Source organism: Thermoanaerobacterium sp. PSU-2 (genome assembly GCF_002102475.1).
Taxonomy (GTDB): Bacteria; Bacillota; Thermoanaerobacteria; order Thermoanaerobacterales; family Thermoanaerobacteraceae; genus Thermoanaerobacterium.
Map to the genome: position 1 here is coordinate 1 of NZ_MSQD01000006.1, position 115,343 is coordinate 115,343.

130 protein-coding genes, 3 tRNA genes, 1 other RNA gene and 2 other annotated features (1 of these 136 running past the window's edge) are annotated in these 115,343 nt (G+C 34.6%); of the genes, 19 read left to right on the forward strand and 115 right to left on the reverse strand.

The window, feature by feature from the left end; genetic code table 11:
• Window position 1: 1 nt before the first annotated feature.
• From BVF91_RS05930 to BVF91_RS05970, 9 genes are all read right to left on the reverse strand, one after another.
• Window positions 2-826, reverse strand: a complete 825-nt coding sequence (locus BVF91_RS05930) for a DUF4373 domain-containing protein (RefSeq protein WP_085112550.1) — start codon at window positions 824-826, stop codon at window positions 2-4.
• 68 nt (window positions 827-894) lie between these two features.
• Complete coding sequence (locus BVF91_RS05935) at window positions 895-1,662, reverse strand: hypothetical protein (RefSeq protein ID WP_085112551.1); 768 nt, start codon at window positions 1,660-1,662, stop codon at window positions 895-897.
• Window positions 1,662-1,853: a hypothetical protein gene (locus BVF91_RS05940; RefSeq protein ID WP_085112552.1), complete on the reverse strand. Its 192-nt coding sequence runs from the start codon at window positions 1,851-1,853 to the stop codon at window positions 1,662-1,664. Before BVF91_RS05940 ends, BVF91_RS05935 begins: the two co-directional genes overlap by 1 nt.
• 98 nt (window positions 1,854-1,951) lie before the next feature.
• Window positions 1,952-2,437: a hypothetical protein gene (locus BVF91_RS13390; protein ID WP_085112553.1), complete on the reverse strand. Its 486-nt coding sequence runs from the start codon at window positions 2,435-2,437 to the stop codon at window positions 1,952-1,954.
• A gap of 126 nt (window positions 2,438-2,563) precedes the next feature.
• Complete coding sequence (locus BVF91_RS05950; protein WP_085112554.1) at window positions 2,564-2,998, reverse strand: helix-turn-helix transcriptional regulator; 435 nt, start codon at window positions 2,996-2,998, stop codon at window positions 2,564-2,566.
• A 64-nt stretch (window positions 2,999-3,062) separates the two neighbouring features.
• The gene (locus tag BVF91_RS05955) at window positions 3,063-3,263 is read right to left on the reverse strand and encodes a hypothetical protein (RefSeq protein WP_085112555.1); all 201 of its coding nucleotides are present in this window, start codon (window positions 3,261-3,263) and stop codon (window positions 3,063-3,065) included.
• 2 nt (window positions 3,264-3,265) lie between these two features.
• Entirely contained in the window at window positions 3,266-3,445 is a 180-nt protein-coding gene (locus BVF91_RS05960) for a hypothetical protein (protein ID WP_085112556.1), read from the reverse strand.
• A 17-nt stretch (window positions 3,446-3,462) separates the two neighbouring features.
• Window positions 3,463-3,699 (reverse strand): excisionase family DNA-binding protein, encoded by a 237-nt coding sequence (locus tag BVF91_RS05965; RefSeq protein ID WP_085112557.1) that lies wholly within the window; start codon window positions 3,697-3,699, stop codon window positions 3,463-3,465.
• A gap of 19 nt (window positions 3,700-3,718) precedes the next feature.
• A complete protein-coding gene (locus BVF91_RS05970; protein WP_085112558.1) occupies window positions 3,719-4,513 on the reverse strand; it encodes a phage antirepressor in 795 nt (264 codons plus the stop codon).
• A 121-nt stretch (window positions 4,514-4,634) separates the two neighbouring features.
• On the opposite strand from BVF91_RS05970, the gene BVF91_RS05975 reads away from it, so the two are divergent.
• Window positions 4,635-4,859: a hypothetical protein gene (locus BVF91_RS05975; protein ID WP_085112559.1), complete on the forward strand. Its 225-nt coding sequence runs from the start codon at window positions 4,635-4,637 to the stop codon at window positions 4,857-4,859.
• Here the strand turns inward: BVF91_RS05975 and BVF91_RS05980 are convergent.
• The gene (locus BVF91_RS05980) at window positions 4,856-5,050 is read right to left on the reverse strand and encodes a hypothetical protein (protein WP_143588975.1); all 195 of its coding nucleotides are present in this window, start codon (window positions 5,048-5,050) and stop codon (window positions 4,856-4,858) included. The two genes, BVF91_RS05975 and BVF91_RS05980, sit on opposite strands and share 4 nt — an antisense overlap.
• 57 nt (window positions 5,051-5,107) lie before the next feature.
• Window positions 5,108-5,272, reverse strand: coding sequence for a toxin-antitoxin system HicB family antitoxin (locus tag BVF91_RS13130; protein WP_168170187.1), 165 nt, complete (start codon window positions 5,270-5,272; stop codon window positions 5,108-5,110).
• Window positions 5,273-5,403: 131 nt separating this feature from the next.
• On the opposite strand from BVF91_RS13130, the gene BVF91_RS05985 reads away from it, so the two are divergent.
• Window positions 5,404-5,589, forward strand: a complete 186-nt coding sequence (locus BVF91_RS05985) for a hypothetical protein (protein ID WP_085112561.1) — start codon at window positions 5,404-5,406, stop codon at window positions 5,587-5,589.
• A gap of 17 nt (window positions 5,590-5,606) precedes the next feature.
• Window positions 5,607-5,792 (forward strand): hypothetical protein, encoded by a 186-nt coding sequence (locus BVF91_RS05990; RefSeq protein ID WP_085112562.1) that lies wholly within the window; start codon window positions 5,607-5,609, stop codon window positions 5,790-5,792.
• Between the two features lie 214 nt (window positions 5,793-6,006).
• On the opposite strand, the gene BVF91_RS05995 is transcribed toward BVF91_RS05990, so the two are convergent.
• Window positions 6,007-6,252, reverse strand: coding sequence for a helix-turn-helix transcriptional regulator (locus BVF91_RS05995; RefSeq protein ID WP_085112563.1), 246 nt, complete (start codon window positions 6,250-6,252; stop codon window positions 6,007-6,009).
• A 153-nt stretch (window positions 6,253-6,405) separates the two neighbouring features.
• On the opposite strand from BVF91_RS05995, the gene BVF91_RS06000 reads away from it, so the two are divergent.
• The 4 genes from BVF91_RS06000 (at window position 6,406) to BVF91_RS06015 (ending at window position 9,367) form a co-directional block, all read left to right on the forward strand.
• Window positions 6,406-6,795, forward strand: coding sequence for a helix-turn-helix domain-containing protein (locus BVF91_RS06000; RefSeq protein ID WP_085112564.1), 390 nt, complete (start codon window positions 6,406-6,408; stop codon window positions 6,793-6,795).
• 27 nt (window positions 6,796-6,822) lie between these two features.
• Window positions 6,823-7,164: a hypothetical protein gene (locus BVF91_RS06005; RefSeq protein WP_085112565.1), complete on the forward strand. Its 342-nt coding sequence runs from the start codon at window positions 6,823-6,825 to the stop codon at window positions 7,162-7,164.
• A 62-nt stretch (window positions 7,165-7,226) separates the two neighbouring features.
• Window positions 7,227-8,039, forward strand: a complete 813-nt coding sequence (locus tag BVF91_RS06010) for a DUF3800 domain-containing protein (protein WP_085112566.1) — start codon at window positions 7,227-7,229, stop codon at window positions 8,037-8,039.
• A gap of 137 nt (window positions 8,040-8,176) precedes the next feature.
• Window positions 8,177-9,367, forward strand: a complete 1,191-nt coding sequence (locus BVF91_RS06015) for a site-specific integrase (RefSeq protein ID WP_085112567.1) — start codon at window positions 8,177-8,179, stop codon at window positions 9,365-9,367.
• Between the two features lie 237 nt (window positions 9,368-9,604).
• On the opposite strand, the gene BVF91_RS06020 is transcribed toward BVF91_RS06015, so the two are convergent.
• On the reverse strand, window positions 9,605-10,228 hold the full coding sequence (locus BVF91_RS06020) for a TraR/DksA C4-type zinc finger protein (RefSeq protein ID WP_085112568.1): 624 nt from the start codon (window positions 10,226-10,228) through the stop codon (window positions 9,605-9,607).
• A gap of 19 nt (window positions 10,229-10,247) precedes the next feature.
• A complete protein-coding gene (locus BVF91_RS06025; protein WP_349265819.1) occupies window positions 10,248-10,487 on the reverse strand; it encodes a DUF5665 domain-containing protein in 240 nt (79 codons plus the stop codon).
• 194 nt (window positions 10,488-10,681) lie between these two features.
• Between BVF91_RS06025 and BVF91_RS13265 the strand changes: the two genes are divergently transcribed.
• Window positions 10,682-10,819: a hypothetical protein gene (locus BVF91_RS13265; RefSeq protein WP_168170188.1), complete on the forward strand. Its 138-nt coding sequence runs from the start codon at window positions 10,682-10,684 to the stop codon at window positions 10,817-10,819.
• Window positions 10,820-10,845: 26 nt separating this feature from the next.
• Here BVF91_RS13265 and bcp read toward each other — a convergent pair whose 3' ends face one another.
• The 19 genes from bcp to BVF91_RS06120 form a co-directional block, all read right to left on the reverse strand.
• Window positions 10,846-11,310: a thioredoxin-dependent thiol peroxidase gene (gene bcp / locus BVF91_RS06030; RefSeq protein WP_085112569.1), complete on the reverse strand. Its 465-nt coding sequence runs from the start codon at window positions 11,308-11,310 to the stop codon at window positions 10,846-10,848.
• A 111-nt stretch (window positions 11,311-11,421) separates the two neighbouring features.
• The gene (trpA, locus tag BVF91_RS06035) at window positions 11,422-12,243 is read right to left on the reverse strand and encodes a tryptophan synthase subunit alpha (RefSeq protein WP_143588978.1); all 822 of its coding nucleotides are present in this window, start codon (window positions 12,241-12,243) and stop codon (window positions 11,422-11,424) included.
• A complete protein-coding gene (gene trpB, locus BVF91_RS06040) occupies window positions 12,243-13,418 on the reverse strand; it encodes a tryptophan synthase subunit beta (RefSeq protein WP_085112571.1) in 1,176 nt (391 codons plus the stop codon). The genes trpA and trpB overlap by 1 nt, the downstream gene beginning before the upstream one ends.
• Entirely contained in the window at window positions 13,412-14,032 is a 621-nt protein-coding gene (locus BVF91_RS06045) for a phosphoribosylanthranilate isomerase (protein ID WP_085112572.1), read from the reverse strand. The genes trpB and BVF91_RS06045 overlap by 7 nt, the downstream gene beginning before the upstream one ends.
• Window positions 13,977-14,816, reverse strand: coding sequence for an indole-3-glycerol phosphate synthase TrpC (gene trpC / locus BVF91_RS06050; RefSeq protein ID WP_085112573.1), 840 nt, complete (start codon window positions 14,814-14,816; stop codon window positions 13,977-13,979). Before trpC ends, BVF91_RS06045 begins: the two co-directional genes overlap by 56 nt.
• On the reverse strand, window positions 14,813-15,832 hold the full coding sequence (gene trpD, locus BVF91_RS06055; protein WP_085112574.1) for an anthranilate phosphoribosyltransferase: 1,020 nt from the start codon (window positions 15,830-15,832) through the stop codon (window positions 14,813-14,815). Before trpD ends, trpC begins: the two co-directional genes overlap by 4 nt.
• The gene (locus BVF91_RS06060; RefSeq protein ID WP_085112575.1) at window positions 15,813-16,400 is read right to left on the reverse strand and encodes an anthranilate synthase component II; all 588 of its coding nucleotides are present in this window, start codon (window positions 16,398-16,400) and stop codon (window positions 15,813-15,815) included. The genes trpD and BVF91_RS06060 overlap by 20 nt, the downstream gene beginning before the upstream one ends.
• A complete protein-coding gene (gene trpE, locus BVF91_RS06065; RefSeq protein WP_085112576.1) occupies window positions 16,400-17,824 on the reverse strand; it encodes an anthranilate synthase component I in 1,425 nt (474 codons plus the stop codon). The genes BVF91_RS06060 and trpE overlap by 1 nt, the downstream gene beginning before the upstream one ends.
• Before the next feature lie 39 nt (window positions 17,825-17,863).
• Window positions 17,864-18,172, reverse strand: a binding site (T-box leader).
• Between the two features lie 82 nt (window positions 18,173-18,254).
• Window positions 18,255-18,551 carry a thiamine-binding protein gene (locus tag BVF91_RS06070; RefSeq protein ID WP_085112577.1) on the reverse strand — a complete coding sequence of 99 codons (297 nt, stop codon included), beginning with the start codon at window positions 18,549-18,551 and terminating at the stop codon, window positions 18,255-18,257.
• 2 nt (window positions 18,552-18,553) lie between these two features.
• Window positions 18,554-19,258: a 5'-methylthioadenosine/adenosylhomocysteine nucleosidase gene (locus tag BVF91_RS06075; protein ID WP_085112578.1), complete on the reverse strand. Its 705-nt coding sequence runs from the start codon at window positions 19,256-19,258 to the stop codon at window positions 18,554-18,556.
• A 46-nt stretch (window positions 19,259-19,304) separates the two neighbouring features.
• On the reverse strand, window positions 19,305-22,088 hold the full coding sequence (ileS, locus tag BVF91_RS06080; protein WP_085112579.1) for an isoleucine--tRNA ligase: 2,784 nt from the start codon (window positions 22,086-22,088) through the stop codon (window positions 19,305-19,307).
• Window positions 22,089-22,143: 55 nt separating this feature from the next.
• Window positions 22,144-22,353, reverse strand: a binding site (T-box leader).
• A gap of 47 nt (window positions 22,354-22,400) precedes the next feature.
• On the reverse strand, window positions 22,401-22,646 hold the full coding sequence (locus BVF91_RS06085; RefSeq protein WP_013788247.1) for a TM1266 family iron-only hydrogenase system putative regulator: 246 nt from the start codon (window positions 22,644-22,646) through the stop codon (window positions 22,401-22,403).
• Window positions 22,636-23,124: a DivIVA domain-containing protein gene (locus BVF91_RS06090; protein ID WP_014758873.1), complete on the reverse strand. Its 489-nt coding sequence runs from the start codon at window positions 23,122-23,124 to the stop codon at window positions 22,636-22,638. Before BVF91_RS06090 ends, BVF91_RS06085 begins: the two co-directional genes overlap by 11 nt.
• A gap of 27 nt (window positions 23,125-23,151) precedes the next feature.
• Entirely contained in the window at window positions 23,152-23,895 is a 744-nt protein-coding gene (locus tag BVF91_RS06095; protein ID WP_085112580.1) for a YlmH family RNA-binding protein, read from the reverse strand.
• 12 nt (window positions 23,896-23,907) lie between these two features.
• Window positions 23,908-24,198 (reverse strand): YggT family protein, encoded by a 291-nt coding sequence (locus BVF91_RS06100; protein ID WP_085112581.1) that lies wholly within the window; start codon window positions 24,196-24,198, stop codon window positions 23,908-23,910.
• Between the two features lie 15 nt (window positions 24,199-24,213).
• Window positions 24,214-24,624: a cell division protein SepF gene (locus BVF91_RS06105; RefSeq protein ID WP_085112582.1), complete on the reverse strand. Its 411-nt coding sequence runs from the start codon at window positions 24,622-24,624 to the stop codon at window positions 24,214-24,216.
• Window positions 24,625-25,326: a YggS family pyridoxal phosphate-dependent enzyme gene (locus tag BVF91_RS06110; RefSeq protein WP_085112583.1), complete on the reverse strand. Its 702-nt coding sequence runs from the start codon at window positions 25,324-25,326 to the stop codon at window positions 24,625-24,627.
• Between the two features lie 11 nt (window positions 25,327-25,337).
• On the reverse strand, window positions 25,338-26,522 hold the full coding sequence (locus BVF91_RS06115; protein WP_085112584.1) for a biotin/lipoyl attachment domain-containing protein: 1,185 nt from the start codon (window positions 26,520-26,522) through the stop codon (window positions 25,338-25,340).
• Between the two features lie 83 nt (window positions 26,523-26,605).
• Window positions 26,606-27,532: a Gfo/Idh/MocA family protein gene (locus BVF91_RS06120; RefSeq protein WP_085112585.1), complete on the reverse strand. Its 927-nt coding sequence runs from the start codon at window positions 27,530-27,532 to the stop codon at window positions 26,606-26,608.
• A gap of 297 nt (window positions 27,533-27,829) precedes the next feature.
• On the opposite strand from BVF91_RS06120, the gene BVF91_RS06125 reads away from it, so the two are divergent.
• Complete coding sequence (locus tag BVF91_RS06125; protein ID WP_085112586.1) at window positions 27,830-29,932, forward strand: glutamine synthetase III family protein; 2,103 nt, start codon at window positions 27,830-27,832, stop codon at window positions 29,930-29,932.
• A gap of 114 nt (window positions 29,933-30,046) precedes the next feature.
• Here the strand turns inward: BVF91_RS06125 and BVF91_RS06130 are convergent.
• From BVF91_RS06130 to BVF91_RS06170, 8 genes are all read right to left on the reverse strand, one after another.
• Window positions 30,047-30,119 (reverse strand) — tRNA-Ala (locus BVF91_RS06130).
• Window positions 30,120-30,128: 9 nt separating this feature from the next.
• Window positions 30,129-30,478, reverse strand: a transfer-messenger RNA (tmRNA) gene (gene ssrA, locus BVF91_RS06135).
• Window positions 30,479-30,483: 5 nt separating this feature from the next.
• The gene (gene smpB / locus BVF91_RS06140; RefSeq protein ID WP_085112587.1) at window positions 30,484-30,951 is read right to left on the reverse strand and encodes an SsrA-binding protein SmpB; all 468 of its coding nucleotides are present in this window, start codon (window positions 30,949-30,951) and stop codon (window positions 30,484-30,486) included.
• Window positions 30,952-31,038: 87 nt separating this feature from the next.
• The gene (rnr, locus tag BVF91_RS06145) at window positions 31,039-33,186 is read right to left on the reverse strand and encodes a ribonuclease R (RefSeq protein WP_085112588.1); all 2,148 of its coding nucleotides are present in this window, start codon (window positions 33,184-33,186) and stop codon (window positions 31,039-31,041) included.
• A 640-nt stretch (window positions 33,187-33,826) separates the two neighbouring features.
• A complete protein-coding gene (locus BVF91_RS06155; protein ID WP_085112590.1) occupies window positions 33,827-34,351 on the reverse strand; it encodes a hypothetical protein in 525 nt (174 codons plus the stop codon).
• Window positions 34,348-35,517 (reverse strand): M48 family metalloprotease, encoded by a 1,170-nt coding sequence (locus BVF91_RS06160; protein WP_085112591.1) that lies wholly within the window; start codon window positions 35,515-35,517, stop codon window positions 34,348-34,350. Before BVF91_RS06160 ends, BVF91_RS06155 begins: the two co-directional genes overlap by 4 nt.
• A gap of 48 nt (window positions 35,518-35,565) precedes the next feature.
• Window positions 35,566-36,234, reverse strand: a complete 669-nt coding sequence (locus tag BVF91_RS06165; protein ID WP_085112592.1) for a hypothetical protein — start codon at window positions 36,232-36,234, stop codon at window positions 35,566-35,568.
• A 185-nt stretch (window positions 36,235-36,419) separates the two neighbouring features.
• Window positions 36,420-37,238 carry a helix-turn-helix domain-containing protein gene (locus BVF91_RS06170; RefSeq protein WP_085112593.1) on the reverse strand — a complete coding sequence of 273 codons (819 nt, stop codon included), beginning with the start codon at window positions 37,236-37,238 and terminating at the stop codon, window positions 36,420-36,422.
• A gap of 273 nt (window positions 37,239-37,511) precedes the next feature.
• On the opposite strand from BVF91_RS06170, the gene BVF91_RS06175 reads away from it, so the two are divergent.
• Window positions 37,512-37,949 (forward strand): hypothetical protein, encoded by a 438-nt coding sequence (locus BVF91_RS06175; protein ID WP_085112594.1) that lies wholly within the window; start codon window positions 37,512-37,514, stop codon window positions 37,947-37,949.
• A gap of 52 nt (window positions 37,950-38,001) precedes the next feature.
• On the opposite strand, the gene ppdK is transcribed toward BVF91_RS06175, so the two are convergent.
• The 28 genes from ppdK to BVF91_RS06315 all read right to left on the reverse strand — a co-directional run bounded on the left by ppdK (window position 38,002) and on the right by BVF91_RS06315 (window position 67,475).
• Window positions 38,002-40,632 carry a pyruvate, phosphate dikinase gene (gene ppdK / locus BVF91_RS06180; protein WP_085112595.1) on the reverse strand — a complete coding sequence of 877 codons (2,631 nt, stop codon included), beginning with the start codon at window positions 40,630-40,632 and terminating at the stop codon, window positions 38,002-38,004.
• The gene (locus BVF91_RS06185; RefSeq protein WP_013788262.1) at window positions 40,633-41,448 is read right to left on the reverse strand and encodes a pyruvate, water dikinase regulatory protein; all 816 of its coding nucleotides are present in this window, start codon (window positions 41,446-41,448) and stop codon (window positions 40,633-40,635) included. It lies immediately after the preceding gene.
• A 199-nt stretch (window positions 41,449-41,647) separates the two neighbouring features.
• Entirely contained in the window at window positions 41,648-43,036 is a 1,389-nt protein-coding gene (locus BVF91_RS06190) for a glycine--tRNA ligase (RefSeq protein WP_085112596.1), read from the reverse strand.
• 130 nt (window positions 43,037-43,166) lie between these two features.
• Window positions 43,167-43,568 (reverse strand): DUF4342 domain-containing protein, encoded by a 402-nt coding sequence (locus tag BVF91_RS06195; protein ID WP_085112597.1) that lies wholly within the window; start codon window positions 43,566-43,568, stop codon window positions 43,167-43,169.
• Window positions 43,569-43,580: 12 nt separating this feature from the next.
• Window positions 43,581-44,327: a DNA repair protein RecO gene (gene recO, locus BVF91_RS06200; RefSeq protein ID WP_085112598.1), complete on the reverse strand. Its 747-nt coding sequence runs from the start codon at window positions 44,325-44,327 to the stop codon at window positions 43,581-43,583.
• Between the two features lie 22 nt (window positions 44,328-44,349).
• The gene (gene deoC, locus BVF91_RS06205; protein ID WP_085112599.1) at window positions 44,350-45,003 is read right to left on the reverse strand and encodes a deoxyribose-phosphate aldolase; all 654 of its coding nucleotides are present in this window, start codon (window positions 45,001-45,003) and stop codon (window positions 44,350-44,352) included.
• A 40-nt stretch (window positions 45,004-45,043) separates the two neighbouring features.
• Window positions 45,044-45,943, reverse strand: a complete 900-nt coding sequence (era, locus tag BVF91_RS06210) for a GTPase Era (RefSeq protein WP_085112600.1) — start codon at window positions 45,941-45,943, stop codon at window positions 45,044-45,046.
• 18 nt (window positions 45,944-45,961) lie between these two features.
• Window positions 45,962-46,660, reverse strand: a complete 699-nt coding sequence (locus BVF91_RS06215) for a diacylglycerol kinase (RefSeq protein ID WP_085112601.1) — start codon at window positions 46,658-46,660, stop codon at window positions 45,962-45,964.
• 7 nt (window positions 46,661-46,667) lie between these two features.
• Window positions 46,668-47,147, reverse strand: a complete 480-nt coding sequence (gene ybeY, locus BVF91_RS06220; protein ID WP_085112602.1) for an rRNA maturation RNase YbeY — start codon at window positions 47,145-47,147, stop codon at window positions 46,668-46,670.
• On the reverse strand, window positions 47,144-49,204 hold the full coding sequence (locus BVF91_RS06225) for an HD family phosphohydrolase (protein ID WP_085112603.1): 2,061 nt from the start codon (window positions 49,202-49,204) through the stop codon (window positions 47,144-47,146). The genes ybeY and BVF91_RS06225 overlap by 4 nt, the downstream gene beginning before the upstream one ends.
• A gap of 5 nt (window positions 49,205-49,209) precedes the next feature.
• Entirely contained in the window at window positions 49,210-50,208 is a 999-nt protein-coding gene (locus BVF91_RS06230; protein ID WP_085112604.1) for a PhoH family protein, read from the reverse strand.
• On the reverse strand, window positions 50,189-51,394 hold the full coding sequence (gene yqfD, locus BVF91_RS06235; RefSeq protein WP_085112605.1) for a sporulation protein YqfD: 1,206 nt from the start codon (window positions 51,392-51,394) through the stop codon (window positions 50,189-50,191). The genes BVF91_RS06230 and yqfD overlap by 20 nt, the downstream gene beginning before the upstream one ends.
• 49 nt (window positions 51,395-51,443) lie before the next feature.
• The gene (yqfC, locus tag BVF91_RS06240; RefSeq protein ID WP_013788273.1) at window positions 51,444-51,716 is read right to left on the reverse strand and encodes a sporulation protein YqfC; all 273 of its coding nucleotides are present in this window, start codon (window positions 51,714-51,716) and stop codon (window positions 51,444-51,446) included.
• Between the two features lie 148 nt (window positions 51,717-51,864).
• Window positions 51,865-52,308, reverse strand: coding sequence for a GatB/YqeY domain-containing protein (locus tag BVF91_RS06245; RefSeq protein WP_085112606.1), 444 nt, complete (start codon window positions 52,306-52,308; stop codon window positions 51,865-51,867).
• Window positions 52,309-52,320: 12 nt separating this feature from the next.
• Complete coding sequence (rpsU, locus tag BVF91_RS06250; protein ID WP_013297679.1) at window positions 52,321-52,506, reverse strand: 30S ribosomal protein S21; 186 nt, start codon at window positions 52,504-52,506, stop codon at window positions 52,321-52,323.
• 112 nt (window positions 52,507-52,618) lie between these two features.
• A complete protein-coding gene (locus tag BVF91_RS06255) occupies window positions 52,619-52,963 on the reverse strand; it encodes a histidine triad nucleotide-binding protein (RefSeq protein WP_085112607.1) in 345 nt (114 codons plus the stop codon).
• Entirely contained in the window at window positions 52,960-54,333 is a 1,374-nt protein-coding gene (gene mtaB, locus BVF91_RS06260; RefSeq protein WP_085112608.1) for a tRNA (N(6)-L-threonylcarbamoyladenosine(37)-C(2))-methylthiotransferase MtaB, read from the reverse strand. Before mtaB ends, BVF91_RS06255 begins: the two co-directional genes overlap by 4 nt.
• Before the next feature lie 113 nt (window positions 54,334-54,446).
• Window positions 54,447-55,220, reverse strand: coding sequence for a 16S rRNA (uracil(1498)-N(3))-methyltransferase (locus BVF91_RS06265; RefSeq protein ID WP_206199029.1), 774 nt, complete (start codon window positions 55,218-55,220; stop codon window positions 54,447-54,449).
• Window positions 55,190-56,116, reverse strand: a complete 927-nt coding sequence (prmA, locus tag BVF91_RS06270) for a 50S ribosomal protein L11 methyltransferase (RefSeq protein ID WP_085112609.1) — start codon at window positions 56,114-56,116, stop codon at window positions 55,190-55,192. Before prmA ends, BVF91_RS06265 begins: the two co-directional genes overlap by 31 nt.
• 16 nt (window positions 56,117-56,132) lie before the next feature.
• Window positions 56,133-57,275 (reverse strand): molecular chaperone DnaJ, encoded by a 1,143-nt coding sequence (gene dnaJ / locus BVF91_RS06275; RefSeq protein WP_085112610.1) that lies wholly within the window; start codon window positions 57,273-57,275, stop codon window positions 56,133-56,135.
• A gap of 52 nt (window positions 57,276-57,327) precedes the next feature.
• On the reverse strand, window positions 57,328-59,172 hold the full coding sequence (gene dnaK / locus BVF91_RS06280) for a molecular chaperone DnaK (protein ID WP_085112611.1): 1,845 nt from the start codon (window positions 59,170-59,172) through the stop codon (window positions 57,328-57,330).
• A gap of 25 nt (window positions 59,173-59,197) precedes the next feature.
• Window positions 59,198-59,797 (reverse strand): nucleotide exchange factor GrpE, encoded by a 600-nt coding sequence (grpE, locus tag BVF91_RS06285; protein ID WP_143588979.1) that lies wholly within the window; start codon window positions 59,795-59,797, stop codon window positions 59,198-59,200.
• Between the two features lie 26 nt (window positions 59,798-59,823).
• Entirely contained in the window at window positions 59,824-60,858 is a 1,035-nt protein-coding gene (gene hrcA, locus BVF91_RS06290) for a heat-inducible transcriptional repressor HrcA (protein WP_085112613.1), read from the reverse strand.
• 93 nt (window positions 60,859-60,951) lie between these two features.
• Window positions 60,952-62,088, reverse strand: coding sequence for a radical SAM family heme chaperone HemW (gene hemW, locus BVF91_RS06295; protein ID WP_502688654.1), 1,137 nt, complete (start codon window positions 62,086-62,088; stop codon window positions 60,952-60,954).
• Window positions 62,075-63,892, reverse strand: a complete 1,818-nt coding sequence (lepA, locus tag BVF91_RS06300; RefSeq protein WP_085112615.1) for a translation elongation factor 4 — start codon at window positions 63,890-63,892, stop codon at window positions 62,075-62,077. The genes hemW and lepA overlap by 14 nt, the downstream gene beginning before the upstream one ends.
• Window positions 63,893-63,934: 42 nt before the next feature.
• On the reverse strand, window positions 63,935-64,195 hold the full coding sequence (locus tag BVF91_RS06305; protein ID WP_085112616.1) for a hypothetical protein: 261 nt from the start codon (window positions 64,193-64,195) through the stop codon (window positions 63,935-63,937).
• A 4-nt stretch (window positions 64,196-64,199) separates the two neighbouring features.
• A complete protein-coding gene (locus BVF91_RS06310; RefSeq protein ID WP_085112617.1) occupies window positions 64,200-65,321 on the reverse strand; it encodes a glycosyltransferase family 4 protein in 1,122 nt (373 codons plus the stop codon).
• A gap of 6 nt (window positions 65,322-65,327) precedes the next feature.
• On the reverse strand, window positions 65,328-67,475 hold the full coding sequence (locus BVF91_RS06315; protein WP_240495831.1) for a hypothetical protein: 2,148 nt from the start codon (window positions 67,473-67,475) through the stop codon (window positions 65,328-65,330).
• Between the two features lie 146 nt (window positions 67,476-67,621).
• Between BVF91_RS06315 and BVF91_RS06320 the strand changes: the two genes are divergently transcribed.
• Entirely contained in the window at window positions 67,622-68,320 is a 699-nt protein-coding gene (locus tag BVF91_RS06320) for an N-acetylmuramoyl-L-alanine amidase family protein (RefSeq protein WP_085112619.1), read from the forward strand.
• Window positions 68,321-68,335: 15 nt separating this feature from the next.
• On the opposite strand, the gene spoIIP is transcribed toward BVF91_RS06320, so the two are convergent.
• From spoIIP to BVF91_RS06335, 3 genes are all read right to left on the reverse strand, one after another.
• Window positions 68,336-69,517, reverse strand: coding sequence for a stage II sporulation protein P (gene spoIIP, locus BVF91_RS06325; RefSeq protein ID WP_085112620.1), 1,182 nt, complete (start codon window positions 69,515-69,517; stop codon window positions 68,336-68,338).
• Window positions 69,518-69,581: 64 nt separating this feature from the next.
• Window positions 69,582-70,553 carry a GPR endopeptidase gene (gpr, locus tag BVF91_RS06330; protein WP_085112621.1) on the reverse strand — a complete coding sequence of 324 codons (972 nt, stop codon included), beginning with the start codon at window positions 70,551-70,553 and terminating at the stop codon, window positions 69,582-69,584.
• A gap of 4 nt (window positions 70,554-70,557) precedes the next feature.
• Window positions 70,558-70,884 carry a phage holin family protein gene (locus BVF91_RS06335; protein ID WP_085112622.1) on the reverse strand — a complete coding sequence of 109 codons (327 nt, stop codon included), beginning with the start codon at window positions 70,882-70,884 and terminating at the stop codon, window positions 70,558-70,560.
• Between the two features lie 143 nt (window positions 70,885-71,027).
• Here BVF91_RS06335 and rpsT point away from each other — a divergent pair, with 143 nt between their 5' ends.
• Window positions 71,028-71,294 (forward strand): 30S ribosomal protein S20, encoded by a 267-nt coding sequence (rpsT, locus tag BVF91_RS06340; protein WP_013788292.1) that lies wholly within the window; start codon window positions 71,028-71,030, stop codon window positions 71,292-71,294.
• A 22-nt stretch (window positions 71,295-71,316) separates the two neighbouring features.
• On the opposite strand, the gene holA is transcribed toward rpsT, so the two are convergent.
• The 5 genes from holA to BVF91_RS06365 all read right to left on the reverse strand — a co-directional run bounded on the left by holA (window position 71,317) and on the right by BVF91_RS06365 (window position 76,626).
• On the reverse strand, window positions 71,317-72,309 hold the full coding sequence (gene holA, locus BVF91_RS06345; protein ID WP_085112623.1) for a DNA polymerase III subunit delta: 993 nt from the start codon (window positions 72,307-72,309) through the stop codon (window positions 71,317-71,319).
• Window positions 72,309-74,567, reverse strand: coding sequence for a DNA internalization-related competence protein ComEC/Rec2 (locus BVF91_RS06350; RefSeq protein WP_240495832.1), 2,259 nt, complete (start codon window positions 74,565-74,567; stop codon window positions 72,309-72,311). The genes holA and BVF91_RS06350 overlap by 1 nt, the downstream gene beginning before the upstream one ends.
• Window positions 74,568-74,587: 20 nt before the next feature.
• Window positions 74,588-75,310, reverse strand: coding sequence for an MBL fold metallo-hydrolase (locus BVF91_RS06355; protein WP_085112624.1), 723 nt, complete (start codon window positions 75,308-75,310; stop codon window positions 74,588-74,590).
• A 12-nt stretch (window positions 75,311-75,322) separates the two neighbouring features.
• Entirely contained in the window at window positions 75,323-76,039 is a 717-nt protein-coding gene (locus BVF91_RS06360) for an HAD family hydrolase (protein ID WP_085112625.1), read from the reverse strand.
• A gap of 68 nt (window positions 76,040-76,107) precedes the next feature.
• Window positions 76,108-76,626, reverse strand: coding sequence for an ECF transporter S component (locus BVF91_RS06365; protein WP_085112626.1), 519 nt, complete (start codon window positions 76,624-76,626; stop codon window positions 76,108-76,110).
• Between the two features lie 171 nt (window positions 76,627-76,797).
• Here BVF91_RS06365 and BVF91_RS06370 point away from each other — a divergent pair, with 171 nt between their 5' ends.
• The 3 genes from BVF91_RS06370 to BVF91_RS06380 are packed head-to-tail and all read left to right on the forward strand — an operon-like array spanning window position 76,798 to window position 78,848.
• Window positions 76,798-77,238: a MarR family winged helix-turn-helix transcriptional regulator gene (locus BVF91_RS06370; RefSeq protein WP_085112627.1), complete on the forward strand. Its 441-nt coding sequence runs from the start codon at window positions 76,798-76,800 to the stop codon at window positions 77,236-77,238.
• A 22-nt stretch (window positions 77,239-77,260) separates the two neighbouring features.
• Window positions 77,261-78,061 (forward strand): ABC transporter ATP-binding protein, encoded by an 801-nt coding sequence (locus BVF91_RS06375; RefSeq protein WP_085112628.1) that lies wholly within the window; start codon window positions 77,261-77,263, stop codon window positions 78,059-78,061.
• A complete protein-coding gene (locus BVF91_RS06380; protein WP_085112629.1) occupies window positions 78,018-78,848 on the forward strand; it encodes an ABC transporter permease in 831 nt (276 codons plus the stop codon). Before BVF91_RS06375 ends, BVF91_RS06380 begins: the two co-directional genes overlap by 44 nt.
• A gap of 81 nt (window positions 78,849-78,929) precedes the next feature.
• Here the strand turns inward: BVF91_RS06380 and BVF91_RS06385 are convergent, their stop codons facing one another.
• The 6 genes from BVF91_RS06385 to fdxA form a co-directional block, all read right to left on the reverse strand.
• Window positions 78,930-81,539 carry a calcium-translocating P-type ATPase, SERCA-type gene (locus BVF91_RS06385; RefSeq protein WP_085112630.1) on the reverse strand — a complete coding sequence of 870 codons (2,610 nt, stop codon included), beginning with the start codon at window positions 81,537-81,539 and terminating at the stop codon, window positions 78,930-78,932.
• 169 nt (window positions 81,540-81,708) lie between these two features.
• A complete protein-coding gene (locus tag BVF91_RS06390) occupies window positions 81,709-81,900 on the reverse strand; it encodes an aspartyl-phosphate phosphatase Spo0E family protein (RefSeq protein ID WP_231560511.1) in 192 nt (63 codons plus the stop codon).
• 81 nt (window positions 81,901-81,981) lie between these two features.
• A complete protein-coding gene (locus tag BVF91_RS06395; protein WP_085112631.1) occupies window positions 81,982-82,185 on the reverse strand; it encodes a hypothetical protein in 204 nt (67 codons plus the stop codon).
• 86 nt (window positions 82,186-82,271) lie between these two features.
• Window positions 82,272-83,456 carry an alanyl-tRNA editing protein gene (locus BVF91_RS06400; protein WP_085112632.1) on the reverse strand — a complete coding sequence of 395 codons (1,185 nt, stop codon included), beginning with the start codon at window positions 83,454-83,456 and terminating at the stop codon, window positions 82,272-82,274.
• 49 nt (window positions 83,457-83,505) lie between these two features.
• On the reverse strand, window positions 83,506-84,378 hold the full coding sequence (gene ilvE, locus BVF91_RS06405) for a branched-chain-amino-acid transaminase (protein WP_085112633.1): 873 nt from the start codon (window positions 84,376-84,378) through the stop codon (window positions 83,506-83,508).
• A gap of 105 nt (window positions 84,379-84,483) precedes the next feature.
• Window positions 84,484-84,654 carry a 4Fe-4S ferredoxin gene (gene fdxA / locus BVF91_RS06410; protein WP_013788306.1) on the reverse strand — a complete coding sequence of 57 codons (171 nt, stop codon included), beginning with the start codon at window positions 84,652-84,654 and terminating at the stop codon, window positions 84,484-84,486.
• Window positions 84,655-84,819: 165 nt separating this feature from the next.
• On the opposite strand from fdxA, the gene BVF91_RS06415 reads away from it, so the two are divergent.
• Both BVF91_RS06415 and BVF91_RS06420 read left to right on the forward strand, forming a co-directional pair.
• A tRNA-Gln gene (locus BVF91_RS06415) sits at window positions 84,820-84,893 on the forward strand.
• A 6-nt stretch (window positions 84,894-84,899) separates the two neighbouring features.
• Window positions 84,900-84,972, forward strand: a tRNA-Glu gene (locus tag BVF91_RS06420).
• Window positions 84,973-85,102: 130 nt separating this feature from the next.
• Here the strand turns inward: BVF91_RS06420 and gltA are convergent.
• The 5 genes from gltA to gltX all read right to left on the reverse strand — a co-directional run bounded on the left by gltA (window position 85,103) and on the right by gltX (window position 90,921).
• Window positions 85,103-86,485 carry an NADPH-dependent glutamate synthase gene (gltA, locus tag BVF91_RS06425; RefSeq protein WP_240495834.1) on the reverse strand — a complete coding sequence of 461 codons (1,383 nt, stop codon included), beginning with the start codon at window positions 86,483-86,485 and terminating at the stop codon, window positions 85,103-85,105.
• 1 nt (window position 86,486) lies between these two features.
• Window positions 86,487-87,341 carry a sulfide/dihydroorotate dehydrogenase-like FAD/NAD-binding protein gene (locus BVF91_RS06430; protein ID WP_085112635.1) on the reverse strand — a complete coding sequence of 285 codons (855 nt, stop codon included), beginning with the start codon at window positions 87,339-87,341 and terminating at the stop codon, window positions 86,487-86,489.
• 190 nt (window positions 87,342-87,531) lie between these two features.
• Window positions 87,532-88,731 carry an iron-containing alcohol dehydrogenase gene (locus BVF91_RS06435; protein ID WP_085112636.1) on the reverse strand — a complete coding sequence of 400 codons (1,200 nt, stop codon included), beginning with the start codon at window positions 88,729-88,731 and terminating at the stop codon, window positions 87,532-87,534.
• A gap of 251 nt (window positions 88,732-88,982) precedes the next feature.
• A complete protein-coding gene (locus BVF91_RS06440) occupies window positions 88,983-89,408 on the reverse strand; it encodes a gamma-glutamylcyclotransferase family protein (RefSeq protein WP_085112637.1) in 426 nt (141 codons plus the stop codon).
• A gap of 70 nt (window positions 89,409-89,478) precedes the next feature.
• Window positions 89,479-90,921 carry a glutamate--tRNA ligase gene (gene gltX, locus BVF91_RS06445; protein ID WP_085112638.1) on the reverse strand — a complete coding sequence of 481 codons (1,443 nt, stop codon included), beginning with the start codon at window positions 90,919-90,921 and terminating at the stop codon, window positions 89,479-89,481.
• Between the two features lie 128 nt (window positions 90,922-91,049).
• Here gltX and BVF91_RS06450 point away from each other — a divergent pair, with 128 nt between their 5' ends.
• Window positions 91,050-91,520 (forward strand): phosphatidylglycerophosphatase A family protein, encoded by a 471-nt coding sequence (locus tag BVF91_RS06450; protein WP_013788315.1) that lies wholly within the window; start codon window positions 91,050-91,052, stop codon window positions 91,518-91,520.
• 35 nt (window positions 91,521-91,555) lie between these two features.
• Here the strand turns inward: BVF91_RS06450 and msrA are convergent, their stop codons facing one another.
• The 3 genes from msrA to BVF91_RS06465 all read right to left on the reverse strand — a co-directional run bounded on the left by msrA (window position 91,556) and on the right by BVF91_RS06465 (window position 93,830).
• Window positions 91,556-92,044: a peptide-methionine (S)-S-oxide reductase MsrA gene (gene msrA, locus BVF91_RS06455; RefSeq protein ID WP_085112639.1), complete on the reverse strand. Its 489-nt coding sequence runs from the start codon at window positions 92,042-92,044 to the stop codon at window positions 91,556-91,558.
• Between the two features lie 65 nt (window positions 92,045-92,109).
• The gene (locus BVF91_RS06460) at window positions 92,110-93,171 is read right to left on the reverse strand and encodes a coiled-coil domain-containing protein (protein WP_085112640.1); all 1,062 of its coding nucleotides are present in this window, start codon (window positions 93,169-93,171) and stop codon (window positions 92,110-92,112) included.
• A 41-nt stretch (window positions 93,172-93,212) separates the two neighbouring features.
• Window positions 93,213-93,830, reverse strand: a complete 618-nt coding sequence (locus BVF91_RS06465) for a ComEA family DNA-binding protein (RefSeq protein WP_085112641.1) — start codon at window positions 93,828-93,830, stop codon at window positions 93,213-93,215.
• A 116-nt stretch (window positions 93,831-93,946) separates the two neighbouring features.
• Here BVF91_RS06465 and BVF91_RS06470 point away from each other — a divergent pair, with 116 nt between their 5' ends.
• Window positions 93,947-95,203, forward strand: a complete 1,257-nt coding sequence (locus BVF91_RS06470; RefSeq protein WP_085112642.1) for a D-alanyl-D-alanine carboxypeptidase family protein — start codon at window positions 93,947-93,949, stop codon at window positions 95,201-95,203.
• 21 nt (window positions 95,204-95,224) lie between these two features.
• Here the strand turns inward: BVF91_RS06470 and BVF91_RS06475 are convergent, their stop codons facing one another.
• The 24 genes from BVF91_RS06475 to BVF91_RS06590 form a co-directional block, all read right to left on the reverse strand.
• Entirely contained in the window at window positions 95,225-96,352 is a 1,128-nt protein-coding gene (locus BVF91_RS06475; protein ID WP_240495835.1) for a DUF362 domain-containing protein, read from the reverse strand.
• 88 nt (window positions 96,353-96,440) lie between these two features.
• Window positions 96,441-97,097: a helix-turn-helix transcriptional regulator gene (locus tag BVF91_RS06480; protein WP_014758946.1), complete on the reverse strand. Its 657-nt coding sequence runs from the start codon at window positions 97,095-97,097 to the stop codon at window positions 96,441-96,443.
• Between the two features lie 132 nt (window positions 97,098-97,229).
• Window positions 97,230-97,592, reverse strand: coding sequence for a ribosome silencing factor (gene rsfS, locus BVF91_RS06485; protein ID WP_240495833.1), 363 nt, complete (start codon window positions 97,590-97,592; stop codon window positions 97,230-97,232).
• 27 nt (window positions 97,593-97,619) lie between these two features.
• Window positions 97,620-98,192, reverse strand: coding sequence for a bis(5'-nucleosyl)-tetraphosphatase (symmetrical) YqeK (gene yqeK / locus BVF91_RS06490; RefSeq protein WP_085112711.1), 573 nt, complete (start codon window positions 98,190-98,192; stop codon window positions 97,620-97,622).
• Between the two features lie 4 nt (window positions 98,193-98,196).
• Entirely contained in the window at window positions 98,197-98,820 is a 624-nt protein-coding gene (gene nadD, locus BVF91_RS06495; protein WP_085112645.1) for a nicotinate-nucleotide adenylyltransferase, read from the reverse strand.
• Between the two features lie 96 nt (window positions 98,821-98,916).
• Window positions 98,917-100,188, reverse strand: a complete 1,272-nt coding sequence (gene obgE / locus BVF91_RS06500) for a GTPase ObgE (protein WP_085112712.1) — start codon at window positions 100,186-100,188, stop codon at window positions 98,917-98,919.
• 19 nt (window positions 100,189-100,207) lie between these two features.
• Window positions 100,208-100,435: a Spo0B domain-containing protein gene (locus BVF91_RS06505; RefSeq protein ID WP_085112646.1), complete on the reverse strand. Its 228-nt coding sequence runs from the start codon at window positions 100,433-100,435 to the stop codon at window positions 100,208-100,210.
• Window positions 100,436-100,513: 78 nt separating this feature from the next.
• Complete coding sequence (gene rpmA, locus BVF91_RS06510; RefSeq protein ID WP_013788327.1) at window positions 100,514-100,801, reverse strand: 50S ribosomal protein L27; 288 nt, start codon at window positions 100,799-100,801, stop codon at window positions 100,514-100,516.
• Window positions 100,798-101,133 carry a ribosomal-processing cysteine protease Prp gene (locus tag BVF91_RS06515; RefSeq protein ID WP_085112647.1) on the reverse strand — a complete coding sequence of 112 codons (336 nt, stop codon included), beginning with the start codon at window positions 101,131-101,133 and terminating at the stop codon, window positions 100,798-100,800. Before BVF91_RS06515 ends, rpmA begins: the two co-directional genes overlap by 4 nt.
• A 2-nt stretch (window positions 101,134-101,135) precedes the next feature.
• Entirely contained in the window at window positions 101,136-101,447 is a 312-nt protein-coding gene (gene rplU / locus BVF91_RS06520; protein WP_085112648.1) for a 50S ribosomal protein L21, read from the reverse strand.
• Between the two features lie 116 nt (window positions 101,448-101,563).
• On the reverse strand, window positions 101,564-102,985 hold the full coding sequence (locus tag BVF91_RS06525) for an Rne/Rng family ribonuclease (protein WP_085112649.1): 1,422 nt from the start codon (window positions 102,983-102,985) through the stop codon (window positions 101,564-101,566).
• Between the two features lie 10 nt (window positions 102,986-102,995).
• Window positions 102,996-103,646 carry a TIGR03936 family radical SAM-associated protein gene (locus BVF91_RS06530; RefSeq protein ID WP_085112650.1) on the reverse strand — a complete coding sequence of 217 codons (651 nt, stop codon included), beginning with the start codon at window positions 103,644-103,646 and terminating at the stop codon, window positions 102,996-102,998.
• Entirely contained in the window at window positions 103,636-105,480 is a 1,845-nt protein-coding gene (locus tag BVF91_RS06535; RefSeq protein ID WP_085112651.1) for a TIGR03960 family B12-binding radical SAM protein, read from the reverse strand. Before BVF91_RS06535 ends, BVF91_RS06530 begins: the two co-directional genes overlap by 11 nt.
• 9 nt (window positions 105,481-105,489) lie before the next feature.
• Window positions 105,490-106,353, reverse strand: coding sequence for a M50 family metallopeptidase (locus BVF91_RS06540; RefSeq protein ID WP_085112652.1), 864 nt, complete (start codon window positions 106,351-106,353; stop codon window positions 105,490-105,492).
• On the reverse strand, window positions 106,343-107,089 hold the full coding sequence (locus BVF91_RS06545; protein WP_085112653.1) for a M23 family metallopeptidase: 747 nt from the start codon (window positions 107,087-107,089) through the stop codon (window positions 106,343-106,345). The genes BVF91_RS06540 and BVF91_RS06545 overlap by 11 nt, the downstream gene beginning before the upstream one ends.
• Before the next feature lie 56 nt (window positions 107,090-107,145).
• The gene (mgsA, locus tag BVF91_RS06550) at window positions 107,146-107,541 is read right to left on the reverse strand and encodes a methylglyoxal synthase (RefSeq protein ID WP_013788335.1); all 396 of its coding nucleotides are present in this window, start codon (window positions 107,539-107,541) and stop codon (window positions 107,146-107,148) included.
• A 17-nt stretch (window positions 107,542-107,558) separates the two neighbouring features.
• Window positions 107,559-108,656 (reverse strand): rod shape-determining protein RodA, encoded by a 1,098-nt coding sequence (gene rodA / locus BVF91_RS06555; RefSeq protein WP_085112654.1) that lies wholly within the window; start codon window positions 108,654-108,656, stop codon window positions 107,559-107,561.
• 131 nt (window positions 108,657-108,787) lie between these two features.
• Window positions 108,788-109,063, reverse strand: coding sequence for a cell division topological specificity factor MinE (gene minE / locus BVF91_RS06560; protein WP_013788337.1), 276 nt, complete (start codon window positions 109,061-109,063; stop codon window positions 108,788-108,790).
• Window positions 109,064-109,081: 18 nt separating this feature from the next.
• Window positions 109,082-109,885, reverse strand: coding sequence for a septum site-determining protein MinD (gene minD, locus BVF91_RS06565; protein ID WP_085112655.1), 804 nt, complete (start codon window positions 109,883-109,885; stop codon window positions 109,082-109,084).
• A gap of 42 nt (window positions 109,886-109,927) precedes the next feature.
• The gene (gene minC, locus BVF91_RS06570; RefSeq protein WP_085112656.1) at window positions 109,928-110,572 is read right to left on the reverse strand and encodes a septum site-determining protein MinC; all 645 of its coding nucleotides are present in this window, start codon (window positions 110,570-110,572) and stop codon (window positions 109,928-109,930) included.
• Window positions 110,573-110,671: 99 nt separating this feature from the next.
• A complete protein-coding gene (locus BVF91_RS06575) occupies window positions 110,672-112,984 on the reverse strand; it encodes a penicillin-binding protein 2 (protein ID WP_085112657.1) in 2,313 nt (770 codons plus the stop codon).
• Between the two features lie 9 nt (window positions 112,985-112,993).
• Window positions 112,994-113,497 (reverse strand): rod shape-determining protein MreD, encoded by a 504-nt coding sequence (gene mreD / locus BVF91_RS06580; RefSeq protein ID WP_085112658.1) that lies wholly within the window; start codon window positions 113,495-113,497, stop codon window positions 112,994-112,996.
• Between the two features lie 32 nt (window positions 113,498-113,529).
• Window positions 113,530-114,360, reverse strand: a complete 831-nt coding sequence (mreC, locus tag BVF91_RS06585) for a rod shape-determining protein MreC (protein ID WP_085112659.1) — start codon at window positions 114,358-114,360, stop codon at window positions 113,530-113,532.
• Between the two features lie 13 nt (window positions 114,361-114,373).
• On the reverse strand, window positions 114,374-115,343 hold the 3' portion of the coding sequence (locus BVF91_RS06590; protein ID WP_038069099.1) for a rod shape-determining protein. 53 nt of this gene lie beyond the right edge of the window; 970 of the gene's 1,023 nt are visible here — the last part of the coding sequence; the start codon falls outside the window, past its right edge; its stop codon occupies window positions 114,374-114,376.

Genomic DNA, 115,343 nt, shown 5'->3' on the forward strand with positions numbered 1-115,343 from the left:
CTCATGTTCCGTTTGTGGTTCCGTTGTAGAGGAATTTCGACTTGTCGAATGTATATTTTCTTGTATCCGGCTTATTATCTCCTGTATGCTTTCCAGTGTTGCCATTAACATTACCCCCTTTGTTTTTTTCCTCCAAATACCGTTGGACGACCCAATTGAGTATTGTGCGGTAATCGGATTTATATTTCTTACCTGTACTTCCCTTGTAGTTATCAAGGATCTCTATCATTCTCTTTGTCGCTTCTTCTCCATAAGCGTCGAGTAACTTTTGATACTCGTCGTTGGTCATGGAGACATATTCTGCGTAATTTATTTTATTTACTTTACTTTTCTTTTCTTTACTTTCCTTTACTTTACTTTGGGGATTATTGTCATCATTTATTGAGTTATTGTCATCATTAACTTGATTAATGTTATCAAAAACTATGTTTTGATATTTAGAGACATCCAAAAGGAAGAAATCTTTTATAAAAACTATCTGTTTCCTACGTGATACGGCTTCTAAATATCTTCTTTGTATGCCTTTAGAAGTCAATATTTTGTATTTATCGTATAGCGTTTTATCAAACAAACCCCACTTTAAACACGCATTAATGATGTCATTAACTTGATTAATGTCGACATTAACTTTCTTTGAAAAGAGTAATTGTTCTTTTTCAGTCCATTCGTAGTAATAACCTTCTTTATAGATTTTCATTAGTAATTTAATAATTATTGCAAACCCTATAATTCCATATTCAGCTTCTATTAACTGTACTTTATCGTCCTGGTCTATATCTACATCTAATGGAAAGTAATCTAACCCATCTTTTTGAGGTCTTGACATTTTCTCATCTCCCAGTTTGGCAATTCATGAATATTTTTCCGTTCAAAATGTTTTTTTAGAGAGGCGGTTTATTCCGCCTCGTTATTATCTTGCAAAAATTCAGGAAGATCTGCTTGTGCTGCTGTCTCAATCTCTGCACATATCTTTTCGTAGTCTGTCTTTCTTACGTCAGTGCTATGTTCATATCCGTATTTACCTATTATGTTCTTCACTAAGTCGTTGTCACCATTCGCAAGAGCAAACATTCTTTTTGCCTGCTTTTGCGTTATAGTTCCAGATGTATCGGTATATACCTTTTGCTGTGTCGATACCTGCTGACCTTCGAGATCCATGTCTTCGAGATCTTGTGTAAACATACCCGATGTTCCTGTAGCCTGCAATGTGGCACCAACAAGAGCACGTTTGATAGCCATTTTTTGAAGTGTATTAACGATGCTAAATACATCTTGGTTGCGATAGCGTCTCTCTTTGCTGTTAGCGCTCCCCTCACATTCGGCAACGATTATCTCATATCCTGGATATTGCTTTACGATTGTGACTTTATATTGATAGTAGAAGAATCCATTGTCCCAATCTTCCTTTTTGTCTACAAGTTGTATTTTATGTCCAAGGCCGAAAAATTGAAGTAGTCTTTCCGCTCCCGGCTTCAATAACGTTGGTTTAGGTGTGCCAGGTATAACGTCATAGTCAACTCCTTGGCGCATAATTTTTTGTCTTATCTGATCAAGTTTTCTTAAATTGTCTACAGCTTGCTCTAGTGTCACTTCGACTTTTGGTACATATTCAATTCGTTGTTCTATTTCTGTCGGCATATTTGTCTGTACCAATGCACCCATTATCTTTCACCTCCATATTCTTCATTGAGTTTTTTATTAACTTCACGTATTTTAGCCAAAACTGCATCCGCATTTTCACCTTTAAATGTTATCTCCCAATTATACCCTTTGCTATTTTTCTCAAGTTTTACTTGAATTTCTGGATCTTGTCTATCATAGAGATGTATTATTTTCATTTCCTGCGTATCCATTTTCTTATCCCCTCTCATTTTTTTAGTCTTGAGAGTATACCGTAAATGTGGTATACTCTCATTGAAAGATTTAATTTGTGCCTTTTAAAGGCATTTTTTTATATTTCGTCCCAATGTCTCTTTAGGAAATGTAATAATGTTTTGCCATAAGAAGTAAGCACATCTCCTTTTCCGTTACATATTGGACAAACAATCTCTTCTGGCTTATCAAGTGGTTCTGTTACACCCATTTTTTCTAATTCTGTTTTGACTACATTATCAATTTCTGACCATTTTAGATTTGAATTTTTTTCTTCTATTTCCTCTTTTTTTAGCATATATGCATCCCAATATTCCAACCATTCAGGATGTGTAATTTTACCTTGCCCTCTGCATAGGTGGCATTCTTCCTCTAGCAAATAACCCATTTCATTTTCATTTATTACTTTTCTACCTAATGCCATCATCTCTATTTTTTCTAATATGTCTAATATTTGTATGCACCAACCAGTGATTTGTTCTACTGCTAAGGCTGGATTTGAAGTCAAATTTTCTACAGGATCAGATAAAATTTCGCTTTTTAATTCTTTGATTTCAAAAAGCATACTATTTTCCCCTTTCTATTTGTTTCTGCAAATTCTAATCTTCTTTCTGTCAGCATCGTATGTCACTGCAAAGCCAAATTTATATAATATTTGAGCGAATTTTATCGGCATCTTTAAATCCCCCTTTCATCTTGCAAATATGACAGCAAGTGCTGCGCCTGCCATTTCATCTATTTCTTTTGTTGCTAAAGCCCATTTATCCTTTTCAGTATCATCAATTATTCCATCACAGCCTATCTCAATTAAATCATTGTTTATATTTTCTACATCTTTTATTTCCTTCTGAAGTTTTAGGATTGACCTTGCTAAATCCGTTAATGTTATATCTGGTAAAAACTTCTTACCTATTTCTGATGAACATCTAAGATGTTGATATGCTAACCATGGTGCTTTATAAAGTTCTACCATTTGATACACAATATCATCAGATGGTATTAATCTACCGTTCTCATACTCGCTTAATGTTCTTGACGATATATACAGCAATTCGGCTGCTTTTTCTTGTGTAATTCCAGCATTTTTTCTCGCAGTTTTGTATATATTTTCACATCTTTTGTTCATTCATTTTTCCTCCTTCCTGCTTTATAATGAATTCAGAAACACTTCTTATGACATTTTCGAGATCTCATGTCTGACTGTAGTAAAGTCTTAATTTCTCATGATATTCCTCATTATAATCTGCAATTTCATCTCTCAATTTTTTTATTATCATGTCAGCTTTTTCTGCCTGTCTTTTTAATTCTTGCAATTCCTTTATGCGTCTACATCTAAACTCTATTTGCATTTCAAGTGTCGCTAATTCTCTATCAAGTTCATCAATTATCATTCTTAGCCCTCCTTTAATCCGCACTCTTTAGCTTTCTTTATAATTGCACATATATTGCAAACTGTTTCGATTTCCCATCTTGACAGCCAACGCAATGTTCTTATTTCATCTTTTGTTAAATTGAGATCTTTAACTGCATCTAAAATCATTTTTTCTCTTTCATTTAAAAAGCCGTCTAACATGAGTTTCACCTCACTTTTTAATAAATTTTCCTTATTCCTCGTTGTATAGGCTTTTCTAATGCTTTCTTCTCTTGTTCTTCCATCCACCTATCAAGAGCTTCTTTCCTAAAGAGCTTTCTACTGCCACATGCAATATATGGTACTTCATGCTTTTTTACCATGTCTAACAATTTCCAATAACTAATCCCGATATATTGTGCTGCTTCATTCGCTGTCATTGTAACCTGTATTACTTCCTGCTGTTCTAAATCCATTTAAATTACCTCCTTACAATCATTGAACATTTTCTTTGTTGACTTCTTGCATACTTTTAAATTTGTTAATGAAGTATATCTGGCCTTTGCCAGTTACTTTAGCAGTTTTTGAAATTGTCACATGACCGTCGCTGTGAGTTATTGAAGTTTCTTTTATTCTAAAAAGTCCTAATTCCATAGATCGCTGTGTTGGCATATTGTAATCTGTGCCATTCCTGCTGATTAAGTAACCATTGCTGCGCATCCATTCAAATAATCTTTTTTCGCCAATATCAATTCCATTTTGTTTAAGCAGTTTTGCTAATTCTCCAATGAGAATTGCTGTATCTGATATTGCTACACTGTCAGCAAATAATACTTTTGGTTTGTCTTGTTTGATTTTTTCTTCAAGTTTAAGTTTTTCTTCTCGCTCTTGTTTGAGCTGTGTTGCAAGTTGAATTATCGTATCAGGATTAAGCAACACTTCTTCGATTTTTTCTGGTGTAAGATAAGCTCCATGCCTATTAACAGTAGGAAGAACTTCATCAAAAATCCAACTCTCAAATTTTTGTGCATTTGGTAATTCTGAATTTGAAATTAATCTATATATGTCTCCTTCAGGTATTACATTAACTTCCAATGTTTTCTCAGGATTTTGCGGATGAGGTATATAACATTTCGTTACCCACCTACAATGGTCCTTAACTGCTTTACTTGTATTTACATAGCCTAATGCTTTTGCAATATCAGACGCTATAAAGTATATCTTGTCATTAATTTTTACTGTTCGAATTTGTCCAAACTCTTGATTGCTGAAGATCTGTAATTCATTCATGCTTTTTTCCTCCTTGTTTTGATTTTTTATTTCTCTCATAAGTGGTAAAATATCCTTAAGGGAGGTAAATTTACTATTTTTGCTTTGAGGGAGCTCTAAAATTTAAAGGGAGCGATTTCAAATGAGTGATAAAATAACATTTAATCGTACCGTTTCATGTTCTGCAATTAATAAAGATGTCTATCAAGAATTAACTTACGCAAAGTTCCAAACCATAGGTTCATTGATGGCTTCTAAAAAATTAATTTCAACATTCTGCATGGGATATCCAAATTGTGATAAACAAGATTGCCAACTTGTTGTAGGTAAAGCTGGCAGAGTCTACAGTAAACCCATAGAAGATTAAAATTTTATTCTTTTTTCATTGATTGCATAAGCAACAAGATCTAAAAATTTTTGACTTTCACCAACTGTTAGGTCCAATTCTCCCATTACTTTAAGAACTGCATCAAGAGCTTCTTTTACTTTTTCAGAATCTCTATTCTCATTAGCTAATTCAAATATGTTAACAGCTTCAGAGTTAGACACTATTTTCATTAATGAACACCTCCTTTGATTTATTATGTTGCTCCCTCTCATCCTTCTCACCTCCTCCTATGCGGTTTCTGATTGGTCATAATCTTTTAATGTCTGAGATATTAGCATGAGAATATAAGCGTTCTTTGAAATTCCCATCTTTTGAGCTATAGAGGTTATTTTTGCATCAATTTCTGCAGGTATCCTTAGAGTCGTTTGATTGCGCTTGTATTTAGAATTCACTCTGAATTCACCTCCTAATTGCATTATATAGTGAATTCACTTTATTGTCAATAAGAATTTTTATGATTCTTTTAAAATTTTATTTGAAGTGATATAATTTCATTATGATAGCATTTTGAAGGAGGCTTATTATGGCTACAGATAAACGCCAATTTACTTTACGTTTGCAAGAAGAAAACTTTTTAAAAATCAAATATATTTCATCAGCTAATAAGCGCTCTATTGCCATGCAGATCGAGTACATTATTGAACAATATATTAAGCAGTGGGAATCTGAGCATGGCAAAATTGATATATCTAAGCTATCCGATGAATAAAAGGGGGATAATAATATATGTCTAATGATAAAATAACACTATCTTCTTTCCCTTCTACTAGAACAGAGGCATTAACTATGCTCTACTTGGAAAAACAAGACTTATCACATATCTCTCCAGAAGAATTGGTAGAAAAATATCTTGAAATTGAGGGAAAGATTAACCAAACTTTTAGTAAACATTCTAAAAAAGCCTTTTCCTAATAATTTTATAAAGCTATATACAGGTTAGCCACTGTATTAGATATTTCTATTAATGTCTTGGAATCGGCTGTTTTTGACTTCTCTGCTAACAATTCCATTTGTTTGCGTAAGAGCTCAGCCGGTTCAAATATCTTTTTTCTTTCGCCTCATTTACTTCCATCCTTCTCACCTCCTCCTATGCGGTTTCTTAGATTGCCTATTAGGAATTGAAACATTATGCAGTTTCCGACTCTTGATCGTTATTGTTGCAATGTAACGTTTCGTGACTTTGTTCGTCGAAAAAAATTTCGTCAATGCTTGTATTTAAAGCTTTTGCAATTTTTTTAGCTAATTTAATGCTTGGATTTCTCGTCCCATTTTCTATCATGTATATAAGCGAGTGTGTTACATTAACTTTTCTGGCTAATTCATAACCCGATATATTTTTTGAATTTCTTATTTCTTTTAGCTTATTTTTCAATAGTTTCACCTCCAACCGTCACTTAACGTTACTTTCTATATATTATTATAGTCACATTTCGTTACTTGTCAATAGTTTTTATAACTTTTTGTGACAAATATTTTTTATGTCACTAATAGTGATATAATAAATATCAATAGGAGGTATATCTCAATGAAATTTGCAAAGAGATTATCAGAATTGAGAAATGAATTTAAATTAACTCAAAAAGAACTTGCTGACAAATTAGGCGTTTCAAGAGGTACCATAGGTATGTATGAAATAGGTCAAAGAGATCCAGATACCGATACATTGTTGAAGCTATCTGAATTATTTAATGTATCAGTCGATTACCTCCTTGGTAACACCGACATCCGAAACCCAGTCGACGAAATAACACAAGCAGTAGAAGACGACCCAGAGTTGGCGGAGTTCTGGAGCGAACTAAAAGAAAGAGAAGACTTAAAGCTTTTGTTCAAGCAGACAAAAAAATTATCACCGAAGGCAATAAGACAAGTAATGCGCATAATAAAAGCTATTGAAGATGAAGAAAATGGAGAATAAAGTTATCTTTTAAAAGGGGGCTTTATTTTGGCTATCGACTTTTTAGACAAGCCTCTTGTGAAGGCTCTTTTAAATCAAGAAATCCCATTCTATGAGCTTATGACAGCATATGATATACAAGTATCTATTGCAAATATTGATACTTGTATTTATGGCTTTACATATGTCAGTCGCCATGGCAATTATTATTTAATATTAAACGGTAACATAGATTACGAAACACAATGCAAAGTTTTTATACATGAGTTAAAACACATCTTAGAAGATTGTCCAAGGCAAAGCTATTACATAGGTTTAGACATGCAATATGAGTACATAGAAATTGAAGCTGATAAGGTTGCGGAGGTTGCCGCGAAATATTGTGGGTAAATAGATAACAATAATATTGGATATTCCACTATTAATAATAAATATAGGAGAAGGGGGATAAAATGTTTTTTGTTTATTATGATGAATCCGGAGATGATGGATATCCAAAATATTCATCTGAATTATTCGTTTTAACTAGTATATATATGTCTGATTTCTTTTGGAAATCAAACTATAACAAAATTGTAAATTTTCGTAGAGAGCTTAAACAAAAATATAATTTCCCAGTTAAACTAGAGTTCCATACAAAAGAATTTTTAACAGATAAAAATCCATATAGAAATTTTGATTGGGACAATCAAACTAAAAACAAAATATTGTATGAATTTTTTGACTTTTTCTCTACATTAGATATAAAAATTATTAATGTAGCTATTAATAAAAAAGTTATCATAAAAGAAGATTATCCTGTATTAGAAAATGCATTCACATATAGTATACAACGTATAGAAAATGACTTAAGTACATATTGTAATTTATGTAAGTATGAAGACCACTGTGTTGATTGCAATTTTTTAATTATCACCGACGAAGGTAGAATAGGCAAAATGAGAAAAGTATCTCGTAAAATGCAACAATTTAATTATATACCATCAAAATTCGCTGGTATGTACAGGAAGGAAATAAAACGTTTATTGGAAGATCCATTACCTAAAAGCTCAGACGAGTCTTATTTTATTCAAATAGCAGATAGTATAGCCTATATTGTTTATCTTTATTTAACAAAAAACTTAATCGGCAATAAACTAGCTAATAGAGTTGCAAATAAAATTACCTACGATGATATCATTAATTTGTTAAATTTAATCAAAAGTAAACTCAATCTCAATGCCTCAAAAAATGAATATGGAATAGTAATATATCCGAAAACATAAACACCACCTACAACACATTCGTGTTTTCAGTGGTTCAATTATATTATAACATAATGTATGATAATGTCAATGTAAAATAATATAAATAATAGCAAATATTATAAACATGATAATTTTTATTTTACGAAGGTGATATTATGCCAGGCTCAATTGAAAAACGTGGAGAAAATTCGTACAGGCTTATTGTATCAGGTGGTTATGGCCCTGATGGAAAGCGAAAAAGATATACAAAAACAATAAAAGTTGAAGGTAAAACAGAATCAGCTAAGCTAAAAGAAGCTGAAAAAGAACTCGCCAAATTTATAGCAGAAATAGAAGGCAATACTTTTATTGAGCCTTCAAAACTAACCTTCAAAGCTTTTGTTGAGAAATGGCTTGAAGAATATGCTAAAGATAATCTGGCTCCCAAAACTTTATACCGATACAAAGAAATGTTAGACAAGCGTATTTTACCCGCATTAGGACATCTAAAATTAAATAAAATAAAGCCCATTCATATACTTGAATTTCTGAATATGTTAAAAGAAGACGGCACACGATTAGATGGTAAGAAAGGTGGCTTGTCGTCTCAAACAATTAAGCATCATTACAGACTTATTCATGCTATGCTAGAAGATGCAGTTAAATGGCAGCTTATACCTTCTAATCCTGCTTCTAATATAGATCCTCCAAAAGTAAATAAACATGAAGCAGAATATTACAACGAAGAAGAAGTAAAAGAACTTGTCAAAGCACTTGATGGCGAAAAATTAAAATATCAAGTTGCAATAATGCTAACTCTAGCGGCTGGCGAACGTCTTGGCGAATTGATGGGTCTTAAATGGGAGCATATCGACTTTGACAATAACACAATAGAAATAGTACAAGCCAATCAATATTTGCCAGGTCAAGGCCTATTTACTAAAACTCCAAAGAATGAAACATCCAAAAGGCTTATTGCCATACCACAACAAATAATGGATCTTTTAAGAGAATATAAAAAAGAGCAAAATCTAGAGAGGTTAAAGAAAGGAAACAAATGGATAGACACCGGTTTTGTTTTTACTCAATGGAATGGGCAACCTATGTATTATGATACAATTTCAAAATGGTTCTCTAAGTTTTTACAAAGGAAAGGTCTAAGGCATATTACATTTCATCAACTCAGGCATACATCGGCAACCCTACTTATAAATGCTGGCGAAAATATTAAAGCCGTATCAAAAAGGCTTGGCCATAGTAATACCAGTACAACAATGAACATATATGCCCATGCGCTTAAATCTGCTGACAAAGATGCTGCCGACAAAATTGCAAATTTTCTTTTCGAAAACAAAAACCAGGCGTAATTGCCTGGCATTTTATTGGGGACAAATTGGGGACACAATAAGCAAATGGGGACACAAAATAACCTAATATTATCCAAGTAATTATTTAACAAACCCACTTATTTCAATACTTTCATCAATGTACTTAAATCAAAAAAACGTCCTGATACGCACTCCAAAACCGTAGGTTGCGAGTTCGATTCTTGTCTCCCCTGCCATTTTTATGCCTAAAATACTTTTTAAGCACAAGGTTGATTTTTATTCTAATGTTTTTTTGTAATCCTCGTTGCTTATTTTATCTACTTCTTCCACATATCCTGAATTATAATCATCGTAATCGTCATCATAATTATCAAGTCCTGCTTTAGTTTTATTATACCTTGCTACTGCTTGATACGAATCCTCAGCATCAAATTGATTTTCGTCTTTAGAATCCATGTATCCCCAACCAAAGGGATATTTAATAGTTCTTTCTTCGTTGGGACGTGAAAATCTAAGATCGCTTAATTTTAAATCATTTTCTTTTGCGCATTTTGCGCATAAAGGTGTATACGGCAATGCTTCCAATCTTTCCATTTCAATTTCTTTATGACAATGATTGCATATACCATACTTACCGTTAACCATCCGTGAAAGAGCATCATCGATTTGTCTTAAAACGTGTTGCTCGTTATCTTTTAATGCATAATTTTTCTCTAACTCATATACTTCTGAAGCAATATCTGCCGGATGATTGTCTGCCAATGATAGTTCTTGATAATACTCTCTTTCACCAATTTTCCCAGTGCCATTATTATCATCCATCTCGTTTAAAGTATGCAAAATTCTATTTCTTTCATCAATAAGTCTTTTTCTAAAATACTCTAATTTTTTGTCATCCACAATACCACATGCCTTTCTATCACAAATTTTGTTGAACTATTTTTATTATATGAGCAATAATATTGCCTATAATGGGCAAATTCAATAAAACCGCTCTTTGCAATATGTATATTACAATTGCTCCAAGCAATGTAAATCCTATAGCCATTCCAAAACCACGCGCAAGCCCACCGACAAAGTTAAGCCATAGGAGTCTATAAGGGCTTTGCATCAACTCCACATAGTCAGCTATCTTCATTTTTTCCATCATTTCAGACATCTTTTCAATCTGCTTTTTTATTTCATTTAATAATTTATTATCCAAGCCCCATTCCTCCTATAAACTATTTTCTCTTTTTGGGTAAAGTTTATTAATAATTTATTGTTTTTTAGAATTAAATATGCTTAAATTAGTAATAAGAAGCTATACAGATTAATAAAATTGTTTTAGTAAAATTTGATGAGGCGAATAAAATGAAAAAGAAGGAAAGCAAAGATTTTTTAAACCCTTTTTACAACAGAAAATGGCATAAATATGTGGCATTGACTATTGTCATTGTGATGATAGTTGCATTAATAGCTGCTTTCAGTCTACCGATCTTAAATTATTAAAAGTGCGCATAAAGCGCACTTAATCTTTAATCAATTTCTTCAAGCACTTTCAATATCTCATCTACGTGTCCGTCAACTTTCACTTTCCTAAAAATTTTCTTTACTATGCCCTTTCTATCTATTACAAAAGTTGATCTTTCTATGCCCATTTTTTTCTTTCCATACATATTTTTTTCTTTATAAACACCGTATTCTGTTGATACTTTAGCATCATTATCGCTTAATAGCACAAATGGCAAATTAAATTTTTCAATGAATTTTTTATGAGACTCTAAATCATCTAAACTTACACCTATTACAACTGCATCATTATCTTCAATAGAATTTATGTTGTCTCTAAACTGGCAAGCTTCCTTTGTGCATCCAGGCGTGTTATCCTTGGGATAAAAATAAAGAATAACTTTCTTACCTCTATAATCTTTTAAAGAGACATTCTTTCCATCACTGGACATAAGGGTAAAATCAGGGGCTTCTTTTTCTAATTCAACCATCAACTTCTCCTCCTTTGATAATTATTCTCCTTTAATACTTCTTATCTTAATTATTTCAATTTTAAAATAATAATCAATGATTAAATTTAAAAAGAGGCAAATAGCCTCCTTTTAAATTACCTCCTTGATTGATGATATGAAATTTGTTACACTGTCAAATATTTCATCATTATTCCTTGAATCATTTATCATTTTAACTATTGCACTGCCAATTATTATTCCATCACAGTACGGAGCAAACTTTTTTGCCATATCAGGTCCAGATATGCCAAATCCAATCGCCTTTGGCAAATCAGTGTATTTTGACACTAAATCCATGTACTTTTCAATATCAGTTTCAATTGTATTCCTCACACCTGTGACGCCTTTTGTAGAAACGCAATACACAAATCCTTTTCCGTTTTCGCAAATCTTCTTTATCCTGTCATTTGAAGTAGGTGCAACTAACGGTATCAAATAAATATCATTTTTTTCAGATAATTCTTTTATGTCATTTCTTTCCTCCAGTGGCAAATCGGGTATGATTAGTCCATCTACGCCTGAATCTTTTGCATTCTTTAAAAATTTCTCCATTCCATATTTATAGATGGAATTGTAATAGACAAGGTATATAAGCGGTACATCTGTATTTTGTCTTATTATTTTAACAGCATTCATTATATCATCTATTTTAGTGCCTTTTTTTAACGCTCTGGCAGATGAAGCTTGTATTATAGGTCCATCTGCCAGCGGGTCTGAATAAGGAATTCCGATCTCTATAATATCAGCACCGCCTTCAACCATTTTATACACTAAATTGATAGTTACATCTATATCGGGATCTCCAGCAGTTACAAATGTAATCAGTGCTTTACGCCTTTTTTTCTTTAACTCATTGAATTTTTTATCAATCCTGTTTTCTCTTGCATTGTTAACTTCTATACTTGACACCATCATAGCTCAACCTCCAAAACATTTGCTACTGTATTTACGTCTTTATCTCCTCTGCCTGACAAATTTACAACTATGATATCATCTTTGCTAAGGCTTGGAGCAAGTTTCATTGCATACGCAACAGCATGGGCACTTTCCAATGCAGGTATGATTCCTTCAATTTGAGATAAATCCATAAAAGCTGACAAAGCTTCTTCATCAGTGGCATACACGTATTGTGCCCTGCCGCTATCCCTTAAATAGGCGTGTTCAGGCCCTACCCCAGGATAATCAAGCCCTGCTGATATTGAGTAAACAGGCATTATCTGTCCTTCATCATCTTGAAGCAGATACGTCATCATGCCATGAAGAACGCCAATACTTCCTTTTGCCATTGTAGCAGCATGTTTATCTGTATCTATTCCAAAACCTGCAGCTTCTACACCTACAAGTTTAACTGATAAATCGTTTATAAAGGGATAAAATGTCCCCATAGAATTGCTGCCACCGCCCACACATGCAACAATATAATCTGGCAATCTCTTTTCTTTGCTTAAAATTTGTTCTTTCGTCTCGTCACCGATCACCCTCTGAAAATCCCTAACCATCATCGGATATGGATGCGGTCCTACAACAGAACCCATCACGTAAAATGTATCATCGATATTCGTGACCCAATGGCGTATCGCTTCGTTAACAGCATCTTTCAATGTGCCAGTTCCTGTCTTTACAGGGGTAACTTTTGCGCCCAACAACTTCATTCTAAATACGTTCAATGATTGTCTTCTTATGTCTTCTTCACCCATAAATATCTCACATTCCATGTCAAACATCGCAGCACCTGTTGCAGTCGCTACACCGTGTTGCCCTGCACCTGTTTCAGCGATTACTTTCCTTTTTCCCATTCTTTTAGCCAGCAATATTTGTCCTATGACGTTGTTTATTTTATGAGCACCAGTGTGGTTTAAATCTTCTCTTTTTAAATATATTTTTGCGCCACCCAATCTCTCAGTTAAGTTTCTTGCAAAATACAACGGTGTGGGCCTTCCAGAATATTCTCTTAAATAATATTTGTATTCATCAATAAAATTTTCATCGTTTATCGCCTTGTAAAATTCACCTTCAAGTTCTATCAATGCATTCATAATCGTTTCCGGCACATACTGACCGCCAAATTTACCAAATCTTCCTACCATTTTACACTCCTCACTTTACATATTAAATCTTTCATCAATTGATAATTTTTAAAGCCACCGACTTCAACGCCACTGGATACATCTATTACATCTGGTCTAGCTGCTTCTATAGCTTTCAAAACATTATCAGCATTAATACCACCTGCTAAAATAAACTTGCACTTTAAGTTGTCTTTTACATCCTTAACTAAATTCCAATCAAATTTCACACCTGAACCACCGTAAAAGCCATTTATTTTGCTGTCAAGGAGAATACCATCAACATGATAGTCTCGTAATCTAAAAACATCACTCTTTTCGATAATCCGAATTGCCTTCCATACAGTATAATCATCAAAATTGTCTATATAATCTTGTGGCTCATCACCATGAAATTGTAAAACATCTAAATTTAAGTAAACAGCTACATCCTTTACTACCGAAACTTCTTCATTTACAAAAACACCGACTTTTTTTATTTGTTTGTCGAGATTTTTAATAAGGCTGTATGCCGTATTTACATCTACTTTCCGCTTGCTTTCAGCAAAGACAAACCCAGCATAATCAGGCTTTAAATCGTTAAGGTATTCCACATCTTCTATCCGCTTTATTCCACATATTTTCACCAATGTCATTATAAACACCCTTTGATTGAATTACGAAATCATCAATTTTACCACCATTTTTGATTATATTCATAAGTGTTTCACCAATTAGGACAGCATTTACACCTAATGATTTTAAAAATTTTACGTCATCAGGGGTCTTTATGCCACTTTCAGATACCAACAGAACACCACTTGGCACGTATCTAATAAGCCTTTCTGTCGTCCTTAAATCAACGCGAAAATCCTTTAAATCCCTGTTATTTATACCTAAAATATCTACATTTGCATTTAATGCTATTTCAAGTTCACGTTCGTCATGAACCTCAACAATGGCATCTAATCCAATCTTTTTAGCAGTATCGTAAAACTTCTTTAAATCATCTCCAAGTACAGCCACTATAAGCAAGACAGCATCTGCACCAATTAATTTGCTTTCGTATATTTGGTATTCGTCAAATATGAAGTCTTTTCTGAGAATAGGTTTTGATGTTATTTTTTTTACATCGTTTATATATGCATCATCTCCTTTAAAATAATTTTTTTCTGTAAGAACAGATATGGCTTCAACATCAACATTTTCATATAGCTTAGCAATTTTTGTGTGGTCAAAATCATCTAAAATTATCCCTTTCGACGGAGAAGCTTTTTTTATCTCAGCTATTATCGATATATCATCACTCCTCAACGCTTCTTTAAAATTTCTCACATTTTTCTCATTTTTAATTTCTTTTAATATATCATCCAGCGGTTTTTCGATTTTTTTCATTTCCACCTGTTTTTTCTTCTTAACGATAATATCATCAAGTATCATTGCAAATACACCTTCTGAAAACTTAATATGTCATTCAGCTTGCCTAATGCCTTGCCTGAATCAATAAGGTGTTCCGCAAGCTTGACACCTTCCTTAATGCTATCAACTGCTTTACCAACATACAAAGCTGCAGCGCTATTTAAAACTACAATGTCTCTCTTAGGGCCTTTTTCACCATTTAATATATCTAAAATGATTTTTGCATTTTCCTTTGCATCGCCGCCACCAATATCCGAATCTTTCGACAGTCTAATACCGTAATCATTAGGGTCAATTGTGTAATCAATAACCTTGCCATCCCTCACTTCTGAAACAACTGTAGTAGTGGTAGTAGTTATTTCGTCAAGCCCATCATTTCCGTGAACGACTAAAGCTCTTTCACACCCCAATTTTAGCAAAACTTCTGCCAATATATGCGTCAGGTTTTTATCATAAACGCCTAAAACTTGGCCTTTAACAGAAGCCGGATTTGTCAATGGTCCTAATATATTAAAAACCGTTCTTAAACCCAGTTCTTTTCTTATGGAGGCTACGTTTTTCATGGCTGAATGATACAAAGGCGCGAAAAGGAATCCAAATCCCACTTCATCGATGAATTTCTTTGTCATCTCTGGTTCTGCATCGATTTTTACACCTAATTCATTTAATACATCGGCACTGCCGCTTTTACTGGAAACAGCTTTGTTTCCATGTTTGGCTATTTTGATTCCGGCAGACGAAGAAATTATTGCAACTGCAGTAGAAATATTAAATGTCTTTCCGCCGTCACCTCCTGTTCCACAGGTATCTATGACATATGGAGAATCGAGTTTTAATTTTTTTGCATTTTCTATCATCGACTTTGCAGAACCGGTTATCTCATCGATTGATTCGCCTTTCATCCTAAGGCCTATAAGATAACCACCAATTAATGGCGGGCTTGATTCCCCTTTCATTATTACATCCATGGCGCTTTTTGCCTCTGTCTCGGTCAAATTCTCCCCTTTAATGATCTTTTCAATGGCTTCCTTTAACATTGCAGATCCCCTCCACAAAATTTTTTAATATATTTTTACCATCATCTGTTAAAATAGACTCGGGATGAAATTGAAGTCCATATACATGATGGCGCTTATGCTTAATTGCCATAATAGTTCCATCATCTGTTTCTGCAGTTATTTCTAATGATTCTGGCAATGAACTTTTGTCAATTACAAGCGAATGATATCTCATGGCTTTCATTGGACTTTTTATGCCTTCAAACAATCCTTTGCCAACATGATTGACAGATGAAGTCTTTCCATGCATTATAGTGTTTGCTCTGATTATTTTTGCGCCATAAGCATATCCAATAGCTTGATGTCCAAGGCAAATCCCTAATATAGGTATTTTGCCTTCAAACTCATCGACTATGTCTACTGAAATCCCTGCATTTTCTGGCCTTCCTGGCCCAGGCGATATAATTATTCCCTTTAGATTCATTAAAGCTATGTCATTTAATCCTATTTTATCGTTGCGGACAACTAATATATCGCTGTAAATTTCGCCTATAAATTGATATAGGTTATAAGTAAATGAATCGTAATTATCTACGAGGAGAAGCATCAAAGCACCTCCTTTAAGACCATCGCCTTATTTAAAGTTTCATAGTATTCAGCTTCTGGCTGAGAATCATATACAATTCCACACCCAGCTTGAATAAATGCCGTACCTCTTTTTAATAGCAGCGTTCTTATTGCTATGCACATATCCATATCTCCATTGTAAGAAAAATAGCCGACTGCTCCAGCGTAAAATGATCTTTTCACATTCTCCAGCTCATCAATTATCTCCATGGCCCTTATTTTCGGTGCACCTGAAACCGTCCCAGCAGGAAGACATGCAATTAGTGCATCAAACGCTGTAAGACCATTTCTCAAAATGCCTGAAACTTTTGATACAATGTGCATTACATGCGAATAAAAATCGACTTCCATGAATCTATCCAATCTTACAGTGCCAAATTCGCTTACTTTTCCTATATCATTTCTTCCAAGGTCAACTAACATTACATGTTCCGCCTTTTCCTTCTCATCGTTTAAAAGCTCATTTTTCAATATTAAATCTTCTTCGGCACTTTTTCCTCTTTTTCTGGTTCCTGCAATCGGATTTGTAGTGACTTTACTTCCAAATACGGATACGAGGCTTTCTGGCGACGAACCTATCAGTTGAAAATCGCCAAAATCGATGTAAAACATGTATGGTGATGGATTTGCATTCCTAAGTCTCCTATACACATCAAAAGGCGCGGAATCGGTTTTGATTTTAAGTCTTTGGGAAGGTACTACTTGAAATATGTCACCATTTTTTATATATTCCTTTGCTTTAATTACAATATTGCAAAATTCTTCTTTGGTAAGATTATAATCAATATCAGAAATGAGTTGCTTTGGCTTTATGTCGTGAATTTTAACATTGCTCTTTATGTTTAAAATTATTCTTTCCAATTTTTCTTTTATAAAGCCATACTTTTCATTTTCATCAGGAAATACGTTGTAAATAACAGATACATTATGTTTATAGTGATCATAGCAGATTATAATCTTGTAGAACATAAAATACGCGTCAGGTATTCCTATTTCATCAATATTTTTTGATGGAATATATTCATACTGTCTTATAATGTCATATCCAGCATAACCTATTGCTCCGCCAGTAAATGGAAATTCAAGTCCACAACTATCATAACCGCACATCATATTTTCCTTTATATAGTCAAGAATTCTGCCGTATCTTATTTCCTTTTTATCACCATCAATCTGGATTAAATCATCATTACATTTGATCTTCAAATACGGATTCGAACCGATAAACGAATATCTGCCCCACATTTTACTACTTTCAGCACTTTCCAAAAGGAATTTATTTTCACCATCTAGATTGTAAAAAATATTGATTGGCGTCAATTCATCACCGTTTATCTCCTCGTAAACAGGAAAGACAATTTTCTTCTTTACAAGTCTTTCATATTCTTTTTCAGTTATATTCAACCAATACACCTCCTTAATATGCAAAAAAGTCACTTCATCCAATGGGACGAAGTGACTTCGTGGTGCCACCCAAATTGTTTTATACTTGTGTGGTTTAAAAAAAGCATCTCATCCACTAAGGACGAAATGCTTTCATTTCGCTTTGCCACCTAAGTACAAAACCTCTCATTGCAGGTACAGATTTCTCGATACCCTGTCATTTTAACGGTAGACTACCGGGCAATGCTACTTTCATTTCACACGCCATCTCGCAGGCCCATTCAATAACGCCGTCAGTACCTGGCTTCCACCATCCCAGGCTCGCTTTAACCTAATGCGATATTTACTATTCCTGCTCATCGATTTTTTTATTTCGATTGATTTAATTATATAACGTGTTAAAATATATGTCAATAGTTTTAATCTTGTCTAAAATATAAATTATCTCACATCAGCAACCATCTCTATATTTGCCTATTTTCTCCTCAATCGTCACACCATCAGGTTTAAAGTCTATCTTAACGATCGAAATTACCCTCTTGGCACCTTCATCTGCGCATATATTTTGGGCCTTTTTCACAATATCCAAGAGAACATCGATGTCTCCTTCCATAGTCGTTTCCATAGGGCTTACAAAATACTTAACACCTGTTGATTTTATGTAATCAATAACTTTGTCTACGACTGGATAGATTTTTTCTTCTTCAACTATAGGTAATACTTGCAAGCTTACATTTACAACACTCATATCTAATTCTCCTTGATTAGATTTATCATCTCTTTAACTATATTGCTGGACACTATTGCTGCTTCTTTGACAAATTGGCTAAAATCTTTTGTCGCATTTCCATCGGCATTATCTGAAATGCTTCTTATTATGACAAATGGTATATTGTTAAGATATGAAGTATGTGCAATTGCTGCTCCTTCCATCTCGACTGCTAGTGCATTAAAAAGCTTCCCCAATTTTAAAGCCTCATCTTTTGATGAGATAAATTTATCACCTGAAACGATCCTGCCAATATACGCTTTCCCATCAATATTATCATTAGCAGCCTTATACGCCACATCTATGAGATATTCGTCAGCTTTAAATACGCTTGTCTTCATGCGAGGGATTACTCCTAATTCGTCTCCAAATGCTGTAGTATCAAAATCATGTTCTATCGCATCCGAAGAAATGACTATATCGCCAACATTTATGCCTTTTTTTAGTCCTCCAGCAACACCTGTGTTTATTATGCAATCAACTTTAAATTCGGATATCAATATCTGTGTTGCAATCGCTGCATTTACCTTTCCTATACCTGATTTTACAACAACTGCGTCTACTCCATTAAGTATACCGCTAAAAAAATCCATATCTGCCCTATTTATCGTAAACTCATTAACGATAGCTTCCTTAAGTAGCTCTACTTCTTCCTCCATAGCGCCAATAAAGCCTATCTTTTTCACGCTTATACTCCTTTCATCTTTAATTAAAAAAGGGAGAAATCTCCCTTTAGATATGTGCAGCACACCTACTGCAAATTGTTGGGTGCTCTTTATCTTCGCCAACAGTTTCACTGTACATCCAGCATCTTTCGCATTTTTCACCAGGTGCATGACTTACTTTTATAGCAATGTCATAATCTTCACTTCTGTACGCATCATCAGGTATAACCTCATCATTTTCGTGAAGAACAGTTTTTGATACTATAAAGACTGTATTAAAATCTTCTTCAAACTGCTTCAAAAATTCGTACAGCTCTTTCGACGCATAAATATCGACTTGAGCTTCCAAAGAATGGCCTATTTCCTTGTTTGATCTGGATATCTCCAATGCCTTAGATACATCTTTTCTTATGTCAAAAAGTTTATTCCAGCTTTCAATTATCTGCTTATTGTCGTAGATATCATTAGGCTCTGGCCAATCAGCCAACTGAACGCTCTCGAAATCATTTTTTGCATCGTGCTGCATATAGCTCCATATTTCGTCTGCTGTAAATGTCAGCACCGGTGCTATGATTCTTACAAAACCATTCAATATAATATATAGAGTAGTTTGAGCTGCTTTCCTTTCTTTTGATGTGGCTGGGAAAGTATATAGCCTGTCTTTCAATATGTCAAGGTACAGATTGCTCATATCTACAATGCAGAAGGTATGAACAAGATGCAAGAACTCATAAAATTTATATTTGTCAAAAGCTTCAGTTACATCCTTCACAAGCTCATTGTATTTGTACAAAGCCCATTTATCTATATCTAACAATTCATCATATGGCAACAAATCTTTATCAGCATCAAAATCGTAAAGGTTGCTTAATAAAAACTTTGCTGTGTTTCTGATTTTTCTGTATGACTCAGTCATCTGCTTTAAAATTTCTTTTGATATCCTCATGTCTGAAGTGAAATCTGCAGAAACAGCCCACAACCTCAATATGTCAGCACCATACTCTTTTACAACATCGGCTGGATCGATTCCATTTCCAAGGGATTTAGACATTTTTCGCCCTTCACCATCTACAACAAAACCATGTGTCAATACATTTTTATACGGAGCGATACCTTTTGTAGCGACAGATGTAAGAAGCGATGACTGGAACCATCCCCTGTGTTGGTCAGAACCTTCCAAGTACAAGTCTGCTGGCCATCTAAGTCCCTCAGTTGTCTCTAAAACCGCTACATGACTAGAACCAGAATCAAACCATACATCCATAATATCCGTTTCTTTTCTAAACTCTGTAGAACCACATTCACACCTTGTGCCTTGTGGCAGTATTTCTTCGGCCGATAGTTCATACCAAGCGTCAGAACCCTTTTCGGCAAACAACTTCTTTACCGCATTTATCGTATCATCGTTTATCAATTCTTTCCCACAATGTTTGCAGTAAAAAATAGGAATTGGAACACCCCATATCCTTTGCCTGGATATGCACCAATCGTGCCTATCTCTAACCATGTTTGTAATCCTATCTTCGCCCCACTCAGGAATCCAATTTACTTCTTTTATCGCATCAAGCGCTTCATTTCTAAAGCCATCTACAGATGCAAACCACTGTTCTGTGGCGCGGAATATAACAGGATTTTTGCATCTCCAGCAATGAGGATACGAGTGCGTGAAAGTCTTTGAAGCCAATAGCGCATTGGCTTTCTCAAGATCCTCTTTTATGACCTTATTTGCATCAGAGTAAAATAGTCCATTGTATTTTCCTGCTTTTTCAGTAAATCGACCTTTATCATCAACAGGATTCAAAACATCAAGTCCATATTTTTGACCAACTACAAAGTCCTCCTCACCATGTCCAGGTGCTGTGTGCACACATCCTGTACCTGCCTCTTGCGTTACATGATCGCCTAATATTATAAGCGATGTCCTGTCAAAAAGAGGATGCTTAGCCTTCATTCCTTCCAGTTCTGAACCTTTAAAAGTAGCAGTTATTTCATGGTTTGAAAGCCCTGTCTCTTTTTCAATGCTGTCAAGCATATCTTTTGCCATTATGTAAATTTCATTTCCGTACTTTGCTAAAGCATAGTCAAAATCTGGGTTCAAGCAAATTGCAAGATTAGCAGGAATTGTCCAAGTCGTTGTAGTCCATATTACAAAGTACAAATTGCTTAAATCATCAACAATGCCTTTAAATTTACCAAGGTCATCTACAACTCTGAATTTAACGTAGATCGAATCAGATTTTTCATCAGAATACTCTATTTCTGCTTCTGCCAATGCAGTCTCACAATCTGTACACCAATATACAGGCTTAAGTCCTTTATATATATATCCCTTCTTTGCCATCTCCCCAAATACTTCTATCTGCTTTGCCTCGTATTCTGGTTTCAGCGTCAAATATGGATTTTGCCAATCTCCTCTTACACCTAATCTAATAAATTGCGCTTTTTGCTTTTCAATTTGCGAAAAAGCAAAATCACGGCACACCTTTCTAAATTCTACTGGACCTACATCATTTCTCTTTATCCCTAATGTCTTAATCGCCTGCTGTTCTATTGGCAAGCCATGAGTATCCCAACCTGGCACATATGGTGATTCATATCCCCTCATGGTCTTATATTTAACCACCATGTCCTTCAAAACTTTGTTCATGGCAGTGCCAAGGTGTATATTGCCATTTGCGTATGGAGGACCATCATGAAGAATGAACTTTTCTTTGCCCTTGTTTTTATCTAATGATTTGTGGTATATGTCCATGTTCTCCCATTTCTTTAATATTTCTGGCTCTCTCATCGGCAAATTCGCCTTCATTGGAAAATCAGTCTTTGGCAGATTTAATGTTTTGTTGTAATCCATAAACATACCTCCTATTTCAAATTGCGTAATGCAGAAAAAATAAAAACCTCTCATCCAAAGGGACGAGAAGTCGCGGTACCACCCTAATTATTAAGGCTCAATGCCTTAATCACTCATGAGATAACGGGGTTTTCCCGGCTTAGCTTACTAAATTTCAGCCAGCAGCTTCGAGGTGATATATGACAAACTAACTTATTGGCTTTCACCCACCGCCAACTCTCTTAAAAGTTTTGTTTGCATAAATTGTCCTCTTCATCGCTTTTTTTCGCATTTTAAATAATTATACAATATGTAAAAAAAGACGTCAACATCTTACGTTGTAATGGCAGACCTTACTTTTACACCTTCAATGCTGCCAAGCTTGCCAGTTAAAGCACCGATGTCATCCGTCGTACCGTCGACAATCAACGATATTATTGACACATTCCTTTCCTTATATGGAATGCCCATTCTGCCCACTATGATATCGGCATACTCGCTTAAAATGTGATTAACTTTTTCAGACGCCAACTCTCTATTTTGGACTAAGATCCCGATTACAGCAAGTCTATTCCTCATCATTTCTCACATCGTTCTCATCATCAAAAAATTCTCTATCGTCTATAGACAATATAGCTTCAAGCTCTCCTTCAAGGAGTGTTTTGAATTTAGCCTTAAATACATTCAATTTTTTCCTTTGATTTTCAAGCTCTGCTCTAATTCTTACTACTTCTTGATTGGCTTTCTGCATTATTTTTTCTGCTTCTTGCTGTGCTTGCTGTATTATTAAATCAGCTTCTTTCTTGGCATTTAACTTTAAATCTTCAGCCGACTTTTGAGCGACCACCAGCGTATTATTTAGCGTTTTTTCTATATCAGTATAATTCTGCAACTTATCATTTAATATATTTACTCTGTCCTTTAGATCGGAGTTTTCTTTGTACAATAGTTCATAGTCTTCCATAACTTTGTCTAAAAACTCATCAACTTCATTTTCATTGTAGCCTCTAAATGAACGCTTAAACTCCTTATTGTGTATGTCCATAGGTGTTAACATGCCAATCCACTCCTTGTCATCTTATTGTTATTTGTATTTTAAAATATGAACATATACCCTGCCTTTTCTCGATGTACCTAAAATTTCTTGGAGCTTGATCCTTCCATAACCTCTTAAAGACATGATGTCACCTTCTTTTACTTCAAATGAAGGCGATATATTTGTCTCCCAATTCACTTCAGTAAGTCCAGCTTTTATCAATTCCGAAGCCTTTGTCCTGGATATTTTAAATCCCGACGCGATTATACTATCAAGCCTTACAGATGCAACAGTTGTTTTAATGTCCTCGTACTCTATTACAGGCTCTATAACCTCATCTAAGTCAATTGAACTAACAATAACCTTCTCTCGACCTATCTTTTTCAAATTCATCAAAACATAATCAGCTATGTCACTATGCACTATTACATCGCAGATTTCTTGTCTTTTAATTATATCACCAATTTTTTCTCTTTTTATACCTAGACCTAACAGTGAACCTAATACATCTCTATGTGACAACTTTGTTAAGTCACCATCTATCCTTATCCCCTTTATTACATCAAAATGTTCACCATCGGAAATCGTAAGATACAACGGATATATACAGGCTATTTTTCTCTCAGCCTCTTTAAATCCACCATCAAATCTACAATCTATATCGTCATATTTGTCAATCAACTTTAGCAGTATCTTCTGATCTCTCATGCTTAGAAAATCTGTAAATCTATCATGCCTATTTTTCTGTACCCAATTTATCATATCATTAAGTCTTGCAATGCTGTATTCCATTCCTTCACCCTTTTATATTAATGAAATTAAGCTTATTAATATTGGTCTTATCACATATTGGATAGCCAACATAGCAAGGATAGGCGAAAAATCTATCATCATATTTCTTCCAATAGATGACTTAAATTGCAACCTTCTAAAAGGATCTAAAATAGGCTCTGTCACGATGATGACAAATCGCGATATAGGATTTCCCATATTCTCCATTCTCAAAAGAGATAATACCACCCTTATTACAATAAGCCAATTTACAATCTCAAAAAAGTAGTTTAATGTCAAGATCAAAGCATAGTTTGTCGTCAAATCATACCCTCCTCATTACTTTAAATTGAACATTGAATCGACTTCATCTTGTATATCACCAGCAATATCAAAATTGTCCGGCACAATTAAAAATATGCTATTAGCAATTTTCTTAATTTCTCCATTTAACGCAAAAACAGCACCACTTAAAAAGTCTATAAGCCTCTGAGCATCATTTCTTTCCATATTTTGAAGATCAATAATTATAGGCTTTTTATTTTTTATGTTTTCAAGTATTGTCTGCGCCTGTTCAAAACTATCTGGCTTCAAAATAATAACTTTTATCTGCGATTGTGTATGTATATTCACTATTTTTGGCTTTTGGCTAAAGGGCAATTCATTTTCAACTTTTTCAGCGTTCCCTTCCTCTTCCTGCTCATCAAATCCAAAAAAATTCATAAGCTTTTCAATCACTTTTACAGCCATTTATTTTACCTCCATATCATATAATCTTTTCCCAAAAATTCCTGTACCTATACGTATGATGTTGGCACCTTCTTCAATGGCAACAGTGTAGTCATTCGTCATACCCATAGACAAATACTTAAAGTCTAAATTTTTTTGATTTAAAGATTTAACATTATCAAATAACTGTTTCATTTTTCTAAAATAAGGCCTTACATCTTCAGCATCTACATACGGCGCCACCGTCATCAGACCTTTTATTTTCAAGTTGTCAAAGCCTTCAAGCTCCTTTATGAATTCCAACAAGCTTGACGGTTCAATTCCATACTTTGATTCTTCTGAACCTACATTTACCTCAATCAAACAGTCCATAATCCTATTGCATTTTTTGGCTCTTTTATCTATTTCTTCTGCAAGGCGCACACTGTCAAGCGAATGAATCATCTTCACTTTATCTATTATGTATTTTACCTTATTTGTCTGAAGATGACCTATAAAGTGGAACTGAACCTTATCCATCAATGTCGGATATTTGTCCACTAACTCTTGTACTTTATTTTCTCCAATATCCGTAATACCGTATTTTATTGCTTCTTCTATTCTTGAGACATCGACGGTTTTAGTCACTGCCACAATTAATATATCGTCAGGATTTCTATTAACTTTTAATGCATGCTTCTTGACATTTTCTTTTACTTTATCAATATTATAACGTATATCCATAATAATCCCTCTTACTTCTTTAAATAGTCTTTACCATATACTAATATTTCGTCATACATTTTTAAATTTCCATCTGGACTTTCTACAACGGCACTTTCTGAATTTTGCACTTTTACGTCGACTTCTTCAAAGACAGGAATGCCGTTATTTAATTTATAAACACCATATTTTCCATCAACTTTTACGATAGCCGTATTTGGCACAATAAAACCTTCATAGTTATTTACTGTTATATCGACTTTAACTTTCCTTCTTTTAAAAAAATCATTATAAACATCATTCATCTTTATCACTGCACCAAATAAATTGTCGGATATCGAATATATTTTCATTATGTGTCCGTCTAAAAACTGACTATCGTTGTTATCTATTTCTACTTTTACATTGTTTCCTTCTTTTAATTTTTGGCTCTGACTTTTGTCCAATACAGACAATACATACCAATCGTAATTGTCCATTAATTTTAATATCGGTTCACCTTGCTTTACTTCACCTTTTACCTCTGCTGGCTCTTTTTGTACTGCATTTATATCATTTAATGTGATGTTAAACAATTTGTTTACATTAAACACATCTTCATACCCATCAAAATAATCGCTTACGACTCCAGCTTCAGGCGAATATACCTTGTACAAGCCATTAGAAACAATGCTTTCTAATTGTTTTTTTTGACTATAAAGATCATCTAAATTTCTAATCGACGAAGGACCATTTTTGATTATCTGCTCTTTTTTGCTGGTCAAATCATCTATTTTTTTGCTTAAACTGCTTAAAACGCTCTTGTCTTTTGCCTGCTGATATTCTTTATTTAATTCATCTATCTGAGCGTTTATGTTTTCTATGTCTTTAGCATAGATACCCAAACTTTTATCATCCTTAATGCTCTGAATCTTTTCATCTATAGAATTTAGCTCATTCAATTTCGACTTATCAAAGTTTGGCGATACGACTTCAGCTATTTCCTTGCCTTTTGGCACTCTTGTCCCATTTTTTACTAAAATGTTAACTTCTCCATTAATCGGAGAATTTATGACCATTGCATCAACCACTATGTAACCGTAAGTATCTATTGATTCAGATAAGTTGCCTTGTTTAAGTGGTATTGTCTTATCTTTTCCACTTATAGTATTTACTGCAACTTTTCCTATGTAAAGTATGACTACAATTGCTATGATGATATTCAATATTCTCTTCATAAAACCACCTAAGATAATATTCTATAAAAAATCAATTTTTCCTCCTTTAAATTCACTCTTTTGCACTTATTTTATAAACTTTTTTATTTTATCTCTTTCACAATATCTTCAACTAATTGATGCGTCTTTAAAGAAAGCTTTATTTCATCGTCATTTATTTCTTTAGAATTTATAGAACATAAAAAATTATTTACTGCACTTTCAAAACCTCTTATGTATGATACGCTGTCCCAAGAATGATGGCTATAAATAGATGCGGTTTCCCCATCAAACGTCTGCAATTTTTCGAGATTTTCAACTATTACACTTTTTCCATAACCATGCAACTCCAGCACTTCTTCATCTATGCCGCTATTTCTATACATTACACCAATTGCAACTTTATCACACGAAGTAATTTCAATATCTATATATTTTAAGCTATTATTTTCCTTTATGGCTTTTACATGCGAAATATTTAGGCTTTCAACATCGCCAATTTGATGACACAGTGTATCAACCACATGTATAAAGTCATCATAAAGGGTGAATTTGATATCACCCCCAACACCGCCGTTTCTATTTTTCTTCATTATGTACAACTCAGGTTTCCCATCTCCATAATGCTCTGATGCCTTAATATAAAATGGTGCATATCTTCTATTAAAGCCAACAGTTAAAACAAGTGAATTGTTAAGTGCAATATTATAAAGTTTTTCAGTCTTTTTATAATCATCTGTCAAGGGTTTGTCTACATAAACATGGATATTATTTACAAGAAGTTTTTTCACAATCTCATAATGGCTATCAGTAGAAGTATGTACAAAAGCACAATCAGGCTTTAAAGCAATTGCTTCATCTATCGAAGTATATGTGCTAACTTTATAATTCTCCTTATACTTTAAAAGCTTTTTTTCATCTCTACCCACAATGCCAACTATTTCGAGCATATCTAAGTTAAATATGAATGGCAAATATGCCTTTTTGAATATATTGCCCGGTCCTACGATTATAGCTTTCAAATTCTTCATAACCTCACCTCTATAATTCATTTGCTTATTTTAGAAAATTTGTAAACATCGACATCTTTATGCATATTATATAACAAGTCAGGCATATAACCAAGAAAAGTACATGACTTTTAAAAAATGAAGTACTTGCATTTGCATGAAATTTGTGATAATATTTAATTAATTATTTGTGAGAAAAATTAATAGTTAAAAATGAGACAAGGGCGTTTCATTAATATAGTTTGTGTGTATTAATGGCGTCCTTGTTTTGTTTATATTTTCCATTATTACCAAAAAATAAATGAAAGGGGATTTTTTATGTCAGAAAATTCTTTGAAAAATATTTTTGGCGCCAATGTATTTAATGACGCAGTGATGAGAGAGCGTCTGCCAAAGCAAACATACAATGCTTTAAGAAAGACAATCGACGAAGGTTTGCCGCTTGACCCAAAAGTTGCAGACGTAGTAGCAAACGCGATGAAAGACTGGGCTATCGAAAAAGGAGCGACGCATTTTACACATTGGTTTCAACCATTGACAGGTATTACTGCAGAAAAACACGAATCTTTTATTTCTCCTACACCAGACGGTAAAGTCATCACAGAATTTTCAGGCAAAGAACTTATAAAAGGTGAGCCTGATGCATCGTCATTCCCTTCAGGTGGATTAAGGGCTACATTCGAAGCAAGAGGCTATACTGCATGGGATTGTACATCTCCTGCATTTGTCAAAGATAATGTCCTATACATCCCAACCGCATTTTGCTCATACACTGGCGAAGCACTAGACTTAAAGACACCTTTATTGCGCTCTATGGAAGCATTATCAAAAGAAGCATTAAGAGTTCTTAAGTTATTTGGAAATAACACTTCAAAAAGAGTCATAACAACTGTTGGTCCAGAGCAAGAGTATTTTTTGATAGACAAAAAATTGTATGAAAAACGCAAAGACTTAATATTAACAGGCAGAACATTATTTGGCGCAAAACCACCAAAAGGCCAAGAAATGGAAGACCATTATTTCGGCACCATCAGGGAAAGAGTTTTCGAATTTATGAAAGAACTTGATGAAGAGCTTTGGAAGTTAGGCATATCAGCTAAAACCGAGCACAACGAAGTCGCACCTGCTCAACATGAATTAGCGCCAATCTTCAATACGACAAACATAGCAACGGATCACAATCAGTTAACAATGGATATAATGAAAAAAGTGGCTTTGAGAAATGATTTAGTATGTTTATTGCACGAAAAACCATTCGCCGGTGTCAACGGATCTGGAAAGCACAACAACTGGTCTATGAGCACAGATGACGGTTTAAATTTATTAGATCCTGGAAAAACTCCACATGAAAATGCACAATTTTTGGTTTTCCTGTGTGCAGTTATCAAGGCAATCGATGAATACGCTGATTTATTAAGAGTATCATGTGCAACACCTGGAAATGACCACAGGCTTGGTGCAAATGAAGCTCCACCGGCAATAATCTCGATTTTCTTAGGCGATCAATTAACAGATATTTTAGAACAAATAGGCGAAACTGGTGGTGCTACAAACTCAAAGCAAGGTGGAGAATTAAAAATCGGCGTAACGACGCTTCCTACGCTTCACAAAGATTCCACCGACAGAAACAGAACATCCCCATTCGCATTTACCGGAAACAAATTCGAGTTTAGAATGGTAGGTTCTTCATCATCAGTAGCAACTGCAAACTACATCTTAAATACGATTGTAGCAGAAGTTTTATCAGAAATTGCAGATAGACTTGAAAAAGCTGATAATTTTGATGAAGAAGTTCAAAAAATATTAAAAGAGATCGTAATAAATCATAAAAGAGTAATCTTCAACGGAAATGGGTATTCAGAAGAATGGGTAAAAGAAGCTGAAAAGAGAGGACTTCCAAATATAGCTTCAACCGTCGATGCTATTCCTGCCCTTTTGAAAGATAAAAATGTGAAGGTCATGGAAAAACACGGCGTATTAAGCAAGGTAGAAATGGAATCTCGCTATGAAATAATGCTTGAAAACTACTCAAAGACTATAAACATAGAAGCGTTGACAATGCTTGATATGGCTAAAAAGCAGATTCTTCCGGCAGTCTTAAAATTCATTAAAAATGTTGCAGACTCTATAAACGCAGTCAAAGAAACTGGTTTAGACGCTTCAGTTGACGCACAAGCCGATTTATTGAAGGAAGTTTCTTCATTGACAGCCGAATTTAAGAAGAGAATCGATAATCTCGAAAGCGCCGTAAATAATGCATCAAATATTGAAGGAGATTCTTTTGCTGTAGCTAAATATTACAGAGATGAAGTATTCGCAAAAATGGGAGAGCTTAGAGAAATAGGCGACAAACTAGAAACATTAGTTGATGCTGATATTTGGCCACTTCCAACATACGCCGATATGCTTTTCTACGTATAATCATATATAAAAAACTATTGGGGGTAACCTCAATAGTTTTTTTAATGTTATCCATATTTAAATTACAGATCAATTAATATAATAAAAAGCCTCGGTTCTCAAGGCTTTTTTTAATGGAGATAAGGGGATTCGAACCCCTGGCCTCTACAATGCCATTGTAGCGCTCTCCCAACTGAGCTATATCCCCGAATATGTATGGTGGAGGTGCGGGGAGTCGAACCCCGGTCCGAAGGTGTCACAGTAAAAGCTTCTCCGAGCGCAGTCACTGTTTTGACATTCCCTCTGCAGCTCTCCCAGTGACAGGATAACTGCTTTGGTAGCTTCATAAAATCCGATTTATCTCAAAGCTTTGATAAATCAGTTCCCCACTAAATCGACGCCCAATCCTTTGATGTGGGAATCAAAGGTTGAACGGCTGCTTGTAATTAAGCAGCGTAAGCTAAATTATCGTTTGCGTTTATATTTAAGTCCACCGTTTTACGAGCAGATGGAACCTCGGCTCGCTACTTTTACCTCAACTACCCCCGTCGAAACCAGTACACCCCCGTATATCATATATGCTGACTTTCTTTAAAATGCCTTTCTATCTCTCTCTTAGCATCTCTTCTTGCCATATCTTCTCTTTTATCGTACAATTTTTTGCCTCTGGCAACTGCTAATTCCACCTTTACAAGCCCATGTTTAAGATAAACCCTTAAAGGAACCAATGTATAGCCTTTTTGAGTGACATAGCCAGTCAATTTATTAATCTCTCTTCTATTAAGAAGCAATTTCCTCGTTCTAAGCGGATCTTTGTTAAAAATATTGCCTTTTTCATATGGGCTTATATGCATATTGTATAAGAAAACCTCATTGTTTTCTATACGAGCAAAACTGTCATTCAAATTTACTTTGCCCATGCGTACAGATTTGACTTCTGTACCAAAAAGCACAATGCCTGCTTCATAAACTTCATCTATAAAGTAGTCGTGACTGGCTTTTTTGTTTTGTGCAAGCACCTTTATATTTTTACTACTCATAAGAAAAACACCTTTTCTGTAAAATACATTGTTCCCTCACAGCACATGGGTCTGCGCTTAATTATTATAGCACATTAAATTCACATGTCAAGCACCTTCAACATCGCGGATTTCATCTGGTGTAGCCAAGACAAAATCTATTTCCCTCCTGTCCACGTTAGCACCTACTACCTTTACGTACACAACATCACCTATAGAAAACTTTCTATTCGTTCTTTCGCCTATTAACGTATATGTTTCATCATCATAATGGTAATAGTCATCATCAAGAGTGTCAATATCGACTAATCCTTCTACTGTGTTATCTAACTCTACAAAGAAGCCATAATTTGTCACGTTGGCGATTATAGCTTTATATATATTCCCAATTCTTTCTTTCATGTATTCTACTTTCTTCAAATCTTCAATCTCTTTTTCCGCCGAATCAGCCGCTCTTTCCCTCTCTGAAGCTTTTAATGAAATGTCATTTAATATTTTGTTATAATGTTCCTGCCGCTTCTCATTCAATTTACCATGAATATTCTCTTTGATAATCCTATGGATTATAAGGTCAGGATATCTCCTTATAGGCGATGTAAAGTGTGTATAATACTGCGTCGCCAAAGCATAATGTCCTAAATCCTCTGGGCTATATCTGGCCCTCTTTAAAGACCTTAGTAGAAGCGTCTCAACAACTCTTTGTTCATTTTTGCCTCTCACTTGCTTTATAAGCTCTTGCAATGCTTTTGGATGTATTTCATCTCCTCCAATGCCCTTTATGTGATAACCTAAATTATGTATGAATTTATTAAATGCCATCAGTTTCTCCATGTCCGGATGCTCATGAACCCTGTACACAAAAGGCACGTTGATCCAATGCATGTGCTCAGCAACTGTCTCATTTGCAACAAGCATAAATTCCTCAATAATCCTATGTGCTATATTTCTTTCGACTTTTACAATATCAATTGGTTTTCCCTTTTCATCTACAATTATTTTCGCTTCTTCAAAATCAAAGTCTACACTACCGCGCCTTTTCCTTCTTTCTAACAAAATCTTTGCCAAATCTCTCATATTATTAAAATCTTCTATTAAATCTTTATATCGCTCTTTTAATTTTTCATCATTTTCTTCTAAGATTTTGTACACATTTGTATAAGTCATTCTTTCTTTGCTTCGTATTATGCTTTCAAATATATCGTGATCTACAACATTACCATTTTTGTCTATCTTCATCTTTACCGTAAGTGTCAATCTGTCCTCAGATGGATTGAGACTGCATATACCGTTTGACAATCTGTGTGGCAACATTGGTATGACTCTATCTATAAAGTACACACTGCAACCTCTATTTAAAGCTTCCTTATCAAGCTCAGAACCTTCTTTGACGTAATGACTGACGTCTGCAATGCTGACATAAAGTATATAGTCACCACTATCAAGCTTCTCTACTGCCACAGCATCATCAAGGTCTTTTGCATCTTCACCATCTATCGTTACAATATTTAAGTGACGCAAATCTATCCTTCCTGTTATTTCTTCACTTGATATTTTCTCTTGTATGTTTTCTGATTCTTTTATGACTTTCTTTGGAAATTCTTCAGGTATGTTGTATGAACGAATCACTGACAATACATCTACTCCAGGATCGTTTTTCCTACCTAAAATTTCAATTATTTTTCCTTCAGGACTTCTCCGCTTTTCCGGCCACTTAGTTATTTTAACTACCACCTTCATGCCATCTTCGGCATTCATGGTGTCAGCCTTTGAAATAAATACATCTTGCGTAATGCTTCTATCATCGGGAACTACAAAACCAAAATTGCGGCTTTTCTCAAAAGTGCCTACAATGGTAGAATTAGCCCTCTTGAGTATTTTTACAACTTCTCCTTCCCACTTCTTCCCTTCAACTTTCTTTGTAACCCGAACAAGAACTGTATCATTCTGCATTGCACTGTTTAAATTATCTTTCGAAATAAATATATCCTTAATGCTTTCATTTTCAGGTATCAAAAAAGCAAACCCTCTTGATGTGGCATCTATTTTGCCTTTTATTATATCCAATCTTTCTGACAAAGCGTACTTTTCATTTTTTGTCTTATATATTGTCCCATCTTTTTCTAAATCCTTTAATAGCTCCTCAACAATGCCCTTTTGACTGTAATCCACGTCAAGCATTTTTAAAATATTTTCAATCCTTGAAGGTTTGTAATTTTCGTCATTAAAAAGCTCTAACAATTTATCTTTAAAATTCATACCGATTCCTCTCAATCTATTAAATTAAGTCTAACATATTAATAATAACCAAATTCTTTACATAGTTAATTTTCCATTTATCTATTATAATTATAACATCTACCATGAGAAATATTGAAGAAAAAACTATAAAATAATTTTCATTTTTCAAATATGAATTAAAGGTATAATTAATGCTAATCCAGACAATATCATTGAATCTAATAACGAATCAATAATATTAGAATCTGTATACTTCCAATAACTGTAGAAAAGTGTAATTGGAAGCAGTATTGCATTCATCCAAATATATGTATTAGAGAATATACTCCATGGGATATTTAACACAATTAAATTAAATAATGACATTATAGCCCATACCAACGTTAGTGGCACAAATGCTAATAAAATAATTGCAACACTAGAAATCAATAAATTATTACGTTTTTGTTTTACTCTAATTAATCTTATTATTACTAACATTGGATATAAGTAAACGAATTTAAAAAAGTATACTATACTAAGCATGATGAATCCACTTTCGAAAAATGCTTTGCTATTACCTGTAAAAGATTTAGATTGGCCTAATACTGTTACAGCTATTGATATAAAGATAAAAATTACTAGTAAAAAAATTTGTTTAAATGAAGAATGTATCTTTTTACTTGATAAAAGCCATGATTTCATTTTGTTCTATCACTCCCCCAATTACAATTAATGCTATGCCTATTAAAAATGAAGCAATTTGATATTTACTGTATTTTCTATAAACAAGATAATTCAAACCAATATACATTGAGAAAAGTACAACAAATGTAATACCGATTGACTCTGGTATAACAAAAAAACATTTAGCAACTGAATTAATTTTAATTGTTTCTATCCATAAAGACCACCAATTAAATAGATACAAGATAGTGAAAAGACCGCCACTAATAAGCCCTAGTATCCCAACCAGTAAAGATAAAGAAAGATTATGAATTATTATTTTTATCCATAAATTTTTCAATTCAGGTTTTTCAAAAATCCCCATTCGATTTAATATATCTAAAATGCCACTACTAATTTCATCATTTGGTCTAACTCTTAATCCGCTAATTATTCCCATTAAAATTGGTATTAAAGTAATAATTAATGGGATCATATTAAAGTATCTACTTTTTTTAATAATTTTTATCGCTTTCATTTTTGTTTTAACCTCTCTATTAATTTAATAGCTTGAGTCCTATATCTATATTTATGTCTTTCCGGCAGCATAATATCTCCATATGCTAACTCTTGCAAGGCTTTTATTGCATTATCAATGCCTATTTTTCTGATAGCAAACTCGTCTGCTCGTTCTTCACAAATTTGCCTTATTTTTATGAAAATTAAAAATATCAAACTTATACTAGATGCTGTTATAAGCATTATTAACCATAAGGTATAACGTAGCTTACTTATGAAGTGCAAATATTCAATTCCAACTGTAACAAAAAAAGCTAACCACGGAAATATTATCGGTGAAAGTAAATCCATAATATTATTATATTTCGCACGAATATGTCCTTCTTCATGCGCAACTACGTATTTTAAAACTGTATTGTTTTCAGAAATTATAGGATTTATATATATTCTCCCTTTGTATGCTAATCCAAGCGGGCAGTTTTGTAAAAAAGGCATTATTGGACACTCATAAATTTCAAAGTCATAAAGGGAATTTTTAATTTTTTTACTAAAACTTATTGCAGGTAAAGCTCTATACCACCATGGCGATAATGAATAAGGTGAAAAATAAAATGATAAAATCTCAATACCGAAAATCAATATTATATTACATGAAAATTTTTTAGAAATACCTATAATTTCTACTATTTTAGAAATGTAACTATTTAATTTAATAAAGAAAAATGGTGAAGTAATTATAATTGCTAATGCAATCAAAATCACAATTATTGTTTTAACAAAATCAATCTTTTTTATAGGTTCAACATTGTCAATTCTCAAATAACTATAATTAGGACATAGCTTTACTTTTATACGATCTGACAATACTACTATGTTTCTTTCTACCTCTTTAACTTTTATCCCTTGAAGAAGAAAAAGCAGTAAATGAAACAAACTCAAGAAAAAATAATATTCTTTCCCTCGGTTATTCTTAGTATTATCATTAAAAATAAATTTTGGTTTCCCTGAAATAATTAAATTAACAAAAAAAGAACATAAAATAAATAGAATATCAAGTGATACATAGTTATGTATCACTCCATTGCCTAACGGGATTATCAATACATTAATGCTAAGTGCCGATAAATAAATGGATACAAGGGCAGCGCGCATTACCCACGCTGCCACTTCTGCTAAAAGAATCAATTAAAATCCTCCTTATCGCAAAAACATTATATATCTTTAATTAGCAAACTATAAAACAATACCAACAGCTGCAGCTCCTGTAATAATACCTGCTAGCTCTGGCGCTGTGACTATGGCATCTACAACTGCCCAAAATCCATAGAATGAATATAAATATTTTAAGTCATCCCAATTTTTAACTATATAATTAGTTACTTCCTGAACATATGAACCAATAGCACCTCCTAATACGTTCCCAACAATATCTCTTACATTAGGTAGTTTACCAGTTTCAAAATAATACGCTAACGCATCCGGTTCTTGTTGATTATTTTCTATTTTTAAAGAATTCTTATTAAACAAGTAATCCGCAAGTGGATTAATTTTGCTTGTCACATGAAATGTCTTCAAACTTTCCTCATCTGTTATTGTTATGTCATATTGATTATTCGAAATTGGAGTTACTTTAATAGCCACAGTAGATGTTTTGCCTTTTGAATCTTTAAAGTTAACCACGCCGTCGAAAGAACTCTTCCTTGTCACAGTCAATACATTAAGTCCATTTCTAGTGATATTCAATGTCTTTGTATCATTTGAAACAGACATTGAAATTTTATCTTTTCCTTGAACATTTAACGTTTGTGCGCTTGCTGATATTATACCTCCTAACAGTACTAGCATAGCAAGAAGTAACGCTACAGTCTTTTTTGCAAAAACTCTTCTGTATAATTTTAGCATTCATCATTACCTCCTGTGTTTATTATTAAACATCCAACGGCCGTTTTCTGTTCATTTACTATTATAAACATTTGTACAAGCTTGAAAAGTTACCAAATTCGTCGATTTTTTAGTCAATATTTGTCGAACACGGTCGAAAGCATGAGCAGTTATTTTCATAAAATATTTCAGTATTTAAAATATTTTTATAACAACCTACCTCTAGTATCTATTATACCGGCATCTATAGCATTTAAGACTAATGTAATATCATTTTTTGCCTTAAATTTAAATTTTAATTTATTAATATGCCGTCTTAACGTTGTTTCTGAAATATTCATTTCATACATTATTTCTTTTCTATCCATACCACATGCTAAAAATGACAATATTGATTTTTCTGTTAAACTTAGTCTCTTATCTATAGCATTACATTTTCCATATCTATACATAATCATTTCTTCTATGTACATTGCAATATTCTTAAGCATAATACCTTGCTCCTTAATACTTGAAATATTAATACATGAGATATCAAGATATGCAATTATTTCTCCATTTAAACTATCAAATATTGGTATGGCTGTACAATACCAGTTCCTGAATAAATCGCAATAATGATCCTTACCACATAATTCAGCTTGTCTTTTGTGTTTCATAACAAGATTAACTGCATTTACACCACAGTCTTCAATTCTTAAACTATTACCTTCTGAAAAATGCAATTCATTAAAGTAATCAATTAATTGATCATCATATATAAGCTTAATTATATAACCATTTTTATTACACAAAATAAAGAAATATCCATTTGCAATAAGAAAATTGTATCTAGTACTTTTTCTAATAAGATTATCAAGTAAAGATATTAAATAACTATTTTCCTTTTTAGATCTTATCAATTCTTCTTCATCAATCTTCATATTAAATGATTTTTTATCTGGTTTGATATTCATAAGCAATGATTCCCCATATGCGAAAATTAATTCATTACTTCCTCTTTTTATTATAGTTTCATTGTCCATAAATACCTCACTCCATAAACTTATAGTTATTTATCTATAAAAATACAAAAAATCATTCAAAAAGTTAAAGGAATAAATTAATAAATTGTAATAAAATAGATAAAAATCAAAATCCAACGAAATATTTGATTTTATATATGATAATAATGTAAAATTAAGTAAGGATCAGTAGTAGCTTATTATTAGACTTGATAGAATTTTAAGGAGGGTATTATTATAAAAAGGAAACGCAAAATACTGTTATTATTTATTCTAATAATCTGTTGTTTTATATTGGTTTTTTTAAGGCAAATACAAGCAATTTCTATAGTTATTTATGAAGGACATACAGTTAAAATTACCTCTTTGCATTTTAATAATATTGGTAGACCATTAACTGTAGTAAATGCTATTGACAGCAAAGGGAATAAAAATATTTATTTTATAAATCAAATTCATTTTTTAAATCCACATTTAGAATATATTGTTAACTCAAAAGATGGTATTTCAAGAGAAGATGCAATATCAATTGTAAATAATAATAAGTTATGCGATGAGATTTGGAAAATAGAGTTGAAACACGAGACAACAGAAAATCCCAGAAAAGAATTAGTTTATTGGGAGATATTAACAAATAAATACAGCTCATATCCGATGATTTTTATTGATTTTTACACAGGGAAATATAAAGTTATAGATAAAAATGGCAAGATAATTAAAAGCAATATGTAAAAGGCTGCTGATATTATGTCAGCAGCCTAAAATTTTATAATATATATATTTTTTATTTTTCATCCTTTATTGCAGCTTGTGCAGCAGCAAGTCTTGCGATTGGAACCCTAAATGGTGAGCAAGATACATAATCAAGTCCTACTTTATGGCAGAACTCAATTGACGATGGATCTCCGCCATGCTCGCCACATATTCCTACATTTAATTCAGGTCTCGTCTGTCTGCCAAGTTTTGTACCCATTTCAACAAGCTTGCCTACGCCAGTCTGATCAAGTTTTGCAAATGGATCAAAGTCGTAAATCTTCTTGTCATAGTATGATTCTAAGAACTTACCAGCATCATCTCTTGAGAATGCAAATGTAAGCTGTGTCAAATCATTTGTACCAAATGAGAAGAATTCTGCTTCTTTCGCAATCTCATCTGCTGTAAGGGCAGCTCTTGGAACCTCAATCATTGTTCCAACTAAGTACTTAATGTTGGAATTCTTTTCTTTTAATACCTCTTCAGCCGTTTTTACGATTATGTCTTTTACATATTTCATTTCTTTTACATCGCCAATAAGAGGTATCATTATCTGTGGTTCAATACTAATACCCAGCTTATTTGATACATTTATTGCTGCTTCAATTATAGCCCTTGTCTGCATTTCAGCTATTTCAGGATACTTGACAGCAAGCCTGCATCCTCTAAATCCAAGCATTGGGTTAAATTCTTTGAGGCTTTCTACAGTCGCTTTTAGATCCTCAAATGTCATTCCCATTTCATCAGCCAATGCTTTTATATCTTCATCTTCGTGTGGTAAGAATTCATGTAATGGTGGATCGAGAAGACGTATTGTAACAGGATGCTCGCCCATTGTCTCAAACAATCCTTCAAAGTCTGACCTTTGCATAGGCAGAAGTTTATTTAGAGCAGTCCTTCTTTGTTCTTCTGTCTTTGATACTATCATTTCCCTCATGGCAGGTATTCTGTCTTCAGCAAAGAACATATGCTCTGTTCTGCAAAGACCTATTCCTTCAGCACCAAACTCTACAGCAACTTTCGCATCCCTTGGTATATCAGCATTTGCTTTTACTTTTAACTTTCTGTATTTGTCTGCCCAGCTCATCAATGTGGCAAAATTACCTGTCAAAGATGGTGGAACAGTCTTTATTTCTCCCAAATATACATTGCCAGTGCTTCCATCAATTGATATGTAGTCACCTTCTTTAACTACAATATCGCCGATCTTCATTATTTTCTGATTTTCGTCAATCAATGCAGCACTACATCCAGCAACACAGCATGTACCCATTCCTCTAGCGACAACAGCAGCATGTGATGTCATACCACCACGGCCAGTCAAAATACCTTGTGCAACAACCATACCTTCTATATCTTCAGAAGATGTTTCCATTCTCACAAGTACCACTTTTTCGCCTCTACCCTTTGCAGCTTCAACTGCATCATCTGCTGTAAAGTAAACTTTTCCTGCGGCTGCACCTGGTGATGCCGGTAAACCTTTTGCAATAGGTTTTGCTGCTTTTAATGCATCTGCATCAAACATTGGGTGCAATAATTGGTCAAGCTGTTTTGGATCAACCCTTAACACTGCCTCTTTTTCATCTATTAAGCCTTCATTTACTAAATCTATTGCAACTTTTAATGCCGCTTGAGCAGTTCTCTTACCATTTCTCGTCTGAAGCATGTAAAGCTTTGATCTTTCTATAGTAAACTCGATATCCTGCATATCCCTGTAGTGATTTTCCAGTTTATTTGCAATTTCTGTAAATTGATTGTACACTTCAGGCATTATGTCTTTTAATGTTGATATTGGCTGTGGTGTCCTTATACCTGCAACGACATCTTCACCCTGAGCATTCATCAAGAATTCGCCAAATAGAGCTTTTTCACCTGTTGCAGGATTTCTCGTAAATGCCACACCTGTACCAGAATCATTGCCCATATTGCCAAATACCATTGTCTGAACATTTACAGCAGTACCCCAATCACTTGGTATATCATTTAACCTTCTGTAAACAATAGCTCTTGGATTATCCCATGATCTAAATACGGCTTTGACAGCTTCTAAGAGCTGAATCTTTGGATCTTGTGGGAAATCAACGCCCATCTCTTTCTTGTACAGTTCTTTGTATCTCTTTACGACTTCTTTTAAGTTTTCTGCAGTCAAATCTGTATCGTATTTTGCACCGTTTTCTTCTTTGACAGCGTCCAATATTGCTTCGAATTTATTCTTTTCAATCCCCATAACGACATCTGAAAACATCTGAATGAATCTTCTATAGCTGTCGTATGCAAATCTCTCGTTGTTAGTAGCTTCAGCAAGTCCTACAACAGTATCATCGTTTAACCCAAGATTTAAAATTGTATCCATCATTCCAGGCATTGAAACTCTTGCACCTGAACGCACTGAAACCAATAACGGATTTTTCTTATCTCCAAACTTTTTGTTGTTTATTTCCTCTAAAATAGCCATATTTTTGTAGATTTCTTCTACTATTTCATCAGATATTTTTTTACCATCTTCATAATATTTTGTGCAAGCTTCTGTTGTAACAGTGAAGCCTTGCGGAACGGGTAAGCCCAGATTTGTCATTTCAGCAAGGTTTGCCCCTTTTCCGCCCAGTAAATTTCTCATGGACGCATTTCCTTCGCTAAACAAATATACATATTTCTTAGCCATTTATAGTCCTCCTTTATTGATTTTATTTAATATTATGCTTGCTGTTTCCTCGACAGCTTTATTCGTTACATCAATCACTGTACAATCTAACCGTTCCATCACCTCCTTAGCGTAGTTAAGCTCTTTTATGATTCTATCTTTAGCAGCATAAACTGCCTTAGAATCCAAACCCAATGACTTAAGCCTTTCTTTTCGTATTTCTACCAAGTTATCAATATTTATCATAAGACCAAATATTTTGTTGTGATCTATCTCAAACAACTCTTTTGGCGGATCCACCTCAGGCACCAATGGAAAATTTGCAGCTTTAATATACTTATGTGCAAGATACATACATAGTGGTGTCTTTGATGTCCTTGAAACACCTAATATCACTACGTCGGCTAACAATAGACCATTCACATCTTTTCCATCATCATGTTTTACTGCAAACTCAATTGCATCCATCTTTCTGAAGTAGTCTTCATCAAGTTTGCGCTTATGGAAAAACAATTCTGTAGGTGCAATGCCAGTAGTACCTTCTATAGCATCCATAATAGGCCCCATCACATCAACGATGCGCAAATCATACTGCCTCGCCTTATTTAGAAGGTATCGTTTTAATTCATCGACTACCATCGTATGTATTATAAGGCTGTTCTTATTATTAGAAGCATCTATTATTATCTCATCTATCTGATTTTTATCACCAACATAAGGAAACTTTTTGATTTGACTTATATTGGTGCCAAATCTGGATGCAGCTATGGCTGCTACATGCTCCGCCGTATCAATGCTTGAATCAGACACAAGGTAAATGGCAACATTCTCATCCACAATAAATTTAGCCTCCTATAAATAGCTGATACTAAAACAGTCATGCGGGACAGTTTTACTCCCATTATGACAATACCTTTCATATTAACGTTTTCTGACTATATACAACAACATTTTATCATTTAAGTCAATTACAATAATGTCCAATTAATATTATAGCATAAAATATAAAAAAAACCAGGCACTCGCCTGATTTTTTTTATATTTTTAATTTAGATTCCAAATACGGCTTTACTTCATTTATCTTAATCCTTATTTGCTGCATCGTATCTCTATCCCTTATTGTCACCGATTCATCATTTAATGAATCAAAGTCATACGTTATGCAGAATGGTGTCCCTATTTCATCCTGTCTTCTATATCTTTTGCCAATACTTCCTGTCTCATCGTAATCAACCACAAAATCTTTTCTTAGTTCATCGTACAATTTATAAGCATTTTCGCCCAGCTTTTTAGACAAAGGAAGAACTGCCGCCTTTATCGGTGACAATGCAGGATGCAATTTTAAAACGACTCTTGTGTCATTTTCTTCTACCACTTCTTCATTGTAAGCATCTATCAAAAATGCCAAAGCTACTCTGTCAGCCCCTACAGATGGTTCAATACAGTATGGTATGTACTTTTCATTTGTAACAGGGTCAAAATATGTTAAATCTGCTCCTGAATGCTCCATATGACTTCTAAGATCGAAATCAGTCCTGTCAGCTATTCCCCATAACTCTCCCCATCCAAATGGAAATCTGTATTCTATGTCTGTAGTAGCGTTGCTGTAATGCGAAAGCTCTTCCTTACTGTGATCCCTAAATCTTAAATTTTCTTTTCTCAAGCCTAAATTTAAAAGCCAATTCATACAGAATTCTTTCCAATAATTAAACCACTCTAAGTCTTCACCAGGTTTGCAGAAAAATTCCAATTCCATCTGTTCAAATTCTCTCGTCCTAAAAGTAAAATTTCCAGGCGTAATCTCATTTCTAAATGATTTACCAATTTGACCTATCCCAAATGGTATCTTCTTTCTTGACGTTCTAAGGACATTTTTAAAGTTGACAAATATACCTTGTGCAGTTTCAGGTCTTAAGTATATTTCTGACTTCGAATCCTCTGTAACACCTTGAAACGTCTTAAACATCAAATTAAATTTTCTAATATCTGTAAAATTATGAGCACCGCAAACTGGGCACGGCACGTTGTTGTCATCTATAAACTGCTTTAATCTTTCATTTGTCCAACCATCTACATTTGTTTCTTCTCCATGTTCTTTTAAATAATCTTCCACAAGCTTATCAGCACGAAATCTAGATTTGCACTCTTTGCAGTCCATCAATGGATCGCTAAATCCACCAACATGTCCAGATGCCACCCATGTTTCAGGATTCATCAGTATTGCAGAGTCTATCCCTACATTGTACTGACTTTCCTGTATAAATTTCCTCCACCAAGCTCTTTTTACATTGTTTTTAAATTCAACACCAAGCGGACCGTAGTCCCATGTGTTTGCCAAACCTCCATAGATCTCAGATCCAGGAAATATAAAGCCACGATTTTTTGCAAGAGACACTATCTTATCCATAGTTACATCAAAAGCCATCAACAAACACTCCTTTTTATGTATAAACAAAACCCTTTTTCCTCCTCGGCAAAAAGGGCTAAATTCAATTTATTTTAGAATATCAAATAGTTTTAAATATGTCAATATCGCTTAATGAAAGCATTGGACTTTATTCTCTTTCTTCTTTTAATACAGTTATCTCTTTATTTGGTCTTTCTATCTCAACAGTACAGTTTGTGAAAAATGCCAATGCAGCACCTATGACAGTAAGTTGAGGAACTATGATGGCTGATATGGCTCCAGCAGTGACAGGAACCTCAAGTATCACATTATCGTCTTTTTTTATTCTTATTTTTGTGACGTTGCCTTTTTTAACAATCTCTTTTATCTTGTCAATTACTTCAGAACCTGCAACCGATATGCTCTCTGTCCAATTCTTTTTGTTTTCTTCAATGTATATAAGAGCATCTACCACATCACCATTGCACTTTTCTAAGGCTTCCTTCGCTTCCTTGTAGCTTACACCTGTTCTGGCCACGATCTGATCGATCTTTTCAAGCTCATTATCCACTTCTATCACCTCCTACATATTTTTTAATTTGTCTAAAAAATATTTTGACTGAAAATTTTTGTCAAAGTGAACACTCATATAATCAGTAACTATTTTATCTAGTTCTACTAATACATCTTTTTGTATTCTAAGTTTTATAACATTGCCAAAACCATTGCTGAGCAAATACCTTAACGTATTTAGTGTTTCTCTTTTTATGTAGAATATGTCATCAACACTGCTTTTACAATCCCTGCACAATACACCACCTTTTAATGGCGAAAAATACATAATGTTATCATCTCTGCCACAGGATAAACAGTGGTGCACTTCAGGCATATATCCCATAAATGTGACAAACTTCAAGCAAAAAGTGATTGAAAGCAAATCGCAATCGACAAGATCTCTTTCCAGCAGAAGCATGGAATATTTTAATAGATTGTATATGTTTGTGTTCTTTTCATTTTCTTCCAGCAGCTTATAAACGATATCTGCAAAATACGATGCGTAAGAAAGCTTCAAAATATCATCATCTATTTTTAAAAAAGAATGGATTAACTCCCATTGGTCAATATAATAGTAATTTTGCCCTTCAAACAAAACATAATATCCTATTGAAAAAGGATGTGAGGAACCCAAAAATCTGCTTTTCGAGTTCCTTGCACCTTTTGCTATTGCATCTATCTTACCATTTGATTTCGTAAAAAGTGTAACGACTTTGTCTGATTCGCCTATTAGCCTGCTTTTTAAGACTATAGACTCTGTTTTTATAAATTTCATGATAATTTACCCTTTGTTGATTTTACCATCCTTTTACGATTTGAATTCCAGAGCTTGTACCAATCCTGTTAGCACCTGCTTTTACAATTTCTTTAGCAAAATCTGCAGTTCTTATGCCACCTGATGCTTTAACACCAAAATTTTCGCCAACAGTTTTTCTCATCAATTCAACATCATGTACAGTTGCGCCACCACTGCCAAATCCAGTTGATGTTTTAACAAAATCTGCCCCTGCATCAACTGTAATTTCACAGGCTTTTACTTTTTCTTCATCAGTAAGATAACATGTCTCTAAGATAACTTTAACTGTAATTTCTCCAAAAGATTTAGCTGCCTTTGTCACAGCTTCTATGTCCTTTTTCACATAATCGTAGTCGCCAGATTTCAGTTTGCCTATGTTTAAGACCATATCTATTTCATTTGCCCCATTTGATATGGCTTCTTTTGCTTCAAACACCTTGGTTTCAGTCGTATTAGCGCCAAGAGGAAAACCGATAACTGTACATACCTTTACATCACTGTTTTTTAAAACATCAGCTACAAGTTTTACATGGCATGGATTTACACACACAGACGCAAAACCATATTCCTTAGCTTCATCAGCCAATTTTTTAATATCAGAATCAGTTGCATCCGGTTTTAATAAAGTATGATCTATCATCTTTGCAATTTCCACAATATCTCCACCTTTCTTAAGTATACTTTAACACTACCAATCAATTTTTGTCAATTACATAGCCAAAATTCCTTAAAATGCTGACATTATCTCTCCAGCCTTTTCTCACTTTTACCCACAGATCCAAATATATTTTTTGGCCAAATAAACTTTCCAACTCTATTCTGGCACTACTTCCTATCCTTCTTAACATCTGTCCGTTTTTCCCTATGATAATAGCCTTGTGAGACTCTTTTTCGCAGTATATAAACGCTTCTATGTCCAATATGTCTTTATCTTCTCTTGCTTTCATCGAGTCAACTTCCACGTATACACCGTGTGGTACCTCATCCTCAAGGTAATTTAATATTTTTTCTCTTATTATTTCTGATACGAGAAACTTCTCAGGCCTATCTGTTATGTAATCGCTGGGAAAGTATTGCGGTCCTTCTGGTATATACGATACTATTGTGTGTTTTAAAAGATCAATATTCATATTTTTCAAAGCAGATATTGGCAATATATCTTTAAAATTATACAGTTGCTTAAATATCTGTATTGACATATCTACAGTTTCATGGGGAACGGTGTCTATTTTATTTATGACCAAAATCACTGGTGTTTCAATGTTTATAAGGTGATCAATGATATATTTATCGCCTGGTCCTACTTCAACATCTGGCTCCACCATGTAGATTATTAAATCCACTTCTGCCAAAGTTTTTTTTACGGATTCAATCATGAATTCGCTTAATTTGTGCTTCGGCTTGTGTATACCAGGTGTATCAATAAAAATCACTTGATAGTCTTCGCCTGTCAAAATACCTTGAATAGTATTTCTGGTGGTTTGCGGCTTGTCTGAAGTTATAGCCACCTTTTCGTTTAGCAATGCGTTTAATAGAGTAGATTTACCAACGTTAGTTCTTCCAATCAATGCAGCAAATCCCGATTTAAATGCCATATCATCACCTCAAAAATTTTATTTAAAAATTTGAAAAAACAATACTGTTATAAGTATTCCAATGATACTACCTACTATTACCTGAAAAGCAGAATGTATTTTACCTTCAACTCTGCTTTGTGCCACTAAAAAAGCCATAATAAAGCTTATGGTTGATAAAAGTATATTTTTAGATATAAATGTTGATGCTGTTGCAAGGCAAAACGCTATTGCACTGTGCCCACTTGGCAAGCCACCTCTTAATGGCGTCCCTTTTCCAAAATAGGCTTTTAAGATTATGGTCAATATCATTACTACTATAAGTGCAATGAATGTGACATGGGCTGGAGAGCTTTTTATCCTTGTAAGCAAAATATTAACCCACGGATTAAGCCGATGGAAAAATAGCAAATATGCGACAAATACAGCGTTTAAAGCAGATATCAACACAGCACCAGCAGCCACATCTTTGGCTATTTTAGCTAAAGCATGATATTCATCAGTTATTAAATCGACTATAGTCTCTATAGCCGTATTTATCATTTCAGCGATCAAGACAAGAGATATTGTGACTATTATGGCTATCATCTCAAGTTTGCTAAAATTGTAAAACAAACTTAAAACTAATACAAAAAGGGCCGCCACAAAGTGTATTTTCATGTTTTTTTCTGTCTTAAATGCGTATATGATTCCTTCTATAGCATAGTTAAAACTATCTATCAATTTTCTTATCTTCAAAAATGTATCACCTTTCTATTTTTAGACGTCGCATAACTTCTTCTTCTTTTTCCCTCATTACCTTTTTTTCGTCTTCTGTCTCATGATCGTATCCCATCAAATGAAACATGCTGTGTGCTGTAAGATAAGCAACTTCCCTTATAAAAGAATGACCATATTCTTCAGCTTGTTGCTTTGCCTTCTCCAAAGAAATTACTATATCACCTATAGGTTGTACTTCATCTAAATCATCATCTTCTTCGTCTATATCTGTGTATATTTCTTCAAACTCCACCAGTGGAAAAGACAATACATCTGTTTCTCTATCGACATTTCTATAATACTTGTTTAACTTATGAATCTCCTCATTGTCAACAAAAGATACGCTTACCTCTACGTCATCGACAACGCCTTCCACTTCCAACGCTGTTCGCACCACATCTTCTACTATCTTATCCAATCCTTGTGCATCAACTTTATCCTGTCTATTATCAATTAAAATATTCATTGTAACACCTCTGCCTTATTATTTTCTATTTCAGGATACTCTATCCTGCGATGAAATATTCCGTTTAAAGATGTCAAAAATGACTTTGATAAATCCCTTATGTCCTTCAAAGTCAAATTGCTTTCATCAAGCTGACCATCTTTTAATCTGTCGTCGATTATCTTGTTGACCATCTTTTCAATCTCATCGTCTGTAGGATCGTGAAGGGACCTTACAGCAGCTTCAATAGAATCTGCCAACATCAAAATTGCAGATTCTTTAGTCTGAGGTTTTGGGCCCGGATACCTAAACGAGTCTTCTTCACATAAATCATCTGTCTTTAACGCTTTACTGTAAAAATATTTTACGAGAGATGTACCATGGTGTTCCCGTATTAAATTTATTATATCTTCAGGTAACTTATACTTTTTAGCAAGCTCAACACCATCTTTAACGTGAGATGTAATCACAAGTGAGCTTAGATCTGGCGATATTTTGTCATGCAAATTTTCATCCGTAAATTGATTTTCTTTGAAAAAATATGGTCTTTTTACTTTACCTATATCATGGTAATATGCCCCCACTCGTGTCAATAGGCTGTTTGCACCAATTGCATCAGATCCTGCTTCAGCCAAATTAGCGACTATTATGCTGTGATGATATGTGCCGGGAGCATCCATCATCAGCTTTTTCAACAAAGGATTATTTGGATTTGAAAGCTCCAGCAATTTTAAGGGTGTTATGATGTCAAAACCAGATTCCCAAAACGGAAGTAACCCGATGGCTAATATAACACTAAAAGCACCGCTAATTATCCCCCAAAGGCTGTTTTCTAAAACAGATAAAATATTATTGCTATTAATAAGCCCTACTCCTAATATGGACAATGTATTAGCAACACTTACATATATGCCAGCTTTGACAAAATCGATTCTCTGCTTTGAATTAGCCATCTTTATGGCTCCAATTGTCCCTCCAAATATGGACATTACGAAGAAAGCCTGATTAAAATTTAGCATCATGCCACTTATAATAGAAAAGAATGTATTAAGCATTATGGCAATAAATGGATCCAATATAACCGAAACAGACAAAGCAATAAGCTCTGATGGAATGAGTAAAGGGTTTATATTTTTTAATGCTATGACAATAAAATAGTATATTATTCCTAAAAGATACAGTATTTGAATATATGCGTACTTCTCCCTCACTTTTTTATTAAGTTTAATTATATAATAGCCTGCAATAAATAAAGACACGCCTAATAAGACGATTATACCAGATAACATCGCAAAATCTACTCTGCTGTTATTCTTAAGAAGTCCCAATGCTTTTAAGACCTGAATTTGATCGTCTGTAACTATTTCACCGCTTACGATAATATTCTGTCCTTTCTTATAGACTACAGGCTCAACCTTTGAAGCAGCTTCTTTTTTTGCCGTCTCAGTCTCAGTCGCATTGTATATCATATTAGGAGATATGACAGAAGATAGTATTTTATATACTATCGGCTTTAGTTCTTGATTTAAATCTGAGCTATCTACAACACTTTTTACGCTGCTTAATGCACCAGATAAAGCATCATCTGTAATTTGGCGAGACATCGTGGCTTTTTCAGTTGATATAGCCAAAGATTCCACCGCAATTATTGTATTGTCTTCAGCAGAAAGCAAAACTTTAAGAGATTGGTCATCAAGTTTAATTGGCAATGTTTCTTTTAGTGTATTGAGCTTTTCGTCAATCTGTCCGTTGGACTTTCTAATGCTCCTAAGCTTATTGAAAAATTCAGTAAGCTTAATGTAAGATTCTTGTGCAACATTTTCATCGTAATCGTATTTAGGATTTACACTGTTCATGGCTTCTTGAATCTTTTTTTGTGTTGCCAAATTGTCAACAATATCCTTCGGTGCTTTAATATCTATCTGAGCAACATCTCCAGCTTTTATATCAATTTTAGGCGGCGCTATGGCTGTGTAAAACAAAAATATCGATACGATGATGTATATAGTCGTAATATATATCAAATATGCCTTTTGACTTAAAAATATTTTTTTTATCGGCATGTCCTTTATATGCATCTAAATTAATCCTCCCAAGAAGAATTTTCTTCTTCTGCATCATCAGTCTTTTTAGACTTTTCAAATACTTCATAAGCTTTTACTATCTTAGCAACAAGTGGATGTCTTATAACATCCTGCTCCTTTAACAAAACAAATTCGATGCCTTCTATACCGTTTAAAATCTCAATGACATCTTTAAGCCCTGATCTTTTTCCTTTAGGCAAATCCACCTGCGTAACGTCGCCTGTTATAACAGCCTTAGAGCCAAATCCAATCCTTGTTAAAAACATCTTCATTTGCTCTGGAGTAGTATTTTGAGCTTCATCAAGTATTATAAATGAATCGTCCAAAGTTCTGCCTCTCATATACGCTAATGGTGCAACTTCAATAAGCCCTTTTTCCATGTACTTTTGAAATGTTTCAGCCCCAAGAATATCGTATAACGCATCGTACAATGGCCTTAAATACGGGTCAACCTTCTCTTGCAAATCGCCTGGCAAAAAGCCCAGTCGCTCTCCCGCCTCAACTGCGGGTCTTGTCAAAATGATTCGACCGATTTCTTTGTTTTTCAAAGATGTTACAGCCATTGCCATAGCAAGATACGTCTTCCCAGTACCTGCTGGCCCAATTCCAAAGACAATTTCATTATTTCTTATGGCATTTACATATCTTTTTTGGCCATAAGTCTTGCATCTTATCTGTTTCCCTCTTGATGTAATACACACAATGTCAGATAAGATGGACTTTAACTTTTCTTCCTCCCCCATGTTGACTAATCTCATAGCGTATAAGACGTTTTGAGCTGTTATAATCTCACCACTATTGATTATATCTATAAGCTCACTAAACACCTTTTCTGCCCCATCAACATTGGCATCTTCACCGCTGATTTTAATCATATCATCTCTGACGACAATTTTTACATCCATTCCTTCTTCAATCAATTTTATATTTTCATCGAACTTGCCAAATAAATTTGCAGCTTGTTCAATATTATTGATATCAATTGTTACTTCTTTCAATTTTTACCTCCGTATTATAATTGATGTTTTCTTGCGTTCCAATATCCTCTATCACTTCCACTATAACATCAGCCCGCAGCACGTTTGCGTTTATCATTGTCATCTTTTGTTGTCTATTGACTATTTTAGCATCTTTTCCAAAAGCAGATGAAATGTTTTTAAGAGCATTTTCTACAGCTAATTTTTCCGCTTCATCTTTTGTCAACTTCACTTCAATCGGCACCGTCTCGTAATATGTCTCATTTATGATTTTTATTGGAGAAGCAGATGAAGTCAAATTTCTCACTTCTCTATCATAATTTTTAAAATCGATTTTTCTCGACGAAAGAGTCAATGTGCTGCTTCCCATTGCAATTTTTGTCATAATTATTTTTCTACCAGTTCTCTTGTAGTTTTGCTGCACTAAATTAACATCTGCGTAGCCTTCATACCAAACTCTTGCCAGTATTGTTCCCATTGAATGCACAAACCGCGTGTTTGTATTGGGCCTTTCTATTATCCCAGATACTAAGACGTCTCCCGTCTTTACTGTATCACCAACTTTTTTTAAAGCATCACCTTCTAATACTGTCATTTTATATATTATACCATCTTTTTTAGCTATTATATTACATGGCACATTTTCATCTATTACAGCAGGTGGTGCAGTTTTCTTCACAACCTTAACTATTGCTTTTGTACCTTTTATGTCAATACCAATCCATGCAACATCTTTTTCATCCACCAAAAATTCTTGTTGAATCTTATGAATATCTATTGATGACTTTAAAGCACCAGCTTTAAGTCCCAATTTGTCGAGTTCTGAAATTATAGAAGCTTCACTTATATTTTGTCCACCATCTATCTCAATAGACCATATAAACATCGAAAAAATATATGCTAATATCACACACGCTGCTGCGCCTAAAACCAACATTCTTCTCCTCTTTAAATAAAAGACAATAAATGGCAACCCTCTTTTTTCAACGATGTACACCCTGCAATTCGTCATTTTCGTATACGGCAAAAGCAGCTTAAATCCTTTCAAACTGATCTTTGCTACTATTGTAGTGTGGTTTGTCCTTTCCACATCCCATACATATATGTTTTTAGATATAACAATATTTAAAAATCTCTCTATTGACAAGCCTTCTATTCTTATAATAGCATACCCGTATAAAAAATTCCACAATTTTATGGCCAGCAAGCAAATACCCCCTTCTGCCTTTTTATTCTATTGAAAATGTAAAAAATTCTCATACAATTATTTCTATATTCAATATTTTACCAGTAATGACCAATATCTCTGTCATGACTGAATTTATAATCATGTTTTTACCTGTTATTCTAATCATTCCTATCGTAGAATTAATCCTTATCCTTTCAGGAATATATTCTATTATACCTCTATGGTTTTCTACTGTAATTTGCGTGTTGCCTATTACTGTTATCTTAGGGAGATTCAACAAAACATCTTTGGGAAAATCCACTAAATTTAGAATTCCCTCTTTTATGGTATTTGACTTCATGATAAAGCCTCCTCCCGTTAAATCTTATGAATCTTTAAGTAAAAACATTCTTTTAAGGAATTTTAAAATAAAATAAAAAAAACATGGACCTATGTTCCATGCAATAAAAGCAAAAAAACTTGATACATCTAAGTACCAAGTTTTTTTATCATTGTAAGTGCTGCGAAACTATCGTCTTAACTTTATTGCCATCAGCTTTGCCTTTTACAAGAGGCATCACTTTGCTCATAACCATTCCTATATCATTTTTGTTTGTAGCACCTGTCTCGTCGATAACGCCTCTTACGATCTCATCTATTTCATCATCGGTCAACTGCTGTGGCATATACTCCAGCATAATTTCTATTTCACGATTTGCTTTATCTACTAAATCTTGCCTGCCACCTTTTTCGTATTCAGGCAAAACTTCTCTTCTTTGTTTTATTTCTCTTGAAATTACATTAATGACCCCTTCATCATCAAGGACTTTTCCTGTATCCTTTTCTACTTGCAATATCGAAGATCTAACCATGCTTAATATATTCTTTCTGAATACATCTTTTGATTTCATAGCATCAACCATGTCTTTGTACAATTGATCCTTAAGGGCCATAATCACACTTCCTTATTTCCCAAATTTGTACTTTCTTTTTCTTGCTGCTTCTGATTTCTTTTTGCGTTTTACGCTTGGGCTTTCATAATGTTCCCTTTTCCTTAATTCAGAAAGAACGCCACTTCTTGAGCATTGACGCTTAAATCTTCTCAATGCATTATCAAGGGACTCATTTTCTCCAACACGAACTTCTGACACTGTAATCTCCCTCCCTCCGGATAAACTGCCAAATGTAAGCTGCATTTATTGCTGCAAATATTATTGGGATATCTTAATATATTATAATCTAAAAACCAATTTGTGTCAATGTTTACCCTGGAGGCCATGTCATAAATCTACCGCCTAAAAGATGAAAATGTATGTGATGAACAGTTTGTCCACCGTCGTCGCCACAATTGGATACTATCCTGTATCCTTTCATATCGATCCCATACTGCTTTGCTAGCTTTTTCGCAATTATATAGACATGTCCTACAAGCTCTTTATTACTATCATCAATGTCCAATGGAGAGTCAATGTGAGCTTTTGGAACTATAAGCAAGTGAACTGGCGCTTGTGGATTAATGTCGGGAAAGGCAACCACATAATCATCTTCGTAAATTATTTTTGATTCAATCTCCCTATTTATGATCTTGCAAAAAATGCAATCACTCAATTTATTTCACCTCCTTCAACAATCTTGCCAATAGCAAAATCTTTTTTTAAATCTATCAATTTTACAGGTAGTATTTTATTCTTAATGTTTAAATCTGTCTCTACAGCCACTCTTATATAGTTATCAGTAAGTCCTTCCACATAATCATCTAACTCTTTAGTCCTCTGTTCAAATAGCACATTTAAAGTGCTACCTAAAAACTTTCTGTAAAATTTCAATTCGCATTCTTCTGAAAGCTTAATTAATATTTTACTTCTCTCTTCCTTGACAGAATTTTTGATTTGGTCAGGGTAGTCTGCCGCTTTTGTGCCTGCCCGCCTTGAATACTTAAAAACATGCATCTTGCTAAATTGTATGTCTTTTACAAAATTATAAGTTTCATTAAACTCCTTCTCAGTCTCTCCTGGAAACCCTACCATTACATCAGTTGTTATCGCCACGTCCTTGATGTACTTTCTTACTCTCTCTATGATCGTTTTGTATTCGCTTGTTGTGTATCTTCTACCCATTCTTTTAAGAACACTGTCCGAACCGCTTTGCAACGAAATATGATAATGTCTGCAAAATTTAGGCAAAAGAGAAACTTCTCTTACGAAATCTTCGGTTAAAAATGTAGGCTCAATTGAACTTAAGCGTATTCTTTCGATACCGTCGATTTCGTGTATCATCTTTATTATATCAAGCAAATTTACATTTTCCAAGTCTTTGCCATATGATGCAACGTGTATACCTGTCAATACTACTTCTTTATAGCCATTATCCTTAAGTCTTTTAACTTCATCCAATATGTCATTGGGCTTTCTGCTTCTTATAGGCCCTCTGGCATACGGTATAATACAATAAGTGCAGTATTGATTACATCCATCCTGTATCTTTAAATACGCCCGCGTATGACCTTCTTGGGCCGATATTTTAAGTTCTTCGAATTTTCTATCTTTAAATATATCTTCAACGGCAATTACCTTATTAGCATTTGCCGCTTTCTCTACTAATTTAACTATTTCTCCTTTGTTTTTAGTGCCTAAAACAACATTGACTTCGGGTATATTTAAGACTTCATTTAAAGCCACTTGCGAATAACAGCCAACCACAGCTACTACAGAATCTGGATTGATTTTTTTAGCCTTTCTTATTTCCTGTCTTGATTTCATATCACCTCGACCAGTCACAGTGCATGTATTTATGACATACACATCGGCATATTCATCAAACCTTACAACATCATATCCTGAACTCTTGAAAATCTCAGCCATGGCTTCCGTTTCATATTGATTTACTTTACAACCTAAGGTAAAAAATGACACAATTTTTTTGCGGCCATATATATCATAAAATTCATCAGCGTCTAAAGCTATGTTTGCCTTTGCCACTTCGTAATATTCCTCCCATATTGTTTGTTATAAAACTCAAGATTTATTATAACATTTAACGAAATATAAAAAAATAAGCCTCGAAAATATTTAAGAGGCAAAGTAAAAATCGTCTATCCTAAATCTCCCAACTCGTACAAAATTATAGAACCAGCCACAATACCGGCCGTTTCTGTCCTTAAAATCCTTGGGCCCAATGTGACAGTCACAGCACCATTTTTAGTCGCCATGGTTACTTCACTGGGCGAGAAGCCACCTTCAGGCCCGATAAAAATGCAAATATTTTTTGCACCATTATTCTCCTTTAAAACATCTTTTAACCTAACATTGGTCTCTCTTTCATATGGCATTACACATAAATCAAACTCATGGATGTAATTCACAGCGATATTAAAACTTATCGGCTCCAACACTTCTGGCACTATCAATCTTCCAGATTGCTTTGATGCTTCTTGAGAAATTTTATTCCACCTGTTTATTTTGTTTCCTATGCTTTTTTCTTTAATCTTTATAATAGAATATTCGGTTTCAACAGGCACAATCTTTTTTATTCCAATTTCTGTGCATTTCTGAACAATCAAATCCATTTTGTCAGACTTTGGCAGTCCTTGAAATAAAGTCACATTTATAGAACTTTCTACGACTTGATGCAACTCATCGACTATCTTTAATAAAACAGATGTGCTTTCTATAGAGAGAATAGAAGCATTGTACTGTTTTACTCCATTAGAAACCACCAAATCAGTTCCAATCTTTAGCCTTAATACATCCTTTATATGATGAGCATCATCACCATATATCCTGACTATGCCATCTTTTATATCCTCATCTTTTATAAAAAGTCTTCTCACGGCACTCACTTTTTCCTTGATAATATTGCAACCCATTCCCCATCTTCTTTAACCTCAATAACGTCAAAATATTCGGAAATAGCATTTAAAACATCATCTTTACGATCTTTAATTATTCCGCTTGATATGAACAAGCCATTTTCTTTAAGTTTTTCGTGTATATCAAAAGTAGCTTTTATTATTATATCAGCTATAATATTTGCGACTATTAAATCCGCCTCACCATTTAGCTCTTTTAAAAGATCGCTTTTCAAAACCTCGATATTATCCAGTTTGTTTAATTTTACATTTAGAGAAGCCACTTTTAATGCAACTTCGTCCACATCGACTGCAAAGACTTTTTTTGCACCTAACTTAGAGCTGACAATTGACAATATACCTGTACCGCACCCAACATCAAACACGGTATCGCCACTTTTAACATTGTCTTCTAAAAATTCTATGCACATTTTTGTAGTCTCATGGCTGCCTGTGCCAAAAGCCATGCCTGGATCTAACTCAACTACTATCTCATTTTCTTCTGGGTTATAATCTTCCCACGATGGTTTTATGACAACACGCTTGCCAATCTTAAAAGTCTTATAATACTTTTTCCAACTGTTTGCCCAATCTTCATCATCGACTTCAGTCGTTTCAAACGTAAAATCTCCGATGTCCAAATTATATTCTTTAAGCCCTATTATTCTATCCTTGATTATGCTTAATTTGTCAATTGTACTGGGAGTAAGAGGGAAATAAGCTGATATTACAACTTTATCGCTATCTACAATCATATCAGGATCTATATAGTCCCATTCATTGCTGTCATTTAACATCTTTAAATCATTTGGATCTTCTATGACAACACCGCCTGCACCAACTTCATGCATTATATTTGTTATAGCTTCCTCAGCTTCCACTGAAGTCGTAATTTTAACTTCAAGCCATTTCAATCATATCACCCTTTTTTTATGCTCCAAAAGCATCTTTTACTTTTTGAAAAAATGATTTACTACCGCTATCATTGCTAAGTTTGTCAAACTCCCTCAATAGCTCTTTTTGCCTTTCCGTCAATTTCTTAGGAACATCGATATATACCTCTACAAATTCGTCACCACGTCCTCTTCCATTGATATGAGGTATTCCTTTGTTCCTAAGCCTAAACACCGTTCCAGTCTGAGTTCCAGGCGGAATATTGTATATAGCTTTGCCATCAAGAGTAGGAACTTCTATCTCTGCACCAAGTGCAGCATCTACAAAGCTAATAGGCATTTTAAGCAATACATTGAATCCATCCCGCTTGAATATCTTATGAGGTTTTATGCTTATTACAATAAAAAGATCTCCATTAGCTCCTCCTCTTTCTCCTGGTTCACCTTCACCTCTTAATGATACCATTTGTCCTTCATCAATTCCAGCAGGTATATTAACCTTGAGTTTCCTTAGTTTTCTTATCCTTCCAGTTCCATGACACTTTGAACATGGATCTTTGACTATCTTGCCTTCTCCATGACACCTAGGGCACGTTCTCACATTGACTATCCTGCCAAACGGCGTATTTTGCGTTATTCTGACCTCACCTGTACCATGACATTCGGGGCATGCCTCTACTTTCGTTCCTGGATTTGCACCTGAACCATTGCATCTATCGCATTTTTCATACCTTTCAACTTCAATCTCTTTCTCGACGCCAAATGCAGCTTCCTCAAAGGACAAAGTCAGATTAATCCTTATGTCATTTCCTTTTTGAGGGCCAGTTTTTCTTCTGGTACTGCCTCCAAACATATCACCAAATATATCACCAAAAATGTCGCCAAAGCCGCCAAAATCAAATCCACCTTGGCCAAAACCACCAAAGCCACCAAAATCTCCTTGGTTGAAACCACCTTGATTAAATGCTGCATCGCCAAATTGATCATACTGAGCTTTTTTCTGAGGATCTGACAAAATCTGATATGCTTCATTTATTTCTTTAAACTTTTGTTCTGCCTCTTTATTGCCAGGATTTAAGTCAGGATGATACTTCTTTGCAAGAGTTCTATAAGCCTTCTTTATATCTTCATCACTGGCATTTTTATCAAGGCCTAATATTGCATAATAATCTTTTGCCATACACATCACCTGCCTTTCTCAACATGAATGAGAACCAGGATTGCCCTGGTTCTTATTTATTATCTTTGTTGTCATCTTCCATCCTATAGTCTGCTTCATATACATTCTCTTTATTAGATGCTCCACCACTGCCACTATTATAGCTATTTGTCTGACCTGTGCCGCCTGCTTGTTGATATATGCGGGAAGATACGTTATAAAATGCTTGTGACAATTTTTCTGAAGCACTTTTTATAGCGTTAATATCGCTACCTTCAAGAGCTTTTCTTACATTTTCTATCTCTTTATTTATATCATCTTTTTCTTGTTGTGTCATCTTGTCCGCCAAATCTTTCATGGTCTTTTCGGCTTGGTATATCAATGAATCTGCATTGTTTCTTACTTCTATCTCTTCTTTTCTCCTTCTGTCTTCTTCTTCATGCTGTTTCGCTTCATTCATCATTCTGTTTATCTCTTCTTCGCTTAAGTTAGAAGAAGAAGTGATCGTTATGTTCTGAGATTTTCCTGTACCCAAATCTTTTGCAGAAACATGGACAATGCCATTAGCATCAATGTCAAATGTAACTTCTATCTGAGGCACTCCTCTTGGAGCAGGTGGAATTCCAGTCAATGTGAATCTTCCAAGTGTCTTGTTGTCCCGAGCCATCGGTCTTTCACCTTGCAAAACATGTATCTCAACAGATGTCTGTCCATCCGCAGCAGTAGAGAATATCTGGCTCTTCTTTGTAGGAATTGTAGTATTCCTCTCTATTAATTTTGTGAATACGCCACCAACTGTTTCAATTCCAAGAGAAAGCGGTGTAACATCCAGCAATAATACGTCTTTAACTTCGCCTCCTAATACACCACCTTGAATTGCAGCCCCTATTGCAACACATTCATCTGGGTTTATGCCTTTGTGCGGTTCTTTGCCCATTATCCTTTTTACTGTCTCTTGAACGAATGGTATTCTCGTCGAACCACCGACTAATATCACTTTATCAATGTCTGAAGGACTAAGCTTCGCATCGCTTAATGCACGGTTTACTGGTTCAACAGTAGATTGCACCAAATCATTAATAAGTTCCTCAAATTTTGCTCTTGTAAGATTTACATCTATGTGCTTAGGGCCTGTAGCATCAGCTGTTATAAAAGGCAAGTTTATGTTAGCTGTCATAGCAGAAGAAAGTTCTATCTTTGCCTTTTCCGCCGCATCTTTAAGCCTCTGCATTGCCATCTTGTCGTTTCTCAGATCGATCCCATACTCTTTTTTGAAGTTATCTGCCAGCCAATCCATGATCCTCTGGTCAAAATCATCACCGCCTAAGTGGTTATTACCACTTGTAGCCAATACTTCGAATACCCCATCGCCTATCTCAAGTATAGATACATCGAATGTACCACCGCCTAAATCGTACACCATTATCTTCTGATTGCCTTGCTTGTCAAGCCCATATGCCAATGAAGCCGCAGTAGGCTCGTTTATAATCCTCTTTACATCAAGTCCTGCTATCCTACCTGCATCTTTGGTTGCCTGCCTTTGGCTGTCATTGAAATACGCAGGAACTGTTATTACAGCTTCTGTAACCTTCTCTCCTAAGTACGCTTCAGCATCAGCTTTTAATTTCTGCAGTATCATTGCTGAAATCTCTTGCGGTGTATAACTCTTTCCATCAATAGTTACTTTGTAGTCAGAACCCATATGTCTTTTTATAGACATAACTGTCCTTTCAGGGTTTGTAATAGCCTGCCTTTTTGCGACTTGGCCTACTAATCTTTCACCTTCTTTTGTAAATGCTACAACAGATGGAGTTGTCCTGGCCCCCTCTGAGTTTGGTATGACTACCGGCTGTCCTCCTTCCATCACAGCTACGCACGAAAAAGTTGTGCCAAGATCAATTCCTATAATTTTTCCCATAATCTATTCCTCCTATTCCTATACTTTATTTTGCTACTTTGACCATACTCGGTCTTATTACTTTATTATTAAACATGTATCCTTTTTGAAAAACTTCAATTATTTCATTTTCCTTCTTATCCTCTACCTCTTCCTGCATAACAGCATGATGTTTGTATGGATCAAAGATTTGACCTAAAGACTCTATCTCTTTAACACCCAGTTTTTCCAAAACACCTTTAAACTGCCTGTATATTAAATTGACACCTTCTTTAAAGGAAGCTATTTCTTCACTGTCACCATGAGATGCTTCGAGAGCTCTCTCAAAATTATCTACAACAGGCAGTATTTCCAAGATTACTTGTTCTTTGCCATACTCAACAAGATCAGCTTTTTCTTTTTCTGTCCTTTTTCTGTAATTTTCAAACTCTGCTTTTAATCTTTGAGCCATCTCTAAGTATTCATTTGCTTCGTCTTCTTTCTGCTTAAGCTTATTTTTCAATTCTTCAATTTCTCCTTCATTGTTTTTTTCTTCATTTTGATCGGAATTTTCCGTCCCAATGCTACCTTCATTATCATCTTGAGGTCGGTTAGCATCGGATGTATTGTCTTTTAAGTCTTCTTCTAAATTGCTTTTATTTACCATCGTATCTTTTTCTCTGTCCAATTGTTTCACCTCTTATTTTCTTGATATATATATGATAAGACTTTCGACAATTCATTTGACATATTATTTATTTCGTTTATAAGCCTTTTGTAATTCATCCTTGTAGGTCCAATAATGCCAAAAGTTCCTACAATCTCGCCATTTATCTTATAAGTAGATTTGATTATGCTTAAGTCCCACATCTCTTCAAACTTGCTTTCACTGCCAATAGTAACATCGATGGAATCATCTAAAGGCTCCAACACTGAATTCATAATGTCTTTATTGTCAATCAGATCGAAAAACATCTTAGCTTTTAACAGATCCTTGTACTCAGGAAAGTTGAGAATATTTGAAATACCTTCCGAATACAAGTCTGTTTCATCCATTTGCTTTAAACCATTTATGATAGTATCTGTAATCTTATCTATGATTCCAATAGCACTGCCAGACTCTTTTTTTATCTCATCTCTCAACGTCTGATTCATTTCTCTTTTTCTTTTTCCTATCATTTTATTGTTGATTAGATTGTTTAAAAACTCAAACAAATTATTGTCAATGTTGTCCTTTAAGCTTATCAAATAGTTTTTCATGATGCCTGATTCTGTCATAACAAGAAGTATCAATTTGTTTGCATCAACAGGCAATATCTGTATTCGCTTAATCGTGTTTTCATCAATTCGAGGCATTTTAACCACTATAGTATGGTTAGTAACGGTAGATAATAGCCTGGCATATTTTTTCACTATATCATCTATCTCAGCAAACACCTCATCAATTGTCTCTACTTCATCGTCACGACTTTCATTCAAATAGTGCTCTAATATATTATTAACGTAAAATCTGTATCCTTTGTCAGATGGTATTCTACCTGCAGATGTATGAGGCTGTTCAAGATACCCCATCTCCTCAAGGTCAGCCATCTCATTTCTGATCGTTGCTGAACTTACACCAAGGTTATACCGTTTTGCGATTGTCCGAGATCCAATTGGTTCTGCCGTCAAAATATAGTCATTAATCACAGCTTCTAAAATTTTTTTCTTCCTATCATCTAACGGCATATTCACCACCCCAAGTTCTATTGTTAGCACTCTTAGCTTGAGAGTGCTAATCACGATTTAAAAATACCACTATTGTGGATATTTGTCAATACTTTAAAACAAAAAATCCTCAAACACATTATTGGATATATCCACACCTTTTGATGTTAATTTAAGGACATCTCCTTCTTTAACTAATAAGCCTAATTCCATATTTTTATAAATAGCATCTTTAAACACAGAAAACATGCTTTTCCCAAATCTCTCTTTAAAGTCATTATCATTTACTCCATCCATCATCCTAAGGCCTAAAAACATAAACTCAGACATTTGATCTTCTAAAGACAGTTCATCAACATCGTCAACCGCATGTCCATCATTATTAATCACGTCTATGTACTTTCTAACATTTTTTATATTGCCAAATCGCTTATTTCCTACAAATGAATACGCCCCAGGTCCAAAGCCCAGATAATGCAAATCCAACCAATACAGCTTGTTGTGTCGGCATTCAAATCCAGGCAATGCGTAATTCGAAATTTCATAATGTCTGTATCCACTATTCTCTAAAAGCTCTGCACCATAGTGGAACATCATCAATTCGTATTCATCATCAGCAGGCTTAACTTCATTTCTTTCATACATATCGTAAAGCATCGTTCCTTTTTCTAATATAAGTCCATAACAAGAAATGTGTGATGGCTTTAATGCGATTACGTTTGTCAATGTTTCTTTAAAATCTTCAAAAGTCTGATTTGGCAGCGCATACATTATATCTATATTTATGTTGTCAAAATATTTAGATGCCAAACCATAATTTTCAATAAAATCACTTACCGTGTGTATCCTTCCTATAGCTTTTAACAAATTGTTTTGCCAAGACTGCAAACCTATGCTTATTCTATTTACACCTGCTTTTTTATATGACTTAAGTTTTTCTTCATCTATTAAGCCAGGATTTAATTCAATGGTGATCTCTGCATCTTGGCTTAAGCTGTAGTTTCCGTAAATTTCGCTCAATATTTCTTCGATGTATGAAGGAGGCAAGACATTCGGCGTACCTCCTCCTATATACACAGAAGTGTATATATCTTTAAGTTCCTCTTTTCTCGTTTTAATCTCCTTTATTATTGCTTTTTTAAACGAAAAAAAGCTGTCTTCCATGTTTGCATAAGAATTAAAATCACAATAATAGCATTTTCTCTTGCAAAACGGAATATGAACGTATATACCAGATCTAATCATTGTCATCATCAAGCTTTAAGATTGACATAAACGCTTCTTGCGGAATTTCAACTTTCCCTATTTGTCTCATTCTCTTTTTGCCCTCTTTTTGCTTCTCTAACAATTTTTTCTTTCGCGTAACATCTCCGCCATAGCACTTTGCCAAAACATTTTTCCTCAATGCTTTGACAGTTTCCCTTGCTATTATCTTTGAACCTATAGCAGCTTGTATAGGAATTTCAAAAAGATGGCGCGGTATATTTTCTTTTAACCTTTCTGTCATCTTTCTGGCTCTTTCATAAGCCTTATCCTTATGGACTATCATAGACAAAGCATCAACTATCTCACCATTTATAAGTATATCCAATTTCACAAGATCTGATGTCTTGTAGCCTTTTAGCTCATAATCTAATGAAGCATATCCTTTTGTCCTGGATTTTAAAGCATCGAAAAAATCATATATTATTTCGTTTAACGGAATATCGTACTTAATAAGCACTCTAGTAGGCTCAAGGTAATCCATTCCTTGATAAACGCCCCTTCTATCTTGACAAAGCTCCATTATAGGGCCTACGTACTCTGTAGGAGACATTATTGTAGCAGTAATTATAGGTTCTTCTATATGATCGATGGACGTGGGCTCCGGCAAATTTGCTGGATTATCCAGTTCAATTACTTCTCCGTTTGTCTTGTATACCTTATAGATAACGCCTGGTGCAGTAGTCACCAAATTTAGATTATATTCCCTCTCCAACCTCTCCTGTATTATGTCCATGTGCAAAAGGCCTAAAAACCCGCATCTAAAGCCAAATCCAAGAGCTGCAGATGTATCCGGCTCAAATGTCAATGACGCATCGTTTAATTGTAGTTTCATAAGTGCATCTTTTAGATTTTCATAGTCCTCGCCCTCCGCTGGATATATTCCACAAAAAACCATTGGTGTGACTTTTTTATATCCAGGCAAAGGTTCAGATGCTGGGAATTCCGCATTTGTTATGGTATCTCCTACACGAGTATCGCTGACATTTTTTATGCTGGCAGCCACATACCCAACATCACCAGCAAAAAGAAAATCGACCGGACTTAAATTTGGTCTAAATATGCCGACCTCTGTCACTTCAAATTCTTTCCCGGTGGACATCATTTTTATCTTATCACCTTGTTTTAATGTGCCGTCAAAGACCCTTATAAAACTTATAGCACCTTTATAATTGTCGTAAAACGAATCAAAAATCAACGCTTTAAGCGGTTTTTCTTGGTCTCCTGATGGTGGCGGTATTCTCTTTACTATTGCTTCCAAAACATCTTCAATGCCTATGCCTTCTTTCGCAGATATAAGCAAAGAATCTTCGGCATCGATGCCAATAACATCTTCGATCTCTTTTTTTACAAAATCAGGGTCCGCAGATGGAAGATCTATCTTGTTTATAACAGGCACAATCTCAAGATCGTGCTCTAATGCCAGATACAAATTTGCCAGCGTTTGGGCTTCTATTCCTTGCGTTGCATCAACGACCAACAAAGCGCCTTCACATGCCGCGATACTCCTTGAGACTTCATACGTAAAGTCAACATGTCCAGGAGTATCTATAAGATTCAATTCATACTCCTCTCCATCGTTTGCTTTGTATATGAGGCGGACTGGCTGAAGCTTTATGGTTATACCTCTTTCCCTTTCCAAATCCATGCTGTCTAAAACCTGCTCTTCCATTTCTCTTTCTGTCAATACACCAGTCTTCTCAATCAATCTATCCGCCAGAGTAGATTTACCATGGTCTATATGGGCTATAATGCAAAAATTCCTCTTGTTTTCTTTTCTAACTTTAGACATTTCAAACCTCCTTCACATATATTAATATTATAGCATAAAAAATTACTTGTACAGAGATTTGAAAAGCCCATCAACACCTTTTAATGGCACATGACTATGTTGTCCCAAAAAAGTTATGTTGAGAAAATCTTTGCTTATAGCAATCTTAAATATGCTTTGACTTGCAATGCCTGTTGTTAAATCATTAAACGTGTAATCCACTTGAAATATGCATAACGTGATAAAAATTATGTAGATGGATATGAATAAGTACAGCATTCTCAGCCTTCTAAGCCTTTCTTTTTTCTCTTTTACCCTGCTCAAGCTTTCATTTCCTCCTAAGTTCATCGTACAAAAGATCCAATTCTTTTATCATCTTTTCTTTCGAAAAATTGCTTAAAATATATTCTTTGCCTTTTTTTGAAAATTTATTTCTCAAATCTTCATTTAACGCAAGAATTTCAATGGCATTGGCCAAATCATTAGGAACCTTAGATTTTACGATAATTCCATTTTCATCATTTCTAACTATTTCAGGTATCCCTCCAACATCTGTAGCAATGACAGGTACACCTAACGCCATAGCCTCAGCAACCGATATGCCAAAGCCTTCGCTGTGAGACGGCAATACAAAGATATCTATGCTGCTTAAAAAATTGAATATATCTTCTATAAACCCCAAAAATTCCACATTATCAAGTTTTAAATCTCGAACCATATCTTTAAGATGTTCCATATATGGTCCATCACCTGCTATAAAGACAAATGCTTTAACTTTTCCCCTAAGTATATTCAATGATTCAATAAGATCTTGAACACCTTTTGACGGTATAAGCCTTGCAACACAACCAATTATAAGAGTATCTGAAGCTATGTCGTATTTTTCTCTCAATTTTAAAGGCTCTTTAATGAATTGTGGCACATCAATGCCGTTGTACACTACACGCACTTTATCAGACGGTATACTTTCTTCATCTACAACAGCTTTTTTAAGTGCGTAAGACACTGCAATTACTGCATCTGTTTTTTTATTTAAATACTTATTGATTGTCAGATAAAAATACTTTTTTATCTTATTCATATTTTTGTAATTAGGAAAATTGTGTACTGTCACAACGATCTTTAAATTGTATCCCAGTGAAGCCAATCTTCCAACTAAAGAGGCTTTTGCACCATGAAAATGAATAATATGTGGTCTAAAATCATCTATAATAGCTCTAAGCTTCTTTATGGCAGCAAAATCTTTCTTGAAATTTATTCCATCACAAATATTAACACTGTAAACAGATACACCATCTTTTATCAAGTCATCCATTGTTTTTTTATCAAAAGAGCAGGCAACAGCTAATTGATACTTGTCTTTATCAAGTCCATTAAGAAGCGATAACAGATGCTTCTTCATACCGCCTTCTGCTTCCCTTACAACATGCAAAACCCTTGTTTTTTCCAATCTATTTCACTCCTTTATAATTTTATTTTCATCAATGATAATGTCAATAAGCATCGGCACAGCATAAACCATCGTAGTAGCCGCCGCAACAACACCTGAATCGTTAAAAGCTAAAGCAAAAATACTTCCTACTACGGTGGATAAAAAGCTTATGTATACAAATTTTCGCTCATTAAGAATCCTCTTTAAAGCTCCAACTGGTTTATAAAAAAGTATGAAAAGCACAAACACCAACGTAACTAAAACCCTGCTCCAAACGGAATACTTAAAAAGCTTCAGATTCATGCTAATCTTCCTTGCAAATATCTGAATAAGTGGATAAATCCCATTATTTTTCACTAAATTGAATGTCTGCCCTATGTGCGTTTGCTCTGATACAGGTCTTAAAGAGTCAACATAAAACAGCAAAAATAATAATGCAACTATGCTTCCACCTACAAACAAAATATTTTTAATGTTAAGTTTTTTGCCAAATAAGTACATAGACGCAACTGAAAATGCTGCAAATGCGGCTATACCACCGCCTACATTTGTTCCCAAAGACGGCGATACTATAAAGTATAAGACGATAATGTAAATCAATATATTTGCAAATATTAGATACTTTTTGTCAATATTCCCAAATATCTCAAACGATAAAAGCGCAAAGCACAGTACGGCTCCTATGAAAATCCCCATGTACTCATTTCCGATACCGTAGAATCTGGCACCTGCGATTACATCGTAACTTAAAAATGAATTTTTCAAAAGATTATATCCTGTAAGCATGTCCAGCATCAATATAGCAGCAGTGAAGGCTGCAATTAAAAAGTATCTAAAACTGCTTTTTTTGGTCAACTTATATGTAACCAATGTAAAGACCGCCGAAACAACAACAATGCCTAAAACGCTATTTACGATGTTTGTATAATCAAATAGAGGCAAAAACAAGAAACTTATAGGCATAATCGGTATTAAAAGCAAAAAAGGTTTTATTAAAGTGGAGTATTCTTTGAAGAACAGCAGTATCACCAAAGACAAAATCAGTATAAATATTTGCAACATCACATAAGTTTTTAAAAAGTACGGTCTATACGTATAGTTAAATGTAAGCTGCTTTTCTAAATTTTCAAGCTTCATTAAATCTCCATTGATATCTGAAGAATACAAATTATGTCCAGTTACAAACGCAGGTACATCTAAGCCGAAATACGTCAATATAGTTGGAATCAAATCTGTATTTGTTACAATACCTGTCCTTTTCGTCGTATCAGATGTTATAAGCTTACCTTTTGCAATACCATTTCCATACATAACAACAGGCGCCAAAAAATCATTTTGACCCATTTTTTGAGAAGGCGGCAAAGGAGTGACAATCATAAAAAGAGTGTTTCCACTATCAGAACGTAAAATTCTCCCGATGAATTCATCAGCATTTTTTAGCGCTTTTTCTTTATTCTCTCTATTTATCTTATCTAATCCACTGTTTTGGTAATCATTTGCTCTTGCAGTATCGCCTAAATCAAATATGGTTAGAGCCACATTATCTTTAATATTTAGATACTCCTTGTACATGGTATCATAATCTGTCGATAAGCCATAAGGCATCAATTGATCCCTTTTATTCGTCATATCACTGACATCTCCATAAGGCACGATACCGCTGTAATTCATACCTATTAAAGGAGCATATCTTTTGTAATCAACATCTGTATCTTCATTGCCAAAAACAGCTACATTAAGCCCACTATCCTTAAATTTATCACCTAATAAACCAGGCCTTATAATATGATTTCTTTTTAAGTTGTTTCTGATTATCTGGGCTATATCTAAATTTAAAATTTGACCTTCGGAAGGAATTTTCCCCGTATTCCTCTCATAAATTGTGGACGCCAATTCATGGTTGTATGTTTCCCATGTATTGAAATTCAAAGAAGCACCATTAGAACCGACAGCACGGGTGCCTGTACCAAGCGTCATAAAAACACTTTCCAGGGATCTGCCACCATCAGCATTGACAGTCATAAGGCCATAAGTACCATTCTCTATCATGTTATTGATGTTTTTCAAATCACTATTTAAAAAATCATCGATAGAAACTCTATTTAATATAAATAGTACGGCCTTCTTTCCATCTTGTCCTGTTTGTGCATAAGAAAAAGTAATTGCACTCAAAAAGAAAATCAAAGCTAAAAAAATAAAACAAACTTGTTTTTCATCGTTACCTCCTTGAATAACAGTTTTATACATAAATCATAATTATATACAGTATAATAAGCCTCTTTTTATCTAAATATAAAACTAGATTGGGGGCATCAAAATTGAAAAAATCATTTAAATTCATTTGTATATATTGTACCATATCTTTGGTACTATTATCCACAATTTTACCGTTGATATTAAGCAATAATGCGGCATTTTCAGCAACAGACAATCCATTGAAAGGCAAAATCATACTGATCGATCCTGGTCATGGAGGAATTGACGGTGGCACAAGCTCTGGAAATATACTTGAAAAAAGCATCAATTTAGAAGCATCATTAATCTTAAAAACAGAGTTGATAAATCGCGGAGCGAAAGTAATTATGACAAGAGATAAAGATACTTCCTTAGAAAATCTATGTAAAGATAATGACTACAGACATAGGCGAGATTTAAAAGCAAGAGTAAATATGATAAACAACTATAATATAGATGCATATATTAGCATACACGTCAACGCTGTCAACAATGCACCATATGTAAAAGGTCCGATGGTTTTTTACTCAAATACTAATATAAACAGTAAAACATTGGCATCATATGTGCAAGATTCTTTAAATGCCCTTGCTGGAACAAATAGAAATCCAAATGTTGCAGACTACTTTTTGCTGACAAATGCAAAAAAGACAGGAATCTTAGTAGAACTGGGCTTTATCACAAACAATGACGACAAAAATCTACTCGTCAAAAAAGACTATTTAAAGAAACTATCAACTGGCATTGTAATTGGCTTAGAAAAATACTTTAAAAACAAATAATGAGGCAAAACCTCATTATTTGGCAAGTCCATCATCTTTCAGCACTAAATAAATTGCTTTAGCTAGGTATGGAGTGGAATTTAAAGCCTCCTCCAAAGTATTGTAATTGCTGCCTAGTTCAATAAGTATGCCTTTTTCTGAAAAGTGTTGGTTGTATTCAGCGTATTGATGAATCTCTATTCCTAACGATATACCTGGATATAATTCATTCAGTTTATCGCTAATCTGTTTCGCAAACTCGTAATTCTTTTTCCAGTCTTCATTCATATCTGCAGTCCTTCGAGAGCCAATTATGAACATTATTTTTGCAACTGTCTGTCCGTTTATTTCCATCGTATATTTTTTTCTGTAATCTTGATTTGGTAAGCTGCTTAAAACAGGTATTGTATCAACCCCTGGCTGCATTACACTTCCATATCCATCACGGTGCAAATCAATAGTCACCTTGATAGAAGGATATTCCTCCAAATATTTTTTTACTGATAAAGAAGAATTGTAGTATGACTGATCGTAATTGTAATCGTGTATTGTTCGATCATGCAAAACGCTAACACCATAATCTTTAGTCAAATATTCTGTCAAACTGTCTCCTACTCTTACCATATTGTAATTTGGATTATTTGTTCTATCATATCCATATGCAGCTACATATTTGTTTTTTAAAGTCGCAACGTACGATTCCATCGTATGTGTATGGTAAAGCAATATAAGTGGTTTGCCAGTATCAACGTTACTGACATTTGTCACACTTATATTCGTCTCACTTTCTTTTGATGCTTCACTTGCAACTTCGTTATTTTTATTTTGATTAGCATTGCGATTCTCTGCAATTTGCGTATTAGACGTATTATCTTTTTCTCCTTTGTCTATTTGAGCAATAATGGGAATTTGATACTTTAATATTTTAAGAGGATCTCTTTGATTTAGATTAAACATTGAAGCCATAGTCAAATCTCTATCGTAAAATCCTTCAGCTTTATAGCCAACATCAACAGTTGGCATCGTATAATTTAAAGCAGTTATAAACATGCCATTAATGCTATTGTACTCTTCGGCAAAAGTCTCTGTTTCAAAATTTATATTGGCAGCTTCTATGTCATTTGTCATAAGCCATCTATAAAATAAAATATTAAAAAGCAATAAAATCACAAAAGACACCTTTTTAAGGCGATAATACCTTAACGAACTTCTGTACAATGAAAGCACCTCTCTTTGGTTTTATACTATAAATTATTCACAAGAGAAGTGCTTTATTACTAATTTAATGTACAAGTTGGTTCATCTCATCTACTGTCAAATTTGGTTGTAAAGCTAAATTAATTCCTCTTGACAAAATAGATGAAATATTTTTAATAAGAAGATCAATCTCCTTTGGCGTAACTATGAGGTTTTCTTCTGGACTTAATACCTCTTTTATTAAAGCGTATTTATCTTCATCATTCATGTTTTTCAATACATCGTATAAAGGGCTACCGCTTTCAACATTGTTTTTTAACGCACTTTCAAGATGTTCTATAGCATCATTAGCAATTGTAGCTGCATCTACTACGGTTGGAACACCTATTGCAATAACAGGAACACCTAAGCTTTCCATGTTGATAGCAGATCTTTTATTACCTATTCCCGATCCAGGGCTAATGCCTGTATTTGAAATCTGTATTGTTGTAGCAAGCCTTTCAACTCTCCTCGATGCAAGAGCATCTATTGTGATGACTAAATCAGGTTTTATCTTATCAACAACGCTTTTAACGATTTCTGCCGTCTCAATGCCTGTTATACCTAATACACCGGGAGCCATGGCGCTTACAGCACATATATTTTCGCCAAACTGCAGAGGTGCTAATTCTTTCAAATGGCGAGTCACAACAATATTTTCAATTGCTTTTGGTCCAAGTGCATCTGGCGTCACATTCCAATTGCCTAAACCTATTACAAGGACTTTCATATTGACATTAACATTAGAGATTTTCTTTATTACATCGGCAAGTTTTTGTGCTACTTTGCCTTCAAGTTCAATATCCCTGTACCTTAAATCAGGAGCTTCTATAGTTATATAATCTCCTATAGGTTTTCCCATCGTTTTAGCACCGTCATCGTCCAAAATGGTTACTTTAACTATTTTTATGTTGTCATCTTGGCTTTCATCTACTAAAACGCCTGGGATCTCTCCCGCATGTCCACCTTTATACATTTCACGGGCCTCAACAGCAAGATCTGTCCTTATATTGAACATAATCTCACCTCAATTCTGTGGGTATAAAAGCATCAACAAGCCCGATTACAAAAGCAGCTATTATTGAACCCAATATAGTAGCATGTATTGTTGGAACTATAAATTGAGATACGTATATTACTATTGCTGCAACTATGAAGCCAACAACACCTCTACTTCTCGGAGAAATATTTTGACCAAGCATTGCCTCAACTATATATCCCAGCAATGCAATCACAATTGCTGATATCAAAGCACCCCAAAATCCAGCCACACTAAATCCTGGGACAAGATAACCTACGATCAATAAAACAATCGCTGAAACTACAAATCTAATTATCGCTTTTAACATAAAATCACCTCCTAAAAATATAATTGACATTTTAAAAAATATTATTCGCATAAGGTTGTACTAAACTGCTTTCCTGAATTGTATTGCAAAAAATGCTTTTTCGTGGTAAAATTACTTTTGATTGATTTGAGGAGGTGAATGGTTTGGCAAACATAAAATCAGCTAAAAAAAGAATACTTGTAACAAAAAGAAGGACATTGGAGAATAAAATAGTAAAATCAAAAGTTAGAACAGCTATTTCTAAATTCGAAAAGAGTTTAGCAGAAGGTAACATAGATAATACAAAAGCAGCTTTAATTAATGCCATAAGAGAACTTGATAAAGCATATTCAAAAGGCACATTGCACAAAAATACAGTTGCAAGAAAGAAATCAAGATTATATGCAAAATTTAATGCATTAAATGCTTAAAAAGCGTACGTCGTACGCTTTTTTAATTGCAAAGCTTTCTTATCAATGATTCCAAAGCTAAATTGCCATCATAACTTGACTTTAATTCCCTGTCACATTTTACGCACAGTTTGTATGCATTTAAAAGCTCTTTTTCTTTAAAACACTTTGATTGCTGTATAATATCATTAATTGAAAAATAAGGTATTCCTAAGCTTTGCTGCAGTTCCTTTTTATCAATTTTCTTCATCAACAGATATTTAGCTTTTATGAGAATTCGAAATTGTCGTGCAATCATAGCTAATATCCCAATCGGATTTTCTTCATTCGAAATCATTTTGTTCAATATGTATATAGCTACTTTTTCCTGTCTTAAACCTATTGCGTTTACCAATTTGAATACATTCTCAGCAGTTGATGCTGACATAACGTCTTTCACATCATCTATAAGCACTTCTTTGCCATCACTGTAAGACACAATTTTTTTGATTTCATTTAAAAGGGTATATAAGTCCACACCTACGCTTCTAACAATATATTCTGCGACAGGTTTTTTTATGACCTTTCCATAGGTTCTTACGAAAAATCCTACATAATTGACTGCTTCATCAAATTTTAAATGTTCGAAATTTACGATAGCACCATGTTTACTTATTGCCTTAAATATTCTTTTTCTTGTGTCGATTTTATCCTTAAACACAAACGCAATACAACTATCTGTGTTTCCACCTTCAATCCGCTTGATTATAGCATCAACGGTGTCATCATTTATCTTTTTTAAAACATCATCATCTTTTATTAAAACAAACCTATGTTCCGACATAAATGGAAGAGTTTCTAAACTGTCTATTATATTTTTATCATTAGCATCTTCAATTATGGTGTAATTCATGATTTCAGTTCCTTCAGCTATTAGCTTGTTTTTTAATTTTTTAATAGCTTCATCGATCAAAAATCTTTCCTCACCGTAAAAAACATAAGCAGGCAAAAAGCCTTTGTTTGTAATCTCAAGAAATTCTTTGTAATTCACTGTCATCAGTCCTCGATCATTTTTTTGACATGTATAAATGTGCCATTCGTTTCAACGATAATAGCACCATCTTTATCTGTCCTGAAAAGTTGTGATTTGCTTTTTAAATATTTTACTACTTCTCCATCTGGCTGTCCATAATTATTTTTACCTACCATTATCACGCTGATTTTAGGATTTACCTCGTCCACAAATTTTTTTTGCGATGACGTATTAGATCCATGATGTGGAACTTTCAATATATCTGATGATATATTATCATCTAATAGCGCATTTTCCGCTTCTTTCTCTATATCTCCAGTGAATAAGATGCTTACATTTTTATATATCATTTTAAAAACCAGCGCATTATTATTTATGGGATTCTCAGCAATCACGTAAGAATCAGGGCTTAAAATATCATATTTTATTCCAGATATCTCAACCCAATCGCCTTTCGACAATTGAAAAACTGGTATTTGCTTTTTGCTGGCAATAGCCATTAATTTTTTAAAATTTTCGCTATCCGCCACTTGTCTGCCAATAAATATCCTTTTCACATCTACATCGTTTAAAATCGACAATATGCCACCTACATGATCATAATCTGTATGAGATATAAACACCGCATCTAACGATGTAGCATTCTTATAAAGCAAAAATGGCATCAATATATCTTGTCCAACATCAAAGGAAGAATTGCCGTATTCAGGTCTTCCCCCGCCATCTATCAGTATGCTTTTGCCATCCGGAGTCATTAAAAAGGTGCTATCACCTTGTCCAACATCGAGAAAAATTATTTCAAGGTTTTTAGGTGTAAATGAATTTATGGCAAACACTGCCATCAAGAGAAACAGCATCGTTGAAACAACACTGATTTTAATTTTTCTGCTGAGATTGCTGGTCAATAAAATCAGTACAGCATAATAGCATAACATCATGTAAACTGGCGGTTGAGATACGCTTATAGATGCATGCGGTATCTGGGAGAAAATCCTTGTAAGATGCAAGACAATCTCTACTACCGGTATATTTATAAGATTTAAAGGAATAGAAAGGGGCATATATATAAGACCTAAAATTGCAGACAAAAACCCCAACACTACAGCAACGCTTACAATCGGCACAATCAATATATTTGGCAATAGTGAAATAATCGAAATATTATGAAAAAAGTATATAATAATAGGGATTGTGCCAATTTGTGCAGCTAAAGTGACGGAAAGCGCTTCTTTCATTTTTTCACTTTTTATATTTATTATACCTTTTATTGGCTTATACAAAAGCAAAATAGACAATGTCGCTATAAATGATAGTTGAAAACCGATGTCAAACAACATCAAAGGATTGAAAAAGAGTATCATAGTTGCTGCAAAAGATATGGCATTAATTGGATTATTCTCTCTTCCGATTGACGCAGCAATCAAAGCCATGCAAGCCATTATGACAGCTCTTACGGCTGATGGTGGTGCGCCTGTAATAAAGGTATATATTAAAAGCAGTGGAATTATTATAAAAGGAGAATATCTCCTAATGTGTAAAATATTCAAGACAAACATCATAAATAAAGTCAATATTCCAAAGTTAAATCCTGATACCGCAATTATATGTGTAAGACCTGTAACCCTAAAAGAACTAAGTACATCTTCTTCAATATTGTATTGACCCAGTATGACAGATGAGATAAAATCAGCATCGTTTTTTGGCATCGAATTAAAAAAAATCTGCGTTATTCTCTCCCTTGTCATTCTAACGACTTTATCCGCATAGTTGTCTGCATTGCTTTTTATGATTCTCACAGAATAGCCATTTACATTCATCAAAACTGTAATACCGTTTTTTTTAAGATAAAGCCTATAATCAAATCCACCAGGGTTTCTCTTGCCTTGAGGCAGCTCTATTATTCCTCTTACCTCGGTTAAATCGCCTTCTTTAGGATAAGTACCACCATACTGCGTTACTAAAATCTTATCTTTGTTTTTAGGACTTAAAACGTATTTTGCAAATCCATCTTTCAAAATGACATTTGAAACAACTCCATCAAATGAAACCAATCTGTTGCTTAAATCATCGTACACACCTTTTGAATATAGTGCATTTTCTCCTAAAGTCAATCCTAAAACAAATACTGCCAGAAGCAACAAGTAAATAGCATTTTTTTTGAACAGATATATGTATATACCGGCAAAAAGAACAACTAAAAATGTTAAAAACAAAAGCACAATATTTATCTCGAGAAACCTGCTTATTATGATGCCTACAGATAATAATACTGCTATGTACAAAAATGGCTTATCCATATCAATTATACGCAATATACTTCAAAAGGCTTGGCTATACTTGCATCATTTATCACTTCTGACACTTCTTTTTCATATTCTTCTATAGAGTGTTGTGGCCAAAGGTGTGTAACGACAAGCTTTTTGCAATGAGCAGCCTTTGAAATCTCTGCTGCCTGTTTTGCAGTAAGATGTGGGCCTTTCTCGTCATTTAGTAAATTGCCATCGCACAAAAATAAGTCGGCATTATTTGCAAAAGAAACAAGCTTATCATTGTAAATCGTATCACTGCTAAAGACAAAGGTTTTATCTCCATTATTGAATTTTACGGCAAATGTCTTAACAGGATGAACCATTTCTTTAAATGTTATAGTAAAATTTTCAATATCAAGTTTCAATGTCTCATCTATGTGTTTGATTTTAAACACATCATTAAATCCTAATTCTTCAATAACTTTTGAAGGTTCATCTGGACAATACACGTTTACAGGTTCATTTATATAACCTTTTTTCATCATTATATCCAACGCATATCTTAAAACCAGCATATCTACCATGTGGTCTGAATGCAAATGGGTTAATATTATGTATTTTAGATCTTTTAAATCATGATACTTTTGGTATCTGCTGATAATACCGCTACCACAATCTACAAGTACATTTACACCATTATCTTCCACCAAATAACCTGAACAAGCTCCATCTGCACCCGGATAAGGTCCATGCGAGCCAAGAATTGTCAATTTCACTTTAATCATCTCCTATCTAATAGCAGGCAATCTTTTAATATACTCATACAAGTCTTTATAATTTCCATGTTCAAATGCTGAAATGTCTTTTGATGTTCTATTAATCAAAAACTCATCCAATAGATATGTCTTAAAGCCAATAGTCCCAGCTATTACATCTTCATCAACATCATTGCCAATCATGATGCAATGTTGAGGCTTTTTCTCGAGTCTTTCTACGATTTCCTTGTAATATTGTATGTAAGGCTTGCAAAAGTGCATGTGCTCATAAGATGTGATAAAGCTAAAGTACTTATGGTCAATCCCTGCCCATCTCAATCTCTCTTTTATGGCTATACCTGGAAAAATGGGATTTGTAGCAAGTACAACGTCATATCCTTTATCAACCAGCAATTCTACACAGGCCTTAGCGTACTCGTTTTTACATACATTAGCTCCAAGGTTCTTATAGTCATTTTCATAGAAATCATTAAAAATCTCCATGATTTTATCCTTTGGGTATTCCACTAACTTCAAAAACGAATCAAAAAAGGCTTCTTCATTTGTCTTATCAGGATCCAAATTGTTTATCATGTCCATGCTGGCTGAATAAAGAGCTTTTTGGAAGTAATACTTATCGAAATAATCTGAGATTTTATTTGAAATAGCTTCAAAATACTCCATGATCATTTTGTCCGTGTCAACAGGAAGTAAAGTGCCATCAAGGTCAAACATCACTGTATCAATCATATTTCTTTCACCTCAATGCAATTCTCATATAAAATAATACATTTTTAAAAAGAAAAAAGCAAGGATATCTAACCTCGCTTTATATCTTTAAAGTATTTAACTTTTGACAACGAAGCCACAAGCACAGAACCAATGATTACGCTTCCTATCCCTTGAAGTATATTTCCTGGAACATCAGCAAGAGCAGCTTTTGAACCGTACATAAAAGCACCACCAATATAATACCCAAGCACCATCCACAATGCAGCTAATACAAAAACAGCTACTTGCACAATAAAACTAAAACTTTTATCTTCTTTTTTCAATAAAACAGCCACAATAAGCCCTTCCAATCCTTTTATGACCAATGTCCATGGGGCCCATAAAGCATATCCTGAAAGAAGATCAGCTAATGCCGAACCAATGCCTCCAGATACGAAACCTGCAAGAGGTCCTAAAATAGTAGCAGAAAGAAAAATAAAAGAATCGCCTATATTTATATATCCTTTCGTGTATGGCGTCGGTATTTGTATTACCATAGTACCAACAGCAATAAGAGCCGTCATAAGTGCGATGTAAACAAGTTTTTTTAAGCTATTTTCTTTCACACTCAATACCTCCCATATTTTTTAAAATTATTATAACATACAATTGTTATAATTCAATAAATACAATATACAAACAATTTATAATTTCTTATAACATGAAACTTTTGACATTAGGCGCAATATGTAATATAATAATATTACGGTTTACGAAATATTAGGGAGGCTGATATAATGGATGCCGAAATAAACTTATTAGAATATTTACTTCGGGAAATCAATCACAGAATGAATCTTGTGACTAGAAATTACTTAAACAATAAAGAAATTACCATGTCTCGGTTTTGGGTCTTAAACAAATTAAGCCAAGATGAAGCAATAACTATGAAACAACTACAGTCGCAACTTTTACTGTCTTCCAGCACACTGACAGGGCTAATCGACAATCTCGTTGCTGATGATTTGGTATACAGGTGGAGAGATGATAAGGATAGACGCCTTGTGTTTTTAAAGCTTACAGAAAAAGGTGCTGTGCTTCTAAACGAAATTTTAGAATACCGCACAAAGATGCTAAAAAAAATAGTCGATATGTGTGATGACAGTATAGACATTGGTACATTGAACAAAAATCTCAAAACCCTATTAAACGCATCAGGTGATGCTGCAATATTTTAAAAAATTTCAAGAAGGTGATTTTATGGACTTTGCAATCGAAATAAAAAATTTAAAGAAAAGATTTAAAGATTTTGAAGCAGTAGGTGGAATCACGTTTGACGTCAGAAAAGGAGAAATATTTGGCTTATTAGGTCCCAACGGTGCAGGAAAAACTACTACCATAAGAATGATAACAACATTGATGCCACCTACTTCTGGCAAAATACTTGTTGCCGGTTTCGATGCAAAAAAATACAGTGCAACAATAAGAAGATACATTGGATATGTGCCACAAGCTCTCTCTGCAGACTCCACCTTAACTGGATATGAAAATATGCTATTTGTGGCTAAGCTTTTAAGGCTTAACAAAAAAGAAAGAGAAGAAAGAATTGATTACATTCTTGACATTTTAAATTTGAATGATGCCAGAAACCGCTTAGTTAAACAGTATTCAGGTGGAATGATAAGAAGACTGGAAATAGGCCAAGCAATAATACACAAACCTGAAGTCTTAATACTTGATGAACCGACAGTGGGACTTGATCCTGTAGCAAGGCAAAATGTTTGGAACGTAATAGATACTTTACGAAAAGAAACCGGTCTTACAATTTTAATTACTACCCATTACATGGAAGAAGCAGAAGCTATATGTGGAAGAATAGCAATAATGAACAGTGGCAAAATTGCTGCCTTAGGAACTCCTGATGAATTAAAATTAAAAACCGGAAATCCAAACGCAACATTGGACGATGTATTTACATTTTTCACAGGAAATCAATTAGAGTCTGGAGGGAATTATCGTGAAACAAGTCAATTACGCAAAAGAATCCAAAGATTCAGTTAAGATGAGTTCTCCTATAAAAACAATTTTAGACTATATTTTGAATTCTTTTACAATCGCAGAAATAGAGATACGAAAACTGAAACATGATCCAACCGAATTACTTACAAGAGCAGTCCAACCAGTTTTATGGCTTCTTATCTTTGGTCAGGCATTTTCCAGAATACGAGCCATACCTACAGGAAATGTCAACTATCAGACATTTATGGCTCCAGGCATTTTAGCTCAATCAATGATGTTCATATCCATATTTTATGGTTTAAGCATAATTTGGGATAAAGATCAAGGAATACTTCAAAAGCTTATAGCAATGCCTGTTCCTCGAGCAGCTTTTGTCACAGGAAAAGCCTTTGGAGCAGGAGTCAGAGCAATAAGTCAAGTAATAATAATATTGTTTTTGGCGTTTTTGCTAAGACTTGACATAAAGTGGAGCATTTTAAACATAGTTATGAGCATATTGACAATTGTTTTGGGTGCCGCATTTTTTTCTTCTTTGTCAATGGCTTTAGCAGCCATAGTAAAAAGCAGGGAAAGATTTATGGGAATAGGACAGGTTATAACAATGCCATTATTTTTTGCCAGCAATGCAATCTATCCAATACAAATAATGCCACATTGGCTTCAAATAGTAGCGAGAATCAATCCTTTAAGTTACGTTGTTGAACTTTTGCGAGGATATCTAATAAATGGCAGTGTATCACAAGCAGGCATTTCATGGATGATACTTATATCTGCCACTGTCATAATTCAGATAATATCAGCAATTTTATATCCCCACATAGTAACATAAAACCGCTTTACACTTGATATGCCATGGTAGAGTAGCAAATGCTACTCCATCATGCAGCATGTCGTGCAAAGCGGTTTAAATTTACCTATTTTTGAAAAATGTCGCTTTTACTATTTCCATAATTACTAAAGGCAAAAGCGATAGCGCAATTACTACATCCCAATCGTATATGTTTATATTTTTTATATCAAAAATTGTATTCAATGGAGTCAATATGACTACAAGCTGAAGGAATATGGAAACCAATAGTGCAAGCACCATGTATTTATTTTTAAATAAGCCCACCTTAAAAACTGATTTAATTGATCTTGCATTCATCGCTTGTGAAAGCTGTGAAAAAGTCAAAACGGCAAATGCCATAGTTCTTGCATTAGTGATATTTTCCCTAAGCCCCAGCAGAAATGCTATAAAAGATACTAAACCTATCATGATGCCTTCGATTGGTATTCTGTACATAAGTCCATCTGAAAAGATGTTTTCATCCTTTGGTCTTGGTTTCTTAGACATTATATCTTTTTCAGCAGGTTCCACACCTAAAGCAAGAGCAGGTAGGCTATCTGTCACTAAATTCACCCACAATATATGAATGGGCTTAAGAGGCATTGGCATACCAGCCAATGTGGCAACCAAGAGAACAAGTATTTCGCCAATATTGCACGATAAAAGGTAATGTATAGATTTTTTTATATTCTCGTAAATGGTCCTTCCTTCTTCTACAGCAGCTACAATAGTTGCGAAATTATCATCTGTAAGCACCATATCAGCAGAATCTTTTGCTACATCTGTGCCTGTAATACCCATTGCAGCACCTATATCAGCCTGCTTTAGCGCCGGAGCATCATTTACACCATCGCCAGTCATAGCCACCACCGCATTGTTTTTCTGCCAAGCTTTTACTATCCTCATCTTATGCTCCGGAGAAACTCTTGCATACACTGATATGTTTTTTACCTTTTCGTAAAGCTCATCGTCTGTCATGGCTTCTAACTCTCTGCCATCTACAGACATATCATCTTTATCTAAAATGCCTAAATCTCTTGCAATAGCTACAGCGGTAATCTTATGGTCACCTGTTATCATGACAGGCTTTATACCAGCATTTTTGCATATTCTAACAGAATCTCTGACTTCATCTCTCGGCGGATCTATCATTCCTAAAAGTCCAACAAATACAAGATCTCGCTCAACATCCTGGCTTTCCAATCTTTCTGGTATATTATCAATATCTTTAAAAGATATGGCCAAAACTCTTAAAGCATCTTTCCCCATATTTTCATTTTCAATTCTAATCTTTGCCTTATCGTCATCGCTCAATTCTAATATTTTGCCATCTTTTAATATGTATCTACACCTTTCAATGACACTGTCAAATGCTCCTTTTGTTATAACCTTATAATTTTTATCATTTGATTTGTGGATGGTAGTCATCATTTTTCGTTCAGAATCAAATGGAATTTCGGCAACTCGCGGAAATTCTCTTTCTAATTCCGATTTTTTGGATACATATTTTTCACACGCTGATACTATAGCGACTTCAGTTGGATCTCCAAAGCTTTTACCTGACTCATCAATAAATGCATCTGTACAAAGTACCCCCTGCTCCAAAATAAATCCTGCTTTGCTGTCATATCTTTTAGTTAAGTCTATCTCTTTAAAATCAACAAAAACTTTCACTACAGTCATCTTGTTTTGAGTCAAAGTGCCTGTTTTATCAGAACATATCACATTTGCACTGCCTAATGTCTCCACCGCAGGAAGCCTTCTTAATATAGCATTTCTCTTTATCATCTTCTGTACGCCTAATGCCAAAGTGATAGTGACTATTGCTGGCAGTCCTTCAGGAATTGCAGCAACAGCAAGGCTTACAGATGTCATAAACATGTCAAATACCGGCCTTTTTTCCATAACACCTATCCCAAATATTATGCCACAAATGATAAGTGCTCCTGTACCCAGATATTTCCCCAGTTGCTCTAACTTTATCTGAAGAGGCGTCATCGTCGTCTCATCATCGTCTAACATCTTCGCTATTTTTCCCATCTCTGTGCTCATACCTGTCTCAGTCACCACAAATGATCCTCTCCCATAAGTTACAACTGTACCCATGTACACCATGTTGTGTCTATCGCCAATATTGAGATTTTTGTCTTTTAACTTGTCAGAAGTCTTTTCTGATGGAACAGATTCACCTGTAAGAGCTGACTCATCTATCTTCAGATTTGCAGACTCTATTATCCTTCCATCAGCAGGCACAAAATTTCCTGCTTCTAAAAACACTACATCACCTGGAACAATATACTGTGACTCTATCTCTACAACTTTTCCATCCCTTAATACACGGGACACTGGTGCAGACAATTTTTTAAGTGCTTCGAGAGACTTCTCAGCATTATTTTCTTGTATCATCCCTAAAAAAGCATTTAACAAGATTATGAATAAAATTATTACTGCATCTGTAATTTCACCCAGAAAAAACGAAATAATAGATGCAATTATCAAAATAATCACCATGTAATCTTTAAATTGGTCCAAAAACATGGACAAAATGGTTCGTTTTTTCTTTTCACTTAAAATGTTGGCACCATACTTTTCTAACCTCTCTTTAGCATTTTTTGATGAAAGCCCCTCCTCAGCATCCACATTTAATTCATTTAAAACCTCTTCTACATCATAAATCCAGCTTTCCTTCATCTTATTCCTCCTTGTTTCTTAATTTATGGTATAAATAAAGACCTTTATTTTGTATTATTCCACAAAATAAAGGTCTCACTCGCAAATTTGCTTAACCAGCCGGGTGTTTCTCACCGTACTGACGACTGATTAACGAAGAGTTACTCCCCTTTAGATTATTATAGCATATTTATTGGACAATATCACCATTTGTGCGATATTTTTTCGATTTTGTAGTACAGTATAGCACGATTAGATCGTCGAGTTTACGGCTTAGGTCAAGAATCATCTCGTATTTTACTTCTTCTTGCTTTATCAAATCATCAAGTTCATCTCGTAAATTGCTAATCTGCTCTTCCAATACAGATATCTTATTGTACATCATTAGTTCCCCTTTTCTAAAAATCGCATATACAATTTTATCATTAGGAACCAAAAAATTCAATAGGATAATGTAGAAATTTCATCTAATTTTTTCCACTAATTTTGACAATTTCTTATATATATCTACTATATCCCGTCCATATTCTATCTCCCAATCTTCACATCCCTCGCTAACTGTCAAAATTTCGCCATTATTAATGCATCTTAATATGTCATCATTTGAAATTTTTTGCTTGATTTTTTCCAACAAATCTTTTAACGATGACATTTCAATGTTTTCCATTTTAGCTCAACTCCTATAGAATATTCTAACTATAGTTATATATTCTATAAATGTTATTATTTTCCTGCATGTTTCTTAAATTTTTTTTAATATTTTGATATCAAGTTAACTGCTTTGTCTAACGCCAATCCCACTTTCTCCACTTTGCCACTTCCTTGGCATGTTTTTTGATTGCCTCCACCACTTCCCTCTATGACATCCAATATCTCTTTGAAAAATGAATTAATATCTATATCGACATCATCTGATCTTGATATGACAATATTACCGCAACCCATAGTGCTACACAAAATACAAATAATCCCCTTTTCTTTGGTAATTATCTGAGACAAAGCTCGCAGTTCTTTCATGTCTCTATCATTAAAAATTTTTGTCACCAACTTAAAGTTTTTTAAATTTACTGATTCTGCGACTAATTTTTCAGCTTCATATTGAAGTATATTATCTCTCATTCTGTTTAATTCCTTTTTTAGCTCTTTATTTTCATCCAATAATTTATGGACTTTTTCTAAGATTTCTTCTTCCTTTGCAGACAGCGTTGTTGTTAAACTATTTATGCAATTATTCTTCTTAAAATAATCATTAAGCGCCCTAAAGCCACAGACAAATTCAATTCTTAAGCCCTTTTTCGTTCTTTCAAATTTTTTTATCTTTACAACCCCTATTTCGCCCAAATTTTTCACGTGAGTACCACCACATGGTGAATAGTCAAAGTCTTTAATTTCTACTATTCTTATATTTTCGTCAACTTTAGGCTTTTTTCTTAAGGGTAATTTTTTCAAATCATCGTCTTTTACAAAGTACGAAATAACAGGTAAATTTAAATATATAAGCCTATTTGTTTCAATCTCGACTTTTTTAAGGTTATCTTCGCTTAGATCGCTGTTGGTCAATGTAATATGTGAGCTATCATCTCCAATGCTAAAGCTTTCTGTTTCTGCATTAAATAACTTATAAAATACTGCTGACAAAAGGTGCTGACCGCTATGCTGTTGCATATTGTCAAATCTCTTTTCCCAATCTATCTCACAACTTACCAAATCATTTTTAGGAGGCGTCTTCAAGGCATGGATGACTTTATCATCTCTTAAAAAGACATTTTCAACTTTTATGCCGTCAATAAATCCGCTATCTGCTGGTTGTCCACCGCTTTCAGGATAAAAATACGTCTTATCAAGTATAACTTCACAATATTCATTAGTATCATTAATATCAATGACTTTTGCAATAAATGAGCTTTTATAACTGTCATAATAGTACAATTTATCCATCTCATATCCTCCTTAAAGTTTAAAACGCATGGACTAGCCATGCGTTTTTTTAATATACCTTTGTTCCATACAAGGTTCTCACATTTTTAAATTCCTCAATGATCTTTTTCGTAATCTCGCCAGGCTTACCGTCACCGATGACTCTCTTGTCAACTTCAGTAACAGGAATTGCTTCCGCTGCAGTACCAGTCAAGAAACATTCATCTGCAGTGTACACATTGAAAAGTGAAAAATACTTTTCCACAACTGGTATTCCAAGTTTATTTGCTATATCTATGACAGTAGCTCTTGTAATGCCACCTAAAGCTCCAGCCGCAGATGGTGGTGTGTATAAAATACCGTCAGATACAATAAAAACATTGTCACCTGTACATTCCGCAACATACCCTTCTAAGTTTAATAAAAGAGCTTCTGGATATCCCGCTTTCACGGCTTCAATCTTTGCCAATATATTGTTAAGATAATTTAGAGATTTAATCTGTGGGTCTAATGTTTGAATGGAGTTGCGCCTAAACGTAGATGTGATAATTTTTAGTCCATTTTGGTACATCTCATCAGGATACAATGTAATCTTATCTGCAATGATAACTACTGTAGGCTTTGAACATTTATAAGGATCAAGCCCTAAATCGCCTTTCCCTCTTGAAACAACTAATCTTATGTATGCGTCTTTTAAGTTGTTTCTCCTTACAGTTTCTAAGACCTTATCGGCCATTTCTTCTTTAGAATATGGTACATCTAAAAGAAGTGCCTTAGCCATGTTGTAAAGTCTCTTTAAGTGATCATCCAATTTGAAAACAACACCATCATACGCCCTTATACCTTCAAAAACACCATCGCCATAAAGAAATCCATGGTCAAAAACCGAAACAGCTGCTTTTTCACTGTCTACAAAATCACCATTTAGAAAAACTACAGGCATTATGACTCCTCCTAATCTATCTAAAATATATTATTGTAGATTATACCACTTTGAAATTTTTAAGTCAATTAAACAAAAAGCCCCGAAAGGGACTTTTCGTTAATCTTATTCAGCTTTAATAGCTCCTGTTGGACATACTGGTTCACATGCACCACAATCTATACATGTATCAGCATCCACTTCGTATTTTCCTGTGCCTTCGTGAATAGCATCTACAGGGCATTCTGCAGCGCAAGCACCACAGCTTATGCATTCGTCTGTAATGATATGTGCCATTGTCATATCCCCCCTTTTATGTATACAGTATATAACTTCAAAGGATATTATATAGCATTTATATTAATATGTAAACACTTAAGGCAAGTTGATTTTTTATAAAATTTTTTTAACACCCCCTTGTCAAAAATAAAAACCCATGCTATAATAAGTTCTGTCAGTTGATGCCGAATGGTGTAACGGTAGCACCGGTGACTCTGGATCATCTAGTCTAGGTTCGAATCCTAGTTCGGCAGCCAATATTTGGCCTTATCGTCTAGTGGCCTAGGACATCGCCCTCTCACGGCGAAGACAGGGGTTCGACTCCCCTTAAGGCTACTTCTAAAAGCACCGCTTTAAAAAGCGGTGCTTTTCTTACGTTTAAAGCTAAGTAAATTTTAGAAGCAAAAACACCATTTATTGCATTTGACTATATACAACGCAATAAATGGTGTTTTACAGTTAAAAATCACTTTTCGCTTAAAAATTTGTGTATTGAAGCTGCAGCTTTTTTACCAGCTCCCATTGCAAGTATTACTGTTGCCGCACCTGTGACAGCATCACCACCTGCAAAAACTCCTATGCGGCTTGTCTCCAATGTTTCTTCGTTGACTATTATTCCGCCCCATCTTTGCTTGTCAAGCCCTTCTGTTGTTGATGTTATAAGCGGATTTGGACTTTGTCCTATTGCTACGATAACCGTATCTACATCTATTATGTGTTCAGAACCTTTTTCTTCTACAGGTCTTCTTCTACCTGATTCGTCTACTTCGCCTAAAACCATATTCACACATTCGATTCCTTTTACATTGCCACTTTCATCACCAATGATTCTTACAGGGTTTGTCAATAACTTAAATATGATTCCTTCTTCTTTTGCATGGTGTATTTCCTCAAGCCTTGCAGGCATTTCTTCTTCAGACCTTCTATACACGATGTATACTTCTTCTGCTCCCATGCGCTTTGCAGATCTTGCTGCATCCATCGCCACGTTTCCGCCGCCAACAACGGCAACTTTCTTGCCTACTTTCACAGGGGTGGGACTGTTAGGGAAGTCATAAGCTTTCATTAAATTAATCCTGGTCAAAAATTCATTTGCCGAGTAAACTCCGTTTAAGTTTTCTCCGGGTATACCCATAAATTTTGGCAATCCTGCGCCTGTTCCGATGAACACTGCTTCATACCCCATATCGAATAAATCATCGATTGTAAGTATCTTGCCTATGACCATGTTTGTCTCTATTTTTACTCCTAATTTTTTCAACGAATCAATTTCTTTTTGCACTATTTCTTTTGGAAGTCTAAACTCTGGGATGCCGTACATTAAAACACCGCCTGGTGTATGAAATGCTTCAAAGATGGTTGTATCATATCCCATTTTTGCAAGATCACCTGCACATGATAGTCCTGCAGGTCCAGATCCTATAACAGCAACTTTTTTGCCATTTGTCGCTGGTTTCTCTATTTTATCTTCTTTATTTTTCATGTGCCAATCTGCAGCAAATCTCTCCAGCCTGCCGATGGCTACAGGCTCTCCTTTTTTGCCTCTTGTGCATACCGATTCACACTGGCTTTCCTGTGGACATACTCTTCCGCATATTGCAGGTAAATTATTCGTTTCTTTTATCTTTTGATATGCACCTTCAAAATCTCTATTTGCTATCAGTTTGATGAACTCAGGTATTTTTACGTGAACAGGACAACCTTCAACACATGGCTGATTCTTGCATTGAATACATCTTTCAGCTTCTTCAACAGCCATGTTTTCTTCATATCCTAATGCAACTTCTTTGAAATTTTTGTTTCGCTGATTTGGCTCCTGCTCAGGCATTGGTACTTTTTTTAGCGACATGTTAGCCATTTAAGATGCCTCCTAACTTGCATTCATGTTCATAATTTTCTAATACTTTCTTCTCCATATCTTTATACATGTTCTGCCTTCTCATTGCTTCATCGAAGTCTACTTTAAGACCGTCAAATGCTGGACCATCGACACAAGCAAATTTTGTCTCTCCGCCAACTGTAACTCTGCATCCCCCACACATTCCTGTTCCGTCTACCATTATAGGGTTCATGCTGACCATAGTTGGTATGTTGTATTCTTTAGTTATATTGCATACCATCTTCATCATTATCAGTGACCCAATTGCAATTACTTCATCGTATTTGTTGCCTTTTTCTATTAATTCTTTTAATACATCTGTCACAAAGCCTTTCCGACTTTTTGTGCCGTCATCTGTCGTTATATAAAGGTTTTCACTAACTTTTTTCATTTCGTCTTCTAATATTACGTATTCTGCGCTTCTGCCACCTATTATGCTATCTACTGAAACTTTCATCTCATTTAGCATTTTTACTTTTGGATAAAGCGGCGCGACTCCAACACCACCACCGATTGCCAAAACTCGCTTCGTATCTTTTGAAAATTCAACAGGTTTTCCCAAAGGTCCTACAAAGTCATGCAATCTATCTCCAACATCTAACGTACCTAATTTCTTGGTGCTCATTCCGACTTCTTGAAATATTATAGTAATCGTGCCTTTCTCCCTATCATAATCTGCTATTGTCAAGGGTATGCGTTCACCCTTTTCATCTACTCTCACTATGACAAACTGGCCGGGTTTTGCCTTTTTTGCCATCAATGGAGCATTTATAACCATCATTTTGACAGTGGGATTCAATTGCCTCTTCTCTAAAATTTCGTTCATTGCTTTCGCACCTCCAAAGTTTAGTAATAAATTATGTCTGGCTTTATACCAGACATAATTTTTCACTTAATGATATATTATATATTTATATAACTAATGTCAAATATTTTTACATTAAAAACAACGAATTGTCTAATCATTTAACAAAATCGTAATAAATTTAACAAAACAAGACATTTTTTTATCAAAGTTAAAGAGATTCTAAATAAATCTTTTCAATGACAGATTCAGTAGCTTCAACAGGTGCAATAGATAACAATCCATCCAGGGAAGGAGTTGTTTTAGCAAGTTTCACAAGATTAGGAATATCATCTTTCGTAAACCCAAAATCAGATAACTTTTGAGTGCACCCCACATTAAAAAGCCATTCCTGAACTTTTTCTGCAACATGCTCCGCCTCAGCAGGCAGTCCTTTTAAACCAGGAACTATAGGACTATATACATCAGCCAACACTTCTGCTGTAGCTGGATAAATAGCTTTTACAACTGCTGGCAATATTGCTCCAAGTCCTAACCCGTGAGCGATTTCAGGTTTTACAGCACTTAAAGGATGTTCTAAAGCGTGAGTAAGATGTAAAAGGCCATTGTCAAAAGATATACCAGCTAATGCAGAAGCATACAGAAGGTAATATCTTGCCACTATATTTAAAGGATCATTTACAGCAGCAGGAAGATAACGAACAATCAATCTTACTGTTTCCTTAGCCGTAAGAATGCTATATGGAGATGCAACAAGTGTTGTAGCGGCTTCCGTAATGTGATTTAAAGCATCAACGGTAACTGCTATCGTCTGCTTTTTGTCAATCTTTGTCATAAGCGAAGGATCGTCTATAGCATACATGGGGTATAAACAATCATAAGCTATAGCTGGCTTATAATTTTTCTCAGGTATAGTAGCTACTGCAAATCTGTCTACCTCTGTTCCTGTACCATGTGTAAGATTTATAGCTATGATGGGAACAGCCTTGTCAGGAATAAATTTTTGCTCATAAAGTTCTCTTGCATTTTTATCAGTATATTTTAAAAGCACAGCCACGCTTTTTGCAGTATCTATCGGACTACCACCGCCAATTCCAATTACGGCTTTCGCTCCAGATTCACGTCCAATTTTGGCTGCTTCGTCTATCATGTCAACAGTAGGATTTGGGCCAACTTTATCGTAAAGTGAATATTTTAAATCAAGATCATCTAATACAGGTTTTACAACATCCCATGCTCCGCTAGTCTTATATGAGCCTTTTCCTGTTATAAAAATAACATTATTAATGCCATTAATTTTTAAATTTTCTAATATATCCTTTATCTTATGTATACTGCCAACGCCAAAATAAGTCGTATTTTTACAGCGAAGTTCAAAAATTTTGTTAGGATTCACCTTTGTTTCCCACATTTTTATAACCTCCTATTAGTTAAATTTATAACAAATTTCATATTATATTATAGTACCTTTCCATCGAATAGTCAAATTCAAATCAAAAATATCAAAAATTCTTTATCAAAAAAACATAGCTATTAATGCTATGTTTTTAAATTCTTTTATTCTATCTGTTTGATGTTTTGTTGTAATTTTCAAGCGCACTATTGACACTCTTTTCGGCATCATCGAGTGTCCACTCATATTAAATACATGTAACGTTTATGTTAATTTCTTAAAATATTCTCTATAAGTTCAACGTCAAAACCCGCATCTATGTAACCTTGCTTTATTACATTGTAATACCTTTTGCTAGGTTTTCCTACATCATTTCCCGGATTCATTATATATGTCATGGCTTTTATTGATTTGCCTTCGCAAATTGCTTCTACAATCTCTTTCCTATAAAGATACGGATAATCTTCATATTTATCCAAAGCATCCTCGTCTTTCTTTCCTATTTCCCACAAAAGAGACGGTACAAAACTGCCATTTGATGGTTCAATTGTGGCATAGGCAAAACCATTTTTGCCTCTAAATACAAGTTTCCAATTTTCGATTATGGCAGGCCCTATCAGTTGTGCATTTGGACATCTTTTCATCATTTCCGTAAAATTCATATTACTGCCATAAGCCAAATAAAGCTTTCCCATAGGTTCATCTCCTAATTAAGTTTACCGTAAAAGTTATATTTAAACAAAAGTAAGAGAACAGAATATCCTCTTACTTTTGTTTAATGCTTTCAATATACTTTATCGCTTTTTCTATCCTTTCAACAGTCTTCTCTTTGCCCAATAGCTCCATTATATCAAATAAACCTGGTCCAAACGTTCTGCCAGATATAGCAAGCCTTGTTGGATGAAACAAATCACCGCTTTTTATGTTCAATCTTTCTATCAAATCACGGTACGCATTTTCAGTTTCAATTAAATTAAAATCATCTACTGTCTTAAGTGCTTCAACGGCTTCTCTAAGTATGTTTTCGACTCCATCCTTTTCAAAATACTTTTTAACGCCCTTTTCATCGTAGGAAAAATCATCTACAAAGTAGTATGACATAGCATCTGCTATTTCGCTTAAAGTCTTTTCCCTCTCTCTTACAGCACTTACAATCTTTTTTATATAATCATAATCGTATTCATCGCCTATTAATCCTTTGCTAATCAAAAATGGTATAACTTCTTTTGTCAATCTATCTACATCGCAATCCCTTATGTAAATGCCATTTAACCAAGTAAGCTTTTTTGTATCATATATAGCCGGATTTTTAGATACTCTATCTAAAGTAAATTCTCTTACACTTTTTTCTGTAGTAAACACTTCTTCGCCATCTGACGGCACCCATCCTAAAAGTGTGATATAGTTTATGATTGCCTCAGGCAAGTATCCTAAATCTCTAAACTCTTGTACAGACGTAGCTCCATGTCTTTTGCTGAGTTTACTTCTATCAGGCGCCAATATCATCGAAACGTGTGCAAATTCTGGTTTTTCAAACCCTAATGCTTCGTATATAAGGATCTGCTTTGGAGTGTTTGATAAATGCTCCTCTCCTCTTATTACATGGCTTATCTTCATTTCATAATCATCTATTACCGTTGCGAAATTGTATGTAGGCATATTATCTGACTTCATTATGATAAAATCATCAAACGTTGAATTGTCAAACTCAACATCACCTCTGATTATATCGTGCACTACCGTTTTTCCTTCCTTTGGCACTTTCAATCGTACGACGTATTTTTTGCCTTCATCTATGTACTTTTTTACTTCATCAGGCGATAAATTCCTACATTTACCTGTATACATAGGGGGTTTTCCGGCCTTTTGCGCTTCGCTTCTCATTACATCAAGCTCTTCTTTCGTGCAAAAACAATAATAAGCTTTGCCTTGTCGTACCAGCTCATCAGCATACTTTTTATACAGCTCAAGTCTTTTTGACTGGTATACAGGCCCTTCATCCCAATCGATACCAAGCCACTTAAGTCCGTCTAATATGGCCTTCATTGAGTCACCAGTTGAACGCTCTAAATCTGTATCATCAACTCTTAAAATTAACTTTCCATTGTTGTGCCTTGCAAAAAGCCAATTAAATAACGCTGTTCTGGCACCGCCAATATGTAAATTGCCTGTTGGGCTTGGTGCAAACCTAACTCTTACCTCGTTCATATAAACATCCCTTTCCTGCTGTCTATTGGATTTAAAACTAATTTAGATTATACTTTAATATATAATATTTTTCAACAATTGCACATAATATATGGTTACACGACATTAATATTTTAAGGAGGCGCAAAATGAAGGATATAATCGTAAATTTGTTAAAAGAACGTGGAGTAGATATTGAAGACATGGCTAAACTTGTATTAGAGCTTCAAAAAAAGTATTACGATCTAACTATGGATGAGGCAATAGAAAGCTTAAATGCAGTTTTAGACAAAAGAGAAGTTCAAAATGCCGTATTGACAGGCATAACCCTTGACAAACTTGCAGAGAAAAACATGTTAGAAGAACCACTTCTATCAATTCTTAAAAGAGATGAACCACTATATGGGATTGACGAAATCTTAGCCTTAAGCATTACAAACATCTACGGATCAATTGGGCTTACTAACTATGGCTACTTAGATAAAGTAAAACTCGGCATAATAGGAACATTAAATGAACATAAAGATGAAAGGTGCAATACATTTATAGATGATTTAGTGGCTGCAATAGTTGCTGCGGCATGTTCGAGAATAGCTCACTCCATCAAAAGCGGAAAATAGATTAAAAAGGGGCTTACTAAAAATGCCCCTTCGTTTTACCTTTTTTCAAAAAGTTCTCTTGGTATATGGCAATAGCCGTTTGGATTTTTCTTAAGGTACTTCTGGTGATATTCCTCAGCGTCGTAAAAATTTTTAAGCGGCTCGATTTCAGTTACGATTGGCTTTTCATATTTTTTCTGCTCTTCTTCCTTAGATCTTAATATAACATTAACATCATCGTCATCTATATAGTAAATTCCTGTACGGTACTGCGTACCTATGTCATTGCATTGTCTATTTTTAAGTGTTGGATCTACGATCTTCCAATAACTTCTCAGCAAATCTTCTAACGATATAATTTTTTCATCGTATTTTACATAACAGGCTTCAGCAAAACCTGTCGTATTTGTACAGACTTCTTCGTATGTTGGATTTTCCTTATTTCCATTTGCATATCCAACTTTCGTCTCAATTACTCCGTCTATGGTGTCAAAGTAGGCTTGGACACCCCAAAAACATCCACCTGCTAAAACTATTTCTTTCATAGCTACTCCTCCTCATAAGAATCTAATATAAGTCTAACACACTAAATAGCCAAAGAAAAATATTTTTATTTTATTCTTGACAATGTAAACTTCACTTCACCCGCATTTGTCTCAACACTCACTAATTTATATTGTTTTAATGGACTTTCAAAATCCAAAACAGTATTGTAGTTTTTTATAAGATTGTTTAAGTCTTCTCCCGTTATCTCCACACCTTTTACATTAATTGACGTAACTTTGAAATCAATTTTTCCATCATTCACCTCAAAATTTCCATATAAAGTGTAATTATCCCCATCAGATAAAGTAAATCCGCTATCATCGAATATGATCTTTACATTTTTTAATACATCATTATAATTGTCAATCATATTGCTTATTGATTCATCGCTAAATGATGCTGATACCGAATCAATTTGAATATCGAAGTTATCAGGCTGAAGGCTGTTCCAAGGCAGCTTTGAAAAATTATTTAGCAAAAAATCAAGAGATGGTATGCCGCTTTCCACCGACGCGCTTATGTCTAATATTCTTTGGTAATCACTAATTTGCTTTTTGATATTGTCAAGCATTGCACTTTTTTCGCTTTCTAATTTATTTAAAGTCAAAATCGCATTTTTTTGTTCTTCTATTTTTTTCCTCAATTCATCTCTCTGATGGCTTAATGCCTCTTCTTCAGTTTTTTTATTTTTTAAGAGGTAATTTATGTGATCTAATTTGTTGTAAAAGTAATTAGTAATTATATCTATGTATATCAATCTGTGCAAAAGCTCTGATGCGTTGTTTGACATCAGTAAAAGAGATAATATGGTATTTGTACCATTCATGTACAAAAACCTAAACCAACTTTTTATATTATTTCTCTCATTCACGATTTCTCTGCTTATGCCTGATATCTCTTTTTCCATTGAGTCGATTTGTTTTGTGGTATCTGCGATTTCAGAATTGAGTTTTTCCAATAAATTTGATGCTCTTACTTTTTCCATGTCTAAATTAAATAGCTCAATTACGATTTTTTGTTCCTCAACCTGAGCATTTTTTAAATCTGATGCAGGGTCAGAATAAATCGTTTTAATATTTGAAAACAGCAATAGAAATATCAAAAGTATTGACACGTATTTCTTCATAATTTCTCCCCATTATGTTCTATATGGAACAAATTTACATTTCAATCAACTGTTATCTTATCTTTTATTTGTTCAAAAAGCTTTGGCCCAATCCTTGAAACATTCATAATATCCTCTATTCTTTGAAAATTGCCATGTTGCTCTCTAAAATCTATTATGCGCTGTGCAGTGACTTCGCCAATTCCCGGCAGCGTATCAAGCTCTTCTTTTGTAGCAGTATTAATATTTATCTTTCCATTTGTTGCATTGGAACTGCTGGATTTGTCGTTAGAAGCATAATTTTCTCCTATTTTCGGCACTTTTATCATCTGCTCATCTTTTAACTTTTCGGCTAAATTTATATCTGAAAGATCTGCACCATCCAAAGCTCCTCCTGCCATTTTTATAGCATCATCGATTCTATCGCCTTCTCTCATAGTGTATACTCCAGGCGATTTGACAAGACCGGTTACATACACTTTTATTTCTTTGGACTTTTCATTTTCTATTGTTTCACCTGTATTGGAATTGTTTATTAAATTCTTATCGCTTTTAATGTTGACAATATCACCATTCTTTTGAGCTTTACTTTTTTCAAAGATAAAGTATCCTGTCAATAATGAAGCTATTATCAATAAAACGATAATTCCATATTGTTGACTTTTGGTTAATTTAAACATACTCCACCTCTTTCGATTTTGCTATATAAATATTTCTACATTTTTATATAAATTCCTTTTTAAATTTCATATTTTTTTGATATACTAAAATTATAAGCGTATATGGAGGCAAAAGCATGAAAAAAATAGTTTCTATTATTACGGTTATTATATTTTTGATTAATTTTATACCAAAAGTATATGGAATGGAAAATCCACCGCAAATTGTAGGGCCTACAGCGGTACTGATGGATTTCACTACTGGTCAAGTCCTTTACGACAAAAATATGAATCAAAAGATGTATCCTGCCAGCACAACAAAAATTTTAACGGCGATTATCGCCATTGAAAAAGGAAAATTAAATGATGTAGTAACTGTAAATGATGATGTCAAAAATATCGATGGAAATTCTATCTACCTTGTACCAGGAGAAAAGCTTACATTAGAGCAATTGCTTTATGCTATGCTTTTAGAGTCTGCTAATGATGCTGCAATTGCAGTAGCTGACCATATCGGCGGCAGCATACAGGGTTTTGCAAATTTGATGAATGAGAAGGCAAAAGAAATTGGTGCTAAAGACAGCCATTTTGTCAATCCAAATGGATTGCCAAATACTGATCATTATTCAACACCATATGATATGGCATTAATAGCAAGGTATGCGATGAAAAATGCTACATTTAGAAAAATTGTAAGCACTATACATTACCAGATACCGCCTACTAACAAATTTGATAAGCCAAGAGATCTCTGGATTAGTAATAGATTGATAAAGCCCACAAGCTTTCATTACGACGGGGCAGATGGGGTAAAAACCGGTTACACTATTGCTGCTAACCAAGTTTTTGTCGGTTCTGCCACAAGAAATGGCCACAGGTTAATATCTGTAATCATGGGTGATGAAGGCACAAATATATGGACAGATACAATAAAATTATTGAACTATGGTTTTAATAATTTTGACCTTGTAAATCCTTTAGAGCAAAATTCAATCGTAACATACGTAGACATCGGAAAGGTAAAGTTTAAATTGCCTCTTATTGCAAAAGACTCATTCTACTATGTAGTGCCAAAAGGACAAGAAAACAATATTAAGTCATCTATTTCGGTCGATAAAAATATAAATGCACCTGTAAAAAAAGGGACTACGTTAGGCATGATTAATTTCACACTAAACGGAAAACCTATTGGAAGCGTACCACTTATAGCAGATGAGTCGGTTTATAAAAATTACTTAGGAACATACTACAATGGAAATAAAACTACTGTAATTAAAGATTACAGCACAATCAGATCTTACGCTGAACTTTTACTTGGGTTAGCAATAGTGATGATATCAATTCTGCTATGGCTTAAAAAGAGGGCGAGAAATAAATTTATCTTCATAAAATAAAAAGGGTGAACAACCCTTTTTTTATCTATAAAACAATTTTGCAATCGATGGTTTTTTTATGCTTACTGCTTTATGAGGACACAGCTCTTGACAGCAAAAACACCTAATACATGTTTTAAGATCTACAACTGGTTTATTTCCAACCATTTTTAGCGCTTTAGGAGGACAATTTGACACACATATTCCACAACTTTTGCATATATCATGATGAAAAATCGGATACGGCTTTACATGTCTATCTAAATATCTCGATAAAAATGGTGGAATCTTTTCAGTCACGCTAAATCCTCTTAGCGTTGGTATGTCAAAATCATCTATTTTCACATCTTCTATATTCATACCTGCGATTATTATATCTTCCATACGACCCAAACCACGCCTTTGCGCCATAAAAACTGTCGGCACATCTTGATGTTTTAAACCGATGATTGATGTAGCTACTGTATCAAGGGCAAAAACATCATCCGATGAAATAATTAATCCGACTTTTTTTGGACGTCCAGCAGACGGGCCATTTCCTTCCATTGCAACTACAGCATCCATTATCGTCAATACTGGCTTTAAAATTGTATTTATGTCGATCAACATGTCTGAAAAATCTTTCACATCCGGCATTGAAAGGTGATAACCCGCTTTTACAAGCCCTGGTATGGCACCAAACTGATTCTTCACAGCTCCCGTGTAAACCGTCAAACCATGTGTCTTCAATTTTGGCATTGACACAATAGCATCACATTCCATAAGGGCTTTCATGAAAGTAGCTTGTTTGATAATCTTTCCGGACGGTATTTTTACTTCTACTTCTTCTGTGTCATAATTTAATTCAGCACCAGTTCTTGCTGCAACATCTGCCATGCCTGTCGATTCATAAATAGACTTTAAAGCTCTATAAGAAAAAGGCCCTGCTGGACTATCACCTATGACAGGTATAGCTCCAATTGCTTTAATAGCATTTGCAACTGCTTCAACTATTGAAGGATGTGTCGTTACAGCATCATCAGGTCTATTTTTCTTTAAAAGGTTTGCTTTAAGAAAGACTCTCTGTCCTTTTTTTATGTACTTTTCAATCTCACCTAAGTTTTTAAAAGAATTTTCCAATGCAACCTTTACATCATTTTGAGAATAAGAAGGACAATTTTCAATAGACACGGTATACAAGATATACGCCACCTTTAAAAATATATTTTAGACCAAAATATTAAAGGAATGCAGCTTATGCACATTCCCATAATCAATTTTAATATTTGCCAAGGTCATCCCCTACTCTTATCTCATCAAGGTAATTGTATATGGTATATCTGGATACGCACAGTATTTTTGCAACATAGTCTATCGCACCTCTTATCAAGAAAGTGCCTTTAGCATCTAACATCTTAACCATATTGACCTTTTCCTCTTTAGACATAAAGTTGACAGGTTTACCGTAATTCTCTATCGTAGTGTTTACAATGTTCTCCAGCACTTCGTTTACGCTTCCTCCATAAGGCTCAACCGGAGCTTCTTCTCCATCGTTTATTTCGCAGAGATCTTCTAACGTATTCTTAACCATTATATATTCTGAAATGTCGATATTTATGCACAAACATCCTATCGGTTTTCCAGCATCATCTTTAATGTATACAATGGTAGACTTTAGTATCTTTCCATCTCTTCCCTTAGTTTTGAAATTGACTTCGTTGTCAGTTTTATTTGCCTTAAGCGATTTTAGAATAGCTTCTGGTATAGGGTTTCCAATCTCTCTGCCTGTAATATGTCCATTTCCAACAGCAATTGCAGAACTTTGCAAATTTGAAAAATCGTAAAGAACGACTTCACAATTCTTGCCAAACGTTTTGGCGATGCCATCTACAACTGGTATAAAATTTTTTAATAGTGGATGTACTTTTGTAGGCACTTATATCCCCCCTAAAACTTCAAATATAAATTAAACTAATTTAAAGATTAAATAATTTATTGAATACAAGATTACAAAAAAACCTCCCTGCCTTCTCTGCAGGCCACGGAGGTTTATATTAAATTCATTATACTAATCTGATAAAGCATTGTCAAGAGCTATTTCTTTGGCATCACCCCAAAGCCTTTCTAACGAGTAAAAGTTTCTTTCATCTTTAGTAAAAATATGAACTACAATGCTACCGTAATCCATCAATATCCACGTAGCCGAATTGTATCCTTCTATGTGATTTACATATACGCCATCTTCAGCAAGTTTTTCTGAAATTTCATCACATAAAGATTTTACATGAGTTGTAGACGTACCACTGGCAATCACAAAATAATCGGCAACTGTAGTAAGCTCTCCCACATATAGTCCTTTAATATCAAGTGCTTTTTTATCATCCAGTATTTTTAAAATTTTTAATGTTAGCTCAGTGCTTTTCTTATCCAATGTAATACCTCCGAACATAAAATTTTATCAAATATATTTTGTCTTAATTATCATATCATTGCGAGCAATTACTGTTTTCTGGTATAAAAGCTGTCCTTTCTCGATCACATATTTTATTGTTTCGTCTAATGCCATAATTACTGCTTCATCAAGGTTTTTATATGCCATTTCTCTCAAGTTTTCTACTCCATCAAAATTCCTGTTTGGCTCTATATAATCAGCTAAAAATATTATCTTATCCAAAAGCGTCATATCTCTATCTCCGGTAGTATGAAGCATTATGGCGCGTTTTATTTCATCGTCATGTATGCCAAAGTAGTCTTCTATCATATATCCTCCTACAGGTCCGTGAAGCAATGTTGGCGATTTTTCTAAGACGTCATCTATTTGAATTCCGTACTTGTTTGCTAAGGCAACAAGCTCATCTTCTCTTAAATTTTTTGCGCAGTCATGAAGTAATCCTGCAATTTTTGCCTTTTCTACATCTATGCCGTATCTTACAGCCAATTTTTCAGACGTATCCATAACACCTAATGAATGATTAAATCGCTCATCACTTAATAATTTTTTCAATTTATCAGCAAAAAATTCAAAATCCACACTATCAACCTTTCTTATAAAGTCCAGCTTTTTCAATGTACCTTTCTACAGACTCTGGCAGCAAATACTTGATTGGTCTGCCTTCAGATACCCTATTGCGTATGTCTGTGGATGATATGGCTAATGACGGTACAGTTACCTGAAATATATCTTTATTGTATATTCTCTTGATGTAATCAATCTTTTCGCTTATGCTATCGCCAGCATAACCCGGCCTTGTGGCAGCGACAAAATTGCACATCTTTAAAAGCTCTTCAGCGTTTTTCCATGTCAAAATTTCTAGTATGGCATCAGCACCTGTTATGAAAAATATCTGTGTTTCTTCTCCGTATATTTTTTTAAACTCTTTCAGAGTATCAATAGTATACGTGTACCCTTCCCTCTCTATTTCAATAGCAGATACTTCAAAATACGGATTTGTAACGGTAGCAAGGATAGTCATCAAATACCTTATTCTCTTATCAGTAATGTTTCTTTTGACTTTATGTGGCGGATTGCCTGACGGGACAAATATAACTTTGTCCAAATTAAATTGATCTCTGACAGCCTCCGCTGTGACAAGGTGGCCAAAATGTATTGGATCAAAAGTACCACCCATAATGCCAATCCTTTGTAAGTTGTTAGTCATCTAAATATCCTCCACTTGAAATTCAAAAACAATTTTCATACGTAAATTATACAATAATAAACTTTTAGAGACAATATTAGATAAACAGCATATCTTTTATTCATAATACTCGAATTCAAAATCCCTCACATTTATTGCATCTCCATCTTTAAATCCTTTCTCTTTAAGCATATCTATCACACCGGACTTTTTTAATATCATTTCAAAATATCTAAGTGAATTTTCATCTTGAAGGTTTACTCTTTTCAACAATCTATCTATTTTCGTTCCACTTAAATAGTAAACACCATTTTTTACTTCGATTTCAACAGTTTCTTCTTCCTTTGGCATATTGTAGATAATGACGTCTTCTGTATTTTCCTCAACATCTACCTTAAACTTGTCAAGCATCTCTATCGTCTTATCAAGAAGTCCGTCAATACCATCACCTGTCATAGCAGATATTTTAAAGACATCATATCCAAGATTTTTCATCTTTGCAATGATATCATTTAAATTAATCGATGACGGATCAACTGCATCTATTTTATTTAAAACAGCAATTTGCGGAATTTCTTTTAATCTGTCGCTGTACAAATACATTTCATCATTTATTTTCTTAAAATCGTCTATAGGATCCGACATCGGATCTGATACATCCACAATGTGCAATATCAACTTTGTCCTCTCAATATGCTTTAAAAAATCATATCCAAGACCTTCACCTTTATGGGCGCCTTCAATAAGTCCTGGTATATCAGCCATGACAAAGGACTTTCCTTTATGGTATACGACACCTAAATTGGGATATAAGGTCGTAAATGGGTAATTTGCTATTTTAGGCCTTGCATTTGTACATGAAGCAAGCAATGTGGACTTTCCAGCATTAGGAAACCCTACAAGACCTACATCTGCTAATAACTTTAGCTCCAATCTCACATAAAGCTCTTTGCCTTCCTCACCGCTTTCTGCAAATCTTGGAGTTTTTAAAGTTGCTGAAGCAAATTTTGCATTCCCTCTTCCGCCTCTGCCACCTCTCAACACTATCGCTTTTTGCCCAGGTTTTGCAAGATCTGCTATCAACTCATTGGTGTCATCCCTTATTATTTGAGTTCCAACAGGAACTTTAATATATAGATCATCACCATCTTTGCCATATTTGTTATTTCCGCTGCCATTCTCACCACTTTCTGCAACGTATTTCCTTTTGTATTTAAAGTCCATCAAAGTAGAAATATTAGGATCGGTAATAAATATCACATCACCGCCTTTTCCTCCATCACCACCGTCAGGACCACCATACGCTACATATTTTTCTCTTCTAAATGATATAACACCATTTCCACCATTTCCCGACTTTATATAAATTTTCGCACTGTCTATAAACACATCATCACCCACTTTAAATTTATTTCTCTTCTATCTTATTTTTAATAAAATTCATGATACTATCCATATCGCTATTAAATACATTGCGCTCATTGTTGCACTCATCAATGATTTTTTGAATGTAGTCATAAATCTTATCAGACTTACCAAGCTGTGCATATCCTAGCAAAACTTGAAGGTCATTTATGTACTCATGCCTTTTTAAATTTATGTATTTTATCAAAAATTCATCTTCCCGTTTAGACATCTGCATCAGCTCCTTAAGCTAAATTTCGATTTACCTATATTATACCATACATTCCACCACAAAAAAGAAAATCCCGGCTTATGCCAGGACTTCTTTCCTTTTCTCATATACGCTTACCTGTTTTTTGTCTTTGCCTTTTCTCTCAAATGTTACATATCCGTCAATTAATGCAAACAGAGTGTCATCTTTTCCTCTGCCCACATTAGCACCTGGATGAATCTTTGTACCTCTCTGCCTTACAAGAATATTTCCTGCTAAGACAAACTGTCCATCAGCTCTTTTTACACCAAGCCTTTTTGCCTCGCTATCACGTCCATTACGGGTACTTCCCATACCTTTTTTATGAGCAAATAACTGCAGCTTCATCCATCACACCTCCTATCAAAGACCTTTACGTACGCTGGATAGTCTCTTTCAATGTCTTTAAGCCCTAGCACCATCGCATCTACAATGGCACAAGACTTTATAACATCTTCACCAGCACCGTAATCTTCTATTTCAACATACATATAGCCATCTTTTACTTTCTTCTTTAAAGATACTGTGTCAATTGATTCCAATCCAAGGACAGCCGTCTGTGCCACTGCCGTAACACCGGCACATACTATGTCCCTATCATAGACATCATAACCAGCATGTCCTTTAATTTCAAATTTTTTTACTTTATCATCATTTCTATATATACTGACTTTAATCATTTTTACATGATCTTCTCAATCTGAACTTTTGTATATGGCTGACGATGACCATGTTTCTTTCTTTCATTCTTCTTTGGCTTGTACTTAAAAACGATTATCTTCTCACCTTTACCATGTTCAAGAACTTTTGCTTCCACCTTAGCATCTTTAACATATGGCTTCCCGAAATTAACGGTTCCATCGTCCTTTGCCACAGCCAAAACCTTATCAAAGGAATATACGCTGCCAGCTTCACAATCAAGCTTCTCAATATTGAGTATATCGCCTTCTTGAACCCTGTACTGTTTGCCACCAGTCTCTATAATTGCGTACATTAGGGCACCTCCTCTTTACCAGTCTCGCCGGAAACCAAGGTACTTCAATCGAAGTATTTAAACCCGTTCCGAGCGGCTACAAAGTGTATTCTAACACAACAACATGAAAATGTCAATTACAACTGATAATCTACGTAAAATTCATCAGTATCAAGCTTGCTGTTGCAGATGGTGCTTATTTCCACACCGTATTTTCCCATGTACTTTTCTATTATATTGCTTTTCTCAATTATGTTTTGTACTCTGCGATTTGAAGTTATAGTTATTTTTTTAGCATTTGTATTCCTTAAGATTCTCTCTATAGAGCGATTTATTCTAAGTTGCATCATATCGCTTGACACGATACACCCTGTGCCTTTGCAGCAATCGCACTTCTCTTGCAAATATTCGCTTACGTTTGACCTGACTCTCTTTCTCGTCATCTCTACTAATCCTAAACGTGTAAAGCCAAGTACGCTGCACTTTGATCTATCGCTTTTTAAAGATTCTTCAAAAACCTTTAAAAGTTTCTGACGGTCATTGTCGCTATCCATGTCGATAAAATCTACAACAATGATGCCACCAATATCCCTTAGTCTTAATTGCAATGCAATTTCCTTCGCAGCCTCTATGTTCGTTTTTAAAATTGTCTCCTGCAGTGAAGACTTGCCTGTGTATTTGCCTGTATTAACATCTATTACAGTCAATGCTTCTGTCTCATCAATTATTATGAAGCCACCGCTTTTAAGCCAAACCTTTTTGCTTAAAAGTCTTTCTACTTGTTTCTCAATCCCATATAGGCCTACTAAATCTCCATCCTCATATTTTACTGAAATTTTTAAACCTTCCTTTTTTATATAATCAAAAATCCTTTTGTATTCTTCAGCATCATTTACAATTATTTCATCCACCATTAATGATGACAAATCCCTTATGTACTTTGTGATGAAATTTTCTTCTTCGTAAATTAATCCAGGTGAACCGGCAACTTTAGATTTATTCAATATATCTTCATACAATTTGCACAAATCAGCTATGTCCCTTTCAAACTCCTCTTCTCCAACATGTTGCGCTGCCGTTCTGATTATTATGCCTACATTATCCGGCTTGACTCTTTTTGCAATATTTATCAGTTCCATTCGCTTTTTCTCATCTTCTATCCTGTGAGAAATGCCAACATGATCAGAATCAGGCATAAGCACTACATACTTTCCTGGCAGCGATATATTTGTCGTAACTCTCGGATTCTTAAGTCCTATAGAATCTTTTAAGACTTGAACAATTATATCTTGTCCAGGTTTCACATATTTAGTTATTGAGGAACTTGATTCAGGAATTCCTTTAACATCATTCACAAATAGGTACGCATTTTTATCTATTCCTATATCAATGAAAGCACTTTGCATACCTTTTATAGTATTTTTTACTTTTCCTTTGTAAATATTTCCTACTATGCTTTTTTTATCAGAATTCTCAACATGATATTCAATTAACAAGCCATCTTCCAAATATGCCACTTGATAAAATTTATCGCTTATATCAAACAAAATTCTCTTCAAGCAAAACACCTCAATTTAAAATAAGGTTTCTTCTGTCTACTAAGACTCTCTCCACATCAAAAACATGCCCTAAAAAATCATCAAGAGCTTTTATAACATATATAGGTCCTGGAGAACCTTCAGAAATCTTTAGCTTAACGTATAGAGTGATTTTGCTGCCTTTTGAATCAAGCATTTTAAGATCCAAAATGTAATTTTTTAAGTCAATGACCTTACTGCCACTTTTTGACTCTTTTTCTATAAATATCTCACTTCTGCCTAAAAATCTTGTAATTTCAAAAGCAAGGTTAGTCACACGACTCATCAAATATACATCTACAGTGTACTCAGCTTCTTTCACCTTGTTTGACAGCAAATCCTTATCATCGACAATATAGCAATCGATGATCTCTAAACCATCAGGCAATGCTTTGTTTAAATCGTCTTTAAATCTTTTAGGATCAATTTCGCCTTCTACCACTACATCGAAATAGTCCCCATGAGTTGTGGCACCCATGCTAAGCGCTGGCCCAAAAGATATCAATGGATGTGGATTGAACCCTTTTGACAGTGAAAATTTTATTTGCGCCCTTCTCATAGCCCTTTCTATAGTCCTCATAAGGTCTAAATGAGAAATGTACTTTAAATCCCCATCTTTTTTAAATTTAGCTCTAAGCTTCAAAGCATACAACTCCTTCATCAAGATCTTTTATACCACATCCTGTACAATGCAACCTGCAATCGCCTGTAAGTTTTCCTTCAATGGCTTTTTTGTATTCCCTTTTAAGATAATCTTTCCTTACGCCTACGTCCACAATATCCCAAGGAAAAACTTCATCAAAATCCCTATTTTTATAAGCGTAAAATTTAGGATCCACTCCGACGCTCTCAAATGCTTCCAGCCATTTATCAAATTTAAACTGCTCATCCCAACCATCAAACTTACATCCACTTTCCCATGCTTTAATAATTGCTTGTCCTACTTTTCTATCTCCTTTAGAAATTACAGCTTCTAAAAAGCTCATATTTGGTTCATGCCAGTTGTAACTGAATATTTTTCCTCTAAGAAGCTCTTTTAAATAATTTTGTTTATTTATTATAGAGTCCATATCGTCTTGAGGATACCATTGAAATGGTGTAAATGGCTTTGGCACGAAAGTTGAAGTGCTTACAGTTATCTTAAGACCCTTTGTGCTGCCATTCACATCTTTGTATACATCAGCTACTAAATGAGCGAGATCTGATATGCCTTTTACATCTTCCATCGTCTCAGTTGGAAGACCTAACATAAAGTACAACTTTACGCTTTTCCACCCTGCCTTAAATGCTTCTTTAGTAGAATTTACCAAATCTTCTTCAGTTACGCCCTTATTAATGACATCTCTAAGTCTTTGTGTTCCAGCTTCAGGTGCAAGTGTAAGACCAGTCTTTCTGACTTTTTGAATCTCATTTAAGAGATTGACAGAAAAAGCATCTATCCTGGTAGATGGCAACGCTACACCAGTTCCCATATCTTTGTACTTCTCTATAAGATCATATACTAAACTTTCTATCTGCGAATAATCGCATGTACTCAAAGAAGTCAATGAAATTTCTTCATATCCAGTTGATTTTATCAATTTATCAGCTAACTTCAACAATGTTTCTTTTGACCTTTCCCTTACAGGCCTGTAAATCATACCTGCTTGGCAGAACCTGCAGCCTCTTGTACAGCCTCTAAAAACCTCCAGAACGATTCTGTCGTGGACAATATTTATAAACGGTACAATCTGTTTGTCTGGATGGTATGTCTTATCTAAGTCTTTCACAATTCTCCTCTTTATTACCGCAGGTACGCCTTCTTCAATAGGCTTTATGCTTTTGATAGTATTATCATCATTGTACGTTTCTACATATAATGATGGGGCGTAAACACCTTGAATTTTAGATGCTCGCCTTAAAAAATCTTCTTTCGGTACATTGTCCTTTTTACAAGATGCTACCAAATCTAAGATTTCATTTATGATTTCCTCTCCGTCACCTATGACAAACAAATCAACAACATCAGACAATGGTGCAGGATTAACTGCACAAGGTCCACCTGCTATAATCAGAGGATATCCTTTCCTATCCTTGCTTCTTATTGGAATTTTAGATAAATCAAGCATGTTCAATATGTTTGTGTAGCTTAATTCATACTGCAAAGTAAACCCTATTACATCAAACATATTAAGCGGCGTTTTTGTCTCAAGTGAAAAAAGGGGTACGTCCTTTTCTCTCATTAGGTTTTCCATGTCCACCCATGGTGCAAATACCCTTTCACAATATGTGTCATCTCGTTCATTCATCAAACTATAAAGTATTTTAAGTCCAAGGTGGGACATGCCAACTTCATACACATCGGGAAAAGCAAATGCAAACCTTATTTTAACTTTATTTGCATCTTTAATCACAGAATTTATTTCACCACCAGTGTATCTGGCAGGTTTGTTCACTTTCATCAGCAAATCATCTATCTTGTTTTTTAAATCTGACATTGTTACCTCCTATTTTACCTTGCTTAAGATTTCGCCAATGGGTAAGTAAAGTCCATTTTCAATGGCAAAATCAAAAAGCTCTGTCTCTGTAAGTCTTTTTTTCTCTTTCAAATTTTTATCCAACACAACTATTATATGATATTTTAAGGGCAAAAAACAATTGATTATTTTGATTAATTTTTGATCATCCATTACTGCAATCGTCCTGACATTCATAATTCCTCTTTTAAATAATTCTTCTTTTTTGTATATTAAATCTCTCAAGTTAAAATACTGAGATAGTTTTCGTTCATTTCTGGCAGATATTATGAGAAATACAGCCATAGTAATCAATACATAATTTTTATTCCCATTTACAAACATAAGTATACTGCCGTACATGAGCAATAAAGATAACACGTATGAAATCTTGACTGCTACGTTATTAGCTCTGGTTAGACCTATGAAGTTGGACAAAACAGACTTTAAAGCTCTTCCTCCATCTAAAGGCACACCAGGCAGAAGATTAAATGCACACATCAGAACATTTATCCTTATAAGGTAGTCCAATTGAGTACCTATGGTTTGGCTTACTATTATAAGCATCATGATAAAAACGGCATTTGACAAAGGTCCCGCTAATGCGATGATGATTTCCAGATCAGGCCTTATAAAAATCTCACTATCGAAAACAGCCGCTCCGCCAAAAGGGAATATTTCTATCTGAATCATATTTATGTTCAACTTTTTCGCCACCCAATAGTGGCTTGCTTCATGTATGGCTACAGTCAAGATTATATCAACAAGTTCAATGTAGAGACCGGACAGTACAAGAAGCAATATAAAAACCCACGTAAATGGGTTTATCTTTACTTTAACATCGTCAATTTTCATTTTTGACATCACTTATTGCTGAATTAAAATCTATTTTTGATTGTGGATCTATCGGCTTTCCGTTTTCCCATATTTCAAAATGCATTGGAGTACCTTTGTTGCTGCTAACGTCAACTTTTCCAATTGTCTGACCTTTAAGCACTTTATCTCCAACTTTCACGTCTACTTCAGAAAGGTATGCGTAAACAGAGCGGACGTCCCCATCGTGCTTTATTACAACCACTTTACCCCAATCAGGGTTAGAATTATCCGCTATCATGACTTCTCCATCCAATACAGCAACTACTGGCTCATCGCTGGATACGCTTATGTCAATTCCATCGTTTTTCACTTCTTTTGAAGTAGAAGAATCTACTTTTGTGCCAAATGTGGATACCACAACTCCATCAACAGGTCTTACCATTCCACTACTTACAACTTGAGCTGTAGTATTTTTTGAATCATCCGTTTTGTTTGAAAACACTTTTACAACGTCGTCTTTTAGCGAAGGTATACTGCTCATTACCAGTTTAAGCCCTTTTTTAGTATTTTCATAGTTAGAATTATAATTAAGGACTGATTTCACTTCGTCTACAGTTTTATTTGTAGCTGGAACATTTATGGCCTTAAAAAGCATGACTACTCCCAAAATCAAAAGACAAACTATCAATTGGTTTTCCAGAAGGCCAAAATACTTTTTAAAATTGCTGATACGATTTTTTGAATAGCTAACAGATTGCCATTTGTTAGGTTTCATAAGATAAACCTCCTTTGCTATATTTATATTACATAGAAAGGAGGTTTATGATTGTTTTATTTAACCGCATCTCTCCATTCCAAAAATCCTGCATCTAAACCTTTTATCAACACTTCCGCGGTAGCCAAATTTGTCGCAAGAGGTATGGAGTGAACGTCGCAAACCCTTAAAAGAGCCAGTATATCAGGCTCATGGGGCTGTGCAGTTAATGGATCTCTTAAGAATATGACTAAGTCCATATTGTTTTCTGCAATCATTGCGCCAATTTGCTGATCACCACCCATAGGGCCTGGCAAGAATTTATTGACTTTGATGCCAGTAGCTTCCTCTACCAGTTGACCTGTAGCACCTGTAGCGTATATGTTGCATTTTTTTAATATTTCTTTGTAGGCAATGGCAAAATCTACCATTATAGATTTTTTCATGTCGTGTGCAATAAGAGCTATATTCAATCAAATCATCCTCTCATTTAAAAATTAATCTTTCGCCTTCGCATTCCAATATTTAGCAATAGTCCAATAGCAATCATATTTGCAACCAGTGAACTACCACCATAGCTCATAAAGGGAAGCGGAATTCCTGTAATTGGCATAATTCCTACAGTCATACCAATGTTTTCAAATATGTGAAATGTAAACATGGAAATTATTCCTACAGCTATCAAGTAGCCGTACTTGTCCTTTGCCATAACCGCAATTCTAAAGCATCTATAAAGCATATAAGCGTACAACAGTATCAAAGCTGTAGCACCAATGAAGCCTAATTCTTCTCCTACAACCGAAAAAATGAAATCAGTCCAAGCTTCTGGTAGATAGTAAAGCTGCGTCTGACTACCGTTGTAAAGGCCTTTCCCCCAAAACATACCGGAGCCTATTGCTATCTTAGATTGTATTACATGGTATCCTGACCCCATCGGATCAAGATTTGGGTTTATAAACGATAAAAGTCTGTTTCTCTGATAAGGCTTTAAAATCTTGTACGCTACAGGCATCATAGCCATACCCATCGCAATAAGCCCAGCAAACACCTTTGGTTTTACACCAGAAATAAAAAGCATCCCTATAAAAATAGCTAAGAAAACCAGCGCAGTACCGAGATCCGGCTGTAGCATTACAATCACAAAAGGAATGAGAACGTGAATAAGTGGATTCACCAGATCTTTGAAAGTCTTGATTTCACCCATCTCATTAAATAAGTTTGCTAATGTCAACACCAGCGCTATTTTCGAAAACTCTGACGGCTGAATATCAATTGGCCCTATGTGAATCCAGCTCTGAGCACCGTTACTTACTTTACCGATAAAAAGAACGGAAATAAGGACTAATATATTTAATACGTAGATTACCTTTGAGAGTCTGGCAATCTGATTGTAATCAAAAAGCGTTATGGCAAATAAGAATGCCAATCCAAATAAAACAGCTACAATCTGAACAATCACATTTTTGTATGAACCAGTCTCAACCGCATGTGAGGCACTAGAAATGACTACAGCGCTAAATGCGCATATCAATAAAACAGTAATCAGCAAAGCAAGATCAAAATTCTTCCACAACTTCTTGTTAAACATCAACTTCTATTTCCCTTCTATAGTGAGTATTCATTACTACAATAGTATTATATCATACAACATATCATTTAACTATACATTTGATTATGGATATAATTTCACCAAATTTAAAATAACCGGCTTTTCACCGGTTATCTTAAATTTTTCTTCATCTTTTTTATGGGAATATTTGCATGCAATGCTGGAACAAACGTATCATCTGTCTTTCTTTCTTTTGTTATTTCAACATTCAAGCCATCCTCATCTATCTCAACATAATTTGATATTACATTCATTATCTCGCCTTTTACCATCTCTAAAAATTTTGGAGAGACATCGGCTCTGTCATGAACAAGCAATAACTGCAATCTTTCCTTTGCTACGTTTTTACTGTTGCTTTTTCCTCCAAACGATTTGAATAAGTCCATCCATTACACCTCCTGAAACTACCTATTGGATGAAATTTTAAATAAACTTTTCAATCTGTCGATTAAACCATAATTTGTGTCTAAGTTTATTATCGGAACATCTTCTCCAACCAATCTTTGCGTCAGATTTCTGTAAGCCTGTCCAGCCAACGATTTTTCATCTACAACTATTGGCTCTCCCTTGTTTGTAGATATGACTATATTTTCATCATCAGGAATAACGCCTAATAGATCTATTGCCAATATATCCATGATGTCATCAATGTTCATCATGTCGCCTCTTTTTACCATGTCCATCTTTATCCTGTTTATGATAAGCATGTGATCTCTTACATCAGAGGCTTCCAAAAGGCCTATGATTCTATCAGCATCTCTTACCGCTGATACTTCTGGCGTTGTAACAACTAATGCCCTGTCAGCACCAGCTATAGCATTTTTAAAGCCTTGCTCAATACCTGCAGGACAATCAATTAAAATGTAGTCGAAATCTTGCCTCAGCTCATCCGTAATTGCGCGCATCTGCTCTGGATTTACGGCTGTTTTATCTCTTGTCTGCGCCGCTGGCAATAAGTAAAGCCCATCAAACCTTTTGTCTTTTATAAGCGCTTGTTTTAAGCGGCATTGGCCTTCTACTACATCAACTAAGTCGTACACTATCCTATTTTCCAATCCCATAACTACATCAAGATTTCTAAGACCTATATCTGTATCTACTAATGCTGTTTTAAATCCTTTCATCGATAGATATGTACCAATATTAGCTGTTGTTGTAGTTTTTCCAACTCCGCCTTTCCCAGACGTTATTACTATGACTTCGCTCATTTCCTTCACTCCATTTCTCATTTCTTCTAATTGTTTATTTTACTATATTTTTCCATACAAGTAAAGTGGTTTAACTATTATCTTATTTTTTTTAACTAAAGCAATTTCTGGATACAATGCCTCAATATCATTATCGGGTGAACGTGAAATAATGTTAGATATTCGAAGCTGCATCGCGTTTATCTTAGACGCCGCAATTATTGAATCAAGATTTCCAGACATACCTGCATGGGCGATTCCTCTCAAAGTCCCCATAATTATTATGTTGCCTGACGCTTGTACAATTCCACCAGGGTTCACATCACCTAATATAACTAAATTTCCGTAATACTTAACAACTTGACCTGATCTTACAGTGCCATTGTAAAATTTCGTCATACCTTCTTCCAAACCATCAAATATATCATTTTCACTTGTAACATTTTTTAGATGCCTTTCCTGAATCTTTTTAAACCTTACATTTACACCGTAATTTTCTAAAACAAAGTCCTTTAATTCATCTAAACTTTTTTCATCTACGCTCAAATTCCGAAATTTTACCGTAAGCTGTGCACCTTTAAAAAATGTCAGTGACCGCTCTATGCGATTTATTATCTTTTCTTTTAAGGCATCCATATCAGAAACATCTGTTGCTATTATCACAAGTCCATCTTTTGAACCATGGATCTTTACATAATCATTTAACATTGTTTGCCCTCCCAATACAGTCTTAATTATAATATTCTCCACAACTTAAGTTTTTCCTTCTTAAAAAAACAAAAGAGGACAAAAAATCCTCTTTAATGATTAATGATTGCTGGCATTTGTATTTGACGCTGTATTATTATTTGAATTTGTAAAGCCAAAATAAGCATCCATTATGTCTCTACCTACTTGAGCTGTATATGCGCCAGAACCCCCCTGGTATATAAGTGCTGTTACCAAAATCTGCGGCTTGTCGTATGGCGCAAAGCCAACAAACCATGCATAGTTCTGCATGACTTTCGTACCATGTGAACCTACTTCAGCAGTACCAGTCTTGCCACCAACAGGTATTGGAAAATTAGCAAATGCTGCACTGGCAGTACCGCCTTCTTCTGTGGCACCTTTCATTCCCAATTTTATAGCATCCAAGTATTTCTGAGGTATATTTATCTTGTCTAATACCTCAGGCTTTTCCTTTTCGATTACCTTCCCATCAGGGGAGACAATTTTGTCGACCAAATGCAATCTGTATCTTGTTCCTCCGTTTAACAATGTTGATAAATAACTTGCAATCTCTATAGGCGTAAATTGATTGCTACCTTGACCTATGGATGCGTTGGTAGTATCTACCAAAGTCCACTTAGTCGCATCCATCAACTGCCATATGGTCATCTGCAATTTAGGATCTGTTATTCCCATTTTCTTAAGCTGTAAAAATGTGGAGTAATCGCTAAAATTGCCTTTGTCAATTAAGCTTACTATCTTATCGTACTGTTCCTGTGTTATCTTGCCATTTGGATTTGAGTCAGATTTAACCATCGATTTTAAAATCGACAAATTGTAATCTCTTTTAAATTTCTTACTGGAAATTATTCCAGTCGTTTCATAGAGTTCTATGCCCGTCTTTTGATCTAAGCCCAGCATGTGAGCATACTCGTCAATTTTGTCTATACCCATTCTACGGCCCATCTCGTAAAAATACGTGTCTGTAGAATACTTTATTGCGTCTGATACATTTACTGCACCCTGCGTCCTTCCGTATTCGCCGTACAGCCAGTTTTCTTGGCCTGTAGGAGCATATATACCTGTATCAACATACTTTTCATTTACAGTCGTTACACCAGATTCCAAGGCTGCCAACGCCGTTACCATTTTAAATGTTGAACCAGGAGGTGCTGCACCTTGTGTGGCGTAATTAAATATAGGACTTGGGTCAATAGTGGCATTCCTCGGCTTGAACAGTTCATTTACAATGCTGCTGGGCGGATTGCCTGAAGCAAATATATTTGGATCATAACCTGGTACACTGGCAAGAGCTAAAATTTCACCTGTATTTATATCTGTAACAACTACTGCACCGATATTTGCCGGTAGGTATTCACCATGTGGACCTCTTTTAGTTTGCCTTATGCTTTCCATGGTCCTCTGCAATGATTCTTCGGCAACCTGCTGCAACTTTTCATCTATCGTAAGGTACACAGTATCTCCAGGTTTAGGACTGATCTCATCTAATTTTTTTATCAATCTGCCATAATTGTCTACTTCCACTTGCTGTTTACCGTCAGTTCCCCTTAGGTACTTCTCCAAATAGCTTTCAAGTCCATAATGCCCAACAAGATCTGTTATTTGATAGCCTTCTTGGCTGTATTTTTTCCATTCCTCAGCAGTCATGCGGCCTATATACCCTAATGTCTGCGACAACAGCGTCTTAAATGGGTATAACCTTATTGGCTTAACTTCTATTATGACTCCAGGCAAATCCAAATGATTTTCCTCAATCTCTGCCACCGTCTGTTGGTTGGCATCGGTAGCTATCTCTACAGGCTTGTACTGTGTATACCCTTGTTCTAACATCAGCTCTTGAACAGCCATTATGCCTCGAATATCCTGTGGAGACAGCGATTTTGATATTTTGAATTTATTTATCAACATCTGCCATGCTTCACTGGCTGTAGCATTTGAAGGAATGTTGTTATTTTTCTTCCACTGCAATTCCCTTTGTCTTAAAACCGATTGTGACACATTGCTTTCATCAGGATTTTGAAAATTGAAATAAGGATTGTTGTTGCTGTCTAAAAATATAGGCAAATCGTCTTTATACTTTACACCATTTTTATTGAGAATGTTTAGCAATTTTAAAATGACATCATTTAGATTAACTCCTTTAGCATCGCTTCTTAGAAGCTCTACAGAATAGCTGGGCCTGTTTGTAGCAAGCTTTACTCCGTTTCTATCTACTATATCTCCTCGAGGTGCTGTGATGATTATGGATCTTATGGCATTGCCTAATGACTGCTCTTTGTAGTAGTCACCTTTTATAAGCTGCAGATAAACTAATCTTCCTATAAGGGTAACAAGCATCAAAGCTATTACCCATCCTAATACATTGAACCGTTTTTTCAAACCTTCATTCAATTTGACCACCTAAACTTTAAAAAAAAATTTTTTCGATTTAACAAAACTATTAAACCGCACTATATACCTGTATATGAAAATAGTTATTATGGAATTGTAAACCGACTGAATTATTACTACATTTAACAAATACGATGGATTTAACTCATATTTCATGAGGAGCATGGAAAAAATCATGATAAGATTGTAAAGGATCGTTCCTAAAAATACAAATACGAAAGCTACAAATGTACTTTCTCTAAAGACATTTTTGCTAAGTATACCTGTCAAATACGCCACAATAAGAAGCGAAATTGTCACAAAGCCAATAGCGTTGTTAAAAAGCACATCTACTAAAATTCCACCAAAAAGGCTTAAAGTGATGCTTTCACCAGTGCCATTTAAAAGAGAAAAAGCAATAACTAAAATTAATAAGGCGTCAGGTTTAACGCCTAATATAGCAATGTACTTCATCAACGTAGCTTGAAGAATTATTGCAAGTATAATTAAAAGGTATTTATAAATGCTCCTCATTTTAACCTCCGTAAACCTTCCAAATGTCCTAATCAGTTTCCAGTCGTCTTCATGTTTGTCACAACCTGCACAAATTCCAATCTTTCAAAATCGGCCTCTGGCTTTATAACTGCCTGTTTCAAAAGAGAACCTTCATCTTTTTCTACTTTTTCCACCTTGCCTATTATAAGCCCTCTCGGAAACATGCTCATATCGGATGTTGTTATAACATCGCCTTTTTCTATTTTAGAATCTATTGGTATATATATCATGTTTAGATTTCCATTAGAATCTCCCCTGACGATGCCGTTGTCCCTTGTCCTTACGTCTAAAGCACTTACCGAACTATCCACATCAATTATAGATAAAACTTTCGACCAATTATTGCCGACATCTGTGACTATGCCAACCAAATTGCCTTTCTCATCCAAAACTGCCATTTTAGGCTTTATTCCATTGTCTGAGCCGACATCAATATTAAATGTATTAAACCAGTTTCCAGGATTTTTGCTTATTATATTGGCAGGCTTTGTCGTTATATTCGTATTATTATCTTTAAAATTAAGCATGTCTCTCAATCTATTGTTTTCGTTTATATACTCCTGAAGCATGATGTCATTTTTGCTCAACTTAATTACTTCTTTTTCTAATTCAGCATTTTTTGCTCTAAGTGTTCCAATCTCTTTTATTGAAGTGAAAAAGTTGGAAATACTGTTACCTATTGAATTAAAGGCCTTTTCCACAGGAGATAAAATACCGCCTATAGCTGATTCAATAGGTGTCACATTGCGTCCACCGCCATAAGTATATGCCATGGCGGATATAAGTGCCACGGCTATAACTATAACAAATATAAATTGTTTATTTTTGAGAAATCGTGGCACTTTACCACTCCTCTCAGTTTAACTTGCTGGTAGGCGTTAAAACCCTTTTAAACAGAGAACTTTCTTCTAAAATCTTCCCTGTTCCTAATGCAACACAATCCAATGGCTGATCGGCAATTTGAATCGGCATACCTGTCTCTTGCCTTATAAGCCTGTCTATGCCGCTTAATAAAGCGCCACCGCCTGTAAGCATTATACCTCTATCCATAATATCTGCAGCCAACTCTGGCGGAGTTTTTTCAAGTGTCAATTTGATAGCATCTAATATGCTGGAAACAGGATCTTTTAATGCTTCTAAGATTTCTGTCGATGTAATTTTTAATGTCTTTGGAAGCCCTGATACCAAATCTCTTCCTCTTATGTCCATTGATTCTTCTTTCGCCTTTGGAAAAGCTGATCCTATTTGAATCTTCACTTCTTCTGCCGTTCTCTCACCTATCATCAAGTTGTACTCTCTCTTAATGTAGTTTATTATTGCCTCATCCATCTCATCTCCGCCGACCCGCAGTGACTTGCTGGTGACTATTCCACCTAAAGATATGATAGCTACATCAGTAGTACCACCACCTATATCTACAACCATGCTTCCTGTAGGTTCTTCTACAGGCAAACCAGCACCAATAGCTGCTGCCATCGGTTCTTCCACTGTATGAGCTTCTTTTGCACCTGCCTGCAGAGATGCTTCTATTACGGCCCTCTTTTCAACTTCTGTAACACCGGATGGAATTCCAACTATTACTCTCGGTCTAAATAAGCCCTTCCTCGGATTTACTTTGCCAATAAAATGATCCAGCATCATCTTTGTTATGTCAAAATCTGCGATTACGCCATCTCTCATGGGCCTTATGGCTACGATATTCCCCGGTGTTCTTCCAACCATTTTTTTAGCTTCTTCACCTACAGCCAAAACTGTATGCGTGTCATTTTTTATAGCTACCACAGACGGCTCTCTTAATACAATTCCCTTTCCTTGAACATAAACA

Coding starts and splice junctions, on each gene's coding strand:
- BVF91_RS05930 (WP_085112550.1), bottom strand. CDS start 826: ATGTCAAGACCTCAAAAAGATGGGTTAGATTACTTTCCATTAGATGTA.
- BVF91_RS05935 (WP_085112551.1), bottom strand. CDS start 1,662: ATGGGTGCATTGGTACAGACAAATATGCCGACAGAAATAGAACAACGA.
- BVF91_RS05940 (WP_085112552.1), bottom strand. CDS start 1,853: ATGGATACGCAGGAAATGAAAATAATACATCTCTATGATAGACAAGAT.
- BVF91_RS13390 (WP_085112553.1), bottom strand. CDS start 2,437: ATGCTTTTTGAAATCAAAGAATTAAAAAGCGAAATTTTATCTGATCCT.
- BVF91_RS05950 (WP_085112554.1), bottom strand. CDS start 2,998: ATGAACAAAAGATGTGAAAATATATACAAAACTGCGAGAAAAAATGCT.
- BVF91_RS05955 (WP_085112555.1), bottom strand. CDS start 3,263: ATGATAATTGATGAACTTGATAGAGAATTAGCGACACTTGAAATGCAA.
- BVF91_RS05960 (WP_085112556.1), bottom strand. CDS start 3,445: ATGTTAGACGGCTTTTTAAATGAAAGAGAAAAAATGATTTTAGATGCA.
- BVF91_RS05965 (WP_085112557.1), bottom strand. CDS start 3,699: ATGGATTTAGAACAGCAGGAAGTAATACAGGTTACAATGACAGCGAAT.
- BVF91_RS05970 (WP_085112558.1), bottom strand. CDS start 4,513: ATGAATGAATTACAGATCTTCAGCAATCAAGAGTTTGGACAAATTCGA.
- BVF91_RS05975 (WP_085112559.1), top strand. CDS start 4,635: ATGAGTGATAAAATAACATTTAATCGTACCGTTTCATGTTCTGCAATT.
- BVF91_RS05980 (WP_143588975.1), bottom strand. CDS start 5,050: ATGAAAATAGTGTCTAACTCTGAAGCTGTTAACATATTTGAATTAGCT.
- BVF91_RS05985 (WP_085112561.1), top strand. CDS start 5,404: ATGGCTACAGATAAACGCCAATTTACTTTACGTTTGCAAGAAGAAAAC.
- BVF91_RS05990 (WP_085112562.1), top strand. CDS start 5,607: ATGTCTAATGATAAAATAACACTATCTTCTTTCCCTTCTACTAGAACA.
- BVF91_RS06000 (WP_085112564.1), top strand. CDS start 6,406: ATGAAATTTGCAAAGAGATTATCAGAATTGAGAAATGAATTTAAATTA.
- BVF91_RS06010 (WP_085112566.1), top strand. CDS start 7,227: ATGTTTTTTGTTTATTATGATGAATCCGGAGATGATGGATATCCAAAA.
- BVF91_RS06015 (WP_085112567.1), top strand. CDS start 8,177: ATGCCAGGCTCAATTGAAAAACGTGGAGAAAATTCGTACAGGCTTATT.
- BVF91_RS06025 (WP_349265819.1), bottom strand. CDS start 10,487: ATGTCTGAAATGATGGAAAAAATGAAGATAGCTGACTATGTGGAGTTG.
- BVF91_RS13265 (WP_168170188.1), top strand. CDS start 10,682: ATGAAAAAGAAGGAAAGCAAAGATTTTTTAAACCCTTTTTACAACAGA.
- bcp (WP_085112569.1), bottom strand. CDS start 11,310: ATGGTTGAATTAGAAAAAGAAGCCCCTGATTTTACCCTTATGTCCAGT.
- trpA (WP_143588978.1), bottom strand. CDS start 12,243: ATGGTGTCAAGTATAGAAGTTAACAATGCAAGAGAAAACAGGATTGAT.
- trpB (WP_085112571.1), bottom strand. CDS start 13,418: ATGGTAGGAAGATTTGGTAAATTTGGCGGTCAGTATGTGCCGGAAACG.
- BVF91_RS06045 (WP_085112572.1), bottom strand. CDS start 14,032: ATGACATTGGTGAAAATATGTGGAATAAAGCGGATAGAAGATGTGGAA.
- trpC (WP_085112573.1), bottom strand. CDS start 14,816: ATGATACTTGATGATATTATCGTTAAGAAGAAAAAACAGGTGGAAATG.
- trpD (WP_085112574.1), bottom strand. CDS start 15,832: ATGTTAAAGGAAGCCATTGAAAAGATCATTAAAGGGGAGAATTTGACC.
- BVF91_RS06060 (WP_085112575.1), bottom strand. CDS start 16,400: ATGCTTCTCCTCGTAGATAATTACGATTCATTTACTTATAACCTATAT.
- BVF91_RS06070 (WP_085112577.1), bottom strand. CDS start 18,551: ATGAGTGTTGTAAATGTAAGCTTGCAAGTATTACCTATAGTTGAAGAA.
- ileS (WP_085112579.1), bottom strand. CDS start 22,088: ATGGATTACAACAAAACATTAAATCTGCCAAAGACTGATTTTCCAATG.
- BVF91_RS06085 (WP_013788247.1), bottom strand. CDS start 22,646: ATGAGGAATAGACTTGCTGTAATCGGGATCTTAGTCCAAAATAGAGAG.
- BVF91_RS06090 (WP_014758873.1), bottom strand. CDS start 23,124: ATGTTAACACCTATGGACATACACAATAAGGAGTTTAAGCGTTCATTT.
- BVF91_RS06095 (WP_085112580.1), bottom strand. CDS start 23,895: ATGGAATACAGCATTGCAAGACTTAATGATATGATAAATTGGGTACAG.
- BVF91_RS06105 (WP_085112582.1), bottom strand. CDS start 24,624: ATGGCTGTAAAAGTGATTGAAAAGCTTATGAATTTTTTTGGATTTGAT.
- BVF91_RS06110 (WP_085112583.1), bottom strand. CDS start 25,326: ATGGATATACGTTATAATATTGATAAAGTAAAAGAAAATGTCAAGAAG.
- BVF91_RS06115 (WP_085112584.1), bottom strand. CDS start 26,522: ATGAAGAGAATATTGAATATCATCATAGCAATTGTAGTCATACTTTAC.
- BVF91_RS06120 (WP_085112585.1), bottom strand. CDS start 27,532: ATGAAGAATTTGAAAGCTATAATCGTAGGACCGGGCAATATATTCAAA.
- BVF91_RS06125 (WP_085112586.1), top strand. CDS start 27,830: ATGTCAGAAAATTCTTTGAAAAATATTTTTGGCGCCAATGTATTTAAT.
- smpB (WP_085112587.1), bottom strand. CDS start 30,951: ATGAGTAGTAAAAATATAAAGGTGCTTGCACAAAACAAAAAAGCCAGT.
- rnr (WP_085112588.1), bottom strand. CDS start 33,186: ATGAATTTTAAAGATAAATTGTTAGAGCTTTTTAATGACGAAAATTAC.
- BVF91_RS06155 (WP_085112590.1), bottom strand. CDS start 34,351: ATGAAAGCGATAAAAATTATTAAAAAAAGTAGATACTTTAATATGATC.
- BVF91_RS06165 (WP_085112592.1), bottom strand. CDS start 36,234: ATGCTAAAATTATACAGAAGAGTTTTTGCAAAAAAGACTGTAGCGTTA.
- BVF91_RS06170 (WP_085112593.1), bottom strand. CDS start 37,238: ATGGACAATGAAACTATAATAAAAAGAGGAAGTAATGAATTAATTTTC.
- ppdK (WP_085112595.1), bottom strand. CDS start 40,632: ATGGCTAAGAAATATGTATATTTGTTTAGCGAAGGAAATGCGTCCATG.
- BVF91_RS06190 (WP_085112596.1), bottom strand. CDS start 43,036: ATGGCTTTTGATGTAACTATGGATAAGATAGTGTCTCTTGCAAAAAAT.
- recO (WP_085112598.1), bottom strand. CDS start 44,327: ATGAAATTTATAAAAACAGAGTCTATAGTCTTAAAAAGCAGGCTAATA.
- era (WP_085112600.1), bottom strand. CDS start 45,943: ATGGCATTTAAATCGGGATTTGCTGCATTGATTGGAAGAACTAACGTT.
- ybeY (WP_085112602.1), bottom strand. CDS start 47,147: ATGAATATTTTAATTGATAATAGACAGGATAAAGTTGATGCACAAGGA.
- BVF91_RS06225 (WP_085112603.1), bottom strand. CDS start 49,204: ATGCATATAAAGGACATGCCGATAAAAAAAATATTTTTAAGTCAAAAG.
- yqfC (WP_013788273.1), bottom strand. CDS start 51,716: ATGAAGTCAAATACCATAAAAGAGGGAATTCTAAATTTAGTGGATTTT.
- BVF91_RS06245 (WP_085112606.1), bottom strand. CDS start 52,308: ATGGCCCTTAAGGATCAATTGTACAAAGACATGGTTGATGCTATGAAA.
- BVF91_RS06265 (WP_206199029.1), bottom strand. CDS start 55,220: ATGGGTTGCAATATTATCAAGGAAAAAGTGAGTGCCGTGAGAAGACTT.
- dnaJ (WP_085112610.1), bottom strand. CDS start 57,275: ATGGCAAAAGATTATTATGCAATATTAGGCCTTGATAAAAATGCCAGT.
- dnaK (WP_085112611.1), bottom strand. CDS start 59,172: ATGGGAAAAATTATAGGAATTGATCTTGGCACAACTTTTTCGTGCGTA.
- grpE (WP_143588979.1), bottom strand. CDS start 59,797: ATGGTAAATAAAAGCAATTTAGAAGAAGACTTAAAAGACAATACATCC.
- hrcA (WP_085112613.1), bottom strand. CDS start 60,858: ATGCCGTTAGATGATAGGAAGAAAAAAATTTTAGAAGCTGTGATTAAT.
- hemW (WP_502688654.1), bottom strand. CDS start 62,088: ATGACAATGATTAGATCTGGTATATACGTTCATATTCCGTTTTGCAAG.
- lepA (WP_085112615.1), bottom strand. CDS start 63,892: ATGTCTAAAGTTAGAAAAGAAAACAAGAGGAATTTTTGCATTATAGCC.
- gpr (WP_085112621.1), bottom strand. CDS start 70,553: ATGTTCAATATAAGGACAGATCTTGCTGTTGAGGCCCGTGAAATGTAT.
- BVF91_RS06335 (WP_085112622.1), bottom strand. CDS start 70,884: ATGTTAAAAGCGATAATTAGATTTGTAGTTTCAGCGATTGTTTTATTG.
- holA (WP_085112623.1), bottom strand. CDS start 72,309: ATGACAGTGAATTACAAAGAATTTCTTGAGATTACAAACAAAGGCTTT.
- BVF91_RS06360 (WP_085112625.1), bottom strand. CDS start 76,039: ATGATTGATACAGTGATGTTTGACCTTGATGGCACTTTACTTCCTGTT.
- BVF91_RS06370 (WP_085112627.1), top strand. CDS start 76,798: ATGGATGCCGAAATAAACTTATTAGAATATTTACTTCGGGAAATCAAT.
- BVF91_RS06375 (WP_085112628.1), top strand. CDS start 77,261: ATGGACTTTGCAATCGAAATAAAAAATTTAAAGAAAAGATTTAAAGAT.
- BVF91_RS06385 (WP_085112630.1), bottom strand. CDS start 81,539: ATGAAGGAAAGCTGGATTTATGATGTAGAAGAGGTTTTAAATGAATTA.
- BVF91_RS06390 (WP_231560511.1), bottom strand. CDS start 81,900: ATGTACAATAAGATATCTGTATTGGAAGAGCAGATTAGCAATTTACGA.
- BVF91_RS06395 (WP_085112631.1), bottom strand. CDS start 82,185: ATGGAAAACATTGAAATGTCATCGTTAAAAGATTTGTTGGAAAAAATC.
- BVF91_RS06400 (WP_085112632.1), bottom strand. CDS start 83,456: ATGGATAAATTGTACTATTATGACAGTTATAAAAGCTCATTTATTGCA.
- ilvE (WP_085112633.1), bottom strand. CDS start 84,378: ATGCCTGTAGTTTTTCTAAATGGTGATTTTGTAGACAGTGAAAAAGCA.
- fdxA (WP_013788306.1), bottom strand. CDS start 84,654: ATGGCACATATCATTACAGACGAATGCATAAGCTGTGGTGCTTGCGCT.
- gltA (WP_240495834.1), bottom strand. CDS start 86,485: ATGTCGCTAAAAAAAGTACCAATGCCTGAGCAGGAGCCAAATCAGCGA.
- BVF91_RS06430 (WP_085112635.1), bottom strand. CDS start 87,341: ATGAACGAAATTTTAGAGAAGAGGCAATTGAATCCCACTGTCAAAATG.
- BVF91_RS06435 (WP_085112636.1), bottom strand. CDS start 88,731: ATGTGGGAAACAAAGGTGAATCCTAACAAAATTTTTGAACTTCGCTGT.
- BVF91_RS06440 (WP_085112637.1), bottom strand. CDS start 89,408: ATGGGAAAGCTTTATTTGGCTTATGGCAGTAATATGAATTTTACGGAA.
- gltX (WP_085112638.1), bottom strand. CDS start 90,921: ATGAACGAGGTAAGAGTTAGGTTTGCACCAAGCCCAACAGGCAATTTA.
- BVF91_RS06450 (WP_013788315.1), top strand. CDS start 91,050: ATGAAGGATATAATCGTAAATTTGTTAAAAGAACGTGGAGTAGATATT.
- msrA (WP_085112639.1), bottom strand. CDS start 92,044: ATGAAAGAAATAGTTTTAGCAGGTGGATGTTTTTGGGGTGTCCAAGCC.
- BVF91_RS06460 (WP_085112640.1), bottom strand. CDS start 93,171: ATGAAGAAATACGTGTCAATACTTTTGATATTTCTATTGCTGTTTTCA.
- BVF91_RS06465 (WP_085112641.1), bottom strand. CDS start 93,830: ATGTTTAAATTAACCAAAAGTCAACAATATGGAATTATCGTTTTATTG.
- BVF91_RS06470 (WP_085112642.1), top strand. CDS start 93,947: ATGAAAAAAATAGTTTCTATTATTACGGTTATTATATTTTTGATTAAT.
- nadD (WP_085112645.1), bottom strand. CDS start 98,820: ATGACTAACAACTTACAAAGGATTGGCATTATGGGTGGTACTTTTGAT.
- BVF91_RS06505 (WP_085112646.1), bottom strand. CDS start 100,435: ATGTCTAAACGGGAAGATGAATTTTTGATAAAATACATAAATTTAAAA.
- rpmA (WP_013788327.1), bottom strand. CDS start 100,801: ATGAAGCTGCAGTTATTTGCTCATAAAAAAGGTATGGGAAGTACCCGT.
- BVF91_RS06515 (WP_085112647.1), bottom strand. CDS start 101,133: ATGATTAAAGTCAGTATATATAGAAATGATGATAAAGTAAAAAAATTT.
- rplU (WP_085112648.1), bottom strand. CDS start 101,447: ATGTACGCAATTATAGAGACTGGTGGCAAACAGTACAGGGTTCAAGAA.
- BVF91_RS06535 (WP_085112651.1), bottom strand. CDS start 105,480: ATGTCAGATTTAAAAAACAAGATAGATGATTTGCTGATGAAAGTGAAC.
- BVF91_RS06540 (WP_085112652.1), bottom strand. CDS start 106,353: ATGAAAATTGACGATGTTAAAGTAAAGATAAACCCATTTACGTGGGTT.
- BVF91_RS06545 (WP_085112653.1), bottom strand. CDS start 107,089: ATGAAACCTAACAAATGGCAATCTGTTAGCTATTCAAAAAATCGTATC.
- rodA (WP_085112654.1), bottom strand. CDS start 108,656: ATGTTTAACAAGAAGTTGTGGAAGAATTTTGATCTTGCTTTGCTGATT.
- minE (WP_013788337.1), bottom strand. CDS start 109,063: ATGGACTTATTCAAATCGTTTGGAGGAAAAAGCAACAGTAAAAACGTA.
- minD (WP_085112655.1), bottom strand. CDS start 109,885: ATGAGCGAAGTCATAGTAATAACGTCTGGGAAAGGCGGAGTTGGAAAA.
- minC (WP_085112656.1), bottom strand. CDS start 110,572: ATGTTAAATGATTATGTAAAGATCCATGGTTCAAAAGATGGACTTGTG.
- mreD (WP_085112658.1), bottom strand. CDS start 113,497: ATGAGGAGCATTTATAAATACCTTTTAATTATACTTGCAATAATTCTT.